Source organism: Streptomyces sp. SID12488, from assembly GCF_010548275.1.
Taxonomy (GTDB): Bacteria; Actinomycetota; Actinomycetes; order Streptomycetales; family Streptomycetaceae; genus Streptomyces.
Genome location: NZ_JAAGLT010000033.1, coordinates 1 through 105,318 on the forward strand (window position 1 = coordinate 1; position 105,318 = coordinate 105,318).

The window sequence follows — 105,318 nt, forward strand, 5'->3', positions numbered from 1 at the left end:
CTCTTCCGATCTCAGCCGCCGGACCCCGCCTGGCCGTCCGCCGCGGTGTCGCCGGACGGCGCCCCGGCGCTGTGGCTGGAGCGGACGGGGGCACCCAGCGTCGTCGACGCGGTGATCCTGGAGCGCGCGGCGGCTGCCATCCGGGGCGTCCTCGACCGCACCCGTGGTCGTGCACCGACGGCCCCCGCCGACGACCCGGCACTCGTCGAGACCCTTCTCGACGCCACCGCACCGGAGCAGGTACGGCTGCACGCGGCCCGGCGGCTGGGCCTGGACCCGGCCGCCCCGGCCCACGCGGTCGCCCCGTTCGACGGCCCGCCCCGTGTCCTGGCCGCCTCCGCCCTGCGCGGGCCGACCCCCGCCGGAGGCAGACCGCCGGCCCCGGAAAACCCGGCCCGCGCCAGGCCGGCCGACACCGACACCGGATCCGCCGGCCTCACCCTCCCGTCCGGCCGGGTCGGTGTCGGCCCCGCCGTGCCCGTGCTCGAACTGCCGGGCTCCTGGGCAGCGGCCCGCACCGCGCTCCGCTTCACCGCCGACGGCACCCCGCACGCCCCGGGACCACTCGTCGTGTACGCCGACGAACTCGGCGGTATCGGACTGCTCGCCGAGCTCGTCGTGCCGGGAGCGGATCCGCCACCCGACGTACAGGCGCTGGAGGCCGCGGTCGCGGACGCGCCCTGGATGCTGACGACGCTGCATGCCGTCGCCTCGACGGCGAGCCTGCGGGGCGCCGCCGTCGAGGTCAACGTCCACCACTCCACGCTCCAGGACCGGTTGGGCCACGCCGAGGCGCTCCTCGGCTGGCCCGTCCGTACTCCGCAGGGTCGGCTCAGGCTCCAACTGGCCCTGACCATGCGGCACTTGGGGCGTCAGTAATTGCGATGGCGGCAGGCCGTGGCTTACGCCCAGGCCGTCACCGGGACGAAGGAGCTGTCCTGGCGGAAGGTGTCCGTGCCGTCTGTCACGTCCACGCGCAGCTGGTAGTTGTAGTGGCGCAGGAAGTAGCCCGGGTAGTTGTACGACTCGAAGCGCACCGACCCCGACGCCGTGCCCGTCCGGGCGATGAACGTGGCGTCCCTCGCGAAGGTCGACGTACCGTCGTTGGCGTCGAAGCGGGCGCGGAAGTCCCAGTGGCGGAGGTAGTTGCCGGAGCTGTCGCGGAACGAGTAGCCGTTGCTGTCGGCCAGTCCCGCGACGACCGTGAAGGTGGACGCCTGCTTGAGCGCGGTGGTGCTGGAGCTGCTCACCACGGGGAGGTTGAGCAGGGAGGACTGCACCTGCCAGTAACGCGTCGAGTAGTTGACCGACTGGAAGGAGCGCGTGACGCCCTTCGACAGGGTCGGGCCGCCGCTGACCGTCTCCTTGACCACCGTGAAGTGACGGGCCGTTCCGGAGATGGAGGGCAGTGCCTTCGCGGCGCTCCAGGTGGCGAACGTGTCGTAGCTGTCGCTGTAGTAGTACTTCCCGTCGCCGTAGCCGTCGAAGAAGATCCGCCAGCCGCCGTTGTCCAGCTGGATCACGGACGGGCCTTCGCGGTAGCTGCCCCAGCCGGCCCAGTCGCCGGTCTTCTTGATGGTGTAGGGACCGGCGAGGCTGGTGGCGGTGGCGTACTCGATGTACTTCGTCGTCTCGTTCTTCGGGAAGGCGTGGTAGGTCGAGCCGATCTTCACGATGCAGGTGTCGATGTGGTTCGATCCGATGCCCGACAGCGCCACCGGTGAACTCCACGCCGTGAGCGCGGAATTGGTCGCCTTCAGCAGATACGGCGTGAAGATCCACTCGTCGCTGGTGACCGAGCAGGACACGATGATGTTCACGCTGCCGTCGCTGTCGACGAACCACTCGGGTGCCCATGCGCGGGACAGGTTGGCGATCGGGACCGTGTAGTCATACAGGAAGGTCCAGTTGACGCGGTCCGAACTGCGGGCGAAGCCGATGGTGGTGCTGGTGTCCTGCCAGGTGTGCGTGGTGTAGGTGACGTAGTAGTAGCCGTTGGTGTGCTTGAGGACGCTCGCGTCGCGGATGCGGTTGCTCGGCGGGGTGTAGGCCGAGGACTGCACCAGCCGGAAGTCGGTGGCGTCGTCGGACTGGTAGACGTTCACCGTGCCGTCGTTGCTGTTGAGGAACGGCACGATGGTGTAGCGCGTGGCGGAGCCGCTGGGCGGGGCCGCCGCGGCGGCGGTGCCGAGCAGTCCGGGCAGTTCGCCCAGGACGAGCGCCGAGGCGGGCAGGACGGCCAGCGCGCGCAGCAGACTGCGACGGGAGGGAGTGGGGCGGGAACTGGTCACGTGCGGCTCCTTGGTGATCCAACCGACGGCTCTCTACGTTCGACATTGCGAACGCAGTTCGGTAAATCGGTCAGACCGTAAATCCGAGTCGTGCGCACGTCAATACTTCGGACACGCTCCGGACCTGTGAACTTCCGCCCTGACGCACCACATTCGACATCCCGCACCGCACCACCCCCTCAGCGGTTACCCCGCGGTAGTGAAGCTGTGCAATCACTATGGGGAACACACCGGCGCGGCGCGACAGAGGTGTCTGGCCGCGCAGTTGGAGGCCGACCTGCGCCGGCACCAGCGGTGGCCGCCGTTCGAAGCCGTCGCCGACTCGACGGCGGCATAAGGGGGCTTGGACCCGTACGCTGTGACCATGGACGACGCGGCGATGGTCGGCTTGATGGGGCGGGTGACAGGCACGATCGGGCCGGGGCTGGTCGGCGAGGTGATCGTCCGGGTGCGCGGCGGCGCCGAGCACTTCCTGGCGTACGCCTCCGCGGCCCAGGATCGTATCGAGCGGGGGACGGTGGTCATGGTCGTCGAGTACCTGCCGCCACGCACCGTGTACGTCACCTCCGCGTACGACGGCTGAGCCCGGCGGACGCGCGGTCGTGGGGTCCGTACGTCTGCGGATGATCACGTGTGCGTCAAGCTTGCAACAAGGATTCCTCAGCGGCTGTACCCAGGCCTCGCACAGGAGCACCCTTGCGTCGTTCGGTGCCGAAAGGGCACCAGGCAAAGGGGGCGTATGCCGATGTTCGTCGGCGTCGTTGCGGGGGTCGCGGTAGTAGCCGTCCTCGCACTAATCGGTATTTTCAAGATGATGTGGCGGGTCGCTGAACCCAACGAGGCACTCATCATCTCCGGTTCCAAGCACAGGACCGAAGGCCTTGAGGCAGGCATGGGGTTCCGTATCGTCACCGGGCGGGGCACCCTCGTACTGCCCGGGGTCCAGGCGGTGCGCAAGATCTCGCTCGACCTGAACGAGACCGAACTGCATGTGGACTGTGTGACCACCCAGGGGATTCCGCTCAAGGTGCGGGGCGTGGTCATCTTCAAGGTGGGCGACGACTTCGTGTCGATCGCCAACGCGGGCCGCCGTTTCCTCGACCAGCAGAAGATGATGGCCGAGCGCGTGCACAACGTGTTCGCCGGTCATCTGCGGTCCATCGTCGGCGGGTTGACCGTCGAGGAGATGATCCGCGACCGCGAGAAGCTCACCGGGCAGACCCGGGCCGCGTGCGGCACGGAGATGGAGAAGCTCGGCCTGATCGTCGACTCCCTCCAGATCCACGAGATCGAGGACCCGACCGGGTACATCAAGAACCTCGCCATGCCGCACGCCGCCGCCGTCCAGCGGGACGCGCGCATCGCGCAGGCCGAGGCGAACCGGCTCGCCACCGAGGCCGAGCAGAAGGCCGCGGCGCGGATGTCGGAGGCCACCCGGGACAGCGAGATCCTCCAGGCCGGCTACCAGGCCGAGCGCGACAAGGCGGGCGCGAAGGCCCGGCAGGCCGGACCGCTCGCCGACGCCGCCGCCCGGCAGGACGTCGTCATCCAGGAGACGCGCATCGCCGAACTCGACGCCCTGCGCCGGGAACAGCAGCTCCAGGCGGACGTCCGCAAGCCGGCCGACGCGCAGGCCTACGAGACGCGGGCGCGGGCCGAGGCCGAGCGTGACGCGCGTATCTCGGCGGCGCAGGCCAAGGCCAAGGAGACCGAACTCGCGGCCCTGGCCGAGGCGAACCGGGTCAAGACGGCCGCGAACGCCGAGGCCGAGGCGACCAAGGCACGGGGTACGGCCGTCGCCATGGCGACCAGGGCCACCGGTGAGGCCGAGGCCGCCGCGTCCCAGGCCAAGGGCCTCGCCGCCGCCGAGGCGACGCGGGCGAAGGGGCTCGCGGAGGCGGAGACCATCAAGGCGCGGGCCGCCGCGCTCGCCGAGAACCAGGAGGCGGTGGTCGCCCAGCAACTCGCCGAGAACTGGCCGGAGATCGTGAAGGCCGGTGCGTCCGCGTTCGGCAGCGTGGACAACATGGTGGTGCTCAACGGCGCGGACGGCATGGCGGAGATGCTCGCCAAGGCACTCACCATGGGCGGTACGGGGCTGGGGCTGGCGCGGCAACTGCTCACGTCCATGAACCAGAACGGGCAGACACCGAACGGGACTTCGGCGCTGAACGGACTGGCGGCGCCGACAGTCCAGAAGGTGCCGGTGGAGAAGGACGAGGGGTGATGCGGTGAGTCACGGGGCTCAGGCTCTAACGTGAGCCCCGTGACTGCCTTCACCGATGCCGATGTTCCGGGGCGTTATGGCCCCTCCGCCACCACCGAGGCCGATCCTCGCGACGTCGGGCGGGTGCGTACGGAGTACTCGCCCGCCCACGACGGCGATCCCGATCCGGGCGAGATCGTGTGGACCTGGGTGCCGTTCGAGGAGAACGACGGGCGGGGCAAGGACCGGCCCGTACTTGTTGTCGCCCGCGAGGCCGCCGGGACGTTTCTCGCCGTGCAGTTGTCCAGCAAGCGGCACGACGGGGACCGGGAGTGGGTTCCGATCGGGAGCGGGCCGTGGGATCGCACCGGGCGGGACTCCTGGGTGGATGTGGACCGGGTGCTGCGGTTGTTCGAGGGCGGGATGCGGCGGGAGGCGTGTGCGTTGGACCGGATGCGGTTCAACTCCGTTGTGCGGCGGTTGCAAGAGCTGTACGGGTGGCGCTGAGGCTGTTTTCGCGGTTCGGGTGCGTGGGGGCTTGTCTCGCCCACGCGGCGGAGCCGCAAATGTCACAGCCCCGCGCCCCTACAGAGTGAACGTTCGCTCGAAAGCTGACCGTGTTGCCGCGTTCCTGGTGCGGTCCAGGATCGCGAACACGACCTTCTCGAATGTGCCCTCGAAACGGCCGGTCACCAGTAGGTCTCTGAACGTGGTCGCCACCGTCGCCGGGTCGTTCTGGAAGACTCCGCAGCCCCAGGCTCCCAGGACCAGGCGGCGGTAGCCCTCTGCCGCCGCCGTTTCGAGGACCCGCTCCGCGCGCGATGCCAGGGCCTGGGGGATGTCCGCCGCCCGCTCGGGGGCCGTTCGTCGTACGACGCCCGCGTTCGGGGCCGCCGAGGTGAGGAAGCCCGCCGTGTACGGATCGTCCAGCAGGCGGCCCCGGTCGTCGCGGAAGACCGGCACCCCGGGTGAGTGGATGACGCGGTCCGTGTAGAACGGGTCGCGGTGGGTGCGGTGGTGGTCGTAGAACTCGCGCACCTCTGTCAGGCAGGCGTAGAGCGCGGAGGCCCGGCACAGGGCTTCTTCCTGGGCCTGGGCGCCGTTCAGGTAGCCGCCGCCCGGGTTGCGGGCCGAGGAGAAGTTCAGGACCGCGACGGGGCCGGGGAGGCGACGGGCGGCCTCCAGGCTGCTCTCGCCGGTGACCTCGAAGGCGGTGTCCAGCGGTGAGGCCGCCTGAGGTACCTCCACCGGGCCAGGTCCGTACATGCGTGTGCCTGCCCGGGCGGCCTTGATCGCCGCGGCGAGTCGCACCGCGCGTCCGTCGGACGCGCGGTAGGAACCGGCCGCGACGATCTCCTCCGTCCCACGTGCGAGGTCGCGCAGGCGGGCGCTCATGGCGCCACCCCCGTGTGCTCCATGACCGTGCCTGGTACTCGCTCCCCCGCCGTGCTCATACAGGCATCGTGGGTGATGCTGGACACGCGGTGCAACAGAGTTTCCCGGGTATACGAACGGCTCACAAACGCCATGGAAACGGAGATCCATCGTCCTGAAAGTGCCCATGTGCACCCTTGTGCGATTCGGCGCGAGGGGTTTGGGTGGGACGAGCGTTGCCTGTCCGGCCCACCCGAAGCCGGGCCGGCGGCATGGTGGAATCTCAGGAGGATCCCGACATGTCCGATTCGGTAAGCGGCTGTACAAAGCGCCGCACCGCCCTCTCCGAGGCCGAGGTCGAAGCCCTGGTCCGGGGGATCTGCTTCAAGACCGGACCACCCCGCACCCTCGGTGTCGAGGTGGAATGGATCGTCCACGAGCTGCGGCAACCACAGCTCCCCGTGACACCCGAACGGCTCGAGGCGGCCTACGCCGCTCTGCGGACCCTGCCTCTCAGGTCGGCGCTCACCGTCGAACCGGGCGGTCAGCTGGAGCTCAGCTCCGCTCCCGCCGACTCCCTGATGGAGTGCGTCGGGTCCGTCTCCGCCGACCTGGACGCCGTACGCGCGGAACTGCGTGAGCACGGTCTCGGTATCGTCGGAATCGGCCAGGATCCCTGGCACCCGCCCCGTCGTTTCCTGCACGAGCCGCGCTACGACGCCCTGGAGCGGTCCCTCGACCTCACGGGCCCGGCCGGCCGCGCCATGATGTGCACCTCGGCCTCCGTGCAGGTGTGCCTCGACGCCGGTCACGAGGAGCCGGGCCCTCTCGGGCACGGACGGCGCTGGTGGCTCGCGCACCAGCTCGGCGCGGTCCTGGTGGCCGCCTTCGCCAACTCCCCGCTCGCCGTGGGCAGCCCCACCGGCTGGCGTTCCACCCGGCAGGTGCTGTGGATGGAGATCGGCGCCGGGAGGGCGGGGGCCCAGCCGCTGGACGCCGAGCCGCGGCAGGCCTGGGCCCGGCATGTGCTCGACGCCCCGGTGATGTGCGTACGGCGGGACAGCGGACCGTGGGACGTGCCGGAGGACGGGCTGACGTTCCGGGAGTGGATCCGGTCCGGGGCGCCCCGGCCGCCGACCCGGGAGGATCTCGACTACCACCTGACGACCCTGTTTCCGCCGGTCCGGCCGCGCGGGCATCTCGAACTGCGCATGATCGACGCCCAGCCCGGCGAGGACGGCTGGATCGTCCCGCTCGCCGTCACGGCCGCGCTCTTCGACGACCCCGAGGCCGCCGAGGTGGCCTACCGGGCGGTGAAACCGCTCGCCGAGCGCACCGGGTCAGTGCCCGCCCCGCACAATCCGCTGTGGTCCGACGCGGCCCGTTACGGCCTGGCCGACCCCGAGCTGCACGAGGTCGCCCTCGTCTGCTTCACGGCCGCCCTGGACGCCCTGCCCCGGCTCGGTGCGAGCCAGGAGGTCGTCGACGCCGTCGCCGCGTACCTCGACCGCTATGTCGTTCCGGGCCGTTGCCCCGCCGACGACCTGCTCGACAGCCTGCGCGACACGGATCCGCGTGCGCACGGGACTTCGTACGGAAGGAATTCGCGCACATGACCGACCCCGCCCTGGACCCGGAGACGCTCCGGGAGCGGGCCCTTGCCGCGCTCACCACCGCGCGGGAGCGGACCACGCTCCTCACCTCCGTGGCCGATCCCGAACTCACCGCCCAGCACTCGCCGTTGATGTCCCCGCTGGTGTGGGACCTCGCGCACATCGGCAACCAGGAGGAGATGTGGCTGCTGCGCGCGGTCGCCGGGCGGGAGGCGATGCGGCCCGAGATCGACGGTCTGTACGACGCCTTCGAGCACTCCCGCGCCGAGCGGCCCTCGCTGCCACTGCTGCCGCCCGCCGAGGCCCGTAAGTACGCGGCGGAGGTACGCGGCAGGGCCCTGGACGTGCTGGAGAGCGCCGCGTTCGAGGGTACGGGCGCTCGGCTGACGGAGGCCGGGTTCGCCTTCGGGATGATCGCCCAGCACGAACAGCAGCACGACGAGACGATGCTGATCACCCATCAGCTGCGGAAGGGGCCTGCGGCTCTCCATGCTCCCGACCCCGCGCCCGCTCCCCCGTTCACCGGTCCGGCCGAAGTCCTGGTCCCCGGTGGCCCGTTCACGATGGGCACCTCGACCGAGCCGTGGTCCCTGGACAACGAACGGCCCGCGCACCGGCGCGAGGTGGCACCCTTCCTCATCGACACGACCCCGGTGACGAACGCCGCCTACCAGGCGTTCATCTCGGACGGCGGCTACGACGATCCGCGCTGGTGGACGCCGGACGGCTGGGCGCATGTGCGGCAGAACTCCCTGTACGCACCGCTGTTCTGGTTCCGGGAGGACGGGCAGTGGCTGCGGCGGCGGTTCGGGGTCACCGAGGTGGTGCCGCCCGAGGAGCCCGTCGTGCACGTCTGCTGGTACGAGGCGGACGCGTACGCCCGCTGGGCCGGGCGCCGGCTGCCCACCGAGGCGGAGTGGGAGAAGGCCGCCCGGCACGACCCGGTGAACGACCGCTCGACACGCTACCCGTGGGGCGACGCCGACCCCACGCCCGAGCACGCCAACCTCGGCCAGCGGCATCTGCGTCCGGCGCCCGCCGGAAGCTATCCGGCCGGTGAATCGCCGCTCGGGGTACGGCAGTTGATCGGTGACGTGTGGGAGTGGACGGCGAGCGATCTGCTGCCGTACCCGGGGTTCAGCATGTTCCCGTACAAGGAGTACTCGGAGGTGTTCTTCGGCCCCGAGTACAAGGTGCTGCGCGGCGGTTCGTTCGCCGTGGACGCGGTGGCCTGCCGGGGGACGTTCCGCAACTGGGACTATCCGATCCGGCGGCAGATCTTCTCCGGGTTCCGCACCGCCCGTACCCCGGAGGCTGTCTGATGTGCCGTCAACTGGCCTTCCTGGGGCCCCCGGAGGCGATCGGCAGCGTAGTGACGGAGCCGCCGCACGGGCTGTACCGGCAGTCGTGGGCGCCCCGGCACCAGCGGCACGGTACCGTCAACGCCGATGGTTTCGGCGTCGGTTGGTACGCGGAGGGCGATCCGGTGCCGGCCCGCTACCGGCGCGCCGGGCCCGTCTGGGGGGACGCGTCGTTCGCCGACCTCGCCCGGGTCGTACGGACCACCGCGCTGCTCGCCGCCGTACGGGACGCGACGCTGGCCGGCGCCGACGGAGAGGCCGCCGCGGCGCCCTTCGCCGCCGGTGCCTGGCTGTTCGGGCACAACGGGGCGGTCAGAGGCTGGCCGGGGTCCCTCGCGCCTCTCGTACAGGCCCTGCCCGGCGAGGAGTTGCTGTCGATGGAGGCGCGCTCCGACTCGGCGTTCCTGTGGGCGCTGGTGCTGCACCGGCTGCACGCCGGTGACGACGTCGGCCGGGCGTTGGCCCGCACCGTCCTGGAGGTCGACGCGGCGGCCCCCGGTTCCCGGCTCAACCTGCTGCTCACCGACGGCACGACGATCGCCGCGACCACCTGGGGCGACACCCTGTTCCACCTGACCGGGCCCGGCCCCCGCACGGTGGTGGCGTCCGAGCCGTACGACGACGATCCCCGCTGGCAGGAGGTACCCGACCGCACCCTCGTCATCGCGAGCCGCACCGAGGTCCGGCTCACCCCGCTCCGGGACATGAGCGACGACCTGGCATCCGTACCACCCGAGGAGCTTCGTACGTGAGTCCGTTCCTGGTCACCCGCACCCTGCCCGAGGACGCCACGGAGGCCGCCCTGCGTGCCGACGTACTCCACGGGCTCACCCGCACGCCCAAGACCCTCCCGCCGAAGTGGTTCTACGACGCCCACGGCAGTGAACTCTTCGACGAGATAACCGAGTTGCCCGAGTACTACCCGACCCGGGCCGAGCGCGAGATCCTGCTCGCCCGGGCCGGGGAGATCGCCGCCGCGACCGGTGCGCGCACGCTGGTCGAGCTGGGCTCCGGCTCGTCGGAGAAGACACGGCACCTGCTGGACGCGCTGCCGGACCTGGAGACGTATGTCCCGGTCGACGTCAGTGAGAGCGCGCTGCGGCAGGCGGGCGAGGCATTGATCGCCGAGCGGCCCGGGCTCGGCGTGCACGCGCTGATCGCCGACTTCACCGGCGGTCTGGCGCTGCCGGGCACTCCCGGGCCCCGGCTGCTGGCGTTCCTCGGCGGCACGATCGGCAATCTGCTGCCCACCGAGCGGGCCGCGTTCCTGTCCTCGGTCCGATCCCTGCTGTCGCCCGGCGACGCGCTGCTGCTCGGCACGGACCTGGTCAAGGACGAGTCGGTGCTGGTCCCGGCGTACGACGACGCGGCGGGCGTGACGGCTGCCTTCAACAAGAACGTGCTGACCGTCGTCAACCGCGAACTGGGCGCCGACTTCGACCCGGACGCGTTCGATCATGTGGCTTTGTGGGACTCGGACAACGAGTGGATCGAGATGCGGCTGCGCTCGCTCGCCGAGCAGACCGTGAAGATCCCCGTACTCGATCTCGCCGTCGACTTCGCGGTGGGCGAGGAGTTGCGCACGGAGGTGTCGGCGAAGTTCCGGAAGGAGGGTGTGGGCGCCGAACTGGCCGCCGCCGGGCTGGAGCCGACCCGCTGGTGGACGGACGAGCGGGGCTTTTTCGCCCTGTCGCTGAGCGTCGCCCGTTAGCGACACCTCGCGAACCACCGCCACATGGGGCACGGTGGAACGTGGAACGCCGCCAGGAAGATCCATCGCACCCAGTATCTCCAGTACCGCGAACCAGTACATCCAGTACCGCGAAGAGGAGCACCCGCATGTCGAACCACACCTATCGGGTCACCGAGATCGTCGGCACCTCGCACGAGGGCGTCGACCAGGCCGTCCGCAACGGCATCAGCCGGGCCTCGCAGACCCTGCGCAACCTGGACTGGTTCGAGATCACGCAGGTCAGGGGCCAGATCGTGGACGGGCAGGTCGAGCACTACCAGGTCGGCCTGAAGGTCGGCTTCCGGCTGGACGACGGCGAGTGACAGCCGCAGGCCACCTGCTCAGGTCCGTCCCTCGTCCTCCTGCGCCTCCTTCAGCGCGGCCGACTCGGCCGTCCAGCGGGCCCGTACGACCCTGAATCCCGCGCGTTCCGCGTCCTGGCAGACGAGTTCGTCGTCGTCCACCAGGACGCGGATCTCGCGGTCGCGGGCCAGCCGGCGCAGGATCTCCAGTTTGGTGCTGCGGGCGGGCCGGCGGTCGTCGTTGCGCCGCATCCAGACACGGCCCTCGGGCAGTCCGTGCGCGGCCAGCCAGGCGAGCGTGTCCCGGCGGCAGCGCTCGGGCCGTCCGGTGAGGTAGACGACCTCGCACTCCCGCGCGCTCTCCAGGGCCAGCGCGACGCCCTCGGTCAGGGGCGGGTCGTGCGGCGCGGCGGCGAAGAAGGCCGCCCAGTCACGCGGCTTGCGTTCCAGGAACCGCTGCCGGTGCGCGGTGTCGGCGAGCGTGTTGTCGAGGTCGAACACGGCGAGCGGTCTGCTGCCGCTCGGGTTGCTGTTCTGCGTCACGATCCCTGACCCTAGTCAGCCGGACCCGGCAACCTCCACGGCGTCGGCGCCCACTCCTTGGCGACACAGCCGAGGCAGAGGCGGGAGCCGTACATGCGCAACGCAGCGATCCGGACGGGAACGGCGGTCCTGGGCACCGCGTTAATGACAGCGGGGATGCTCGTGGGCGTTGCCGAGGGGGCGAGTGCCGCGACGACGCTCGTCGTGGCGACGGGCGGCGACGACTCGGCGCCGGGCACCCTCGCACGCCCTCTGAAGACCATCCAGAAGGCCGTCGACCTGGCGAAACCGGGCGACACGATCACCGTGCGCGGGGGCACCTACGTCCTCACCGACAACATCACCATCGCCACCTCCGGCACCGCGTCCCAGCCCATCACCCTGGGCACCTACGCGGGCGAGCGGGTCGTCGTCGACGGTGAGCGCCTCCCTGCCAGTCACACACCGGTCGGCGGCAGCATCCCGCGCGCCGAGCGCGGCGCCGTCCACCAGGAGGCGTCGTACTGGCGGATCTCGGGCCTTGAGATCGTGAACGGGCCGTACGGCGTGTACTGCGACGGCTGCAACAACAACGTCTTCGCCCGCCTGATCACACACGACAACTACGAGTCCGGTTTCCAGCTCCAGGGTTCCTCCAGCAACAACCAGATCCTGGACCTGGACAGTTACGGCAACCGCGATCCGCGCAAGAACGGCGAGAGCGCGGACGGGCTGGCCGTCAAGGAGGGCAGCGGAACCGGCAACGTGGTGCGGGGCGCGCGGTTGTGGAACAACGTCGACGACGGCTTCGACGCCTGGAAGTTCACCTCGCCGGTCACGATCGAGAACACCGTCACGTACGGCAACGGCTACAACCGCTGGAACTTCCCCGACTTCGCGGGCGACGGCAACGGCTTCAAGCTCGGCGGGGGCACCCCGGCGCCCGCCGTGGCGCATGTCCTGCGCAACACGGCCTCGTTCAAGAACGCGGCGCACGGCTTCACGGACAACGGCAATCCGGGCGCCATCGGCGTCAACCGCTGTACCGCGTACGGAAATGCGGGCACCGGCTTCGACTTCGACGGCTCCGGGGGACGCGCCACCCTCACCGCCAACCTGTCGGTCGCCGACGGTCGTGCCGTCGCCGTCGGCTCCGCCACTGTCTCGACCGGCAACTCCTGGAATCTGGGCGGCACTTGGAACGCCACTTCGGTACTGAGCACCGACCCGGCGGCCATCACGGGCACGCGTCGCGCGGACGGTTCGCTGCCCGCCGCCCCCAACTTCCTTGTGCCGCGCGCCGGAACGAACATCGGAGCACGCTTCTAGGCGATCTCCGGAGGGTTGCCGAGGGGCGCATCCGGGGGCGTGAGCGATCAACCGGAATTCAATCTGTCGGAAACATTGACTCGCTCACGCCCCATACCTATCTTTCGGTCGAACCTCCGTACGTCGTTCCATATATCGAACAATGTCGGCCCGGGAACAGGCCGCTGAAGGAGACTCGCCGTGGACCGCCCCCGCAGCAGCTCGACCAGCCGACGCACGCTCCTCAAGGCCTGCACGGCGCTGGTCGTCGCCGTGACCGTGCCCGTCGTCGTCGGCACCCCGGCGTTCGCCGCCGTTCCGGCCTCCCCGGCCGTCACCTTCACCAACCCGGTCGCCGAGCAGCGCGCCGACCCGCACATCTACCGGCACACCGACGGCTACTACTACTTCACCGCCACGGTCCCCGCGTACGACCGGATCGTGCTACGCCGGGCCACCACGCTCCAGGGCCTGGCGACCGCCGCCGAGACGACCATCTGGACCAAGCACGCCACCGGTGACATGGGCGCCCACATCTGGGCTCCGGAGATCCACTTCATCGACGGCAAGTGGTACGTGTACTTCGCGGCCGGCGCCTCGAACGACATCTGGAAGATCCGCCCGTACGTCCTGGAGTCCTCGGCCGCCAATCCGATCACCGGAACCTGGACCGAGAAGGGCCGGATCGCGCTGCCGCTGGACACCTTCTCGCTCGACGCGACGACCTTCGTGGTGAACGGCACCCGCTATCTGAGCTGGGCGCAGAACGACCCGGCCGTCGGCGACGGCACCAACATCTACCTCGCGAAGATGTCCAACCCCTGGACCATCAGCGGCACTCCGGCGATGATCTCCCGGCCCACGCTGTCCTGGGAGATCATCGGGCACACGGTGAACGAGGGTCCGTCGGTCATCGAGCGCAACGGGAAGCTCTTCATGGCCTTCTCGGCGAGCGCCACCGACGCCAACTACTGCCTGGGTCTGCTGACCGCGTCCACCTCCGCCGACCTGCTCGACCCGGCCTCCTGGACGAAGAGTTCGCAGCCGGTGTTCACGAGCAACGCCTCGACCGGGCAGTACGGGCCGGGCCACAACACCTTCACGGTCTCCGAGGACGGCAAGTCCGACGTCCTCGTCTACCACGACCGCAACTACAAGGACATCAGCGGCGATCCGCTCAACGACCCCAACCGGCGCACCCGTTACCAGAAGCTGTACTGGAACGCCGACGGCACCCCGAACTTCGGCATCCCGGTCTCCGACGGGCTCACCCCGGTCCGCTTCTCGTCGTTCAACTACCCGGACCGGTACATCCGGCACTGGGAGTACCGGGCGAAGCTGGAGGCGAACGTCACCAACCTCGCCGACTCGCAGTTCCGGATCGTCACCGGACTGACCGGCTCCGGGACCGTCTCGCTGGAGTCGGCGAACTTCCCCGGCTACTACCTCCGGCACAAGAACTACGAGCTGTGGGTGGAGAAGAACAGCGGCACGGCCACCTTCCTGGCCGACGCGTCCTTCACCCGGCGGGCGGGCCTCGCCGACCCGGCCGGGGTGTCCTTCGAGTCGTACAACTTCCCGGGCCGTTACATCCGGCACTACAACGGCCTGATCCAGCTCCAGCCGCTGAGCACCTCCCTGGACCAGCAGGACGCGACCTACTACGCCGAGTAGACCGCCGGGCGAAAACCCGTACAGATCAAGGGACTTCAGAGCTCAACCACGTCAGTCACCTCAGAGACGAGGCACATGTGACACCCCACCTGTCGAGACGGTTTCTGCTCCAGAGCGCGATCCTCGCCGCCGCCGCGCCGACGTTCGCCTCCGCCGCCTCCGGCCGGGCCGCCGCCGCTGCCCTGCCCGCGCCGTCCGCCTGGACGCTCCGTCCGTTCGAGCTGAAGGACGTCTCGCTCGGCCAGGGCGTCTTCGCGAGCAAGCGCCAGCTGATGCTGGACCACGGGCGCGGTTACGACGTGAACCGGCTGCTCCAGGTGTTCCGCGCCAACGCCGGCCTGTCCACCGGCGGGGCGGTCGCCCCGGGCGGCTGGGAGGGCCTGGACGGCGAGGCCAACGGCAACCTGCGCGGCCACTACACCGGCCACTTCCTGAGCATGCTGTCGCAGGCGTACGCGAGCACCGGGGAGCAGGCCTACGCCGACAAGATCGGGACGATGGTCGGCGCGCTGACCGACGTGCGCGCGGCGCTGCGCACCGACCCGCGCATGCTCACCGTCACCGGGAAGTGGGGCGGCGCGCACGAGAACGTGCGGGGCTCCTACCAGTACGTGGACCTCCCGGCGGCCGTACTGGGCGGTGCCGCGGCGATCACCCTGTCGGTCTGGGTCAAGCCCACGCACGACGCCAACTGGCAGCGGGTCTTCGACTTCGGCAACGACACCACCCGGTACATGTACCTGGCCTCCCGCAACGGCAGCGGGGTCCCGCGGTTCGCCATCACCACCAACGGTGCCGGCGGCGAACAGGGCCTCAACGGCACCTCCGCACTGCCGCTGAACCAGTGGAGCCACCTCGCGGTGACCATCACCGGCACCACGGGCACCCTCTACGTCAACGGCACCGCCGTCGCCACGAACACCGCGATGACCGTCAACCCGTCCGCCCTGGGCACCCTCACGAACAACTGGCTCGGCCGCTCGAACTACTCAGGCGACCCCGTCTACTCGGGAGCCTTCGACGAGTTCAACGTCTACTCGCGCGCCCTGGCCGCCGCCGACATCACCTCACTGCAGAGCAACGAGGCCAAGAAGTCCACCGCGGGGCTCGGCAACCTCGCCTCGTACTACTTCTCCGCCACCTCCGGCGGCACGTTCGGCGATGCCTCCGGGCGCGGGCTGACCGCCACCCTGCGCCGCACCTGGGGCGGCCCGAGCCACGCCGGGTTCCTCGCCGCCTACCCGGAGACGCAGTTCATCGCACTGGAGTCGATGACGAGCGGCGACTACACGAAGGTGTGGGCGCCCTACTACACGGCGCACAAGATCCTCAAGGGTCTGCTGGACGCCTACCTCGCGACGGACGACACCCGGGCGCTGGACCTCGCGTCGGGCATGTGCGACTGGATGTACTCCCGGCTGTCCAAGCTGCCCGACGCCACCCTGCAGCGGATGTGGGGCATCTTCTCCAGCGGCGAGTTCGGCGGCATCGTCGAGACCATCGTCGACCTGTACACGATCACCGCCAAGGCCGATCACCTCGCCCTGGCCAAGCTGTTCGACCTCGACACGCTCATCGACGCGTGCGCGGCCAACACCGACACCCTGAACGGCCTGCACGCCAACCAGCACATCCCGATCTTCACCGGATACGTACGGCTGTACGACGCGACGGGTGAGACGCGCTATCTGACCGCCGCGAAGAACTTCTGGGGCATGGTCGTCCCGCAGCGCATGTACGGGATCGGCGGCACGAGCACGGGTGAGTTCTGGAAGGCGCGCGGGGTGATCGCGGGGACGGTCAGCGACACCAACGCGGAGACCTGCTGCGCGTACAACCTGCTCAAGCTGAGCCGGACGCTGTTCTTCCACGAACAGGATCCGAAGTACATGGACTACTACGAGCGGGCCCTCTACAACCAGGTGCTCGGCTCCAAGCAGGACAAGGCCGACGCCGAGAAGCCGCTCGTCACGTACTTCATCGGGCTCACGCCCGCGCATGTGCGCGACTACACGCCCAAGCAGGGCACCACCTGCTGCGAGGGCACGGGCATGGAGAGCGCCACGAAGTACCAGGACTCGGTGTACTTCAAGGCGGCCGACGGCGCCTCCCTGTACGTCAACCTGTACAGCCCCTCCACCCTGAACTGGGCCGAGAAGGGCGTCACGGTCACCCAGACCACCGAGTACCCGAAGGAGCAGGGCACCACGCTCACGATCGGGGGCGGCAGCGCGGCCTTCGCACTGCGGCTGCGGGTGCCGGTCTGGGCGACGGCCGGGTTCCAGGTGACCGTCAACGGGCAGGCGGTGAGCGGGACTCCGGTCGCCGGTAGTTACTTCGCGGTGTCGCGGACCTGGCAGAGCGGCGATGTCGTCCGGATCAGTGTGCCGTTCCGGCTGCGGGTCGAGAAGGCGCTCGACGACCCGTCGCTCCAGGCCCTGTTCTACGGGCCGGTGAACCTGGTCGCGCGGAGTTCGAGCACCAGCTATCTGTCCGTCGGGCTGTACCGCAACGCCGCGCTCTCGGGCGATCTGCTGCCCTCCCTGACCCCGGTGAGCGGCAAGCCGCTGCATTACACACTGAACGGCACCGAGTTCGCCCCCTTCTCCGAGGGGACCGAGGACCCGACGCACGCCTATGTCCGGCGCGCCGAACCCACGGTCGTGTTCGGGACCGTCTCCTCCGGGGTCGCCAACCCGGCGAAGACCGACGGCACCACACTGCTCGACGAGATCTGGGCGGGGGCGCCCTTCGCGAACAAGGCCGCGCTCGTAGCCCGGGTGCGGTCGACCACGGCGGCCTGGGTGACGGCGGGGCTGCTGACGCAGGCGGCGGCCGACACGGTGGTGAGCACGGCGCAGGCGGCCTCGTACGTGGCCTGACCGTCGTACGTCTGCTGATCATCGCTGGCGGTACCCCTGACCCGAGGGGTGCCGCCAGTCCTGCGTACGGACGACCGTCGAGGGCGCCTGTACTGCGTTCTCAGTAGTCGCGATTGTCGGCAGGCGCACGACGACGGGAGGGGGTCGGTCCCGGGAACCTTGTCGGGTACCCGAGATCCGATGATGTGGAGACCTCCCCCTCGTGGCCACCTTCCTGTACAAGCTGGGCCGACTGGCCTTCCGGCGGCGCTGGTACGTCGCCCTGATGTGGCTGGCGGTGCTCGCCGCCGTCGGTGCCGGTGCCGCGACCGCGCCCGCCGCTCCCGACGCGGACAACACGATGCCGGGAATCGAGTCCCAGAAGGCCTTCGACCTGATGGACCAGCGGTTCCCCGGCTCCAACGCGCACGGCGCGAACGCCCGGGTGGTGTTCGTGGCGCCGGGCGGCGAGAAGGTCACCGCCACCGAGAACAGGGCGGCGATCGAGAAGTTCGTGGGCGAGATGGCCGACGGTTCACAGGTCGCGTCCGCCACGGACCCCTTCCAGGCACAGGCGGTCAGCGAAAACGCCTCGACGGCGTACGCCACCGTCAGCTACAAGGCGAAGCCCGACGATCTCACCGACGCCACCAAGACCCGTCTCAAGGACGCCGTCAAGGAGGCACAGAGCTCGGGGCTGACCGTCGAGGTCGGCGGTACGGCGCTGGCGACGACGCCCTCGGCGGGCGGCGCCGCGGAGGCGATCGGTATCGCCATCGCGGCCCTCGTCCTGATCGTCACCTTCGGTTCACTGGCCGCCGCCGGGCTGCCGCTGCTGACCGCGGTCATCGGGGTGGGCGTCAGCATGGCGTCGATCCTGGCGCTGAGCAGCACGCTCGGTCTGTCCTCGACGACCGGGACGCTCGCCAGCATGCTGGGGCTGGCCTGCGGTATCGACTACGCCGTGTTCATCGTCTCCCGGTACCGGGAGGAGCGCGGCAAGGGGCACGGCCCGCAGGAAGCGGCGGCTCTGGCGACCGGTACCGCCGGTTCGGCGGTCGTCTTCGCCGGTCTCACCGTCGTCATCGCGCTGGCCGGGCTGATGGTGGTCGGCGTGCCGATGCTGACGAAGATGGGGCTCGCGGCAGCCGGCGCTGTCGGCGTGGGCGTGCTCATCGCGCTGACACTGGTGCCGGCCCTGGTCGGGTTCTGGCCGAATGCCCTGCTCTCGCGCTCCACCAGGAAGACCGGGCAGATCAAGGAGGCCGACGAGCACAACGGCGGCACCCGCTGGGCCCGGTTCGTGCTGCGCCGCCCGATCCCGGTACTGATCGCCTCGGTGGCCGGTCTCGGCGCCCTCGCGATACCCGTGATGGACCTCCAGCTGGGCACGTCCGGCGACGAGGCCAAGCCGACCTCCACCACCGAGCGCCGCGCCTACGACGACCTCGCGACGGCCTTCGGCCCCGGCTTCAACGGGCCCCTGACGATCGTCGTGGACGCCGAGGGGGCTGCCGACGCCAAGGGCGCGGTGGCGACGATCTCCGAGAAGATCGCCGCCACGAAGGGGGTCGTGTCCGTCTCGCCGGCCCGCTTCAATCCCGCCGGCGACACGGCGATCTTCTCCGCCGTCCCGGCCGACGCGCCGACCAGCACGAAGACCCAGGATCTCGTCAAAAGCATCCGGTCCGAGCGGGCGGCCACGGTGTCCGGCACGGACGCGGAGTTCAGCGTCACCGGCAGCACGGCGGCGAACATCGACGTCGCCCAGAAGATGCAGGACGCGCTGGTCCCGTATCTGATCGTGGTCGTGGGTCTGGCCATCGTGCTGCTCCTGCTGGTCTTCCGGTCGATCCTGGTCCCCGTCAAGGCGGCCCTCGGATTCCTCCTTTCGGTGCTGGCGGCGCTCGGCTCCGTCATCGCGGTGTTCCAGTGGGGCTGGGGCGCCTCGCTCCTGGGCGTCGAGACGACCGGTCCGATCATGAGCATGATGCCGATCTTCCTGGTGGGCATCGTCTTCGGCCTCGCGATGGACTACGAGGTGTTCCTGGTCGCCCGGATGCGGGAGGCGTACGTCCACGGTGACGGGCCCGCGCAGGCGGTCGTCACCGGGTTCCGGTACAGCGCGCGGGTCGTGGTCGCCGCCGCGCTGATCATGATGGCCGTCTTCTCCGGGTTCATCGGGGCCGGCGAGTCCATCATCAAGATGATCGGCTTCGGACTTGCCGTGGCCGTCCTGTTCGACGCCTTCGTGGTCCGGATGGCGTTCGTCCCCGCCGTACTGGCCCTGCTCGGCAAGGCCGCCTGGTGGATGCCGGGCTGGCTGGACAAGGTGCTGCCCAAGGTCGACGTGGAGGGCGAGGCACTCGCCCACCGGGCGGCCACACCCGAGAACGGGGCGGACGGAACGGCAGACCGGGAGGCGGTCCGGGTCTGACATTCGGCCGTACGCCCTGAGGGCCGCCCGTGCTGGACACACGGGCGGCCCTCGCCGGACGTCGTGACGCGCTGTCGTGGACCATGGGTCCACACCCTTCGACCGGAGAGAGCCGATGAGCATCGACATCGAGCGTCACATCGCGGACCATCCCCGTGTCGTCGACACGGTGACCGTCGTGACGCTGTTCGTCCTCTTCCTGGTCGGCGCCCGGATCAGCCTGCCCGGCGCCACCCAGCGCGAGGCCCTGTGGCCCGCCGTTGTCATCGCCGTCAACGCGTGCGCGGGCGTGCTGCTGCGCCGCAGCCATCCGCGTACGGCCGTCGTCGTGACCACGGTCTGTGCCATGACGGCGAGTGCGCTGGGCTATCTGCTCACCGTGCTGATGCTGGCCCCCGCCATGGTGGCGATCTACTGGCTGGCGGTCCTCACCGACCGGCGGACGACCCGCTACTACTGCGTCGGAGTGATCGTCATGCTGGTGGCCACGGCCACGATCCTCGACCCGGTCGACCACCCGCTCGTCCTCAAGACGGTCGCCCCCGTCGCCTATGTACTCCTCCCGGTCGCCACCGGCAGTGCGCGACGCATGCGCCGCGCCTATCTGGACGCCGTGCACGCCCGGGCCGAGCACGCCGAGCGGACCCGCGAGGAGGAGGCCCGCCACCGGGTGACCGAGGAGCGCATGCGCATCGCCCGGGAGCTGCACGACGTCGTCGCCCACCATCTGGCCCTGGCCAACGCCCAGGCGACCACCGCCGCGCATCTCGCGCGCAGCAACCCCGAGCAGACCCGCCGGATGCTCAACGACCTCACCGGCACCACCTCCTCGGCGCTGCGCGAGCTCAAGGCCACCGTCGGTCTGCTGCGCCACGCCGACGACGTCGACACCCCCCTGGAACCGGCCCCCGGGCTCTCCCGGCTCCCCGAGCTGATCGACACGGTCCAGTCCGCCGGGGTCGGTGTCACCCTCACCACGCAGGGCAAGGAGCGCCCGCTGTCCCCGGGGGTGGACCTGACGGCGTTCCGGATCGTGCAGGAAGCGCTCACCAACATCACCAAGCACGCCGTCGGAGCGACGGCATGCGTGCGGCTCGCGTACTCGGCGGACCGGCTGAGCATCACGGTCACCAACAACGCCATCGCCACCGCCACGGTCCTCGCCGGCCCCGCCGTAGCAGTGCCGGCGCGCGGTTTCGGTCTCATCGGGATGCGGGAGCGCGCCCAGTCCGTCGGCGGCGACCTGGAGGCAGGACACCGCCCGGAGGGCGGCTTCGAGGTCTCCACCGCGCTGCCCCTCTACCCCCAGCCCTCGGAAGAAGAAGAGCGCACCCCATGACCATTCGCGTCCTGCTCGCCGACGACCAGGCACTGCTCCGGGCGACGTTCCGGATCCTGATCGACTCCGAGGCCGACATGACGGTGATCGGTGAGGCCACCGACGGCCGGGAGGCGGTCGAGGCGACCCGCGCCCACCTCCCCGACGTGGTCCTCATGGACATCCGGATGCCCGGCACCGACGGGCTGGCCGCCACCGCCGCGATCTGCGCCGACCCGGAACTGTCCGCGACGCGTGTGCTGATCCTGACGACGTTCGAGACGGACGAGTACGTGGCCCAGGCGCTGCGGGCCGGCGCCAGCGGTTTCCTCGGCAAGGACGTCACCGCAGAGGCGCTGCTCGCCGGCATCCGCACGGTGGCCTCCGGTGAGTCCCTCCTCTCCCCCAACGCCACCCGCACCCTCATCACCCGCTTCCTCAACTCCCCTGCTCCGGGAATGCAGTTGGCGACCCCGGAGGCGCTCGCCGCGCTCACCACCCGGGAACGGGAGGTGATGTGCCTGGCGGCCGAGGGCGGGTCGAACGACGAGATCGCGGAGAAGCTGTACGTCAGCCCACTGACCGTCCGTACTCACGTACACCGCGCGATGACGAAGCTGGGCGCCCGCGACCGGGCCCAACTGGTCGTCATCGCCTACCAGTCGGGGCTGGTGCGGGCCCTGCCGCCGCAGGCGTCGTGAGACGCGGGACGACAGGGTCCCCGTTCCGGTTCGCTCCGCTGGGCCGCGGCGACGGAGTCCGCCGGTTGCCTCCCCCTGCCACGGCGGGCGGCGAACCGACCGGCCGTGGCCGTCCCCACGGCGCGGACGCCGATCACAACGAGGCTGCCGCCGGGCTGGGCGGCTTCGCCGGGATGCCCGTCAGTCGCCGACAGCCGTCGGCTGCACCGTCTCGTCCGTCGGTGCCGTGGCCGCCCCCACGGCGCGGACGCCGATCACAACGAGGCTGCCGCCGGGCTGGGCGGCTTCGCCGGGATGCCCGTCAGTCGCCGACAGCCGTCGGCTGCACCGTCTCGTCCGTCGGTGCCGTGGCCGCCGCCCCTGGGCGGGCGCGGCCGGCTCGCCACGCGCCGACCCTTGCGGCCAGCGGCTCGGTCCAGCGGGCGGTGAGCGGGCCGGCGACGACCAGGATCAGGACGTACGCCGTGGCCAGCGGGCCGAGGTCGGACTCGATGCCGGCGGTGACCGCGAGGCCCGCGATGACGATGGAGAACTCACCGCGGGCGACGAGCGCGCCGCCCGCCCGCCAGCGGCCCTTGACCGAGACTCCGGCGCGGCGGGCCGCCCAGTAACCGGTGGCGATCTTGGTGCCCGCCGTGACGACGGCCAGGGCGAGGGCAGGCAGCAGCACGGGCGGGATGCTGGCCGGGTCGGTGTGCAGCCCGAAGAAGACGAAGAAGATGGCCGCGAACAGGTCCCTGAGCGGACTGAGCAGGGTGTGCGCGCCCTCCGCGACCTCCCCCGACAGTGCGATCCCGACGAGGAACGCCCCGACGGCGGCGGACACCTGGAGCTCCTGGGCGATGCCCGCGACGAGGATGGTCAGGCCGAGGACGACCAGCAGCAGCTTCTCGGGGTCGTCGCTGGAGACGAAGCGGGAGATGACCCGGCCGAAGCGGACGGCCACGAACAGCACCAGTCCGGCGGCGCCCAGCGCGATCGCCAGCGTCACACTGCCCGCCGCGAGCGAGACACCGGCCACCAGCGCGGTGACGATCGGCAGGTAGACCGCCATCGCCAGGTCTTCCAGGACCAGGATGCTGAGGATCACCGGGGTCTCGCGGTTGCCGACGCGGCCCAGGTCGCCCAGCACCTTGGCGATGACACCGGAGGACGAGATCCAGGTGACCCCGGCGAGCACGACGGCGGCGACCGGGCCCCAGCCCAGCAGCAGTGCGGCGGCGGCACCCGGGAGCGCGTTCAGGGTGAAGTCCACCAGGCCGGACGGGTAGTGGGACTTGAGGTTGGAGACGAGGTCGCTGGCCGTGTACTCGAGGCCGAGCATCAGCAGCAGCAGGATGACGCCGATCTCGGCGCCGGTGGCGATGAACTCCTCGCTCGCGCCGAGCGGCAGCAGCCCGCCCTTGCCGAAGGCGAGACCGGCGAGCAGATAGAGGGGAATCGGGGAGAAGCTGAGCCGGGCGGCCATCCGGCCGAGCAGCCCGAGAGCGAGGATGACGGCGCCGAACTCGATCAGCAGGACCTGGGAGTGCATGGCGCTCTCACTCCCGTCCGAGTATCGCCGCGGCGGCGTCGACGCCCTCACGGGTGCCGATCACGATGATGACGTCCCCGCCGGCCAGCCGGAAGGCGGGCGTCGGGGAGGGGATCGCCTCGGCCCGCCGCAGCACGGCGACCACGGAAGCGCCGGTCTCCGTCCGCATTTTCGTCTCCCCGAGCACCCGTCCGTTCCAGCGCGAGCCGGCGGCCACCTCCACCCGCTCCGCCACCAGCCCCAGCGGCGTCGTGGACAGCAGACTGGAGCTGTGGTGCGAGGGACTCAGCGCGTCGATCAGCGAGGCGGCCTCGGGCGCGGTCAGCCGCAGCGACTGGGCGCACGAGTCCGGATCGTCGTCCCGGTACAGGCTCACGGTTCGGCCGCCGTCGCGGTGGGCCACCACCGACAGATGCCGTTGCTCACGCGTGACGAGGTCGTACTGAACTCCTATGCCCGGCAACGGAGTAGCCCGCAGGCGTGGCGCAGACACGTTGAATCCCCTTACTGGTCGGTTGACTCGAACCCTTGCGGGGCTCAGGCCCCGGTGGCCCCGTCGACGAGTTCGCGCAGGAGGTCGGCGTGGCCGTTGTGGCGGGCGTACTCCTCGATCATGTGCACCATGATCCAGCGCAGCGACAGCCCCTGGGTGCCCGCCAGGGCCGCCTCCGCCTCCGACAGGCGGCCGGCCTCGTCCAGTGAGGCAGCGGCGGCGACCAGCTCCCTGCTCCGCGCGACCTCGGCCCGCCAGACGGCCAGCGCCTCGTCGAGCCCGCGCCCGGGGACGAGGGTGAATCCGTCGCCCTTGCCCTCAGCGTGGACGAGGGGCATGTCGAGGCCCGCAAACACCCGCTGGAACCAGTTCCGTTCCACCTCGGCCAGGTGCTGGACGAGCCCGAGCAGCGTCATCTCCGAGGGAGCCGCCGAGGCGAGCCTGGCCTGCCGGTCGTCGAGGCCCTCGCACTTGAGGGCGAGGGTGGCGCGGTGGAAGTCGAGCCAGGCGCTCAGCATGGCTCGTTCGTCGGCGTTCGCGGGAGGTATGGGGCGGCCGTCCGGTGTAGTCGACATGTACTGCACCCTTCCACAGGTGCCCGGTGGGCCGCGAGGAATACCGGCGTCCGGGAGATCGCTGACAAGGTCACAGCCGAGGACGTCCGGAGCAGCCATGCCGAGCACAGCAGATCAACCGGAGCGATCACAGCGACCGGGGCCGGAGTCAGGATCAGGATCGGTGCTGTCCGCGACCCGGTTCTCCGTGCTCGACCGGTCCCGTACCCGGGAGGGCCGCCCGGACGCCGAGGCCCTGCGGGACACGGTCGTGCTGGCCCGGGAGGCGGAACGGCTCGGCTTCCACCGGTTCTGGGTCTCCGAGCACCACGGCGTGCCCGGGGTCGCCGGTTCCGCGCCCACCGTGCTGGCCGCTGCCGTGGCAGCCGCGACCAGCACAATCCGGGTCGGCACGGGTGGAGTGATGCTGCCCAATCACCAACCCCTGGTCGTGGCCGAGCAGTTCGGGGTGCTGGAGTCCCTGTTCCCGGGCCGGATCGACATGGGGCTCGGTCGTTCGGTCGGCTTCACCGACGGGGTACGCCGGGCGCTGGGCCGCGACAAGGACGTGGCCGACGACTTCTCGGCCCAGCTCGACGAACTGCTCGGCTGGTTCGGCGGCACCTCCCCGACGGGGGTGCGTGCCCGCCCCGCCGACGGCCTCGCCGTACCGCCCTTCGTGCTCGCCATGGGCGAGGGCGCCACGATCGCCGCCCGGGCGGGCCTGCCCATGGTGATCGGCGACCTGCGCTCCCGTGAGCGGATGCTGCGCGGCATCGACACCTACCGTGCCGGTTTCCGGCCCTCGGCCTGGGCGGTCGAACCGTACGTCGTCATCTCAGGGACGGTCGCGGTGGCCGCCACCCCGGAGGAGGCCCGACGGCTCCTCGTCCCCGAGGCCTGGTCGATGGCGTACTCCCGCACCCACGGCACCTTCCCGCCGCTGCCGCCCGCCGAACGGGTCGAGTCCCGCACGATGACCGCCAAGGAACGCGGCTTCTACGAGTCCGGGCTCGCGGGCCAGCTCGCCGGTACGGCGGACGAGGTGGCCCACGAACTGGAGACGGTGATCAAGGAGACGAGCGCGCAGGAGGTCCTGGTGACGACCAGCACGTACGACCGACCTGCCCTGCTGGACTCCTACCGCCGGCTGGCGAGGCTGCTGCGCCCCTGAGAAGAGGCGGCGCAGCCCGCCCTTCTCAGGGGCGCGGGGCTGTATCGATCTGCGGCTCCGCCGCGGGGCGCGACCAGCCACGACGGACCCGCAGCCGGAAACGCACCCCTAGTTGCAGGGCGCGACCGGCCGCCTCCGGCCCTCGGCCAGCGCCAGCTGGTGTGGGCCGAGGAGCGGCGGCTGGGCCGCCCGGGCCAGGGCACGCCGGTCCCGATGGCTCCCCGGCGCTATCGCATCCCGCACCTCCACCTCCGCCACCAACCCCCGCGCCGACACCACCCGCCACACCGACGTGAGCAACGAGTCCTCGCCGACGAAGGCGGGCGCCGTGCTGGCCGCTCCTCCGGCGAGCCGGTAGTGCAGGTGCACCGGCTGGACGGGCACGCCGGCGTCCAGCGCGGCCTGGAACACCGCCCGGCGGAAGTGGCCCTGTGCCTTGCCGCACCAGGTGCTGCCCTCCGGGAAGGCGACCACCGCCGTACCCTGCCGCAGGGCGTCGGCGATCTTCGCGACGGTCACCGGCAGCGCCCGCAGCCGGTCGCGCTCGATGAACAGTGCACCGCTGCTCGCGGTCAGCACACCAGCCACCGGCCACCGCCGGATCTCGGCCTTGGCGAGCATCCTCGCCGGTCGTACGGCGGCCAGCAGCGGGATGTCCAGCCACGAGATGTGGTTGGCGACCAGCAGTACGCCCCCGGTGGGCGCGGTGGGGCCGCTCACCCGGAGCCGGACTCCCGCGGCCCGCACGATCGTGCGGGCCCACCGCCGTACCCACCCGGCGGGGATCCGCCTGCCGAGGGGGCACAGCATGATGCCGGCGAGCAGGACGACCAGGACGGTCACCAGTCGCAGCACGGCCAGGGGTACGGCCGTCACGGATCCCGTCGTCTCCACGCACGCCCTGGGGGTGCAGGGCGCGCTGGGCAGCCAGACGCTCATCAGGCCGGGACGAGGGAGAGGAAGTGCCGCAGATAGCGCTGGTTGATCCGGCGCATCGACAGCAGCACGTACAGGTCGGCGACCCCGAAGTCCGGGTCGTGGGCGGGCTCCCCGCAGACCCAGGCGCCCAGGCGGACGTAGCCGCGCAGGAGCGGGGGCAGTTCGGTGCGGCCGGCGGGACGGGGCACGCCCTCGGCGGACCAGGGCAGCAGCGGGCGCACCCGGAACTCCTCCGGGGCCAGGTGCTTGGTCCGGACGCGGTCCCAGGTGCCGGCGGCGAGGGCGCCGCCGTCGGAGAGCGGGATGGAGCAGCAGCCGGCCAGCCATTCGTGGCCCCGGTCGACCATGTAGCGGGCGATACCGGCCCAGATGAGGCCGATGACCGCGCCGTCCCGGTGGTCGGGGTGGACGCAGGAACGGCCGACCTCGACGAGGCCGGGGCGGATCGCGTCGAGCGGGGAGATGTCGAACTCGCCCTCGGAGTACAGGCGTCCGGCGATCGCAGCCCGCTCCGGGGGCAGCAGCCGGTAGGTGCCGACGACCTGGCCGGTGAACGTGTCACGGACCAGCAGGTGGTCGCAGTACGCGTCGAAGGGGTCGATGTCGAGGCCGGGCTGCGGGGAGGACAGCAGGGCGCCGAGCTCACCGGCGAAGACGTCGTGGCGCAGCCGCTGCGCGGCTCGTACGTCGTCCTCGTCGCGGGCGAGGGTGACGGTGTAGCGGGTGGGTGTGGCGGGGAGCGGAGGACGTTCGATGGTGGAAACGCCGGTCATGGCTCTCTCCTGGTCACGGGCCGGGGACGGCGAGGACTGAACTGGCCGGTCCCGTTACGTCCGGCCGTATCAGTTCTTCCGACTGCGGCTGTCCGGCGCGTGACTCTCGAAGAGCGATCGGATGTGAGCTTGTTGAATGCCAGGGGTGCCTGGCGGGACCGGGGCAGAGCACCACTCCGGTCCCGCCCGTCCGCACCTCGCCGGCGAACGTCGTGGGGTCAGCGTCCGGACACTTTGCGCGTCGCTCGCAGCCACTCCTTGTTCATCCCGGTGATGGAGACGAGGGGGATGCCCTTCGGGCAGGCGGTGGCGCACTCCCCGGCGAGGGTGCAGCCGCCGAACCCCTCCTCGTCCATCTGCGCGACCATGTCGAGCACCCGGGTCTCCCGCTCGGGCGCCCCCTGCGGCAGCACGTTCAGGTGGTTGACCTTGGCGGAGGTGAAGAGCATCGCCGCCCCGTTCGGGCAGGCGGCCACGCACGCCCCGCAGCCGATGCACTCGGCGTGCTCGAAGGCGAAGTCGGCGTCCGGTTTCGGTACGGGGGTGGCGTGGGCCTCGGGGGCGGCTCCGGTGGGGGCGGTGACGTAGCCGCCGGCCTGGATGATCCGGTCGAAGGCCGAGCGGTCGACGACGAGATCCTTCACCACCGGGAAGGCTGCGGCGCGCCACGGTTCGACGTCGATGGTGTCGCCGTCGGCGAAGGACCGCATGTGGAGCTGGCAGGTGGTGGTGCGCTCGGGCCCGTGCGCGTCGCCGTTGATGACGAGCGAGCACGCGCCGCAGATGCCCTCGCGGCAGTCGTGGTCGAAGGCGACCGGGTCGTCGCCCTTGAGGATGAGCTCCTCGTTGAGGGTGTCGAGCATCTCCAGGAAGGACATGTCGGCCGAGATGCCGTCCACCTCGTACGTGGACATGGCGCCGTCGGCGTCGGCGGCGCGCTGCCGCCAGACGCGCAGGGTGAGCTTCATGCGTAGCTCCGCTGGGTGGGGTGGACGTACTCGAAGACGAGTTCTTCCTTGTGGAGGACGGGGGCCGAGCCCGTACTTGTGAACTCCCAGGCGGCGGCGTACGAGAACTCGTCGTCCCTGCGCTCCGCCTCGCCGTCCGGGGTCTGGGACTCGTCGCGGAAGTGGCCGCCGCAGGACTCCGCGCGGTGCAGCGCGTCGAGGCACATCAGCTCGGCGAGTTCGAGGTAGTCGACGACTCGGTTGGCCTTCTCCAGCGACTGGTTGAACTCCTCGCCAGTGCCCGGGACCTTGATCCGCCGCCAGAACTCCTCGCGGATCTGCGGGATGCGGCTCAGGGCCTTGCGCAGCCCGCTGTCGCTGCGGGCCATTCCGCAGAACTCCCACATCAGTTCGCCGAGTTCACGGTGGAAGGAGTCGGGGGTGCGGTCGCCGTCGACGGAGAGGAGGAGGTTCAGCCGGTCCTCGGTCTCCGCCAACACCTCCTGTACGACCGGATGTCGGTCGTCCACGGGATCGCGGCCGGGGTGGCGGGCCAGGTAGTCGTTGATGGTGGCCGGGAGGACGAAGTAGCCGTCGGCGAGGCCCTGCATCAGCGCGGAGGCGCCGAGCCGGTTCGCGCCGTGGTCGGAGAAGTTGGCCTCGCCGATCGCGAACAGGCCGGGGACGGTGGTCTGAAGGTCGTAGTCGACCCAGAGTCCGCCCATCGTGTAGTGCACGGCGGGATAGATCCGCATGGGGACCGTGTAGGGGTCTTCGGCGGTGATCCGCGCGTACATGTCGAAGAGGTTGCCGTACTTCTCCTCGACCGCTTTCCGCCCCATCCGCCGGACGGCGTCGGCGAAGTCGAGGTAGACGCCCTGGCCGCCGGGTCCGACGCCGCGCCCCTCGTCGCAGACGTTCTTGGCGGCGCGGGAGGCGATGTCGCGCGGGACCAGGTTGCCGAAGGAGGGGTAGATACGCTCCAAGTAGTAGTCGCGCTCGTCCTCGGGGATCTCGTTCGCGGACCGTGTGTCCCCCTTGGCCTTCGGCACCCAGATCCGGCCGTCGTTGCGCAGCGACTCGCTCATCAGGGTGAGCTTGGACTGGTGGTCGCCGGTGCGCGGGATGCAGGTCGGATGGATCTGCGTGAAGCAGGGGTTGGCGAAGTGGGCGCCGCGCCGGTGGGCCCGCCAGACAGCGGTGGCGTTGGAGTTCATGGCGTTCGTGGAGAGGTAGAAGACGTTGCCGTAGCCGCCGGTGGCGAGGACGACGGCGTCCGCGAAGTGGCTGGAGATCTCCCCGGTGATCAGGTCACGGGCGACGATCCCCCGGGCCCGCCCGTCGACGACGATCAGGTCGAGCATCTCGGTGCGCGCGTGCATCTCGATGTTCCCGGCGGCGATCTGCCGACTGAGGGCCTGGTAGGCGCCGAGCAGCAGTTGCTGTCCGGTCTGGCCGCGGGCGTAGAAGGTGCGCGAGACCTGGACGCCGCCGAAGGAGCGGGTGTCGAGCAGCCCGCCGTACTCGCGGGCGAAGGGAACGCCCTGGGCGACGCACTGGTCGATGATCTCGACGGAGATCTGTGCGAGCCGGTGCACGTTGGACTCGCGCGCCCTGAAGTCGCCGCCCTTGACGGTGTCGTAGAACAGCCGGTGGACGGAGTCGCCGTCATTGCGGTAGTTCTTCGCCGCGTTGATGCCGCCCTGGGCGGCGATCGAGTGGGCGCGACGCGGGGAGTCCTGGTAGCAGAACTGGACGACGTGGTAGCCCTGTTCGGCGAGCGTGGCGCCCGCGGCACCCCCTGCCAGCCCGGTGCCCACGACGATGACGGTGTGCCCCCGCCGGTTGGCGGGGTTGACCAGCTTGGCCTCGAAACGGCGCCTGTCCCAGCGTTCGTTGACCGGTCCGGCGGGCGCCCTGTGGTCGACGAGGGGCTCACCGGTCGTGAACTCGTTGTATTCAGCGTGTTCAGCGGTCATTTCAGCTCACCACTCCGGTCATGACGCCCACGGGGACGGCGAGGAAACCGGCCGTGAGCAGCAGCGCGAGGACGTTCGCGACGGTCTTTAGGGCGCGGTCGCGGGTGCGGCTGCCGACGCCGAGGGTCTGGGCCGCGCTCCAGAAGCCGTGCCGGATGTGCAGGCCGAGGGCGAGCATCGCGACGATGTAGATGACGTTGCCGTACCAGGTGGAGAAGGTGTCGACGACGTTCTGGTAGGGGTGGCCCGGCTGGAAGCCGCCCGAGTGGACGCTGCCGGTGGTCAGGTCGAGGACGTGCCAGACGATGAACAGGCCGAGGATGGTCCCGCCCCAGCGCATGGTGCGCGTCGCGTAGCTCGTCCGCGCTTTCCTGTGGATGTACTTGCTCGGCCGGGCCCGGATGTCCCGGCGGCTGAGCTGGTAGGCGGAGGTGGCGTGGGCGACGACGGCGGCCACGAGCACGACACGAATGAGCCAGAGCGTCCACTCGTAGTGCATGAAGGGCTCGCCGACTGTGCGCAGCCAGTGGGCGTAGTGGTTGAACTCGCCGGGCCCGAAGAAGATCTTCAGGTTGCCGATCATGTGGGCGACGAGATACAGCAGCATGATCAGACCGCTCACGGCCATCACGGTCTTCTTGCCGACGGAGCTGTCCCACACCGTGCGTGCCATGGACGACCGTCGGTCCGTCCGCGTTGCCAGAGCCATGGATCTGACGCTAGGCGGCGGGACCACGATCGGTCCAAGACATGGTCCGGCTTGTTTCCATAGTCAGAGCCTATGAACCCCTTACCCTGGACGCATGCAGTTCCAGCAGCTCCAGTACTTCGTGGCGGTCGCCGAGACCCGGCACTTCACCCGCGCCGCCGATCTCGTCCATGTGGCGCAGCCGTCGCTCTCCCAGCAGATCAAGTCGCTGGAACGGGAGTTGGGGGCCGAACTGTTCCTGCGAGCGCGCGGCAACATCACCCTCACGGACGCCGGCGAGGCGCTCCTGCCACTGGCCCGGCGCATCCTGGCCGACGCGGACACGGCCCGGCACGAGGTGCAGGAGCTGGTCCAGCTCCGGTCCGGGCGGATCCGGCTGGGCGCGACGCCGAGCCTGTGCACCGGTCTGCTGCCGGACGTGCTGCGCGCCTTCCACGACCGTTATCCCGGCATCCGGCTGCTGATCGAGGAGGGCGGCTCGCACGACCTCGTACGGGAGCTGGCGCGGGGCGCCCTGGATCTGGCCCTGGTCGTCCTGCCGCTGCCGACCCCGTCCCCGGCGCTGACCACGGTGGAGATCCTGCGCGAGGATCTGGTGGTTGTGTCGTCGCCGGACGCGCCCGCGCCCGGCCGGGGCCGGCGGACCGTCCGCGTCGCCGACCTGGAGGGTGAGCGTCTGGTGATGTTCCGGCACGGCTACGACCTGCGTGAACTGACCGTGGCCGCATGCCGCTCCGCCGGGTTCGAGCCGGACTTCGCGGTGGAGGGCGGGGAGATGGACGCGGTGTTGGGGTTCGTGCGGGCGGGGCTGGGCGTGGCCGTCGTACCCCGCATGGTGGCAAGCCGGTCGGGACACGGGCTACGGGTGACGCCCCTGGCCCGGCCGGGGCTGTTCCGGGCGATCGCCCTGGCTCATCGCAGCGATGTGGCTCCGCCTCGGGCCGCTCGGGAGTTGCAGCGGATGCTGTTGGAGCGCTGACCGACGGCGTCAGCCGGTCAGCCCCCGGACCGGCACGTGACCCCAGGCCCGGTGGGCGCGTCGCGATACCGGAGGACGTGGGCCTTCTGGGCATCGACGCGGCCAGCCGCAGGGGTTGCAACTGCTCGCCAAGGAGTGCACACGAGGTCGAATTAGCTCGATCGTGTGATGGTCGGCTCCTTGGCTTGCGACGCTCTGGGCCGTTCGGGTTAGCGTGATCATGCGACCTGGGACACCGGGTACGGCGTCAGCGCGCGGGGCCCCTGCTCCACCAGAGGATGGTTCAGGGCCTCCCCGTCGCCTCTGGCCGTACCCACTCGGCCAGGTCGTGAGGGAACTGGCCTCCCGGGCCCGGACCACGCACAGGATGCGTGTCGCCACCCGGGGTCGAGTACGCCGGGGACCAGTACGCCCAAGACCGTTCGGGGCGCGCGACTGAACGGACTCACCCCCGCTAAGTCCACAGGAACGGTACGACCCTCAGCCAACGGCGGAAGACGGTCTGCGGAAATCGGTGCACCCGCCACATCCACGGAGTGGCGGGCCCGTACCAGATGTCTGGCGCGGGCGGCACCGGCCGCGAAGGCACCGTCAGCCCGTCGCGTCCACCAGCGCCAGGTCGTACAGGCGGTCCGGAGGGCCGGGGCGGGCGTAGTACCAGCCCTGGGCCGTGTCGCAGCCCAGTATGCGGAGTTGCTCTGCCTGGGCGCCCGTTTCCACGCCCTCGACCGTGACCGTGAGGTTCAGGCTGTGGGCGAGGGAGACGATTCCCTCGACGATCTTGAGGTCGACGCGGTCCGCCGGGAACTGCTGCATCCCCTGGGTGAAGGAGCGGTCGAGCTTGAGGATGCTCACCGGGAGGCGGCGCAGGTTGGCGAGATTCGAATAGCCGGTGCCGAAGTCGTCCAGGGCGATGTCGACGCCCATCTCGGCGAGGCGGCGCAGCGGTTTGAGGAGGTCGTCGTCGGCGCCGATCAACGCCGACTCCGTCACCTCCAGGCACAGGGCCTCGGGTTCGAGTCCCGCGCGTTCCAGGATGTCGACGGTGTCCTGCACCAGGCCGGGATGGGTGAGCTGGCACGGGGACAGGTTGACGTTGATGCGCAGCGGGCCCCCGGCCGGATGTCCCCCGTACTGTTCCTGCCAGGCGCGGGCCTGGCGCACCGACTCTTCCAGGACCCAGCGGCCGAGCGGGACGATCAGGCCGGTGTGTTCGGCGAGCGGGATGAAGCGGTCGGGGCCGAGGACGCCGTGCTGCGGATGCAGCCAGCGCACCAGGGCCTCGGCGCCGCGGACGCTGCCGTCACCGAGGTTCACCAGCGGCTGGTACTCGATGAAGAACTCTTTCCGGTCCAGGGCGGCCGGCAGTGCCGTGGTCAGCCCGTGGCGGGTGATCGCCCTCAAGTCGGCCTCGGGGTCGGCCAGTTCGAAGCGGTTGCCGCCCGCCGACTTCGCCCGGTACATGGTGATGTCGGCGCTGCGCAGCACTTCCGCCGGGCCGCGCTCCCCCGCCGGGCCCTCGACGATGCCGATGCTGCCGCGCACGGTCAGTTCACGGCCGTCGACGCTGACCGGCGCGATCATCGCGTTCATGATGCGGGCGGCGAGTTCGTCGACCTCGCGTTCGGTGTCGGGGCCGGTGGTCAGCGCCACGAACTCGTCGCCGCCCAGCCGGGCCACCATCTCCCCCGGCGCGGTGGCGCAGGACTGCAGCCGGTCGGCGACCTCGACGAGCAGCCGGTCGCCGGCCGCGTGGCCGAGGCTGTCGTTGATGGTCTTGAAGCCGTCGAGGTCGAGGTAGCACAGGCCGAAGCGCTGGCCCTCGCCCGCCGACAGCGCCTTCTCCAGTCGTTCGAAGAACAGTGTGCGGTTGGGCAGCCCGGTGAGCGCGTCGTGCGTGGCCTCGTACCGCAGCCGGAGGTTGAGGAGCCGGCGCTCGGTGGTGTCCTCCATCAGGGCCAGCTGGTACTGCGGCCGGCCGTCGGCGTCGCGCAGCAGGGAGACCGTGAGGTTGGTCCACAGGACCGTGCCGTCGGGGCGGTAGAACGCCTTCTCGACGTGGTAGTGCTCACGATCGCCGCGGACGAGTTCCTCGTACAGCCGCCAGACCTGTGGGGCGTCGTCCGGGTGGGTCCAGTCCGTGACCCTGCGGCCTCGTACGGTCTGCTCCGAGCCGCCGAACATGCGTTGCAGTGCGCCGTTGATCTGGAGGATGTTCCCGTCGAGGTCGGCGATGCCGATCCCTATGGCCGCGCCCTCGAAGACCGCCCGGAAGCGGGCCTCGCTGTCGTGCAGCGCCTCGGCGACCGCGCTGCGCGCGCTCTGCGCGGCCCATGCGATCGCCTCCTGCTCGGCCAGTGTCCGGTCGCGCAGCGCGCCTGCGTATCCGGCGGCCATGGCGTGCTGGAGCCTCGCCGAACGGGCGCGCAGGTCCTCCTGCGGGCCGTCCCCGCCGCAGTACAGCACCAGATAGGCGTCCACGCAGTCGAGCGAGCGGCTGAGCGCCTCGGGGTCGGTGCAGTGTGCGGAGACCAGCGCGGCGCCGACCGCCCGGCCCTCCTCGGCGTCGAATGTCCTCGCCAGCAGGGCCTCGCTCAACCGTCCTGCGAGCGGCAGGAGTTGCTCCTCGAACTCCACCCGGGTGAGTGACGTGGAGGTCACCTGGTAGACCGCTCGGCTCCAGATGGTCGCGAACCTGCGGAGTCTGTCCTGAGGGCCGTCCGGCTCGGCGGTCACGCCTTGCGCCCCACGCCGGCGAATCCGGAGAAGGAGTACGCGTCCTCGTCCTCCGGTGCCGTCTCCGGCCGCCACCGCGGCATGGGCACCAGTCCCGGTTCCACCATGTCGTACCCCTCGAAGAACCGCGCGACCGCTTCGCGCGAGCGCATGACCAGTGGGTTGCGAATGCCCTTGTACACGTCGACCGTGCCGTCGGCCCGCTCCGGCGACAGCGGGATTCCCTCGTACGAGGCATGCGTCAGGACGAGCAGGCTGCCGGGCGCGAGCGCGTCGCGTAGTTCGGCGACCGCCGCGTACGGGTCGTCCATGTCTTCCACGAAATGCAGTATGGCAACGAGAAGCAGGGCCACTGGCCGGTTCTGATCGATCAGGGCCCGCACCTGGGGGCTGTCCAGGATCTCCCGGGGCTTGCGCAGATCGGCGGCGAGGACGTCCGCGTGCTCGTCGCCGGCCAGCACCGCCTGACTGTGTGCGACGGCAACCGGGTCGTGGTCGACGTACATCACCCGCGCCTCGGGGCTGACCGCCCGGGCCACTTCGTGGACGCTGCCGAAGGTGGGAATGCCGGAGCCGATGTCCAGGAACTGGGTGATGCCCTCGGCGGCGGCGTAGCTGACGGCCCGGCGCATGAACGCGCGGTTCGCCTGCATGATCTTCGGAAGACCCGGCATGAACTCCATGGCCCTGCGGGCCGCTTCCCGGTCGACCTCGAAGTTGTGCGAACCGCCCAGGTAGAAGTCGTAGATCCGGGAAACGCTCGGCACCGAGATGTCGATGCCCCGGGGGGCCCAGGCAGGACGCTCCATCTATCTCTCTCCCAGGAGTTGGCAGGCGTGGCGCTCGAGTGTTCGAGCTGAGGTTACTGATCGCCTGCCAAAGGGGCGAGCCTAAACGGAAATTGACCATCCGTTCCCGGTCACTGCCTGCGGCACGTGCTGAATTGACGTATCGCGAGCTTCCTCCGAAAAGTATCCGGAGCATTCCAAAGAGTTCTCAAGGGTTACGAAGTGTCGCCACCCGACTCCTGGTGGGAATACGGCGAGTCGGGGACGATTCACCGGCAAATCGCCCTGTCCACCGATGAGTTCCGGACATGCCGAAGCGGCCTGCTCCCTCCGCCCCGCACGGACTGTGCGAGGCGGAGGGAGCAGGCCCGGGGAAGTCGGTCTCCCCTGTCGCCTGTTCGGCTGTTACTGGTTCGGCGCGCCGACCAGCTTGCCGTCGGGGGCCACGGCGTACCAGGTGCCGCCGACGCCCTGGCCGTTGGTGTCGCCGGGCTTCTTGTCGTTGATGAAGGTGTAGATGGGCGAGCAGTTGAGCGTCTGCTGCTTGGCACCGTCGGGCCGGGTGAAGTTCATGTAGCCCTTCTCCTTGATGCCCTTGGTGTCGTTGAAGGCGACCGGCTCGACGACCGGCCACTTGTCGAGGCAGGCGCCGACACAGGCGGAGACCGGCTTCGGCCAGGCCTCGTCCTTCAGGAAGCGGTAGACCGTCATGCCCTTCTTGTCGACGACGATCGTCCCGAGCTTGGGGTCGTTGCGGGTGGACAGGCCGGGCAGCGCGGCCAGCGTGGCCTTCTTGCCGTCGGGGGCGAGGCCGTACCACTTGCCGCCCACACCCTGGCCCTTGATGTCACCGGCCGCGGTGTCCTTGGCGTAGTAGTAGGCCGCCCAGCCACCGACAGTGAGCTGCTTGGTGCCGTCGGAACGGGTCACCTCGCCGAGCAGCGCCGCATCGACACCGACACCGGCCGTGACATCGTCGGCCGGAACCGGCGGCCAGGTGGTGGCGCAGTCGCCGTCACAGTTGGACTTCGGCGGTTCGGCCGTGTCCTGGTCGAACCGGTAGAGCGTACGGCCACTGTTGCTGGCCAGCACCTTGCCGACCTCCGCGCTGGTGACCACGTTCAACTGGCCCGCAGTGGCCGAGTTACCGGCGGCGGCCTGCTCTCCGTTGGCCTCCGTACCTGTGTCGGTACCGGTGTCGGTACCCGTACCGGTGCCCGCCGTGCTCGTGCCGGCCGCGGACCCGTATCCACCGGCGGCCGGAGCCGCCGCGCCGACGTTCTGGCTGCTTGTGTCGGTGGCCTTGTCCTGACCGCACGCCGTCGTCAGCGCCAGGACGGCCGCAGCTGACGCTACGAGTGAGGCGCTCCGCCAGGAGGTCTTCATTACGTACTCCCCGTAATCATTAGGGTGTTGCGACGACCTGCTGGCCCGCCGCACGGTCCTAGGTACGGGCGGGGACGGTCACTGTGTTCAACCACCGCACAAAATTCTTTCCGAACCCTGTGTCCACACCCGTCCCACCCGCCACATCTCGCACATGAGGACGACCACCGGCCGCGCCTGGAACGCGTGATCCAAACCGCCGCACCACATGCGTCACTCGTTCGGGGCAATCTCCTCGCGCTCCCGCGCGCGCGGGAGCGTCCAGCACACATGATCTTCGTCGTGTATGGACCCACACGGAACCGATTCGCCCTCGCCATACGGGTATTGGCGCTGCTGGCTCTGACCTGGCTGCTCGTCGGCGTGCCGGTCGGCACAGCCGACGCGACGACCTGCGTCTCCGTCGCCACCGGCTCGGGCAGCGGCACCTCGGTGACGGTCACCGGGCACGGCGCCACGGTCACGGTCGGCACCGGTGTGCCGGTCGCCACCGGAGACGGCTGGTCGGTCAGCACGGGCAACGGTGGAACGGCCGTCACCGGAAACGGTACGGCGGTCGTCGTCGGAACCGGCTCCTGGTGCCCGAGCCCGACACCCACGCCCCCCTGCCCCACACCAACGCCCACCCCGACACCCACGCCCACTCCCCCACCGACGCCCACACCCACGCCGGAACCGCCACCACCACCGAAACCGAGGCCCACCCCCACACCCACTCCGACCCCGACGCCCACTCCCCCGCGCAAACCGACGCCGGCACCGAAGCCACCGCCGGCCCCGGCCCCGCGGCCGACCCCGAGTCCGCCGCCGCCTCCCGCTCCCGCTCCCCTGCACACACCGACGCGCACCCCGAAGCCGAGCCCGAGCCCGACCGCGTCACCAATTCCGGCTCCGGTCAGTTATCCGCCGTACCACGTGTCCGCCCGCAAACGGGCCGTCCGCAGCGGCCCGTCGCTGGTCTCGTTCACCCTGCTCATCACGGTGCCCGCCGTGATCGCCGTCGCCGCACTGCGTCCGCGCTGACCCCTTGGAGGCATCCCCTTGTCGGAATGGCTTGTTCTCGCCGTCGCGATCGCGGCCGCGTGCGCGGTCGTCATCCTCATCACCTTCGTACGGGACCGCAGGGCCCCGGAGGACGAGGATCCGTCCGACACCCCGGACGTGATCGAGTACATGACGATGTGGATCGGCGTGGTGTACGCCATCGTGCTGGGTCTGGCCATCGCGGGCGTCTGGGAGGCGCGCGGCGTCGCCCAGGACCACGTCGGGACCGAGGCCCACGCGCTGCACGAGATCTCGGAGCGGGTCCGGGTCTATCCGCCGGACGTCCGTGACCGTATTCGGGACGACGTCAACGCCTATGTCGGACACGTCGTCAAAACCGAGTGGCAGGAGATGGCCGACAACGGCCGGGTCACCAAGCGCGGCGACCAGTTGCTGCAGCGCGTCCGCGTCGACGTCACCGACTACGAGCCGAAGACGGACTTCGAGGCACAGGCCTACCAGCCGCTCCTCGACCAGGTGACCACGGCGGACCAGGCACGCACGGCCCGAGCCGACTCGACCGGGCCGACCATGCCCGGGGTCGTCTGGTTCGGTCTGATCGCGGGGGCCACGATCACGATCGGCATGATCTTCGCCCTCCAGATCCGCCGCACACCCCGTGAACTGATCCTCGCCGGGCTCTTCTCGACCCTGATCGCCTTCCTGCTCTTCCTGATCTGGGACTTCGACGCGCCCTACAGCCGTGGCATCACGGCCACGGCCGATCCGTTCCTGATGCTCTTTCCGGGCTCGGGCCGCTGACCGACCGCCGTCCGGTGGGAACCGGCTGACGGTTCCTCACCGGACGCGTCCACGGGGGACACCCGCCACGCGCGCGTGTCCCCCGGCTTGCTCAACAAGATCCCCTGAGCGGCCCACACCTGTGCCCCATTCGCACGACACCGATCGCGCGTACGCACGTGTGTTCCTAGCGTTTCGGTCATCGAGGTGCATTTCTGGCGCGACCGGTACGGCGCGAGCGGAAAAGGTCCGCAGTTGCTCCTCGGGGAACCCGGAGGACTCACTATGCGCGCGATACGCGTCGCCTCGGCCGCACTGCTGGGCGTCACCGCCCTCGTCTGCACCGCGCCCGCCGCTCAGGCGGCCGTCACGAACAACAGCGTCACGTCGTTCGGCTTCGGTGTCGCGCCCTCGACCGTCGCGGCGGGCGGCCAGGTCACCCTGCGCGTGGACAGCTGCAACGACGACACCCGGGTGTCCTCCGGTGTCTTCGATCCGGTCACCATCCCCAAGGGGCACTCGTCGGCGACGGCGAAGGTCGACTGGGACGCCAAGCCTGGGGCCGCGTACCGGGTGACGTTCACCTGCGGCGGCGAGAGCGGCCACACCGACCTCACCATCGCCATCGGGCACCCCAGCGACCCGACGCACTACCCCCTGCCTGTCCAGCGGGGCGTGCACGCGGGCGAGGGCGGCAGCGTCGCCGGCTTCGACCTCAGGGAGATCGGCCTCGGAGCCGCGCTCATCACGGGGTCACTGGCGGTGGCGTACCACTTCTCGCGCCGCCGCCCGAGCGACGACAGCGCCTGACCCGGCAGCACCCGCACAGCCCTTCGCCCCGGACCCTGACGGGTTCCGGGGCGAAGGGCTGTTGACGTGCGGTCCGCGCTCAGAAGGGGATGAGCGTCAGATCCGGCTCTCGGACCGGCGGCGCATCCAGAACACACCACCACCGACGAGCGCGGCGGCCACCAGCCCGCCCCCGATCGCCATGTCGGTCGGGGTGGCCCCGGTGGTGCTGCTACCACCGAGACCGCCTTGGACACCGCCGATGACCGTGAACACGCTGGTGAAGGTCTTGCGCTGGTTTTCACAGGTGGTGGTGACGCTGTACGAACCACCAGTGGCGTTCGAGTTGACGGTCACCGTCGCCGTCGCCGTCGCCGGGTTGCCGCCCATGGACCTGAACCTGGCCGTCGGGAAGGCGTTGGAGCTGATGGTGCTGTCTTTCATGGCGCAGGCGGAGCCGTTGGCCGTAAGAACCAGCTGCCCTCCCGGGGCGATGACGCTCGGTGCGGCCGTGACGCTGGACGGCTGGTCCCAGGCCGAGGCCGCCGGGGCGGCGAGCCCCACCGCGGCAGCCGTGGCAGCAGACACCACCAGGGCACGAGTTGTACGCATGTGAACCTCCGCGGAAGGCGCCCCGGGACCCGTCCCCGGTCGATCGGCGAGAAAACGCCTCCCAGACGAACCCTCAGATGCCTTGCGCGCAGCCGCATTTCGGGAATGGTCCGTCCTGGTGAGAGGACACGCCGACGGAAGACCGCACAATCAGATATTGCCGCAGGTCACGGACCGTCAGAAAAATACTTTCGGCGCCGACTCGGATGGCTCACCAACAACACGTCCACCACCCGTTCGCCGCTGCCCCGTCGCCGGTTTCCCGCCGGGCACTTAGCGTTCTCGTATGCGCGATTGACACGGCGACGGCCGGGTCGAGAGGGGATGGCGAATGTCTGCGTCCGAGCTGGCGGAAGAAGAGGAGCGGCGGAAGAAGCGCGCTCCGTGGGGCGTGATAGCGCTTGTTCTGCTGACCGGCCTCGCTCTCATTCGGAACGGTTCCGGAGAGTTCGACATGGGTCCGCCACAGCCCGCGTCGGCGGCGGCAGCGGACAGCCGCCTCCCCGGCGGCACCTTCTCGAGCGTCCCGGCCGCACTGCCGTACTCCGTGGTCGACCGGGTGCGGATCCCGGCAATCTCGGTCGACGCGCCGGTGCTGCCGGTGGGTCTGGACGCGGCCGGATGGGTGGACGCCCCGCCGCCGGAGGACCCGAACCTGGCCGGCTGGTTCACCGGCGGCGTGTCGCCCGGCGAGAAGGGCACCGCGGTTGTCGTCGGCCATGTCGACAACAAACAGGGCCCCGCCGTGTTCTACGGACTCGGGGCCCTCAAGAAGGGGCATCGAGTCGAGGTGCAGCGCCAGGACGGAAAGGTCGCCGTTTTCGAGATCTACGGCATCGAGGTCTTCGAGAAGGACAACTTTCCCGGCGATCGCGTCTACGGCAGCAGGAACACCCCCGAATTGCGGGTCATCACCTGCGGGGGCGGTTTCTCCAAGCAGAACGGCTACAACGGGAACGTGGTGGTGTTCGCCCGCCTGGTCGAGGTTCGCTGAGCGTTCCCCGACCGGGCGGGCGAAAGCCCGTTGTCGGCGATTCGGTTATGTGTAATGCCGGGTCGGTACGGTGATGTGGTATCCGGAATCCAGCAGTTCCGGCAGATAGTCGCGCAGCGCCCGGACACTCTGCGAACGGTCGCCGCCCGCATCGTGGGAGAGCACCACGACACCCGGGGCGGCGCCGCGCTCGACCCGGTCGGCGATGGTGCGGACGCCGGGGGTCATCCAGTCGAGGGTGTCGACGGTCCAGGCGAGCGGCTCCATGCCGAGTTCGGCGCCGAGTTGGAAGGCGGTCCGGTTCCAGGCGCCGTAAGGGGCGCGGAACCAGACGGGCGGCTCACCGCAGGCGTCCTCGACGACGTCGCTGGTGCGCTCCATCTGGGAGCGGATCTCGGAGCGCGTGAGGCGGGTGAGCAGCGGGTGGGACCAGGTGTGGTTGCCGACGACGTGCCCGTCGTCGGTCATCTCGGCGAGCAGGTCCTTGTTGTCGACCGCCATCTCCCCGCACACGAAGAACATCGCGCGGACGTCGTGCTCGCGCAGGGTCCGCAGGATGTCCGGGGTGTAGCGGGGGTCCGGGCCGTCGTCGAAGGTCAGCACCATGGTGCGGCCCCGTCCGGACACGCGCAGCAGCGGCTCGTGGCGGACCAGGGTGCGCCCGTGGGCGGCGGCGCGCGGTGGACCGTATCCGGTGAGGGGTTCGAGGCGGTACGCGGAGGGCTTGAGCGCGCGGTGCGCCGGGGGGCCCGCGGCGGGGGCGGCGGGCCGGGCGGCCGGGGTCGTGTCCTGGCCGGCGGTGAGCAGCGCGGCCGTACCGGCCGCTCCCACGGCGGCGGCTCCGCCGATCATCAACGCCCGGCGCCGTGTGAGCAACTGATCCTTCGTCATGACTCATCAGTCGCCCGGTCCGGTCCTGACGCCCCGCATCGGCACCGGTGCGGCGGCAGGAAAGCACCCGCCTGGACCAGTACGCGGGTTTGATCACGGCCGCCCCGCGTGCCCTGTGGACCCCCTGCTCCCGATAGCCTCGCAGCGTGACGGAACACCTGCACTCATCCCGGGGCGGCCATCAGTTCGAGCGGGGCACGGACGGTCCGAAGGTCATCGTGGTCGGCGTCGACGGCTCCGACTCCTCGCTCCGTGCCGCCGCCTACGCCGCGGGGCTGGCCCGGCGCCAGCACGCGCTGCTCGCCCTGGTGTACGTGCAGCCGGTGATGACGGCGGGCGCCGCGTTCGGGGCGCCCGTGGCGGAGGCGACGGACGGTATCGCGGAGGATCTCATCGCGCAGATCCGGGAGTCGACCGAGCAGGTCAGGGGGATCTTCGATGTCCGTTGGGAGTTCCACACCCTCCGCGGGGACCCGTACACGGGCCTGGTGAAGGCCGCCGACGACCTCAAGGCGGACGCGGTGGTCGTCGGCACGTCCGAGCAGGCGGGCCACCGGATCATCGGCTCGGTCGCCGTCCGGCTGGTGAAGGCGGGGCGCTGGCCGGTCACCGTCGTGCCGTAGCGGGAGCGGGCAACCGTTGGTGTCAGAGGTGCGGGCGGGGTGGGCGGCCCGGGCGCCGCCCGCGCGCAGCGGCGTGACCGCACCCGCCTCGCCCGCCGTGCGCGCCGATCCCGCGAGCCGTCCGGCCGGTGAGGAACGCGCCGTTCCGACCGTTCGTCGCACCGTTCGTCGACGGGTCCGACCGTCCGCCGCACACTCCGGTCCACGCTCTGTCCCGAATCGGGACGCTGCGATGCCATACGGCCATGACGGCCGGAACCACCATCACCCACGGGACGACGACCGCCGAGCACGAGCTGGCCGCGCTGCAGCGCGAGCACGGCCGACCGCTCTTCGCCCTGCTGCTGCGCCTGTGCGACGGCGACCGGCAGCGCGCCGAGGACCTGGTGCAGGAGACCCTCGTACGCGCCTGGCAGCACCCCGAGGCGTTGCGCGCCGACGACTTCACCTCCGTACGGCCGTGGCTGCTGACCGTCGGGCGGCGGCTCGCCATCGACGCGCGGCGGGCCCGGCAGGCGCGGCCCGCCGAGGTCGGGGACGCGATCCTGGAGAACGCTCGGGTGTGTGCCGATCACGCGGAACGGTCCGCGGCGACGCTCGATGTGCGCGAGGCTGTGAAGACACTCACTCCGGAGCACCGTGAAGTCCTGGTGCTGGTGTATTTCCACGGGGCGAGTGTTGCGGAGGCCGCCTCGGCGCTCGGAATCCCGCCCGGTACGGTGAAGTCGCGCGCTTATTACGCGCTGCGCGCCCTGCGCCGAGTCCTTCCGGGTTATGCGGCCGACCTGCGGTGAAACCAATGGTCAGGTCAAACCTCGGTAAAGTGCCTTGCTGAGGACCATGGTTGAGCAATCAGCTGTCTTCTATCCGTGTGCGGACCGGGCGAGTCCCGGAGGCCCGGGGTCGGGCGACGCGCACGCACCGGAGGAAGGCAGGAAGGAATGCTGCACAGAGGTCAAGAGAGCACCGACGGCACCGGCGGGGGCGAACTCAGCGTTCCCATGGCCTGGTTGTACGCCGAGTACATCGCCGACGAACTGTTGCGGACGGGCGACCTGATGCCGTCCACGTCCTTCGAGTTCCGCGCGGGGCGGGACGCGCTGGCACTCACCATCTTCCTGTCCGACACCAGCGGTGAACTCTCGGGCATCCGGGTCATCACTCAACTGGAGAAGTGGCTTTCGCTGACGGCGTACGACCAGCCCTGGCAGGACTGGGTTCGGACACGTATTTCAAGGTTGGCGGCCGACGCACTCGAATCGAGGGCGCCGGCACCGGACTTGGACATGGCCGCTGCCGCTTGGCGCTGGCTGGAGGAGACCGAGCTGCTCGCCCCGGACCTGGACGCCGTGCCGGGAGGCGGGCCCGTGCTCGGTGAGGACGACGGACCGAAGGTGTGGACCCCGGCCTGGCGGCTGGGACTGCCTCTCGGGCATCTGGCGATCCATCTTTTTTAGAATCCGACCAATCCGCGCTCTCCTCCGCTCCGAACATCTTTGGTCTCGATTCGGTATGGGGCTTGAGTGATTCCGTAGTCCGGTGCGTACCGGTGGTAGCAACAACACCCCACCCGTACCATCGGCACAAGGATTCGTCATGAGGTCCCTGGAACGGCATCGCGACGTCGGCGCATACGCGCTCGGCGTGCTCGACGAGGCGGACGCGTTCCGCTTCGAGGACCACCTCATGGAGTGCCCTGAGTGCGCGGCCCATGTGACCGAATTCGGTCCCGCCACACGGCAGTTGCTGCTGTACCGGCGAGCCACGCCGCGCTCCGTGCACCCCATGGCCCAACCCGGTCCCAGGCTTCTGGACCGGCTGCTCGGCGAAGTCGCGACCCGTCAGCGGGCCGGCCGTCGGCGCTGGCTGTACGCCGTGGCCGCCTCGGTGGTCTTCGCCGTGGCCGGGCCCGGTATCGCCATCATGGCGAGCGGCAACGCGGACCCGACGCAGCAGGTCACCGCGACCGACGAGCGGTCCGGCGTCTGGGCGCAGGTCACCAGTGAGAACACGGTCTGGGGCAGCCAGATCGAACTGAAGGTCAAGGACGGCGCCGGCCCCCGTGCCTGCCATCTCGTCGCCATCGCGGACGACGGCACGGAAGAGACGCTGACCAACTGGAACGTGCCCGAGCACGACGCCCGTGAGAGCACGATGATGGGCGCCTCGACCCTCCACCCGGACCAGATCGACAAGTACGAGCTGCGCACCACCGACGGCCTGCACCTGGTCACGCTGGATGCCCCCTGAGTAAGCGCCATGTGCTGTCGGTCGACTGCGGCGCCGTCGTGGCTGGTCGCGCCCACGCGCGGAGCCGCATATCGATACGGCCCCACGCCCCTTCAGAGCGCTACTTCAGCAGGCGTGACATACGGCGGTCCGCGAGTGGTCTGCCGCCCGTCTGGCAGGTGGGGCAGTACTGGAGCGAGGAGTCGCTGAAGGAGACCTCGCGGACGGTGTCCCCGCAAACCGGGCAGGGTTCGCCGGTCCGGCCGTGCACCCTCAGGCCGCTCTTCTTCTCCGCCTTCAGTCGTCCGGCCGCGAGGCCCCGGGAGCGCTCGACCGCCTCGGTGAGCGTCGTGCGCAGTGCCTCGTACAGCCGCCGGTTCTCCTCCGGTGCGAGTGAGGCGGCGAGCTTGAACGGGGACATCCGCGCGGCGTGCAGGATCTCGTCGCTGTAGGCGTTGCCCACCCCCGCGATCAGGCTCTGGTCGCGCAGCGCGCCCTTGAGTTGTCGCCGCTCCCCCGCCAGCAGACCGGCGAGGCGCGCCTCGTCGAAGTCGTCGGCGAGTGGGTCGGGACCGAGGCGGGCCACGCCGGGCACCTCCTGCGGATCGTGTACGACGTACACCGCGAGGCGCTTTTGGGTACCGGCCTCGGTGAGGTCGAAGCCCTCGCCCGTCTCCAGGGCGACACGCAGCGCGAGCGGGCCCTTTCCGGGCTTCGGCGGGCCGTCGGGGAGACGGTCGCGCCAGTGCAGCCAGCCCGCGCGGGCCAGGTGGGTCACGAAGTGCAGGCCGCCGTCCGTCGTCAGGTCGAGGAACTTGCCGTGCCGGTGCACGGCGGTGACCTCGCGGCCCTCCAGAGCGGTGAGCGGTGGGTCGTACGTCTTCAGGACGCTGATCGCGACGGGCAGCACGCGGACCATCTCATGGCCCACGAGCCGGTCGGTCAGGAAGTCCCTGAGCGCTTCGACCTCGGGAAGTTCCGGCATACGTCCAGAGTGCCACCGCGCGCCCCGGCGCTCAGCTCCTGGGCGGCACCACGAACTCGCACCACACGACCTTGCCGCCGCCCCTCGCCTCGACGCCCCAGTCGTCCGTGAGGAGATCGACCAGCAGCAGACCGCGCCCGGAGACCCCGGACTCCCCCGCGTCGCGTCGGCGCGGCAACGCGCTGGAGGAGTCCTCGACCTCGACGCGCAGCCGGCGTTCGGCGCCGTTGAGCACGCGCAGGGTGACGACCGCCGCTCCCTCGGTGTGCATCAGGGCATTGGTGATCAGTTCGTCGGCCACCAGTTCGACCTCGTCGGCACGCTCGCGGGCGCCCCAGGCCCGGACCGCCGCGCCGATCATGTGCCGGGCCTCCCTCAGCGCGTCGGGGTCGGCGGGCCCGACGTGCTGCTGGAGCCGGCCGCCGGACTGTACGGCGGTCAGACCCCGGCGGCGCAGGAGCAGCAGGGCCACGTCGTCGTCCCCGCTTCGTTCGTCGGCCACCTCGATGAGGCAGTCGGCGAGTTCCCAGACGCTCTCCGGGCCCGCTGCGATGAGCGCCCGGAGGGTCCGCAGCCCGTCGTCGAGGTCGGCGCCGGGCTGCTCGATGAGCCCGTCCGTGCACAGCACCAGGGTCTCGCCGGGGTCCAGTTCGAGGGTGGTCACCGGGTAGGTGAGGCGCCCGAACTCGGCGGAGAGGCCGAGCGGCAGCCCGCCGTCGACCGGGACGCGGCGGCAGCTGCCGTCGGCGCGCCGCACCAGCGGGTCGAGGTGGCCGGCGCGGACCGCCTGGACCACCCCGGTGGACAGGTCGGCCTCCGCGTACAGACAGGTCGCGAAGCGGTCGGTGTCGAGTTCGTGCAGGAAGACGGAGGCGCGGGCCATCACCGTGGCGGGCGGGTGCCCCTCGGCCGCGTAGGCCTTCAGGACGATCCGCAGCTGGCCCATGACGGCCGCCGCGTGCGTGTCGTGGCCCTGTACGTCCCCGATGACCGCGCCGACCCGGCCGCCCGGCAGCGGGATCACGTCGTACCAGTCGCCGCCGATGTCCCGGCCGAGCTGACCGCCGGAGGAGGCGGCGCGGTAGCGGACGGCGATGTCGGCGCCCGGCACATTCGGGATGCTGCGCGGCAGCATGGCCTGCTGGAGGCCCTGGGCGAGGTCCTTTTCCTGCTCGAACAGCATGGCCCGCTGGAGGCTCTGCGCGATGCTGGTGCCGAGCGCGACGAGTACGGCCCGGTCCTCCGCCGAGAAGCCGTACCGGTCGTTGTAGAGCAGGCCCATCGCGCCGATCGGCCGGGCCTGCGCGATGAGCGGCAGATAGGCGGCCGAGGTGATCTTCAGGTCGGTGAGGTGCGGCCACAGGATCGGGTACCCGTCCGCGAACTCCTCCGGCGACTCGATGAAACGCGGGCTGAGGGTCCGTACGACGTCGCCCATCGGGTAGGGCTCGTCGATACGGGTGATGCGGGTGCCGGGCACGGAGGCGCCCGCCGGGCCCTCGGCGACCAGCCGGATGCGGCCGGCCTCCACCAGACCCATGACCAGGCTTGCCGCCCCGAGGTGGGGCACGTCGTGGGAGTCGGTGAGGACGTCGATGACGTCCTCCACGGTGCGGGCGTGCGCGAGGGCCGCCGTGATGACCTGTACGACGTTGGTCTGGCGGCGCCGGACCTCGTCCTGTGCGGCCTGTTCGGTACGGGCCTGGCTGTCCCGCAGCTCCTGCGTGGCGTCGCGGACGAGGCCGATGATCCGGCGCGGGCGGCCTGTCTCGTCGCGGCGGATGTAGCCCTGGGTGTGGGTCCACTGCAGGACGCCGTCGCGGCGGCGGAGACGGAAGTAGGCACCGTAGTTCTCGCTGCCGTCCTTCATCGCCTCGGCGACGACGGAATCGAGCCGCAGGCCCTCCATCCGGGGCACCCGCACGCCCAGGCTCTCCGGGTGGCCGTCGTATTCGTCGGGGCTCAGATCGAAGATCTCGTGCGCCAGGGCGTCCATGTGGAACAGGCCTGCGTCCAGGTCCCAGTCGAACGTCCCCATGCGGTTGAGCGCCAGAACCGGGTCCGGGTGGGCGGGCCATTCGTCCGGGAGTGACGGGGCGCTCGCTCCCCGATCAGCCATGGGCCCACCCTGTCAGCATTTGGCTGATTATTCGACTTGTCCGACGTCTTTTGCGGGGCGTTTCTCACTCCCCCAAGCCCTCGCAGGGGTCGTACGGGACATAGGAGCCGTAGGCGGTGGTGGTCTCGTCGGGAATCAGGCCACCGCCGTCAGGGAGGTCGGGGATCTCCGGGACCCTGTCGGGGCCGATGTCGCCGCAGGTGCCCTGGGCGGTGCCGATTCCGACGTCGTCCGGGGACACGACCTCCTCGCCCGGCGGGTCGCCGTCCCAGCCGCCGACGAGCAGAGTCGCGGAGAGTGCGCAGGCCGTGACAAGGGTTCGGTGCATCTCTCATTGTCTGCGTCACCCGCTCGGCGAACGCAAGCCGAGAACGGTCACCCACGGTCACGGCGGAGGGAAAACCCAGAGGGAGGGCGGGTCAGAGTCCGTAGACGCGGGCCGCGGTGCCCGTGAAGACCTGCTCGCGTTCGTCCGCGCCGAGGGAGGCGGTCAACTCCTCGGCCAGGGAGATCACTTGGCCGTACGACGCGGCGAGCGTGCACACCGGCCAGTCCGAGCCGAACATCAGCCGGCCGGGACCGAAGGTGTCCAGGGCCGTGTCCGCGTACGGGCGCAGGCCGTCGGGCGTCCAGGAGGCGTGGTCCGCCTCGGTGACCAGGCCGGAGAGCTTACCCACCACGTTGGGCAGGGCGGCCAGGAAGCGCAGGTCCGAGGCCCAGGGTTCCATCGCGCCGGAGGCGACCGGCGGCTTGCCCAGGTGGTCCAGGACGAAGGTGAGTTGCGGCAGCGACTCGGCCGCCCTGACGCACGCGGGCAGCTGGTGCGGAAGGACGACCAGGTCGTACACCAGGCCCGCTTCGGCGACGGCGGCAAGGCCGCGGCGTACGTCCGGGCGCAACAGCCACTCCGGATCCGGCTCGCCCTGGACCTGGTGGCGGATGCCCTTCAGGTACTCGCCGCCGGGGAGTTCACGCAGCCTGGCGAGCTCGTCGGCGATATCGGAACGGGTCAGGTCCCTCCAGCCGACGACGCCCGCGATCAGTTCGTGCTCCGCCGCGAGCGCCAGGAACTCCGGGGTCTCCTCGGGCACGGTGATCGTCTGGACGAGGATCGTGCGGTCGACGCCGGCCGCGCGTGCCTCAGGCCGGAGATCCTCCACCGTGAAGTCCCGGCGCAGTGGACTGTCCTCGGCGATCCAGTCCTGGTCCCGGACCGACAGGTCCCACATGTGGTGGTGCGCGTCGACGACCGTCACGGCAGCTCCCAGACCACCGGCAGGCCCGACTCCGTGCCCTCGGCGGAATAGTCGTGCACCACGTCGAGGAGTTCGGCCATCCGGGCCTGCCAGGCCACGTTGACCGGCAGTTTCTCCAACTCGGCGAGGAGCAGGGCGTAGTCGGCGCACTCCAGGACGTGGAAGAGGTCGGTGCCACTGCGCCAGATCGTCCAGGAGGTGGCACCGGCGGCACGGATGGCGTCGGTCAGCTCGACGGGGACCTCGCGGTGGGCGGCGTCGTACTCGGCGACGCGGTCGGCGCGGACCTTGGTGTGCAGGGCCACTCTCATGACGGTTCCTCCGACGGCTCTTCGGTGGACAGCAGGCCGGTGTCCCTGAGTTCCTGCCAGAAGGCCTCGGGCACGGGGGTGGCGAACTGCTGGGCGCAGTCCCGGACTTCGGCCGCCGAACGGGTGCCGACGAGGACTCCGGCGACGGCCGGGTGGGCCGCGCAGAAGGCGAGCGCGGCGGCCCGCAGGGTGATGCCGTGCCGGTCGGCGGCAGCCTTCATGCGCAGGGCGCGGTCCAGCAACTCACCCGGCGCCGTCGCGTAGTTGTACGTCGCTCCGGGCCTCGGGTCGGCCAGCAGACCGGAGTTGAAGGCGCCGCCGATCACCACGGAGGTACCGCGCGCCACGGCGGCGGGCAGCAGTTCGGTGAGCGCGCTCTGGTCGAGGAGCGTGTAGCGGCCGGCGCACAGGACCACGTCGACGTCCGTGTCCCGGACGAAGCGGGTGAGCATCTCCGCCTGGTTCATACCCGCGCCGATCGCCCGCACGACGCGTTCCGAGCGGAGCTTCTCCAGCGCCGGGTAGGCCTCGCGGAAGGCCTCCTCGGCGTGGTCGTCGGGGTCGTGGAGGTAGACGACGTCGACATGGTCGACGCCGAGCCGCTCCAGGCTCGCCTCCAGGGTTCGGCGTACGCCGTCGGCGCTGAAGTCCCAGACCCGGTGGTGGGTGGCGGGGACCGCGAAGCCGTCGGCGAGGTCGTCGCCGACCGGGGACTCGGTGGGTTCGAGGCGGCGGCCGACCTTCGTGGAGATCGTGTACGCCGACCGCGGGTGCTCGCGCAGGGCCGCGCCGAGGCGGCGTTCGGAGAGGCCGATGCCGTAGTGCGGCGCGGTGTCGAAGTAGCGGATGCCCGCGCCCCAGGCGGCGGACACGGCGTCGTGCGCCTGCTCGTCGGTGACCTCGGTGAAGAGGTTGCCGATGGCGGCGGCGCCGAAGCCCAGGCCGGTGACCTCGACGCCACTGCGGCCGAGCGCGTGCACCGGCATGGGCACCGGTACAGACACCGGGAAACCCGCAGGGGTGTTGTCCGGGGTGTTCACCGGGCCGCCGGACGCAGTCGCAGGCCCTGCATACCGCCGTCGACGGCGAGCGAGGTGCCGGTGGTCGCGCCGGACAACGGACTCGCCAAGTAGGCGACGGCGCCCGCGACTTCGGCGGCCGAGACCAGACGGCCGGAGGGCTGGCGAGCCTCCAGGGCGGCACGTTCGGCGGCGGGGTCGGAGGCCGAGTCGAGGAGGCGGCCGACCCACGGGGTGTCGGCGGTGCCCGGGTTGACGCAGTTCACGCGGACGCCCTCGCGGACATGGTCGGCGGCCATCGCCAGGGTCAGCGAGTACACGGCACCCTTGGTGGCGCTGTACAGGGCGCGCTGCGGCAGGCCGGCCGTGGCCGCGATCGAGCAGGTGTTCACGATGGCGGCGTGCGCCGAGTTCCGCAGGTGCGGCAGCGCGGCGCGGGCGACACGGACCATACCGAGCACGTTGACGTCGAAGACGCGGTGCCACTGCTCGTCGTCGTTGTCCTCGACGGTGCCCTGGGCGCCGATCCCGGCGTTGTTGACGACGATGTCGAGTCCGCCGAGGTCGGCTACGACGGCGGCCACCGCCTCCCGTACGGACGCGTCGTCGGTGACGTCGGCCCGGTAGCCGAGCAGGGGTTTCTCGACCGACGACGGGTCCAGGTCGAGGACGGCGACCTGTGCGCCGCGCGCCGCCAGCAGTTCCGCGGTGGCCCGGCCGATGCCGGACGCGCCGCCCGTGACCAGCGCCTTGAGACCCTCGAAGTCGGTCATGCGGCCTGCCCCTTCTCCTTAGCCAGGTCGGCGGCCCAGAAGCCGCCGCCGGGGAACGTGAACTCCGCGATGGACTCCGGCCGCATGGTCGCGGAGAAGCCCGGCGCGGTCGGTGCCAGGTAATGACCTTGCCTGATCACCACGGGGTCGAGGAAGTGGCCGTGCAGATGATCGACGTACTCGATGACCCGGTTCTCGGTCGTGCCGGCCAGGGCGACATAGTCGAACATCGACAGGTGCTGGACGAGTTCGCACAGGCCGACGCCGCCCGCGTGCGGGCAGACGGGAACGCCGAACTTGGTCGCGAGCAGCAGGATGGCGAGGTTCTCGTTGACGCCTCCGACTCGGGCCGCGTCGATCTGCACGATGTCCAGGGCGTCTGCCTGCAGGAGCTGCTTGAAGACGACACGGTTCTGGACGTGCTCGCCGGTGGCGACCTTGACGGGGGCCACCGCCCGGCGGATCGCCGCGTGGCCGAGGATGTCGTCGGGGCTGGTGGGCTCCTCGATCCAGTAGGGGTCGAACTCGGCGAGGGCCTTGGTCCAGCGGATCGCCTCGTCGACGTCCCAGCGCTGGTTGGCGTCGATGGCCATACGGATGTCGGGCCCGACGACGCTGCGGGCGACCCGACAGCGGCGGATGTCGTCCTCGAGGTCCGCTCCGACCTTGAGCTTGATCTGCTTGAAGCCGTCGGCGACGGCCTCGGCGGCGAGCCGGGTGAGCTTCTCGTCGTCGTAGCCGAGCCAGCCGGCGGAGGTGGTGTAGGCGGGGAAGCCCTTCGCCAGCAGTTCGGCGGTGCGTTCGGCGGCGCCCTCCCGGCCCCGGCGCAGCAGGTCGAGGGCCTCCTCGGGGGTGAGCGCGTCGGTGAGGTAGCGGAAGTCGATCTGCTGGACGAGCCACTCGGGTTCAGCCTCGGCGAGCAGCTGCCACAAGGGCTGGCCCGCACGCTTGGCGGCGAGATCCCATACGGCGTTGACGACCGCGCCGATCGCCATGTGCATCACGCCCTTCTCGGGTCCGAGCCAGCGCAGTTGGCTGTCGCCGATCAGGTCGCCGTTCAGGGTGCCCGGGTTCGCGCACAACTCGTTGACGGACCGGCCGACCACATGACCGCGCAGCGCGTCGATCGCGGCGACCTGGACCTCGTTGCCCCGCCCGATGGTGAAGGTGAATCCATGCCCCTCGTGCCCGTCGGCCGCGTCGGTACGCAGCACGACGTAGGCCGCCGAGTAGTCGGGGTCGGGGTTCATCGCGTCGGAGCCGTCGAGCTCACGCGAGGTGGGGAACCGGATGTCGTAGGTGTCGACCGCGATGATGCGGGCGGAGGTCGGTGACACGGAGTGCCTTTCGGTCAGGGGCAGAGGTACAGATGGCTTTCGGGACGGCTCAATGCCGGGTGCGGTGTCGCGCTCCTAAGTGGCGCGGGGCTGTATCGATCAGCGGCTCCGCCGCGGGGCGCGACCAGCCCCCCACCGCCCGCAGGCGACAAACCACATATCCAGCCGAGCTCTTGGTCATTAGTCCTGAGCACGCCCCGTCGTCACACGCGCGATCATCAGCGCCACGAGGATGATTCCGCCGTAGATCGCCTGGATCCAGAACGACGGCACCTGGGCCAGGGTCAGCAGGTTCTGGACGACGCCCAGCAGGAGTACGCCGGTGAGGGCGCCGAACATGGTGCCCTTGCCGCCGTCGAGGCTGATGCCGCCGATGACGGCCGCCGCGAACACGGTGAAGATCATGTTGTTGCCCTGGTTGGCGCTGATCGCGCCGACGTACCCGGTCTGCATGACCCCGCCGACGGCCGCGAGGACACCGGCGACGACGAACACGCCGAGCATCACCCGTTCGACCCGGATACCGGCGGCCCGGGCCGCGTCCGCGTTGCCGCCGATCGCGTACAGGGCACGGCCGACGCGGTGGTACTTGAGGACGAGCCCGGCGACGGCGAAGCAGGCCCCGGCCACCCACACGGACATGGGCACGTTCAGGAAGGTGGTGGTGGCGAGGGAGTAGAAGGAGTCGGGCATGCCGAACAGGGTCTTGCCCTTGGTCGAGCCGACCAGCAGTCCACGCAGCACGATCAGCATCGCGAGCGTCACGATGAACGCGTTGAGCTTGAGCTTGACGACCAGGAGTCCGTTGAACGCGCCGACCAGGCCGCCGACGACGAGGATCGCCAACAGGGCGAGTACGGCGGGGAATTCGGTTCCCCACCCGGACTGCGCCACCGGCAGCACCAGCAGCGCGCCGATGGCCGGGGCGATACCGACGACCGATTCCAGGGAGAGGTCGAACTTGCCGGTGATGAGGACGAGTGACTCGGCCAGCACGACCATCGCGAGTGCGGCGGAAGCACCGAGGATCGAGATCAGGTTGCGCTCGGTGAGGAACGAGTCGTTGACCACCGTACCGAGCACCATGAGCAGCAACAGGGCTGGTACTAGGGCGAGTTCGCGGGCGCGGCGGAGCAGTACGGTCTTGGCCGAACGCGGGTCCGGGGCCCGCAGGGAGGCGAGCGGCGACGCCTGTGTCTCAGTCACCCTGGGCCCGCTCTCCTCGGCCGGGGGTCCGGGGGTCGTCCCCCGGGGAGACGCAGTAGCCATGGTCCACTCCTTCGATGGAGGCGATCAGCTCGTGGTCGCGCCAGCCCGCCGGATGCTCGGCGACGACGCGGCCGTGGAAGAGGACGAGGACTCGGTCGCAGCGGCGCAGGTCGTCGAGTTCGTCGGAGACGACCAGCACGGCGGTGCCGTCCTCGCGGGCGCTGTCCATGCGCGCGAGGAGGGACTCCTTGGACTTCACGTCGACGCCCGCGGTGGGGTTGATGAGGACGAGCAGTTTGGGGTCGGAGGCGAGGGCGCGGGCCATGACGACCTTCTGCGCGTTGCCGCCGGACAGGTCCGAGACGGGCTGGTCGGGGCCCTCGGTGTGGATGTCGAGGCGTTCGATGAGCGCGGTGGCGAAGTCCTGTTTGCGGCTCCCGGAGACGAATCCGTACCGTCCGAGCCTGCGCAGGACGCTCATGGTGGCGTTGTCGCCGACGGTCATGCCGGACACCAGCCCCTGTTCGTGCCGGTCGCGCGGCACACAGGCGACGCCCGCCGTCAGCGCCGCCTGCACGTCCCCGAACGGCAGCCGCTTGTCGTCGAGTCGGGCCGATCCACCGGTCGGGGTGTGCAGCCCGGCGAAGGACTCGGCCAGCTCGATCTTGCCGCTGCCGCTGGACCCGGCGAGTCCGACGACCTCACCGCGGCGAACGGTCAGGTCGATGTTCTCGTACGCCGGTGAGGTGAGCCCCTCGGCGGCCAGCAGCACCGGCTGCCCCGGGTCGACTCCCTTGAGGGTGACGGCCTGTTCGGCGATCGACTCCCCGGCCATGGCCTCGATCAGGGCCTGGCGCGGGAGGTCTGCGACGGGGGCTGTGGTGATCCAGCGGGCGTCGCGCAGGACGGTCACCGTCTGGCACACCTCGTACACCTCCTGGAGGTGGTGCGAGATGAACAGGAAGGTGACGCCGGAGTCCTGGAGTGCGCGCATCCGGGTGAAGAGCCGCTCGATCTCCCGGCTGTCGAGCTGGGCGGTCGGTTCGTCGAGAACGATGAACCGGGCGCCGAAGCTCAACGCCCGTGCGATCTCCACCATTTGGCGGTCCTCGACCTTGAGGTCGGCGGTGCGGGCCTCCGGGTCGACGTGTACGTCCCAGGTCCCGAGGAGTTCGGCGGCCTCGGTACGCAGCCGGCGCCAGCTGATGACTCCGCCACGGCCGGTCGGCTGCCGGTTGATGAAGAGGTTCTCGGCGACCGTCAACTCGGGGACGACCGTGGGCTTCTGGTAGACGCAGGCCACCTTGGAGCGCCAGGCGTCGCGGTCGGTGAGCGGGGGTGCGGGCCGGCCGTCGAAGCGGACCGTGCCCTCGTCAGGCGCCTGGAGACCGGTCAGGATGGTGACCAGGGTGGACTTTCCGGCGCCGTTGCGGCCCACGAGCGCGTGCGACTCACCGGCCAGGACGGTGAGTTGGCCGTCCTGGAGCGCGGTGGTCGGACCGTACCGCTTGGCGATGCCGTGTGCCTCGACAAGCGGTACGAGAGAGGTGTCCGGGTTTTCCCGTTGCTGGCTGCTCATCCGACCGAGTTGCCCCAGAGGTTGGGGTCGTCGACGTTCTCCTTGGTGACCAGGGGCGCGGGCAGCTGGTCCTCCAGGATGCCGCTGGGCAGCTTGACGATCTCGGAGTCGTGGTCGGTGGGACCCGGCTTGAACGTCTTCCCGGCCATCGCCGCCTTGATGTAGTACATGCCGTACTTGGCGTAGAGGTCGGCGGGCTGCGAGACGGTCGCGTCGATCTCGCCCTTGCGGATGGCGTCGAACTCCTGCGGGATGCCGTCGTTCGAGACGATCGCGATATGACCGGCCTCGCCCGTCTTCTTCAGCATCCCCTTGGACTTCAGGGTCTGCAGCGTGGGCGCGAGGTAGACGCCACCGGCCTGCATGTAGATGCCCTTGATGTCCGGGTTGGCGTTGAGGAGCGTGTCGAGCTTGGAGGCCGCGGCGTCCGACTCCCACTTGGCCGGGATCTCCAGCACCTTGAGCTTCGGGAACTTCTCCTTCACACAGGCCCGGAACGCCTCCGACCGGTCCCGGCCGTTCACCGACGCGAGATCGCCCATGATCTGGACCACCTTGCCCGAGGTGATGTGCTTGCCGAGGTAGTCGCAGGCCTGCTCGCCGTACGCGACGTTGTTGGCGCGTACGACCATGGCGACCTTGCCCTTCTCGGGCGCCACGTCGACGGCCACCACGGGCACGCCCTTGCGCTCGGCCTGGTCGAGGCCGGCCTCGATGGCGGCGCTGTCCAGCGGCGCGACCACCAGGCCCTTCACGCCCTGGTTGAGCTGGTTGTTGATGTCGGTGATCTGCTGCGAGGGGTCGCTGTTGGAGTTGACGGTCTTCAGCGCGTCGACGCCCTCGGACTTCGCCATCTTCGGCACGTAGTCGTTGTACGACTGCCAGAACGGCGAGGTCAGCAGCGGCAGGATCACTCCGACCTTGCCCGTACCGTCGCCGCCACCGTCCGAGGAGACGGTGTCCTTGGTGCTGCCGCAGGCGCTGAGCACCAGGCCGGTACAGGCGGCCAGCGCCACCACACCGAGGCTCCGCGCTCTGCCGCGCTTCTTCGGTGTCCCCATTGTTCGGTCGAACATCTGGTAGCTCCTCGTTGAGCGTGATCGAGCGGATGCCGCATATTTATCAGACCACTTCCGGGTTGGAACACCCCACAGAGCCAAATTTTCCTAGATTCGGGCCGTAGTGGTCCGACCAACCCTCTGGTTAGACTGCGGCGGACCCGGCGACAGGAGGACACGGCGTGGACGAGATCCCGGCCAGGAACAGCGAGGCCGCCCCGCAGAAGGGCACCGTGACGCAGCGCGCCATCGACCAGATCAAGGCACTGATCGGCGAGGGCCGGCTGGAACCGGGTGAGCGGCTGCCCACCGAGCGCGATCTCGCCGCGCGGCTGGGTATCTCGCGCAGCTCGATGCGGGAGGCGATCCGGGCGCTCACCGTGATGGGCGTACTGGAGGCCCGGCACGGCTCGGGCATCTACGTGACCCAGCTGGAGGCCGGCGATCTGCTGGAGACCTTCGGTGTGGTCGCGGACCTGTCGCGCGGCCCTCAGCTGGCCGAGCTGCTCGAGGTCCGGCGCATCCTGGAGTCGACGGCGGCCGCGCTGGCCGCCGCCCGGATCACCCCGGACCAGCTCGCGGAGGTGGAGAAACACCTCACGGCGATGAACGCCACCGACGATCCCGAGGAGATCCTCGCCCACGACCTGGCCTTCCATCGCGAGATCACCGCCGCGGCCGGCAATGACAGCATGGCGGCGATTTTGGAGGGGCTCTCCTCACGTACGTTCCGCGCCCGCGTCTGGCGCGCCTACCAGGAGGAAGGCGCCTTCGCCCGCACCCGCCGTGAGCACGCGGCGATCCACCGCGCGCTCGTCGCCCACGACCCGGAGGCGGCCCGGGCGGCAGCCGCGGCCCACGTCGGCGAGGTGGAACAGTGGCTGCGGGGCCAGCCTGACGTTCCGCGGTAGGGCCGTGATGTGGCTGCGGGCCGGTGGGGGCTGATCGCGCCCGCCCGGTGGAGCCGCGTCACAGCCCCGCGCGTCCCGCGCGTCCTGAGGGTCCCGCCCTCGGACGTCAGCCCGCCGCCGACCGGTACAGCCCGAACTCCGCGATCGGCACCTCCGCGCGGGCCCGTGTCACCCGCACCCGCCACCGCCGGGCCCGGACAGGAGCCGCCAGCAGCAGGATCCGGCTCGCGCCGACCGTGCCCGCCCCCGCCACCCGGGTCCAGCGGCCCCCGGCGAACGCCTCGACGACGAAGGCCTCGACCTGCTGCCCGTGCCGGATGTCCTCCGCCAGCCGGACCCGGTCCACCTCGCGCTCCCTGCCGAGGTCGACGGTGACGACACCCGGACTCCGGGTGACCATGGCCCCGACGGTCAGGTCGGCCGGCAGTTCCCGGTCGACGCGCTCCCGGAACTCCCGCAGCCTGGTCACGTCGGAAGCGGCGAGCAGGCCGTCCGTGTCCGGCGGGACATTGAGCAGGAGGACGGCGTTGCGGCCGACCGAGCCGAAGTAGATCTCGGTCAACTGGTCGACGGTCTTGGGCTGTTGGTCCGCGTGGTAGAACCAGCCGTCCCGGATCGACACATCGCACTCGGCCGGCCACCACTGCACGTAGTCGGCGATGTCACGAGCCGCGACGAGCGCGTCCCGGCCGCCCATGTCCGCGGCGTCGTACGAGAGCGCGAAGTCGGTCTTCCCGTAGTCCTTCTCGGTGACCGGTACGACGCTCCACTCGTTCTCGCGCGCCAGCCCGCCCTCGTTGCCGACCCAGCGGACATCGGGGCCGGAGACGGCGACAGCGGCGTCCGGGGCGAGGGTGCGAACAAGGGTGTACCAGCTGTCCCAGTCGTACTTCTCGACCTTGTCCGGCGGGATGCGCCCCTGGGCGCCGTCGAACCAGACCTCGTCGACGGGTCCGTACTCGGTGAGGACCTCGTAGAGCTGGTCGAGCATATGGGCGCCGTAGTCGGTGGCGGGGAACGTGAACGTCGGGCCGTCCGGACGGTCGTCGTCAGCGACCGGGGTCGGGATGGTGTGCTCGGTGCGCGGGCTGCCGTTGGCGTACACGCCGTGGAGGTACTGGTTCTCGTCGGCCGGCGAGATGTACACGCCGACCTTCAGCCCGTACCGCCGCATGGAGTCGGCGAAGGAACGCAGTACGTCGCCCTGCCCGCCGCGCCAACTGCTCGATGCCACCGAGTGGTCGGTGTAGCGGGAGGGGTAGAGGACAAAGCCGTCGTGATGCTTGACGGTGAGGATGGCGAGCCTGAAGCCGCCGTCGCGCAGGGCCCGCGCCCACTGGTCGGTGTCGAGGCCGGCCGGCTGGAAGACCTCCGGGTCCTCGTCGCCGGTGCCCCATTCCAGGCCGGTGAAGGTGTTGACGCCGAAGTGCAGGAACGCGGTCCTCTCCAGCCGCTGCCAGGCGATCTGCCGTGCGGTGGGCCGGACTTGGGAGGCCTTGCGGACGAGGACCTCGGCGGAGTCGCTGGAGCTGACGGGGATACGCCAGTTCGGCTCCTCCGCGATCGAAGGCGCGGCCCGACCTGGGGCGGCCAGGGCGGCTGAGGTGCCCCTGGAGGCGACGATCGCGGCGGCTGCCGTGACGAAGAGACGTCTGGAGACTGTCATGGGGAACGGGCTCCTCGGATCGGTCGGTTCGGTTCGGTTCGGTCCGGTCCGGATCAGTGGAAGCTGGTCAAGTGCCAGTCAGCGGGCGGGCGTTGGTCCGGCGGGTACTGCCCGAGACGGCCGTCGTCGGTCACGACCACGGCCATCCGCGTGATCGCGCTGACGAGTCTGAAGCCGCCCGCTGACTGCTCCAACTCCCAGCGCTGCAAGGTGTTTCCGGCATCGCAGGTCTGCGCGGTGATCTCGACGCCGGGCTGGAGGGGGGTGTTGAGCGTGAGCTTTCCGCCGCGCACCTCCAGACAGCCGTCCGCGGTCCGCAGGGTGACGTATCCGTCGGGTGTGCGCCGCACGTCGGCGGTGAGGGAGGCGGCGTCCGCCCGCAAGGTGTACGTCCCGTCCGTGACCGGTATCCGGGTAAGGTCCCGTCGGCCGGGCGCGTGCCCGACGGCGGTCGCCCTCGCGGTGAACCGGGAGTAGGTGGCGTCGGGATGCGGATCGCCCCAGGTGGCCTGCGCGAGCTGCCGCAGCGCGGGGTCGGTGTCGACAGCGACCTCGTTCTCGGTCTCGCCGCGCCCGTTGTCCGGCCAGAGGCTGATCTTCGCACCGGTGATGCCCTCGCTGGAGACGAGCTTCTCGCCCTCGAAGCTGCGCGGGTCCCAACTCTGGTCGTACAGACCCTTGGTGTCGCTGCGGAAGCCGCCCCGGACGAGGTAGAGCGCATAGGCCGCGTTCATCAACGAGTACCCCTGGGCACGGAGTTGGCTCGGCTTCACGGCCACGTTCAGCCAGTGCTCGACCGTCGTGCCCGCCGTCACAGGCACGGTGTTGGCGCCGGTGAGCCCGTCGTTCCAGATGCGCACCTTCTTGCCCTTGGCGGCCAGGTAGGCCTGGATTCGGTTGACGAAGTCGATGAAGGCGTCCTGCGGTGTGGCGTTCGCCCCGTACTTCTCCCGGGCGTACCGGAGCATCTGCGGGTACTTGGCGAAGTCGGAGCCGAGCATGTACTCGTCGGCGCCCATGTGCCAGGAGCCACCGGTGAACACCTGCGCGTACTCGTCGATCAGGCTCGTGTAGTAGTCGAAGGCGGCAGGCTGGGTGATGTCGAGCCTGCTGGGCTGCTTGTTGCCGTCGGAGTCGGTGAGCTGCAGACCGGGGCGGTTCTCGATCCAGGGGTCCATGTGGCCCGGGGAGTTGATCTCCGGAACGATCTCGACGTGGTACTTGTCGCCGAGGGCCACGAGCCGCCGTATCTCGTCCTTGGTGTAGTAGCCCCAGGTGTTGGCCTCGGGGTGGGCGTCGCTCTTCACCTTGAGTTCCAGGAGCAGCTGGTTGAGCTTGTGGTACGCCATGTCGCGTACGAGGTTCTCCAGCCACGGCGTCGAGATGTGGATGTAGCAGGCGCACACGCCGACGCCCCGTTCCGCGTACCGGGGTACGTCGACCGTGCGTCCGGCGGGGATCCGGTCGCCCTGGGCGAGGAGCTGGAGGACGGTTCGGGTGCCGTAGAACGCGCCTGTCTCGGTCGCGCCGGTCACCGACAGCCTTGCGCCCGACCGGAGTTCGTACCCCTCGGCGCCGAGTGCGGCCCGCCCCGGGGACACGTCGATAACGATGTCACCGGTCCGCGCGCCGCCGCTCACCACGGGGACGATGCCGTGGCCCGCGTCGCGCAGATCGTCGGCGAGAGTGTCCGCGACCCTGCGCTCGGGCGTGGAGTCGGCGACCAGTCGGGCAGAGCCGGTGAACTGGTACCTCCCTTGCTCCGCAGTCCAGTTGGCGAGTGCTGGCACGGTGACCGGGGTACTCGCCGCCGCTGTGCGCGCGACGGCCGGGACCGGGGCGGCCAGCAGCAGGAGGGTCACCAGCGCACCCAGAAGCCGACGTCTTGGATACCTGCTCATCTGGAAGCTCCCATTCATCGGAGGTGTGATGATTGAGCGCGCCCTGGACACTGTCAATGGGCTCTGGGGTCAGACGAGTTCGGCCAGTGATCGGATGACCAGCGAGTCTACGACGGGAGCCGGATGCCCCGGCGCCAGAAAAGTCCAAGAGACACGGGCCGAATGTCCAAGCTCGACGACACCGGACGACACTCGACGCTTCTCCGTACTCGCGAGTAGCCTCATCGCCTCACGCGTTGCACGATGTGTCGCATCCACCCCGAGGAGCCCCCGTGACCAGCTGGGTCGGCCGAACCGCTGCCGAGATCGCCGCCGCCGTACGCGAGAAGCGCGTCACCCCGCGTGAAGTCGTGGCCGAGCATCTCGCGCACATCGAACTGCTGGACGCCCGGGTCGGCGCGTTCCGCCGGGTGCGGGCCCAGGAGGCGCTGGCCGAGGCGGACGAGGTGGCCGGCCGCGCAGACCTGGCGGACCTTCCGCTCGCGGGCGTACCCATCGCGGTGAAGGACAACCTGGGCGTGCGCGGCGAGTCGACCCGGCACGGTTCCCCCGCGACGCCGGACACCCCCGCCGACCAAGACCACGTCACCGTGGCCCGGCTCCGTGCGGCGGGCGCGATCGTCGTCGGGGTCACCAATGTGCCCGAGCTGTGCATCTGGGGCACCACGGAGGGTCCTCTCGGCACGGCCCGCAACCCGTGGGACACCACCCGCACGGCGGGCGGTTCCTCGGGCGGCAGCGCGGCGGCCGTCGGCGCCGGGATGGTGCCTGTCGCGCTGGGCAACGACGGCATGGGTTCACTGCGCATCCCCGCCGCCAACTGCGGTGTCGTCACCATCAAGCCGGGCCTCGGGGTCGTCCCGGCGGGCATCGGCAACGGCGACTGGTTCGGCATGTCGGAGAACGGCCCGCTGGCGACGACGGTCGAGGACGCCCGCCTACTGCTGTCGGTCCTCGCGGACACCCCGTTCGTACGGTCCGATGCGCACGCCGGCCGCAAGATCGCCCTCTCCGTCCGCAGCCCCATCACCGGCGTCACCATCGGCAGGCCGTACGCGTCCGCCGCCCGCGAGGCCGCAGCACTGCTGGACGGTGCCGGTCACGAGGTGCGGCCCGCCGATCCGCCGTACCCGCTGTCGATCGGCGTGACCTCGTTCACCCACTGGACGGCGGGCACGGCACGGGACGCGGAGGGCATCGACCGGAGCGGGCTGAGCCGGCGCACCCGGGTCCACGCGGCCGTCGGGCGCCGGTTCGTCGGCTATGTCGAGCGGGGGCAGCACAAGGAACAGCTGCGCCGGCGCCTCGAACCGTTCTTCGCCGACCACGACGTGCTGCTCACCCCGGCACTCGCCCGGCGCTCACCCGCCGCCGCGGCCTGGCACGAGCGGGGCTGGCTGCGCAACGTCCTCGCCAACACGAACTACTCGCCGATGACGCCCCCGTGGAACCTGACGGGCTGGCCGGCGATGGCGGTGCCGTTCGGCACCCTGCCCTCGGGCGCGCCCTGCGCCGTACAACTGGTGGGCCGCCCGGGCTCGGAGTCCGTGCTCCTCGACGTGGCCCAGCAGCTGGAGGAGTTGCACCCCTGGCAGCGGACGGCTCCGCTCGTCTGACCACGGCTTGCCGGGTCTCTTCGGCCGAGATCGCCGTCGGCATGGGCGTGAGTCCGGCGCGCCCATGCCGACGGCGATCTCGGCAGGTCCTGTCGGGGCGTCAGTCGACGCTGGGCAGGATGTGGGGCTCGGCGAGGTCGTCCTCGTAGCCCGCCAGGCGGATCGGGGCCGACCTGGCCCACACGTCGAGGCTGCCGAGCCGGTCGCTCCGGTCGACCAGGGCCGCCGTGCGTTCTTCAGGGCCTTGTTCGAGATTCGTCTTCTCCGGTGTCACCGCGCACTCCTTATGTGTCGGGTCACCCTCAGGACATTCGGGACCAGTCCGACGCCGGTCGCTCCACGTCCACTCGGGTCTGGGTCAAGAGCAGTAAGGACGCGGTGGCGCCGGTAACGGACCGTGGGTGTGGGTGGAACCCAGTCGTGCTGCCCGTCCGCTCCAGTATTAACCAAATGAGCGGGCGCCCGCTCGATGGGGTGAAAACAAGGAGTAAAGAACTCGAGTCGCCCAGTGTTCATTCAGCCCTAATCTGCGGTTGTTTGTCACGTTGGGAGCGGTTTGCGCATCACCCGTACGGCCCAATCGACGCACCCGCGTACGCCATTGCCGGAACACGTCCGGCAGTTCAGCTCCCGTTGGTCCGCGCGCAAGTCGGCCATGGTGTCCTGACCGACGGCAACGGCTGGTCCCGCGGTAGGACTCGGGAGGACTGACGTATGGAGCTGCGCGGTGTCGAGGAGCTGATGGATCTGCTGCACGCCTGCCGGGGCACCCCCGGGCACGGCGGCGGCCCGGTCGGTCCGGTCGGTCCGGTCGATCTGCACCAGCACGCCCTCCAGACGGCCGCCCTGCTCCGCCGAAGTCGCCCCGCCGACAAGGAACTACAGGTGGCAGGCCTGGTCCACGTCATCGGCAGGCTCCTCGTGCCCGGCACCCCCACCCGGCACGCCCGGGTCGCGGCGGACGCCGTCCGGCACCTGCTCGGCGAACGGGTCGCCCGCCTCGTGCACGACAGCCCGTACGCCACGGACCTGGACCCGCGCGTCGTGGACGCCGACGCGCTTGCCCTGCGTCAGGCGGACGAGGCCGGCCGGGCCCCGGGGTTCGACGCGGGCGTCCTGGAGGACTGGCGCACTCTGCTGGAACTGGTCGCGCAGCAGCACTCCAGGCTGGGCGCCGTCGACTGAACCCCCTTACCCCCCAGGGGCTGTTGGCTGACGGTTCGTCATGAGACGGTACGCGGATGACGTCGCCGTACGGACTGGACGGGCGGGTCGCCCTGGTCACCGGGGGCACGCGCGGGATCGGGCTGGCCGTCGCCGGGGCGCTCGTGCGGGCGGGGGCGAGGGTGTGTGTGACGGCCCGTGACCCGGAGGGCGTGCGGCGAGCCGCCGAGACGCTCGGCGGGGTCGGGCTGGCGGGCAGTGTCGCTGATCCGGCACATCTCTCGGCGTTGACCGAGTTCACACTCGACACGTTCGGACGGCTCGACATCGTGGTGAACAACGCGGCCACCAACCAACCCTACGGTCCGCTCATGGACGCCGACCCGGACGCGTGGCGCGAGGCGTTCACCATGAACGTCGAGGCTCCGCTGCGGCTGACGCAGTGCGCGTGGCGGGCGTGGATGCGCGACCACGGGGGCACCGTGGTCAACATCTGCACGGAGGGCGCCACGCACGTCGGCCCCAACATCGGCGCGTACGGCACCAGCAAGGCCGCACTGCTCCACCTGACACAACAGCTCGCGGGCGAACTGGCCCCAAAAGTAAGGGTCAACTCGGTCTCCCCCGGCCTTGTACGGACGGAGATGGCCCGCTTCGTCTGGGAGCACGGCGAGGACGCCGTCGCCGCCGGTCTCCCTCTCGGCAGGATCGGCGAACCCGAGGACATCGCCCGCGCGGTGCTCTGGCTGGCGTCGGACGCGGCGGAGTGGGTAACGGGGACAGACCTGCTGGTGGACGGCGGAACCCGAGTACGCCCAGCGCAAACGGAGACGGCATACGCGGTTCATGAACACTTGCGGCTGCACGAACCCGCTCAGGGGCGCGGGGAACTGCGCGCCCAGCCCCCCACAACCCGCAGACAACCACCGGCATGACGTCACCTCATGCCCGGCGCACAGCCGCTACCACTTACCGGGCGCGTAATCCTTCATGAAGACCCCGTACAGATCCTCCCCCGCCTCACCCCGCACGATCGGGTCGTATACCCGAGCCGCACCGTCCACGAGGTCGAGCGGCGCATGGAACCCCTCATCGGCCAGCCGCAGCTTGTCGTAGTGCGGGCGCTCGTCCGTGATCCACCCGGTGTCGACCGAGGTCATCAGAATCCCGTCGGACTGGAACATCTCCTGCGCACTGGTCCGCGTCACCATGTTCATCGCGGCCTTCGCGGCGTTCGTGTTCGGATGCCCCGCACCCTTGTATCCGCGCCCGAACACCCCCTCCATCGCCGAGACGTTGACGACATACGCGCGCTTGCTCACCGCGTCGCGCGCCGCCCCGGCCATGGCAGGCCTCAGCTTGCTGATCAGGATGAACGGCGCCGTGTAGTTGCACAGCTGGGTCTCGAGAAGCTCCACCGGGGAGATCTGCTCGATGGTCTGCACCCACGTGTTGGTGTCGACGACGTCGGGGACCAGGCCGCCCGCGTCGATGGCGGTGCCGTCGAGGTGCCGGGCGATGCTGGCGTTGCCCGCGACCAGAGCGAGATCGGCGACCTTCTGGGCGTCGAGGCCGCTGATGCCGACGGGCAGCGCGGCCAGTCCGTCGACCGCGCCGGAGTTGAAGGCGCCGATGACGTGGTGGGCGGGCAGCTCACCGGCCGGCAGCGGAGCGCTCTCCGCCTCGACGAGCGCGGCGTACGCGGAGGGCAGCCGGCGTACCGTCTGCGTCGCGTTGTTGATCAGGATGTCGAGCGGACCCTGCTCGGCGACCCGGTCGGCCAGGGCCACGACCTGCGCGGGGTCGCGCAGGTCGGTGCCGACGACCTCCAGGCGGTGGAGCCAGTCCGCGGAGTCGTCCATGGCCTTGAAGCGGCGGATGGCGTCCTTCGGGAAGCGCGTGGTGATCGTGGTGTGCGCGCCGTCGCGCAGCAGCCGCAGCGCGATGTACATGCCGATCTTGGCCCGGCCGCCCGTGAGGAGCGCGCGCTTGCCGGTGAGGTCGGTGCGGGCGTCGCGGCGGGATCGGTTCTCGGCGGCGCAGTTCGGGCAGAGCTGGTGGTAGAAGTAGTCGACCTCGACGTAGCGGGCCTTGCAGGTGTAGCAGGAGCGCGGGCGCTGGAGTATCCCCGCGATCTTGCCCTCCTCGGTCACCGACGACGGCAGGATGCCCTCGGTCTCGTCGTCGATGCGCTGGGCGGAGCCGGTCGCCGTGGACTCGGTGACCGCCTTGTCGTGGGCGGTCTTGGAGGCCCGGCGTTCCTGCCGGCGGCGCTGCTTGACCGTGCGGTAGACGCCGGCGGTGGCACGGCGCACGGCGATGGCGTCGGGGTGGTCGACGTCGATCTTGTCGAGTTCTTCGAGCACGGCGAGGCAGACGGCCATGCGCTCGGGGTCGATGCCGGGACCGTGGGAGACGTCTGCCACGTCGTCCAGGCCGTCCACGGCCATTGGGCCGTCCTCTGTCACCGTCATCGCGCTGCCGTTCCCTGGGTCGCCTTCGCGGCGCTCAGACCGCGCCCGCTCTCGAACAGGCGATTTTACGGAAGCCCGGGCCAAGTCACCAAACCCGCGACGATCATGACGCGGGTCACAGGGCGCAGGCGGCGACCAGCGTCTCCACCTCCGCGGTCAGCGCGGCGGCGAACCGGTCGAGGTCCGGGACGGCTTCCGCGTCGGCGACGAGCCCGAAGTGGACCTGCCCCCGGTAGGTCGAGATGGCGACCGCCAGCGACTGGCCCTGGGCGAGCGGGGCGAAGGGGTAGACCTCGGTGAGCGGGTTCCCGCCGAGCCTCAGGCCGAGGCTGGGCAGCGGCACGCTGGTGACGAGGATGTCGAACCAGAGCCGGGCGGCCTGCTTGACCAGCGGTCCGCCGAACCGGTGCCCGAGCGGCGGCACATGGTCGGCGAGCAGCGCCACCGCGCCGGCGCCCCGCCCGGGACCCGCGTCCTTGTTGCGGTCCATGGCCGTCCGTACGCGGGCCAGACGCCGGAGCGGGTCCGGGTCGTCGACGGGCAGCCGCATCAGATACCCGGAGAGCCGGTTGCCCTGCGGATGAGCGGTGCGCGGTCGCCGTTTGGAGACGGGGATCAGCGCGCGCGGAGCGACTCCCTCGGTCCCGTCGCCCCGCTCGTCGAGCCAGCGGCGCAGGGCTCCGGCGACGACGGCGATGAGTACGTCGTTCACGGTGCCGCCGACGGTCTTGCGCACACGGTGGACGTCGTCGAGGTCGACGGCGACTCCGGCCGTACGGCGGGTTCCGGTCGGTTCGGCGACGAGCGCGGCCGACGAGCGGTTGCTGAGGTTGTCCAGACCGGAGCGGGCGACCGAGGCGCCGATATCCAGGGCGCGGCCCACGTCGGAGAGGGCGCCGCGCACCAGCCCAGGCAGTTTGCGCACGTCCGGGAAGAGGCCGGCGGTGGGCTGTTCGGGGCGCGGGCGCGGCTTGGGCAGGTCGAGGGGGTCCATGACGCCGGCGGCGAGGGTCAGTGCGCGCAGCCCGTCGGCCAGGGCGTGGTGGAACTTGAAGAGCACGGCGAAGGAGGTGCCGTCCTCGCCGGGCAGCACATGGGCCTCCCACGGCGGCCGGCCGCGTTCGAGCGAGCGTTCCATGAGCCGTCCGGCCTCGGCGTGGAAGTCCGAGGTCGGGGCGTGCAGCCGGACGTGGTCGAGCGGGTCGAAGTCCGGTGCTGTCTCGCGGGTGGCGCCCCCGAAGGCCAGCGGGAGCAGGGGCTGCCAGACGTCCCGGATACGCATGCGCAGTCCGGGTACGCCGGCGGCGCGGGCGGCGAGCAGGTCGGCCGCGTGGGCTCCGGCGGTGGGCGAGTGGGCCGAGAAGACACCGAGGGCGCCCAAGTGCATGGGGTGCAGATCGGAGTCGATGTGCCAGAACGCCAGGTCGAGGGGGGCGAGCAGGTCCGAGGTCTCAGAGGTCAAGGGATCGCTCTCGCGTCGACGACGGGTGAACCAGCAGTCAATCGCCTACGAGCGATTACGGTCAAGCACGATCAAGCTACGCTCAGTTAACAACGGATTAAGTCCCACCGCTTCGGGAGCGGTGGGACTTAAGTGATTTATGAGCCTACGTCAGGGTGAGAGGGGGCTATTTCAGAGCGAGCGGCGCCGCATCCGCACCGGTTCCCCACCCGGACGGCTCCGGGCCGACCGTGAAGTCGAGCGAGCGGGCACCCCGCAACGTCCCGCTCGTCACGTACGTACGGCTGTACGACGCCCCGTCGACGGCCACGGACTGGACGTACCGTCGGCTGTCCGACGTACCCGGTGCCGTGACCGTGAGGGCGCCGAGCGGGTAGTAGCGGGGGTCGAGGGTGAGGTCGACCCGGTCGAAGACCGGGGTGGAGAGGCCCCAGGTGTCGTAGCCGGGCTGCACCGGGAAGATCCCGATCGCGGACAGGACGTGCCAGGCGGACATGGTGCCCATGTCGTCGTTGCCGGTCATCCCGGTCGGGCCGTCCGTGTAGAGGGTCAGCGCGGCGTGCACGACCTCGGTCGTCTTCCAGGGCTGCCCGGTGGAGAGGTAGGTGTACGGGGCGGTGAGGTCGACTTCGTTCTGCGGGTTGTACTTGTCCGCGTTGTAGTAGGCGTACGGGCCGTTCACCCACACCTCGCGGGCTGTCCCGGCCGGGTCCGCCTTCATCCGGTCGTAGGCGAAGAAGGCGTCGAGCCGCTCGTTGGCCGCCTGCCTGCCGCCGAGCAGGTCCACCAGGCCCGGCAGGTCCTGCGGGACCAGCCACTGGTACTGCCAGGCCGTGCCCTCGTGGAACCCCTCGCCCTTGGCCGGATCGGGGTCACCAGCGAAGGCACCCGAGCCGTCCCGGGGCCGGAAGAAGCCGGTCGAGGGGTCGTACACCTCGCGGTAGCTCTGCGACCTGGCCGCGTAGCGGTCGGCGTCGGCCTCGTGGCCCAGCTCGCGTGCCATCTGCGCCAGCATCGCGTCGGACAGGGCGTACTCGAGAGTGACGGACGCGCCCCAGTGGTAGTCCGAATCGCCCAGCTTGGTGCGCGGGCGGCCCTTGAGATAGGGCGCGAAGCCGTTCTCGATGTACTCCCGGTTCGCCTCACGCCCCAGCATGGGCAGCGCCGCGGGCGGCACACCGTCGGCGTTCTTCTTCAGGGCACGGTAGGCCCGCTCCTCGTGGCCGTGCAGCAGCCCCTGCTGGTAGGCGTGGGTGAGGAACGGGGTGACCGGGTCGCCGGTCATGATGTTGGTCTCGACCGTGCCGTACCCCCATCTGGGCAGCCAGCCGCCCTCCTCGTCGATCTTCAGCACCGACAGCGCCATGTCCCGGGCCTCACGGGGCGCGAGCAGCGACAGGAGCTGCGCCTGGGTGCGGTAGGTGTCCCACAGGGACCAGTTCTGGTAGTACGTGAAGTCCCGCGCGCGGTGGATCTTCAGGTCCCAGCCGGTGTAGCGGCCGTCGGCGTCACTGCCGATGTTCGGCGCGAGGAAGCTGCGGTAGAGGGACGAGTAGAAGGTCCGGCGCAGCGTGTCCGAGCCGCCGGTCACACCGACGTCGTCGAGGCGCGCCTCCCAGGCTTCCCCGGCCTCCTCCCGCACTTCGTCGAACATCCGTCCGCCCTCGGCGCGCAGGTTGCCGGCCGCACCGTCCGCGTCGACATACGACAGGGCGGTGGTCGCCTCGACGGTGCGGTCCCCGTCCGTCGTGTCGAAGCGGACGTAGGCGCCGTCGCCCCCGGTCCGGGAGCCGCCGGTGACCGTGGCGCCGTCCCAGGTGCCGTACGCGGTGAAGGGCCGGTCGAAGCGGGTGACCGTGTGGACGGTGTACGGCTTGGTCCCCCGGCAGAAGCCGGAGCCGGTGATCGTCGTGCGCACGGTCCGGTCGTCGAGGATCTCGACCCGGTTCGCCACCTTCGTGTGCAGCGACTGGCCCGCGTTGAGCAGCACGTTGGCCTTCGTGGTCGCCGGGAAGGTGTAGCGCTGGACGCCGGTGCGGGCGGTCGCCGTCAGCTCGGCGTCGATGCCCGACTTCAGGCCCACCTTGTAGTAGCCGGGGTTCGCGCTCTCGGTGTCGTGGCTGAACTCGGCGGCGTAGGACGCGTAGTCGGTGCTCGTGATGTCGCCGGTCGTGGGCAGGACCGGGAGGTCGCCGCCAATGCGGCAGCCGACGCCGGAGAGGTGGACGAGGGAGAAGCCCCGGATGCGGGTCTGGGAGTAGCGGTAGCCGGTCTTGTGCCCGGTGTCGGGCGAGAGCTGCACCATGCCGAAGGGCACGGTCGCGCCGGGGAAGGTGTTGCCCTCGTTCTCCGTGCCGATGAACGGGTTGACGAGGCCGGTGAGCCGCTCTACACGTGCATGGGCGGCCGGTGCGGCGAGCCCGCCGGTGAACAGGGCGGCGGCCGTCACCGCTCCCGCGGTGCGCAGCGTCCATCTCACAGGGAAGACCTCCGTCGGCTCGGGCAGATGTCGGGGCGGCCCCCGGGAGGCGCCCGGGTCCGTGTCCCGGATCCGTTCCTCGCCGGGCGTCCCGATCCGCGCCGCGCCCGGCACGATCACCTCGCGGCCGTACGGCAACAGCCCGTTCGGCTCACACATCGGGCCCTGGACACGCCGACGGCCCCGGTGAGCACGGGCTCACCGGGGCCGTCAGTGTGGGTGTACCTGCCTACGACACGCGCTGGCCCTTCCCGAGGCCGATCACGCCCCCCTTGGAAACGGTGTACAGGTCGGCGTCCCGCTCCGGGTTGACGCCGATGGTCGCGCCCGGCGGGACCTCGACGTTCTTGTCCAGGACGGCCCCGCGCACGATCGCGCCCCGGCCGATGCGCACGTTGTCGTGCAGGATCGACCCCTGCACGACGGCACCGGGATCGACCCGGACGCCGGGCGAGAGCACCGAGCGCGTCACCTGGCCCCGGATCAGGCACCCGGCGCTGATGATCGACTCGCTGGCGATGCCGCCGGCGTTGAAGCGGGCTGGCGACAACTGTCCGGAGTGGGTGTAGACGGGCCAGTTGCGGTTGTAGAGGTTGAAGGCGGGCCGCTCGGCGATCAGGTCCATATGAGCGTCGTAGTACGCGTCGAGCGTCCCGACGTCCCGCCAGTAACCCTGGTCGCGGGTTGTCTCGCCGGGCACGTGGTTCTGGCTGAAGTCGTACACCTGGGCCTCGCCCCGGTCAGTGAGCGCCGGCAGGATCGAGCCGCCCATGTCGTGCACGGAGTCGCCGTCCTCGGCGTCCCGCTGAAGAGCCTCGATGAGGGCCTTGGTGGTGAAGATGTAGTTGCCCATCGAGGCGAAGACGCACCCGGGGTCGCCGGGCAGGCCGGGCGGGTCGGCGGGCTTCTCCAGGAAGCCCTGCACGGTCTGGCCGTCCGAGCCGGGACTGATCACCCCGAATGACGACGACTCGGCGCGCGGCACCTTGATGCCCGCGACCGTGACCCCGGCACCGCTCTCGATGTGCTGGTTGAGCATCTGGCGCGGATCCATGCGGTAGACGTGGTCGGCACCGAACACCGCGACGTAGTCGGGCTGCTCGTCGTGCACGAGGTTGAGCGACTGGAGGATGGCGTCGGCACTGCCCAGATACCAGCGCGGACCGAGGCGCTGCTGGGCGGGGACCGGAGTGACGTAGTTGCCGAGCAGGCTGGACATCCGCCAGGTGGTCGTGATGTGCCGGTCCAGCGAATGCGACTTGTACTGCGTGAGCACGCAGATGCGCATGATGTCGGCGTTGACGAGGTTGGACAGGACGAAGTCGACCAGGCGATACGTTCCGCCGAAGGTCACCGCTGGTTTCGCGCGGTCCGCGGTCAAGGGCATCAGGCGTTTGCCCTCTCCGCCCGCCAGCACGATCCCGAGCACAGAAGGCCCACCACGACGCATCGCCGCTCCCCTCACCGTGGTTGTGCACGTTGCTTTCCCGTACGCCGGTCGGGCTAAGCCTGTTGACCTTGTTTGAGGGTCTCCTCATAAAGCCTCACCGTCCGTCTGGCCACGGCGTCCCAGCCGAACTCCTCCACCGCACGCTCCCGTCCGGCGTCTCCCATGCGGCGCGCGGCCTCCGGATCACCGATGACGGAGTCCAGGGCCCGCGCGAGGTCCGCCTCGAAGACACCCGGGTCCTCGTCCAGGGACACCAATACCCCGGTTCTCCCGTCATCCACCACCTCGGGAATGCCTCCGACCCGAGAGGCCACGACGGGAGTTCCGCAGGCCATGGCCTCCAGGTTGACGATACCCAAGGGTTCGTACACCGAAGGACAGACGAACACGGCGGCGTGTGTGAGGAGCTGGATGACGTCCGGGCGCGGCAGCATCTGCGGGATCCAGAAGACGCCCTCGCGTACGGCGCTCAGCTCCTGGAAGAGTTCGCGGAACTCCCGGTCGATCTCCGGAGTGTCCGGGGCGCCCGCGCACAGCACCACCTGGGCCGCCGGGTCGATGTCCCGTACCGCGCGCAACAGGTGGGGCACACCCTTCTGGCGGGTGATCCGGCCGACGAACAGGACGTACGGACGGTTCGGGTCGACACCGATCCGGGTGAGGGCGTCCGTGCCGTGGTCGGGGCGGTAGAGGCTGGTGTCGATGCCGTTGTGGACGACATGGACGGTGGCCGGGTCGAGGGCCGGGTAGCAGGCGAGGATGTCCTCGCGCATGGCCCCGGACACGGCGATCACGGCGTCGGCGGCCTCGACGGCGGTGCGCTCGGCCCAGCTCGACAGGGCGTATCCGCCGCCGAGCTGCTCGGCCTTCCAGGGGCGCAGGGGCTCGAGGGAGTGCGCGGTCATCACGTGCGGGATGCCGTACAGCAGCTTGGCGAAGTGGCCGGCGAGGTTGGCGTACCAGGTGTGGGAGTGGACGAGTTCGCGGCCTTCGAGGGCGGCGGCGATGGAGAGGTCTGTGGAGAAGGTGCGCAGCGCGTCGTTGCTCCCGTCCAGCGCCGGCCAGGACCGGTGCCGGACGACGCCGACTCCGCGGCCCTCGCCCCAGCAATGCACCTCCAGGTCGGTGAGGGCGCCCAGCTCCCGGGCGAGGAACTCGACATGGACACCCGCGCCGCCGTACACATCCGGCGGATACTCCCGGGTCAGCAGGCCCACACGCACCCAAAACTCCCTGTCTCGGCGATTGGTTCCCACATGGTCACCCAGATGCGGCGTTCGGGGAAGACCATGGAGCCCTGGTGAAGCAACAGTCGCCGCAGATCCCGCCGCCGGGCACCCGGTAGTACAGGCAGCAGCTGCGCCGCCGGAAGGCGCTGCCGGTGAGGGTGCCGGTCGGGGCCAGGCTGGGGTGGGTGAACAGTTCGGCGGCGAGGACGTGGGCACGCACACCTGCGTCCGTGCCCGCCCCGCCTGCTCCGCGCGCCCAGCGGTCGAGCTCGCGGGCCGCGCCGGCCAGCGCCGAGCCCGCGTTGCCCCACAGCAGGCCCTCGGCGACGCCGTAGCGGGCGTGCAGGGCGGCCGTGAGGGGCTCCAGATGCCCTCGTACGACGAGGTCCGCGATCGTCGCCGGGTCGGCCGGCCGGGGACGCACCTCGGCCAGCGAGAGGTCGTCCGGGGCGCTCTCGGCGGGGTCCCAGTGGAGCAGGCGGGGATCGAGGTCGGGGACGCCGCCGTACAGGACGGCGCAGCCGAGGGCGATGGACCACAGGCGGGCCGCGAGGGCCTGCTGGGCGATCGACGCGGAAACCCGCAGCTCAGAGGTATAGATACGGTCCGCCACCGTTTGGACACGAAAAGTTATGGAATCCACGTAAACCTCCTCGCCGCGATGGGCGTACGCCTGCGCGAGTGTCGGCGGTGGATCGGCGGGGGCTCCGGCCGTGCGTAGTACGAAGAAGCCGCCGAGCGGTCGAAGCGCCGCGAGATCGGGGTCGAGGTCCACGAGAGGCAGTAGTACCACTTCGGGCAGTGACCCGAGAGCAGCAGCTCCGTCCCCGCGTCACCCACCCTGGGGAGGACGTCGGGCCCGGCGTACTCCATCGGCAGTAGGACCCAATGGATGCTCTGGTACGACGCGGCGGCGCCCGCGAGGGGGGATCGTAGTCACCATGGAAGCCGATCGTTCGCCGCGCCGGGCCCCGCGCCCACGCTGCACGCAGAGGAGTTGCTCATGAGCGCCCTCGCGTTGTCCATCCTGCTGTCGCTCGTCTCCGCTGTCGCCTACGCGGGCGGGGCGATCGTGCAGGAGCGGGTCGCGGACTCCGGACACGGCCCGTCCTACGCGCCGATGCGCAGGCCGGTCTGGTGGGCCGCCGTGGCACTGAACGGCTTCGGCGGAGTGCTCCACGTGGTGGCGCTGGCGTTCGGGCCGCTGAGCGTCGTCCAGCCGATGGGCGCCCTGACCATCGTGTTCGCGCTGCCGATGGCGGCCCTGTTCGTGCGCCGCAAGGCCGGGGCGGCGGCCTGGCGGGGCGCGATCATGGCGACGCTCGGACTCGCGGGTCTGCTGTCCCTGGTCGGCACGTCCGAGGCTCAGTCCCTGGGTACCACCGAGCGGGTACTGCTGGCCGTGGTCACCGGCTCCGCGGTGGTGGCGCTGATGGTGGCGGGGCGCGCGGCGCACCGGCACCCGGCGGTGCGCAGCACCCTGCTCGCGATCGCGTCCGGTATCGCCTTCGGGATGTCGTCGGTGTTCACGAAGGTGGTCGCCGTGGACTGGTCCGGCGGCCTCACTGCCGCGGATGTGCCCTCACTGGCGTTGATCGCGATCCTCGGTGTCTCCGGTCTGCTGCTCTCGCAGGCGGCCTACCGGGGCGGCGGCCTCACGGCGCCGCTCGCGACGCTGACGGTCGTGAACCCGGTGGTGGCGGCGGCGGTCGGCATCACGATGTTCGGCGAGACGTTCCGGTACGGCACCACGGGCACCATCCTCGCGCTGAGCTGCGGCGTGGTCGCGGCGGGCGGCCTGATCCTCCTCACCACGGAGCGGCTGCAGCACGCCACACACACCGAAGCGTCACCCTCCGCCTTTCCTTCCCCTGCTTCATCTGCTTCACCTGTTCCCGTCGCTGCGACAATCTCGGTACCGGAACAGGCCGGATCCGGGAACGAGGAGCACGAGGAGACGCCGCCGGTGAGCGAGAAGCCCGTCGCCCAGCCGACGCCGGTCACCGCGGCGGCACCCGCACCGGTGACCGCGCGGGACCTGCTGGACGACGTGCTCAATGACGCGCTCGACGAGGAGCCCATTCCCTACGCGGCCTTCTACGGCATCCCCTACGTGGCGATCCCGATCCCGATGTCCGCCCGCGACCGGCACCGTATGCGGGTCAAATCCTGACGCCGCCGGCCCTGAGATAGGCCAGCGGGTCGATGTCGCTGCCGAAGCCGGGTCCCGTCCGCACCTCGAAGTGCAGATGCGGGCCCGTGCTGTTGCCCGTGGAGCCCGAGCGCCCGATGCGCTGCCCGACGGACACAGACTGCCCCGCCCGCACGGAGATCGCGGACAGATGGGCGTACTGCGAGTAGCGCCCGTCGGCGTGCCGGATCACCACCTGGTAACCGAAGGAGCCGCCCCAGCCCGCGTCGACGACCTCGCCCACGCCGATCGCCTTCACGGAGGTACCGGTGGGCACCGGGAAGTCGACGCCCGTGTGGTAGCCCTTCGACCAGGAGGAACCCGCCTTGTGGTAGGGCGTCCCGGTCGTGGCGCTCACAGGCGCGGTGCGCGTGGTCGTCGTGGTCCGGGGGGCCTTGGTGGCCGCCTTCTCGGGCGCGCGCGAGGGGGCTTTCTCCGTCCGGGACTTGCGGGCGGGTTCGGCGGTGGCGGGGGCGTGCGGTGCGGCCTTCGTACGGAGGTTCAGCCGCTGGCCGGGGACGATCAGGTCCGGATCCGTGCCGATCGTCGTGCGGTTGCCCGCGTAGAGGCGCTGCCAGCCGCCCCGGACGTCACGGTCGTCGGCGATGCCTGAAAGGGTGTCGCCGTGCACGACGGTGTACATCTGGGCGGTACCCGCCTGGGACTGGGGCGTGGTCTGCGGCTTCACGTCACGGACGGTCCGCTGGGACTTCCGTTCCGGGTTGCTCGCCTTGCCCGAGTTGCCGGAGGGATTGATGTCGGGGGTGTCGCCACCCCGGGTGAGGCCGGCGCGGACCGAGCAGGTGGGCCAGGCGCCGGGGCCCTGTGCCTTGAGCACCTTCTCGGCCACGGCTATCTGCTGGTCCTTGGTGGCCAGATCCGCACGCCCCGCGTAGACGGTGCCGCCGTACGCCTCCCAGGTGGACTGGCTGAACTGGAGCCCGCCGTAGTACCCGTTGCCGGTGTTGATGTTCCAGTCGTTCGTGGACTCGCAGGCGGCGACCTTGTTCCAGGTCGCCATGTCCGCCGCGTCCGCCACTCCGGCGCCGACCAGCGGGAGCGCGATACCGGCGCTGCCCGCGGTGACGGTGAGAGAGGCCCGGTTGATCCGGTTCGGCTGGTACCGGCGATGCTTGCCGCGTACGGCCATGGCAGAGCCCCCTCATCCGTTGCCAGGAACCGCAAAAGTAAACGCTGCGAACTGGCCACGACAAGACCACAAACCAGCCTCTGTGCGGCCGAAGTTCGCCTGGGGCGAAACCGGGGGGAGACCGAAGTGGCCAGGAATACAGGTCGATTGCGTTAATGCTGAGGCAGGTGGGGGTCCTGGTCCGTATCTGCGTACGCAGGAACGGCAGCCCGGATGTGCGGTCGGCGTACCGGCACGTCAGGATGGCCCGAAAGGCAATACTGGCGAGCAGGAACAGCACCACCGATTCCAGGACCTACCGGCACCACCGTTTTCCAGGACCCACTAGGAGCCATCCGCATGAGCAACTCAGCCCAGATCGGCGTCACGGGACTCGCGGTGATGGGCCGCAACCTCGCCCGCAACTTCGCGCGCAACGGCTACACGGTCGCGCTGCACAACCGGACGGCGGCGCGCACGCATGCTCTGGTCGAGGAGTTCGGTACCGAGGGCGACTTCGTCGCGGCCGACACCGCCAAGGAGTTCGTGGCCGCGCTGGAACGGCCGCGCCGCCTGGTCGTCATGGTGAAGGCCGGTGAGCCGACCGACGCGGTGATCCAGGAGTTCGCCCCGCTCCTGGAGCCCGGCGACATGATCATCGACGGCGGCAACGCGCACTTCGCGGACACCCGGCGCCGGGAGCGCGACCTCCGCGCGCAGGGCATCCACTTCGTCGGCATGGGCGTCTCGGGCGGCGAGGAGGGCGCGCTGCTCGGCCCGAGCATCATGCCCGGCGGCCCGGCCGAGTCGTACGACTCGCTCGGTCCGATGCTGGAGAAGATCTCCGCGAAGGCCGAGGACGGCACCCCCTGTGTGTCGCATGTGGGGCCGGACGGCGCCGGGCACTTCGTGAAGATGGTCCACAACGGCATCGAGTACGCCGACATGCAGCTGATCGGTGAGGCGTACCAGCTGCTGCGCGATGTCGCCGGGTACTCCCCCGCGCAGATCGCCGACATCTTCCGCACCTGGAACACGGGCCGTCTCGACTCCTACCTGATCGAGATCACCGCCGAGGTGCTGTCGCACGTGGACGCGGCGACGGGCAAGCCGTTCGTGGACGTGGTGGTGGACCAGGCCGAGCAGAAGGGCACCGGCCGCTGGACCGTGCAGATCGCCCTGGACCTGGGCGTTCCGGTGTCGGGCATCGCCGAGGCCGTCTTCGCCCGCTCTCTCTCCGGCCACGCGGCGCTGCGTGAGGCGTCGCGCGGGCTGGCCGGCCCGAAGGCGACCCCGCTGAGCGAGTCGGATGCGGCGGCCTTCGCCGACCGCGTCGAGCAGGCGCTGTACGCGTCGAAGATCGTGTCGTACACGCAGGGCTTCCACGAGATCGCGGCGGGCGGCGCGGAGTACGGCTGGGACATCGACCTCGGTGCCGTATCCGCCCTCTGGCGCGGCGGCTGCATCATCCGGGCGGCCTTCCTGGACCGTATCCGCGCCGCTTACGACGCGCGGGCGGACCTGCCCAGCCTGCTGTCCGACGACACGTTCGCGCAGGAGATCGCTGCGGCGCAGGACGACTGGCGCGAGGTGCTGGTCGCCGCGACCCGCCAGGGTGTCCCGACGCCGGGCTTCGGCGCGGCCCTCGCGTACTACGACGCGCTGCGCGCGGAGCGGCTGCCTGCGGCGCTCACCCAGGGGCAGCGGGACTTCTTCGGTGCGCACACCTACCGGCGCACGGACCGTGAGGGCTCGTTCCACACCCTGTGGGGCGGCGACCGGTCCGAGATCGCCGGCTGAGGGTCGCTCCGCGGGATCGGCGGTTCTTTGGATCGGCGGTTCTTTGGCCGCGGGGGCGTGGGGGCTGGTCGCGCCCACGCGGCGGAGCCGCATATTGACACAGCCCCGCGCTCCTCAGGGCGCGGTTCCGCACCCGGTGTGACGGTGGGCGGTCGGGGTTTTCCGACCGCCCACCTGGTTTTTTCCGGTCTGTCTCGGTTCAGTACAGCGGTGGGCCCGGTTCGGGGCTGGGCACCGGCTCGGGGCCCGGGGGCTGTGGGATGGGCGACGGGTCCGGGCCCGGTGGTGTCGGAGTCGGCCCGGGGACGGGCGGTTCCGGGTCGGGGCCCGGCGGGGGACCCGGAGTCGGGTCCGGGAAGGGGCCGGGGGTGGGGGTGGGGCCCGGCGGTACTGGGTAGGGATGCGGATCCGGTTGCGTCACTGTGCCCTCCAGCCTGTGGGTTCGTCGGCTCTGGACTTCTCCCCCGCGTACCCGGCACACGCGCCCCCACTCACTCCGATCACTCAGACGCGCTACGCCGGCGGGACCACTCCCGTGCCGCCGCCGCACCCGCCGCCAGTCCCGGCCGGGGGCTGGACAGCACCGGCACCGTGGTCGTCGTCAGCACCTGCGCCGGGGTCATGGAGGCCTGGGCGAGGATGATCGCGTCGGCGCTGTCACCGGGGACCGAGTCCACCGCGTCGGCCACCGAACGGACGTAGCCCTCCGTGTCGCCCGCCTGGAAGAGGGCCCAGGCGCCGTCCACGAACAGCTTCCGCACGTCGGCGGGGAGGCCGGCGCGGCGCGCCTCCTCCTCGACGAGGGCCACCGTGGGCCCGAACGTGCTCTCCGAGGTCGCGACGACGACCACCCTCGGGCCGATGGCCACCGCCGCGGCGGCCATCGGCCGGTCGACCCGCAGCACGGGCACCCCGACCTCCCCGGCGGCAGCCTCCGCGACACCTCCGATGGATGAGCAGGTGCAGAGCACGGCGACAGCGCCGCCGGCGACTGCCCGCTCCAGGGCGGCCCGGACGTCACCGGCCACGGCGTCGGACCCCTCCGCCCGGGCCCTGGCCAGCAGGTCCTCGTTGACGACGTGGGCGAGTTCCAGGCCCTGGTGGTCCTCGTCGCGCAGGGCGTCGAACACCGGGACATGCAGGGGCGAGGTGTGCAGAAGGGCGAGCACGGTGCGCGGAGTCCCCTTGTCGTTCCCGTTCTCGTTCTCGGACGTCAGAAGCGGTCAGGGTTCGCTACGAGCCACTCCTTGGCCTCGCGGAGAAGTTCGGGGTCCGCCGCCGGGGCCTCGGCGGGGTGACGCTCGGCCCACTTCACGACGTACGGGCACAGCGGGGCCACGACGATGCCCTCACGGGCCGCCATGAGGTAGAGCTCGCGGGCCAGTGAGCCCGCGATGCCCTTTCCCTCATGCTCCGGCTCGACGATCGTGTGGACCGGGACCAGGGCGCGTCCCCGTGCGGCCAGCACGAAGTACTGGATGTGGCCGACGACCTCCCCCGCCAGTACCGCCTCCAGACGGCCTGCCGTCCGGTCGTCGCGGATCTCGATGTCGCTCATGGACACACTCCTCATCGGGTCCTCGGGTCACCGGCCGGGTGGGTCGGCTCGCCGGAGGGTCAGACCGTGACCGCCTGCGGGCTGCGCTCCTGGTCCGACCCCGGCACCGGCTCGGCCGGGTCTGCGCCCAGCGCCACGACGCGGTTGCCTTGGTCCACATGAACCACCTTCGGCCGCAACGCCCGCGCCTCGGCGTCGGTCACCTGAGCGTAACTGATGATGATCACCAGATCTCCGGGATGGACGAGGTGGGCCGCCGCCCCGTTGATCCCGACGACACCGGACCCGCGCTCGCCCTCGATGACGTACGTCTCCAGCCGTGCGCCGTTGGTGATGTCGACGATGTGCACGAGCTCGCCGGGCAGCAGGTCGGCGGCGTCGAGGAGGTCGGCGTCGATGGTCACGGAGCCGACGTAGTGCAGGTCGGCCTGGGTGACGGTGGCACGGTGGATCTTGGACTTGAACATGGTGCGCAGCATTTTGGACTCCTGGAAGTCGGCTCCCTGCCTGCTTTCTGCAGGTCAAGGGCGGCGCTCACGGTACACCGGCACGCGCCGGACTCGAAGACCTGAGGAATATCGGTTCGCTCCGAGGAGACGCCGTGCCACCGACTTGCCGGCCACTGCGGGGCTCTGCGACAAGAGGGAACAGCACCTGCACGCTTCTCAGGCCGGGATCGCCGGCAGTCAGATCGTCCCGTGGGGCCGTCACCCCTCCCTTCACCTCCTTCCGGACGGACCGGAGCGAATTTATTCGCGTGCGCCCGCTCGCCTCACCGACTAGCGTGCCTGTTCGACGCCTTCCGATGCGCTGTGCCCCGGTTACTTCCTGACGAGACGCAACACCACCCCGGTGCCACTACTGATCTCGGAAGGCGTCCCTCTTTCTTTCTTCAAGGACGTCTCCCAAGGGACCTTCTGCATGCCCAATTTCAACCGTCAGCGGGCCAAGTCCGAAGCCAGGAACGAGATCCAGGCGGAAATACCGGGCCTGACCGCAGGCGGAGCGACGTCGTCGCTCTCCACCCACGGCCGGTGGCCGCTCCCGCCGGCCACCACCACACGACCCCTGCGGCACCCCGGCGCCCTCCGGCTCCACAGCCGCACCCACCAGGGCGGCGCCGGCTACGCCCGCACCCCGAAGGCGGAGCTCTTCCTGCTGGCCATGGCCAACATGGTTGGCCACCACAGCTTCTACGAGGACGCCACCGCCCGCGACGCGCGCTACGAGCAACTGGTGCGCACGCTCGCCGTCAGCGACCCCGAGTGGACCCTCGGGCTGCTGCGCTGGCTGCGCACCGAGGCCCACATGCGCACCGCCTCCCTGGTGGGCGCGGCCGAGTTCGTGCGGGCCAGGCTGGACGCCGAGGCCGTCGGCTTCTCCCGGCAGGCCGTGTCCACCGTGCTCCAACGGGCCGATGAACCCGGCGAGTTGATCGCCTACTGGACCGCCAGATACGGGCGCAGGCTCCCGCAGCCGCTCAAGCGCGGGATCGCCGACGCCGTACGACGCCTCTACACCGGGCGCGCTCTCCTCAAGTACGACACCGCCTCGCGCGCCTACCGCTTCGGCGACGTCATCGAACTCACCCACCCCGCACCCGACCCCCAACGACCTTGGCAGGGCGGCCTGTTCAGGTACGCGATCGACCGCCGCCACCGCCCCGGCCGTGCCCTGCCTCCCCCCGGCGAGACCCTGCTCGCCGCACACCGGGAGTTGCTGGCCGTACCGGTGGAGCGGCGGCACGCCCTGGTCACCGCACGCGGCGGCGCCGAGCGGCTGAACTCGGCCGGAATGACCTGGGAGTCGGTGGCAGGCTGGCTGCAGGGACCGCTCGACGCGGCGGTGTGGGAGGCCCTGGTCCCCTCGATGGGCGCGATGGCCCTCGTACGCAACCTGCGCAACCTCGACCTGGCCGGCGTGAGCGACCGGGTTGCCGCCGAGGTGGCCGCACGGATCTCCGATCCGGACGAGGTGCGCCGCTCCCGCCAGTTCCCCTTCCGCTATCTCGCCGCACACCGCAACGCGCCCTCACGCCGCTGGGAGGAAGCCCTGGAGACGGCCCTCGGGCACTCCCTCACCAACGTCCCCGAACTGCCCGGGCGCACGCTGGTCCTGGTGGACCGGTCGGGTTCGATGTTCGACCGGCCCAGCGAGCACACCCAGCTCAACCGGGCGGATTCCGCGGCCATTTTCGGTACGGCACTGGCACTGCGGGCCGAGCGGGCCGACCTGGTCGAGTTCGGGACCGACAGCCGTCACGTCGAACTCGCCCCGGGCGAGCCCGTACTGCGCGTCCTGGACCGCTTCCACGACCTCGGCGGCACCAACACGGCCGCGGCGCTCAGGCGGCACTACGACCGGCACGACCGAGTGGTCGTGGTGACCGACGAACAGACCGGGCCGACCGGGTGGTCCAACCCGCTCCAGACGGTCCCCGTTCGTATCCCCTTCTACACCTGGAACCTGGCCGGCTACTCCCCGGCCCACGCCCCGTCCGGCCCGCACCGCCACACCTTCGGCGGCCTGAGCGACGCCGCGTTCCGGCTGATCCCGCTCATAGAGGCCGGCCGGGACGCCAACTGGCCGTGGGAGACGGGCACGTAGGCACAGTCGGCCGTGGCGTGCGCCGCAGGTCGGATCGGTTGTCCTGCGCCACGGCTGCGTACATGTCGACCTCGCCACGTACGAGGGCGCGTCCTCCGCCGACCTGTGGAGTACGCGCCCGTGGCGGCCGAGCCGGCGGGGGCACGCGATGGCGGCGGCTGCCGGGCCTCTTCCTCACTTCCTCACTGTTCCAGCGACGCCTTCAACCGCCCCAGGGTCGCCCGCATCCCCGCGGTGTTCGCCTTGTGCCGTACCGCCGGCTTGGTGCCCGTGAAGAATCCGAGCAGTTCGGCCGGCCGGCCCTTGCGTCCCCTGCGCAGGTCCTCCCAGTACTCGGTGACCCGGGTGCCGTCCTCCTCGGCCGCGAAGCGGTAGCCCCAGAGCGCGATCGGCAGGCCGAAGCTGGTGACGCGGAAGGCGAAGTCGCGGCCCTCCTCGGCGCGGACGACACGGCAGTCGGTGAACCAGAGCCAGAGGCCCTTGCGGTTGAAGCCGGTGAACCTGGTGCCCTGCGTGACCGGACCACGGGAGTGCACCCAGACCCCGATGCACTCCGGGGAGAACGTGCCCATCTTCCGTACATCGCTGATCGTGCGGTAGGTCCGCTCGGGAGTGGCGTGCACCAGCACGCTCTCCTCGACCTGCCATCTGCGTTCCTCGGACACGTCCCACGACTCCCGTTCGCTCGCTGTCAGGCCTTGTTGAAGACGAGTACGGCGTTCTGGCCGCCGAACCCTCAGGAGTTGCTCACCGTGACCTCGACCGGCAGCTGTGTGACCGACCACCCCCTTGATGGATGTTACCGCCGGGTGTTGTCCGACGACCCTGCGGATCACGCGTGCCTCGGCCCCGTCGTTGAGCGGCGTGGAGGTGCCGTGCGCCTTGACGTGAGTGACGTCCGCGCCGGTGACTCCGGCGTCCGACAGGGCGCTGCGGACGGCGAGTTCGGCACCGGCGCCCTGTGGGTCGGGTGCCGTGGCGTGGTGGGCGTCGGACGAGGCTCCGTATCCGCTGACCATGGTCCCTGTCCGGGCGCCGGAGGGGATCACGAAGAGGGCCGGTTCAGGGTTCGACCGTCGGAGCGGTGGCACGGGAGGGCGACCACTGGCGCCGCACCTCCCAGCCGCCACCTTTTGAAGCCAGGCTCCCCGCCCGCGTCGATGCGGTTCAAGGGCTGTTTCTTCACGCGCGCCGGGTGGCGTGTACGCCGGACCGCGAGGGATGCAGGGCGTGTACGCCACGGCTCCGACCCCGTGCTGCACGGTGCGGAGGCGGTCGGCACCGGCGGCCGTACGGTGATCAACAGCACCGCTGCGGCCGGCGCGATGCCGATGATCTCGGCCACGCCACTGGGCCCGCCTCCGCTGTCCGTCGCGTCGCCGCCGGCCTCGACGGTCAGGCCCGCGTCCCGCGCCCGGTCTGCGGCCTTCTCCAGGGCCGTGCGGCTGGCGTCGGTGACATCGGCGGCCTTCACCTTGTAGGTGACGGTGGCGTACGCCATCGACGCGTTCTCGCTGACCGCACCCAGGCCCACGCAGACCGGCACGCCCACCCACAGGAGGACGACGTACCAGCGCCGCCGGAAGGACAGACGGCCCAGTCGATACAGGAAAGCAGCCACGGCAGGGAACCTCACCTCGGGTCGGACGTACCTGCCAAGGCTGTCCCGGAGAGGGCCTTCCGGTCGTCGTCCCGCTGGTGTCGACCCGCCCTACCGGAACGGGAGGAGCATTGACAGGAACCGCAGTATGTCCGTGCCGTCTTCGAGGGCCGTTCCCCCGCGCCTACACGGCCTCCGTCACCTCTGTCCGCTCGCCGGGCCGCTGCGCGAACTGCGTCCGGTACAGCTCCGCGTACCGCCCGTCCAGGGCCAGCAGTTCGTCGTGCGTGCCGCGTTCCTGGATCTGTCCGGCCTCGATCACGAGGATCAGGTCGGCCGCCCGGATCGTGGACAGGCGGTGGGCGATCACCACTGCCGTGCGGTCGGACAGGGCCTCCGCCAGGGCCTCCTGGACCGCCGCCTCCGAGGTGTTGTCCAGGTGGGCCGTCGCCTCGTCGAGGATGACGACGCGCTGGCGGGCCAGCAGCAGCCGGGCGATGGTCATGCGCTGACGTTCCCCGCCGGAGAGACGGTAGCCGCGCTCACCGACCACCGTGTCGAGACCGTCGGGCAGCTCGCGGACCAGGTCGTCGAGGCGGGCCCGGCTCAGCGCTGCCCACAGCTCGTCGTCCGTCGCCGTGGGGCGGGCCAGCACCAGGTTGGCGCGAACGGAGTCGTGGAAGAGGTGGCCGTCCTGGGTGACCATGCCGAGGGTCGCTCGCAGGGAGGCGGCGCTCAGGTCGCGGACGTCGACACCGCCGATGCGTACTGCGCCCTCGTCGGTGTCGTACAGGCGAGGCAGGAGTTGTCCGATGGTCGACTTTCCGGCGCCGGAGGTGCCCACGAGGGCGATCGTCTGGCCGGGTTCGGCGCGGAAACTGACTCCGTGGAGGACCTCCGTGCCGCCCCTGGTGTCAAGTGCGGCCACCTCCTCCAGGGAGGCGAGGGAGACGCGGTCGGCGGCGGGGTAAGCGAAGCGGACGTTGTCGAACTCCACCGCGACCGGACCCTCGGGAACCTCGCGGGCATCCGGTTTCTCCTCGATGAGGGGCTTCAGGTCGAGCACCTCGAAGACGCGCTCGAAGCTCACCAGGGCGCTCATCACCTCGACGCGCGCCCCTGCGAGCGACGTGAGCGGCGCGTACATCCGGGTCAGGAGCAGGGCGAGTGAGACGACCGCGCCCGGTTCCAGGCTGCCGCGCAGCGCGAACCAGCCGCCGAGCCCGTACACCAGGGCCAGCGCCAGAGCCGACACCAGAGTGAGGGCGGTGATGAAGACCGACTGCGCGAGGGCCGTCCGTACGCCGATGTCGCGTACCCGGCGGGCGCGGGCCGCGAACTGGGCGGACTCCTCGTCGGGCCGTCCGAAGAGCTTGACGAGGGTGGCGCCGGGGGCCGAGAAACGCTCGGTCATCCGGGTGCCCATCGACGCGTTGAGGTCGGCGGCCTCGCGCTGGAGTCTGGCCATCCGGCTGCCCATCCGCCGGGCGGGGATCACGAACACCGGCAGCAGCACCAGGGCGAGCAGGGTGATCTGCCAGGACAGGGTGAGCATCACGGCGAGCGTGAGCACCAGGGTGACCAGATTGCTCACCACACCGGACAGGGTGTTGCTGAACGCGCGCTGCGCGCCGATGACGTCGTTGTTGAGCCGGGACACCAGCGCTCCCGTACGGGTGCGGGTGAAGAACGCGACCGGCATGCGCTGCACATGATCGAACACAGCCGTCCGCAGATCGAGGATCAGCCCCTCCCCGAGCGTCGACGAGAGCCAGCGGCCGAGGATCCCGAGGACCGCCTCGGCCACCGCGATGACCGCGATGAGCAGCGCGAACCGAATGACAGTGCTCTCGTCGCCCCCCGACACGATCGTGTCGACGACGCGGCCCGCGAGGACGGGGGTCGCAACGGCGAGCAGCGCGGTGAGCACGCTCAGGACGACGAAGCGGATGATGCGGCGGCGGTGCGGGCGTGCGAACTCCGCGATGCGGCGCAACGTGGCGCGGGCGAAGGGGCGCCGGTCCTGCTGGGAATTCATGACGCTGTGCAACTGCATCCAGGCCGTGGTCTCCATACTCATGCTGTGACCGTACGACCTCAAGCGACCTTGAGGTCAAGGACGGCAAAAGGCGTGCGCACCATGCTCCCTCGTGCCGTTGCCCGACGCGTCGACCGGTGGCCGTGCGCCCGCAACCCGGTGTTGGTGCGGTACGGAGAACCTCTCCGGTTGTGACAGCGGTTCTCCCTCCCCCGGTCCGGCACCGGCGCATACCGGTGCGGCAGGTCCTGTGCCTGCTCCCGCTCCTTCTGGTCGCCGTGGTCGCGGTGCGCCACCGGCAGGTGCTTGCCGACGGCTTCGGCCAGCTGGCGACGGCCAAGTGGCCCTGGCTGCTGGCCGCGGCCGGGGCGACCTGCCTGACCTGGGTGGCCGCCGCCGTCAGCCGGCAGGGAGCCGTCGTCGAGCGGCTGCCCAGGCTGCGGCTGCTCGCCACGCAGTTCGCGGCCGGTTCGGCCAACCACCTGCTGCCGACGGGGCTCGGCGCGGGCGCGGTCAATCTGCGCTTCATGACGGTGTGCGGTCTGCCGCTGGCTCGTTCCTCGGCGGCGCTCGCCCTGTATCTGCTCGCGGAGGTCGTCGGCCGGCTGGGCCTACTGGCCGCCCTGCTGATCGCGTTTCCGCATGCCCTGCGGCTCGGCAGTCTCGTTCCCGGCACAGCGCTCGGCCCGCTGCTCGTCGGCATCTGTGTGGTGCTGCCGGCGGCGGTCGGCGCGCTGGTGTGCGTACGGCGGCTGCGCACGACCGCCGTCTCCTTCCTTCGCACGGCGCTCGGCGAGGCCCGTTCCGTGCACATGCGGCCGTCCCGGGCGCTGGCGCTGTGGGGCGGTTCGCTGGCGTTCCCGGCGTTGCAGGCAGCCGGACTGGCCGCGGTGGGGACGGCGTTGCGGCTGCCGGTGCCGGCCTGGCACGTGGCACTCGCGTACCTCGCCGCGACGGTCGCCGTCGCGCTGATCCCCACGCCCGGCGGCATCGGCTCCGTCGAGGCGGCGCTGATCGTGGCCCTCGTCGCGGTGGGCGGGCCGGTGGCCGTCGCGACGGCGGTGGTGCTCGCGTTCCGGATCATCACCGTCTGGGTGCCGCTGCTGCCGGGGGCGTTGACGCTGGGTGCGCTGGTGCGGCTGAAGGTGATCTGAAGCCGTCCCGACAGTCGCTTGTGAAAATGGTTTCCAATAAGCTAGCGTCCGGAGGCATGCCCACCACTTCCACCGACCCCCGCCTGCCCGTGACCGTGCTCTCCGGCTTCCTCGGCGCCGGAAAGACGACGCTGCTCAACCACGTTCTCGGCAACCGTCAGGGCCTGCGGGTCGCGGTCATCGTGAACGACATGAGTGAGATCAACATCGACGCATCCCTCGTCCGGGACGGTGGCACCCTCTCCCGCACGGAGGAGCGGCTGGTCGAGATGACCAACGGCTGCATCTGCTGCACCCTCCGCGATGACCTCCTGGAGGAGGTCGACAAGCTGGCCCGCGCGGGCCGCTTCGACTACCTGCTCATCGAATCGTCCGGAATCTCCGAGCCCATGCCCGTCGCCGCGACCTTCGCCTTCGCCCGTGACGACGGCGCGAGCCTGCTGGACGTCTCGCGTCTGGACACCATGGTCACGGTCGTGGACGCGGTGAACTTCCTCCCGGAACTGGACCGCGGCGACGACCTGCTGGAACGCGGGATCACCCCGGTCGAGGGCGACGAACGCACGGTGAGCGATCTCCTCATCGACCAGATCGAGTTCGCCGACGTCATCCTCCTCAACAAGACGGACCTGGTCCCCGAGGAGACGGCCGACCGGCTGGAGGCGACCCTGCGACGCCTCAACCCGGCCGCCCGCATCCACCGCACCGTCCGCGGCACGATCGACCCGGCCGAACTCCTCGGCACGGGCCTGTTCGACTTGGAGAAGGCCGAACAGGCGCCGGGCTGGGTGGCCGAGTTGAACGGGGACCACGTACCGGAGACCGAGGAGTACGGCATCTCCTCGCTCGTGCTGCGCGACCCGCGCCCCTTCCATCCGGGCCGTCTCTGGGACCTGCTCACCGGTCCGCTCGACGCGGGCCACTTCGGCCAAGTCCTGCGTTCCAAGGGGTTCTTCACCCTCGCCTCCCGCCCCGGCACCACGGGCCTGTGGTCGCAGGCGGGCTCGGTGGCCCGCTTCGAGCCGATCGCCTCAGGTGGGGCCATGGATGCCGAATCCCCCGTACAGGGGCAGGAGTTGGTGTTCATCGGCACCGATCTGCGCCGTCAGTCGCTGCGACTGGCGCTGTCGTGCTGCCTGTTGACGGAGGAGGAACTGGCCACGTACGCAGCGGACTTCGTGCACACGGCGTACGAGGACCCCTTCCCCGCGTGGGAGGTGCACCCGGCGGACGTCTGCGACGCGCTCCCCGTCTGAGCTGCTCAATGGCGGGTTTGCCACTGCTCGGTGACGATCGGTCGGCCGGATGCGGCAGGATGAGCGGTCGCCGGATGTCGTACAGACGTCCGGTCATTGATCGCGTATCCAGGACTTTTCGCACACTCGAACAGGTGGCAAGTGACGAGACTTCACATCCGGCCGTCGGTGGCGCGGGGCGCCGCGGAACCACTCCTCGGAGGTGAGCGGTGAAGCGAGACCTCACCGTGGACGATCTGGTCGTCGCGGGCATCGCCCTCGCCGTGGGCCTGCTGGCGGCCTTCCTGCTGCGCATGCTGCTGCGCTGGCTGGGCCGGCATGCGGACCGCACCCGCTGGAGCGGGGACGACGTCATCGTGGACGCGGTACGTACGGTGGTGCCGTGGTCGGCGTTCACCGGGGGCGTGGCGGTCGCCGCCGCGGCGCTGCCGTTGACGAGAACCGTCGGGCACAACGTCAACCAGACACTGACCGTGCTTTTGATCGGCGTCACGACGCTCACGGTGGCCAGAGTGGTCGCCCGTCTGATGAGTGCCGTCACCCAGTCCCGGTCGGCGGTCGCCGGCTCGGCGACGATCTTTGTCAACATCATCCGGGCCGTCATCCTGGCCCTGGGTTTCCTGGTCGTGCTCCAGACGCTGGGCGTCTCCATAGCGCCGATGCTCACCGCCCTGGGAGTCGGCGGTCTGGCCGTCGCTCTCGCCCTCCAGGACACTCTCGCCAACCTCTTCGCGGGTATCCACATCCTCGCCTCGAAGACCGTCCAGCCCGGTGACTACATCAAGCTGAGCAGCGGCGAGGAGGGCTACGTCGTCGACATCAACTGGCGTCAGACGACAATCCGCCAGCTCTCCAACAACCTGGTCATCATCCCGAACGGGCAGCTCGCCGGGACGAACATGACCAACTTCAACCGCCCGGAGCAGATGCTGACGATCCTGGTCCAGGTCGGCGTCGCCTACGACAGCGACCTGGAGCAGGTCGAGCGGGTCACCTGCGAGGTCGTCGCCGAGGTGATGACGGAGATCACCGGCGCCGTCCCGGAGCACGAGCCGCTGGTGCGCTTCCACACCTTCGGCGACTCACGGATCGGCTTCACGGTGATCCTGGGGGTCGGCGAGTTCAGCGACCAGTTCCGGATCAAGCACGAGTTCATCAAGCGCCTGCACAAGCGCTACCGGTCGGAGGGCATCAGCATCCCTGCGCCCGCGCGGACGGTGGCCCTGCAGCAGGGCGCGGTGGTCATTCCGCAGCAGCGGGGCGGCCGTACGGAACCCGACCTGGGGCTCGGCGTCGAGCAGGGCGGACCGGCGTCCACCCTGCTCGACAGACTTGACCAACTCAACAAACTCGACAGATGAGACCCAGGTCCCAGCCGGCGGACTCGGCTCAGAGGGTCGCCGAGTTGTCGTGATGGCCGGCCGTGCGGTTCTGCGGCGCGACCAGTGACGTGGTCACCGGGGTGACCGTCCAGTCCGGGTGATTGGGCATCCGCGGTGTCGTCGTGCCGTACAGCCAGTCCCGCAGGAAGCCGGAGAGATCCTGGCCGGCGATCTCGGAGGCGACCGAGATGTAGTTCTCGGTCGTCGCCGAGGCGTTGCGGTAGCGGTCGAGGAAGGTGCGCTCGATCGCGCCGAAAGTGGCCTCGCCGACGAACTCGCGCAGCGCGTAGAGGACGAGGACGCCGCCCAGATAGCGCTGGCTGTCGAACAGGTTGGCCTCGTTGGGGGCCGCGACCGGTCCGGAGGTGCGGCGCCACTGGTCGCCGCGCGCGTACGTGTTCTTCATACGCGCTTCCATGGTGGTCAGGCCGAGGGAGTCGGTCCAGCCGCGCTCGTAGCGGTAGAGCAGTCCGTAGAAGTCGGCATGGCCCTCGTTGAGCCACAGGTCGGCCCAGGTGCCGGGGCTGACGCTGTTGCCGAAGTAGGAGTGGACCAGCTCGTGCATCATGTGCGAGCCGATGAACCTCTCCGCCTGGAGCAGGTAGTTCGGCTTGTAGAGCGTGAGGGTCTGCGTCTCCAGGCCCGTGAAGTCGAAGGCGGCCGGGTCGTCGGAGTTGCACGGCAGCAGACCGTACGTCTCGAACGGGTAGGCCCCGAGCCGCTGTTCGAGCCACGTCACCAGGCCCGGGGTGAGCGCCAGCGCCGGTTCGAGGGCCTCGGCGCGCGCGACCGGGACGACGTCCCGCAGCGGCAGCCCGTTCGGGCCCTGCCGGTCCTTCACCACGTAGTCGCCGACGGTTATCTGGACGAGCTCGGTGGCGATCGGCGAGCGCGAGCGGTAGGAGTACGCGGTCCGGTCACCGTCCAGGGTCTCCGTGCGCACGAGGGTGCCGCTCGCGACTCCGCGCAGGGTGCTCGGCACGGTGATCCGGAACGTGAAGTCGGCCTTGTCGACCGGGTGGTCGTTGCACGGGAAGACGGTGTGCGCGGAGTTGGGCTGCGGGCACACCGCGAAGCCGTCGGTGGTGGGGACCCAGGCGGTGTGGGTCAGGGCGCGGCGCGGGTCGGCGCCGTACTCGACGCAGATGGTCGTCCGGGTCTGTGCCGGCAGCGTCCGGGAGGGCGTGATCCGCAGTTTCTCGTCGACCAGCTCGTACGTGGCCGCACGGCCGCCGACGCGGACGGAGCGGATGTCCAGGCCGAGGGCGTCGAGGGAGAGGCGGCTCAGGTCCTGGGTGGTGCGGATGCGCAGCGTCGCCGTGCCGTCGACCAGCTTGGTCGTGGCGTCGTACGCGAGGTCGAGGTGGTAGGCGTCGACGCGGTAGCCGTCGTTGCCGAGACTCGGGTAGACGGGGTCACCGAGGGTCTCGGGGCCCGGGGCTGCGGCGTCTTTCACGGAAGCCGTTCCGGACGTCCCCCCGGACGCCGCGTGGGCGGCGGGGGCCAGGGTGGTGGCCGCCGCCGTACCGAGCAGGGCTGCCGCAGGGGCCGTCAGTCTGGTGCGATATCTCATGGGTCGCTTTCACTCGGGCGCCCGGGTGGTCAGGTCCGGCCGTCGATCAGGTGCGGGGTCTACCCCCTAGACCACAAGATCGGCCGAGTCGGTTGCCTGAATCCGTACGGAATTTCGACCGGGTTCCGTACCGGATCCGATCGGTTTCCGTACCGGCCCGTGTCGAGTTCCGTACCGGTCCGTGTCGAGTTCCGTGCGGACCCCTGTCGAGTGAGAGCCGAGCAGGAGATATCTTGATGTCGAGCAATGTTGCAGACGTGGAGCGGAGCACCCGGTGACTGACTCGACCATCATCTACACGCACACTGACGAGGCGCCCGCACTGGCGACCCACTCGTTCCTGCCCGTGATCCAGGCGTACGCCTCGCAGGCCGGGGTGAACGTCGAGACCCGGGACATCTCGCTGGCCGGCCGCATCATCGCCGTCTTCCCCGAGTTCCTGGAGGAGGGCCAGCGCATCGCGGACGCCCTCGCCGAGCTCGGTGAGCTGGCGAAGACGCCCGAGGCGAACATCATCAAGCTGCCGAACGTGTCGGCCTCGATCCCGCAGCTCAAGGTGGCGGTCGCCGAGCTGCAGAGCCAGGGCTACGCACTGCCGGACTACCCGGACGACCCGAAGTCGGACGCGGAGCGCGACATCCGCGCCCGCTACGACAAGATCAAGGGTTCCGCCGTGAACCCGGTGCTGCGCGAGGGCAACTCCGACCGTCGCGCCCCCGCCTCAGTCAAGAACTACGCCAAGAACCACCCGCACCGCATGGGCGCCTGGACCTCGGAGTCCAAGACGAACGTGGCGACCATGGGCGCGGACGACTTCCGCTCCACCGAGAAGTCCGCGGTGATCTCCGAGGCCGGCTCGCTGCGCATCGAGCTGCTGGGCGAGGACGGCTCGACCAGCGTCCTGCGCGAGTCCGTACCCGTCCTCGCGGACGAGGTCGTCGACGCCTCCGTCCTGCACGTCGCCGCGCTGCGCGAGTTCCTCACCGCGCAGATCGCCCGCGCCAAGGCCGAGGGTGTGCTGTTCTCCGTGCACCTCAAGGCCACGATGATGAAGGTCTCGGACCCGATCGTCTTCGGCCACGTCGTGCGGGCGTTCTTCCCGAAGACGTTCGCGCAGTACGGCGAGACGCTCGCGGCGGCCGGTCTGTCCCCGAACGACGGCCTCGGCGGCATCTACAAGGGCCTGGAGGCGCTGCCCGAGGGCGCCGCGATCAAAGCGTCCTTCGACGCCGAGCTGGCCGAGGGCCCGGCGCTGGCCATGGTCGACTCCGACAAGGGCATCACCAACCTGCACGTCCCGTCCGACGTCATCGTCGACGCCTCGATGCCGGCCATGATCCGCAGCTCCGGCCACATGTGGGGCCCGGACGGCCAGGAGGCCGACACCCTCGCGGTCCTCCCGGACTCCTCGTACGCCGGTGTCTACCAGGTCGCGATCGACGACTGCCGTGCCAACGGCGCCTACGACCCGTCGACCATGGGCTCGGTCCCGAACGTCGGTCTGATGGCGCAGAAGGCCGAGGAGTACGGCAGCCACGACAAGACCTTCGAGATCCCGGCCGCCGGTACGGTCCGTCTCGTCGACCAGGCCGGCAACGTGGTGATCGAGCAGCCGGTCGCCGCCGGTGACATCTTCCGCGCCTGCCAGACCAAGGACGCCCCGATCAGGGACTGGGTGAAGCTGGCCGTCACCCGAGCCCGCGCGACCGGCTCACCGGCCGTGTTCTGGCTGGACGAGACCCGCGCGCACGACGCCAACCTGATCGCCAAGGTCAACGCGTACCTGCCGGAGCACGACACCGAGGGCCTGGACATCCGGATCCTGAACCCGGTCGAGGCGACCAAGCTGTCGGTGGAGCGCATCCGGCGCGGCGAGGACACCATCTCCGTCACCGGCAACGTGCTGCGCGACTACCTGACCGACCTGTTCCCGATCCTGGAGCTGGGCACCAGCGCCAAGATGCTGTCGGTCGTCCCGCTGATGGCGGGCGGCGGCCTGTTCGAGACGGGCGCCGGCGGCTCCGCCCCGAAGCACGTCCAGCAGCTCGTCAAGGAGAACTACCTGCGCTGGGACAGCCTGGGCGAGTTCTTCGCGCTGGCGGCCAGCTTCGAACACCTCGCCACGACCACGGGCAACGCGCGTGCGCAGGTCCTCGCGGACACGCTCGACCGGGCGACGGCGACCTTCCTCAACGAGGACAAGTCGCCGACCCGCCGCGTCGGCGGCATCGACAACCGGGGCAGCCACTTCTTCCTGTCCCTGTACTGGGCGCAGGAGCTGGCGGCGCAGAGCGAGGACGCGGACCTGGCGAAGTCGTTCGCTTCGTTCGCCGAGGCGCTCACCGCCAACGCCGACGCGATTGTCGGAGAGCTGATCGCGGTTCAGGGCAAGCCGGTTGACATCGGCGGGTACTACCAGCCGGACGTCGAGAAGGCGAAGACGGTCATGCGTCCGTCGGCCACGTGGAACTCGACGTTGGCGACTCTCGTATAAGGCGGGTTGTCGGCTGCCGGCCGGTGGGGGCTGGTCGCGCCCCGCGGCGGAGCCGCTGATCGATACAGCCCCGCGCCCCTTGAGGGGCGCGGTTCCGCACCGGAGTTCAAGAGCGCACCGATCGGCCCCCGGGACCCTGCGTCCCGGGGGCCGATTGTCATGAAGGGCCGGCGTTTCTGACTCTCGCCAGTACGTCGCGGATCATGTCCGCGCTGATGGTGAAGTGGTCCCGGGCGATCTTCTCCGCCCGCTCCGGCTCGCCGGCCGCTACCGCCTCGTAGAGGGCCTTGTGGTCCTCGCCGCCGCGGTGGAAGTGGGTGCGTTCACCCCTGCCCCAGGGTTCGACCGGGAAGCCGAGGCTGGCGCGGGCCAGCAGGTCGCGGCTGAGCATGGCGATCTGGGGGTTGTGCGTGGCGTCGCAGATCGCGCGGTGGAAGGCGCTGTCGGCGGCGTGTTCCTCGCGCGGGTCGCGCGCGGACAGGTAGGCGGTCAGGGCGTCGCGCATGGGTACGAGGTCCTCGGGGCGTCGGCGTCGGGCCGCCGTCGCCGCCACCATCCCCTCCACCAGCCCACGCAGGTCGAAGAGCTGCTCGAACTCCGCCCAGCGCGGCACCAGGGTGCGTCGGACGGCCGCGCCGGAGGACTCGGTCCAGCTGTCGCGGACGTAGGCACCGCCGTTGCGGCCCCGGCGGATCTCGATGACACCCACCGCCTGGAGCCGGCCGACCGCCTCACGCACCGTGGGACGGCTCACCCCCAGCAGCGTGATCAGCTCGCGCTCGACCGGCAGCCGCTCGCCCGGCAGGAAGTCGCCCACGGCGATCGCGGTGAGCAGCCGGTCGGAGACCTCGTCGACCGCCGAGGCCACGCGCACCGGGCGCAGTTCGGGCGAGGGGGCACCGCCGCCGGACAGCGCACGGTCGAGCACCCGCGAGAACTCGTCCCCGGCACCTGACCGTTCCGGCCGTTCAGGCAGTTGTGGTGACTCCGATACGGCGGTCAGCGGTCCTCCCCGGTCGGTCGCGGGTTCCGGGCGCGTAAACGCGCAGTTACTTCTGCCGGGCCCCCGCTAAAAGGTCTTAAAAGGTCTTGTGGACTGAGCATTTACCCAAACAGTATGTCAGCCATCCCCGGACACCAATCTTTTTCAGACGCCGACTGGCTTGATTCTGCCCGTCCACGGAGGCTCCTCAGTGGCGATTCCCGAACCGAACCACACCGGGACCATCGACTTCAACGGCTGGTCCACCTGGTACCGCATCACCGGCGAACCCGGCAGGACACCGCTGGTGGTCCTGCACGGCGGCCCCGGCGCCGGTCACGACTACACGCTGCGCATCGCCGGCATCGCCCAGCAGGGCCGCCCGGTGGTGCACTACGACCAGCTCGGTATCGGACGGTCCACCCATCTGCCCGACGAGGGCGCCGACTTCTGGACCGTCCAGCTCTTTCTCGACGAACTCGACAACCTGCTGGGGAAGTTGGGTATCGCAGACGCCTACCACCTGCTCGGCCAGTCGTGGGGCGGCATGCTCGCGGCCGAGCACGCCGTGCGCCGTCCGGCCGGGCTGCGCGGTCTGGTCATCGCCAACTCCCCCGCCTCCATGGAGCTCTGGCTGGCGGGCGCCGCCGAACTCCGCTCCGCGCTCCCGCCCGAGGTCCAGGAGACCCTGCTCGCCCACGAGGCGGCCGGGACCACCGACCACCCCGACTACCACGCCGCCGAGCAGGTCTTCTACGAGCGCCATGTGTGCCGTACGGTCCCTGCACCCGCCGAGGTCCAGGCGACCTGGGACAACATCGCGGCCGACCCGACCGTCTACCACACGATGAACGGGCCGAACGAGTTCCATGTCATCGGGACCATGAAGGACTGGTCGGTCGTCGACCGGCTGCACCTGATCGACGTGCCGACCCTGCTGGTGTCCGGCCGCTACGACGAGGCCACGCCCGACACGCTCCGGCCCTTCGCCGACCTCATCCCCGATGTGCGCTGGCACATGTTCGAGCACTCCAGCCATATGCCGCACGTCGAGGAGGAGGAGCTCTACCTCCGGATCGTCGGCGACTTCCTCGACTCCACCGACTGAGTTCCCGACCCGGTCCCCTCAGCCCTCGCCTCTCTTCACGTTCAACACCCGCTCCATCGACGGGAGTTCCCGATGACCCGGATCACCAGACGTACCGCCCTCGCCGCCGTGACCGCCGCGCTCGCCCTCACCGCGACCGCCTGTTCGTCCTCCGACGACGGCGGCGACGGCACGTCGAACCCGACCTCCACCGCCAACGGCGGCACCGAGTCGGCCGCGTTCCAGCCCGCGCACAAGGGCGGCACGCTGAAGCTGGTCGCCCACGCAGCCGCCGGAACCTTCGATCCGCAGGTCAACTACACGCTCCAGTACTGGCAGTTGTACCAGTCGATGTACGACGGTCTGCTGGCGTTCAAGAAGACCGGCGGGCAGCAGTCGTTCACCGTCGTACCGGATCTGGCGGCGGCCATGCCGGTGGTCAGCAACGGCGGGAAGACGTACACCTTCACACTCCGCAAGGGGATCAAGTTCTCCACCGGGAAGGCGGTGACCACAGACGACGTGGTGGCGTCCTTCCAGCGCATCTTCAAGGTGTCCAGCCCGACCGCGGGCACCTTCTACAACGGGATCGTCGGCGCGGACGCCTGTCTCAAGACCCCGGCGTCCTGCACCCTCGCCAAGGGCGTCGTCGGTGACGCGGCGGCCGGCACGGTCACCGTCAACCTGACGGCGCCGGACCCGGAGTTCCCGTACAAGCTGGCCGTTCCGCACGCGAGCATCGTGCCGAAGGACTCGCCGACGAAGGACGCGGGCACCGAGCCGCTCCCGACGACCGGCCCGTACATGGCGGCCTCGTACGACCCGAACCGGGCGCTCAAGCTGGTCCGCAACCCGTACTTCAAGGAGTGGTCGAGTCAGGCGCAGCCCCAGGCCTACGCCGACAACGTCGACTACACCTTCGGGCAGACCGTCGAGTCCGAGGTGACCGCCGTCCAGAACGGCTCTGCGGACTGGATGTTCGACCCGCCGCCCGCCGACCGGCTGAACGAGATCGGCACACAGTACGCCTCCCAGGCGCACGTCAATCCGCTGACCGCTTTCTGGTACGTCACGCTGAACGTCAACTCGGCCCCGTTCAACAACAAGTTGGCGCGCCAGGCCATCAACTGGGCGGTCGACCGGGACGCGGTGGTCGGGCTGTACGGCGGCAAGAACCTGGCCTCGCCCGCGTGCACGATCCTGCCGCCGGGCTTCCCGGGGCACGTCGACAATTGCCAGTACACCAAGGGCGGCGGGAAGACCTGGTCGGCGCCCGACTTCGCCAAGGCAAAGGCGCTGGTCAAGCAGTCGGGGACGGCCGGGCAGGAGGTCGGCATCGTTGTCAGCGACGACGAGGTCAACAAGTCGATCGGGCAGTACCTGCAGAGCCTGCTGACCCAGCTCGGCTACAAGGCGACCCTCAAGCCGCTGTCCGCGAACATCCAGTTCACGTACATCCAGAACACCAAGAACAAGGTGCAGTTGGCGCTGACGTCCTGGTACCAGGACTATCCGGCCGCCTCCGACTTCCTCAACGTGCTGCTGTCCTGCGCGTCGTTCCACCCGGGCAGCGACTCCAGCATCAACATCGCCGGGTTCTGCGACAAGGGGATCGACGCCCGGATGCAGACCGCGCTGAAGACCGGGCAGACCGACCAGAAGGCCGCCGACCAGCAGTGGGGCACGATCGACCAGGACATCATGGCCCAGTCCCCGGTGGTCCCGGTGATCAACCCGAAGATCATCGACTTCACGTCGAAGCGGGTCGGCAACTACCGGTTCAGCAAGCAGTTCTACATGCTCGTCGGGCAGCTGTGGGTCAAGTGAGCGGCGCAGAAACCCAGTTGGCCTCCCCAACGGCCCGGCGACGCTCGCCGGGCCCCTGGCGGACCGCCGCCGCCGACCTGTTGCGCAACAGGTCGGCGGTGGCCGCGGCCCTCGTGCTGCTCGCCGTCGTCACGGTGACCCTGTTGGCCCCGCTGTACGCCGACCACATCGCGCACAGCGACCCGTTCCAGTCCCATGTCTCCGGGACGACCGTCGTGGGCGGGAAGACCGTGCCGGTGCTCACCCCGAGCAGTACCGGGCTCGGTCTCGGCGTCACGCCCATCGGCCCCACCTGGGACTTCGGCCACTACTTCCTCGGCGCCGACAACCAGGGCCGGGACGTCATGGCCCGACTCCTGTACGGCGGCCGTACCAGTCTGTTCATCGGGGTCACGGCGGCACTGCTGTGCTGTGTCCTCGGTACGGCCGTCGGGGTCCTCGCCGGGTACGCGGGCGGCGTCGTCGACGCGGTCATCTCCCGCGTACTGGACGTCATTTGGGCCTTTCCCGTGTATCTGCTGGCCATCTGTCTGTCCGTCGTCCTGCTCACCGACGGGCTCAGCCTCGGGCCGGTCACCGTGGAAGCCGGGAGCCTGTGGCTGCCGGTCGTGATCATCGCGGCGATCTACGTCCCGTACGTGGCCCGGCCGATGCGCGGGCAGGTGCTGGTGCTGCGGAACAAGGAGTTCATCCAGGCGTCCATCGGGTCGGGCGCGCCCGCGCTGAGGGTGATGCGCCGGGAGGTGCTGCCGAACGTGCTGCCCACCGCGATCGTGTTCCTGCCGCTGATGACCGCGCTGGCGATGCTCACGGAGTCGGCGCTGTCCTTCCTGTCGGTCGGGGTCCAGCCGCCCGACGCCAGTTGGGGCACGATCATCGAGGACGGCCTCGGACTGCTGTACACCCGCCCGACCGTGACCATCGCCCCCGGCCTGCTCATCGCGCTGACGACAGCCGCCCTCAACGTCCTCGGCGACGGGGTGCGCGACGCCCTCGACCCGAACGCCCGACTGCGCGGAGGGATGTGATCCGATGCTGTACTTCGCGCTCCGGCGCTTCCTCTCCGCGCTGCTGGTGATGTTCGCGATCAGTGTGCTGGTGTTCCTGATCTTCTTCGCCACCCCGGGAGTCGACCCCGCCGCCCGGATCGCGGGCCGCAACGCCGACCCGGCCACCCTCGCCCAGGTACGGCACTCCTTCGGCCTCGACCGGCCGCTGCCCGTCCGCTATCTGCTGATGATGCGGCACCTGTTGATCGACCGGGACCTGGAGTCGTTCGTCAACCGCGGCTCGAAGGTCATCCCGCAGATCGTGCAGGCCATGCCGGTGACGCTGTCGCTGGTGATCGGGGCGGCGGTCATCTGGATGACGGTCGGCATCCTCATGGGCACGGTGGCCGCCGCACTGCGCGGCACCGCCGCCGACCCGCTGATCATGCTGGTCGGGGTGGTCGGCGTCTCACTGCCCGCCTACTGGCTCGGCGAGGTCGTCAACCTCCTCACCCAGAAGCGTCTGCACGACTCGGTGTTCTCCTGGGTGCCGCCGCCTGGCTACGTCGAGCTGGGCAAGGATCCCGGTCAGTGGGCGCTGCACCTGCTCTTCCCGTGGCTGACGCTGGCACTGCTGTACGCCGGTATCTACGCCCGGCTGCTGCGCGGCGAGGTCGTCAGCGCGCTCGGCGAGGACTACGTACGCACCGCTCGGGCCAAGGGGCTGTCCGAGCGTCGGATCCTCGTCCGGCACGCGCTGCGCTGCTCGCTCATCCCGATCGTGTCGCTGTTCGGCCTGGACTTCGGCGCGCTGGTGGGCGGCGCGGCCCTGCTCACCGAGGTCGTCTTCGGCCTGCCCGGCGTCGGCAAGCTCACCTTCGACGCGCTGCAGAACCTGGACCTGCCCGTGATCATGGGGACGGTCATGTACGCGGCGTTCTTCGTGGTCCTCGCCAACGCCCTGGTCGACATCCTGTACGCGCGACTCGATCCGAGGGCCCGCCATGCCTGAGCCCATTCTCCCTGAACCTCTTCTCGATGTACGGGATCTACGGATCGCCTTCCGTACCCGCACCGGCACGGTCACGGCCGTCGACGGGCTCTCCTTCTCGGTCGCCCCCGGCGAGATCCTGGGCGTGGTCGGCGAGTCGGGCTCCGGCAAGAGCGTCTCGATGCTGGCCGTGCTGCGGCTGCTGACCAGCCCGAACGTCACCGTGACAGGCAAAGTCCTCTTCCGCGGGCGGGACTTGCTGACTCTCCCCGACAAGGAGATGCGGTCGGTGCGCGGCCGGGAGATCTCGATGGTCTTCCAGGACCCGATGACCGCGCTGACGCCGGTCTACACGGTCGGCTGGCAGATCGCCGAGCAGATCCGGGCTCACGAGAAGGTGTCCAGGAAGGAAGCGCTCGCGCGGGCCGTCGGGCTGCTGTCGGACGTGGGCATCCCGGACGCCGGTTCGCGCGTCCACGCCTACCCGCACGAGTTCTCGGGCGGTATGCGGCAGCGGGCGGTCATCGCGATGGCCCTCGCCTGTGGTCCGGCGCTGCTGATCGCCGACGAGCCGACCACCGCGCTCGATGTGACGATCCAGGCCCAGATCCTCGACCTGATGCGGGAGTTGAACGCGCGTGGTTCGGCGGTCGTGCTCATCACGCACGACATGGGTGTGGTGTCCGAGATCGCCGACCGGGTGCTCGTCATGTACGGCGGGCGGGCGGCCGAGGAGGGCCCGCGCCAGGCCGTGTTCCACGGCCCCCGGCATCCGTACACCTGGGGGCTGCTCGACTCGGTGCCCCGGGTCGGCGGGCCGCGGCTGCGCCGGCTGCCCACCATCGCGGGCCTGCCCGTGTCGCCGGACAGTCTGCCGGAGGGGTGCGCGTTCGCGCCGCGCTGCCCGGCGCGGCACGACCTGTGCGACGAACTCCCGGAACTGAGCGGCGAGTCGGGACACCTCGACGCCTGCTGGCTGCCGGGCGAGGGGCGCGCATCCGCCCGTACGGCGCACTCGACACCGGACGACAGAAAGGCGGCGCCGTGACCACGGACCCGCAGACCGGAACCGGTGACGCCGACGTGCTGTTGCGCGCCACCGACGTCACCAAGCACTACCCCCTGCGCGGCGACTCCCTCACCCGGCGCCGCAAGGTGCTGCGGGCCGTGGACGGGGTCTCGCTGGAGGTGCGCGGGGGTGAGACCCTCGGCATCGTCGGCGAGTCCGGCTGCGGCAAGTCGACGCTCGGCCGCTGTCTGGTTCGGCTCACCGACATCACGGGCGGGCGGGTCGAGTTCGACGGGCAGGACATCACCACGCTGTCCGCGCGCCGGCTGCGTCCCGTACGACCGGGGATGCAGCTCGTCTTCCAGGATCCGCAGGCCTCCCTGAACCCGCGCCGCCGCGCCGGGGACATCGTCGCCGAGCCACTGCTCATCCACCGGTACGGGGATGCCGCCGCCGTCCGGCGCCGGGTGGCCGAACTGTTCGACGTGGTGGGGCTGGCGGCGGCCCATCTGGACCGGTACCCGCACGAGTTCTCCGGCGGCCAGCGTCAACGCATCGGTATCGCCCGGGCGTTGGCGACCTCCCCGAAGCTGATCGTGGCCGACGAACCGGTGTCCGCGCTCGATGTGTCGATCCAGGCGCAGGTGCTGAACCTGTTCGCCGATCTCCAGGACGAGTTCGGGCTGACGTACGTCTTCATCGCGCACGACCTCGGCGTGGTCCGTCATGTCTCGGACCGGATCGCGGTCATGTATCTCGGTGAGATCGTCGAACTCGCCGACACGGAGACGCTGTACGGGGCTCCCGCGCACCCCTACACCGAGGCGCTGATGTCAGCGGTCCCGGAGATCGACGACGGGACCGGCGCCCCGGACGCGCCGCGCCGGGAGCGGATCGTGCTCACCGGGGACGTGCCCAACCCGGTGGCCAAACCGGCCGGTTGCACCTTCCACACGCGGTGTCCGTACGCGCGGGAGGTGTGCGCGGTGGAGCGGCCCCGGCTGGTCAGGGCGGCGGCGGGGAGTGCGGTCGCCTGCCACTACCCGCTGGTGGCGGTGAGTTGACGGCGGCGTTCGGGGGCGGGTCCGCAGCGGATCCGCCCCCGGCAGCCGTGCGTCGCGTCAGACGCGGAGCCACTCCGTCATGACGACCTCCGCGTCCGTCCGCAGCCGGAGCGCGAACGGGCCGCTGACGTGCAGGTCACCGGCGAAGCGGCCCATGTCGTCGGCGGAGAGGGTGGGCGGCGAGGCGAGCTGCGGACCGCTCAGCACCTCGATCCTGGCCTCCTGCGGCGGCAGCACCTGCCCCATCAGACCCTGCGGTGTCACCTCGATGTCGACCGTCAGTTCATCCGTGTGGAAGGTCAGCATGCGGGGTGGGTCCTCAGCGCCTCTGACGGGGATGCCGTGGACGAGCGAGTCGAAGGTCAGCTCGGCCAGTCGGGTGTCGAGCGAGTACAGGGCGTAGGCCTCCACGGCGGTCTGCTGAAGCTGCGCCGGAACCGGATCCATGATCGCGGCGGCCTGGCGAAGCGTCTCTTCCAGGAGGTCGTTGTCCAGCGAGTCGTCGCCCTCTGACTCCGCCAAGTCAGTTGGTTCGGCGTCCAGTTCGTCGTCGAAGCCGTCCGTGCCGTCAGTACCCTCGGTGCCGTTCATCTCGGACGTGTCGTCCCTGTCGTCGGAGTCGTGGGGAACTCGGGGATCGCGGGGTGAACCGTCGTTGTCGTGCGCGTTGTTCACAGCACCCCCCGGGCGGCGAGCCGTACCCGCAGCCGGCGCAGGCAGCGCTGGCGCAGGGGGCCGATGCTGCCGACCGCGATGCCGAGGCCGGCGGAGATCTCCTGGTAGCTCGGTGGCGGCGTGGCCATCAGGATGCGCAGCAACTGCCTGCAGCGGGCGCCGAGTTCCTCGAACTCCTGCCATAACTGCCGGATGCGCTCCGCCTCGGCGGATGCCTCCTCGGACTCGATCACCCGCTGCTCGGGCGTACGGTCGTCGCTGATCCGGTCGAGCAGCTGGGCGTCGTCCGTCGGTGTCATCCGGTGGCTGCTCTTGATGACCTTGAGGCACTCGTGCCGTGCGGTGCTCGCGAGCCACGAACCGGCCTTCTCCGGTTCACGGATACGGCCCAGGTGCTGGGCGAAGCGGAACCAGACGGTCGAGTACACCTCGTGCGCGTCCGCGTCGGACAGCCGGTGGGCGCGCGCCACCGACCACACCAGTGGGCTCAGCCCCTCCACCAGCGCTTTCCAGCCCGCCGCGTCGCCGTCGACGGCGGACTGGACCAACGCGCCGACCGCAGCTCGGTCCACGTCCCCACCCCTCGTGTACGGCCAGTCATCGTACGCCGTGGAAGGGGGTGCTCCACTCGTCCTGCGCATGGTCCTCACTCGATTTGTCCTTGTGCGGAGGCCTGTTGACCTCATATGGCGGGCGGGATGTTCACGACCGGCACCGGGCTCCAGGTGGGCGGGATCAGCGCGGGTACGACCGCGCCCCGGACCTCCGCGAACTCGGTGTTCGCCGCGAGGAGTTGTTGCCGGGCGACACGCGGGTCGGCCTCCTTGTGGGCGGTCATGTGGGCGGCGATCATCGCGGCGACCACCGGGGTGGCGAACGAGGTGCCGCTCCACTGCGCGAACCCCTCGAACACCACCTGGTCCGGGGTGCCCGAGGTCGTCTCGTGGTCCCCCGAGAGCACCCCGAGGTGCTGGGGGTCCTGGCAGGTGCAGGCGTAGGTGAAGTGGTGGCGGCAGGTGCCGTACGTGCTGTGCTGGTAGATGTACGGCACCGGGGCCTGGAATCCGGTGAGCGCGCCGGTGAGACGCTCGCCGGGGGCGTAGACCTTCACCCACGCGCCGTGGTTGGTGAAGCAGGCGCCGAACTCGCCGTCGCTGCGCAGGGCGCCGACGGAGATCACCGACTGGGCGTACTCGGGCTTGTCGGCGTAGGCGGCGGGCCAGAAGGGGGTGGCGCTGGCGTTGTTGCCCGCGGCGGCGACCAGCAGGGTGCGCGGCTGCTCGCGCAAGGCCTCCATGAACGCGGCGAGGCCGAGCAGGCCTTCCGTGCTGCCGTTCGACGTGCCCGCGGACAGGCTGATGATGGCCGGCCAGCCGTCACGCTCGACGGCTTCGAAGAGCTTGTCGCCGAACTCGGACTCCAGGATCGCGCCGGCGTCGTTGAGGGTGTTGCGGGAGACGATGTCCGTGTTGGGGGCGACGGCCGCGACGAGCCCCGAGATGAACGTGCCGTGCCCCGCGTACTGCTGGAGCACTCCGTTCGCGTCGCACTCGTCGATCTGGGGGTCGCCCTGGACGTGGGCCATCGCCGGGTAGGACGCGTAGTCGTTCATGAGGCCGGTGTCGATGACCAGGACGCCGACGGCGCTGTCCGCGTCGTAACCGCTCTCCGCCACCGCCGGGTTGGGTCCCGCGGTGTACGGGACGGGCACGGGCTCGTCGCCGGGGCAGGCGTTGACGGGGGCGATGTGCACCACGTGGTTGCGGCTGACCAGACGGCGCCCCGCGTTGCCCTCCGTCTGCCTGAGCGCGCGCAGCGCGCCCGCCACCGCGCGGTCGCCACGCCGGTCGCCCTCGGCCGGGTCGCCGACCCGGATCCGGGTGATGCCCGACCGGTTGGTCTCCGGGCTCGCCCGGCGCACGTCGTCGGCGATCAGGCCGGCGGACGCGGTGAAGTGCGCGCGCACGGCGTCCTCGACGATCCGCGCCTCCTCGCCGTCGCGGGCGAGGACGACGCCCTTCTCGTAGATGAACTCGGCGGCGTCGTCCGGCCCCATCGCCAGTTCGACGCCGGGCATGGAGCGCTGGATCTGGTCGAACTGCTCCTGGAAACGCTGAGGTGCCATGGAATGTCCCCCCTTGAACCGATCCCCTGTTGCCTCTATTGAGAGCCACCGCACGGCCGCGTGATACAGGGGCCGCAACACGTTCGTTGATACAGGGATCGATCAGGGATGGACAGCGAGTTATCCATGGCCAAACCTGTGTGACACGGGGCGCGGAGCACTACCATCCGTTGGGTGACAGCGGGAAGCGACACGGTTCTCGAACTACTGCCGATGGTGTTCGCCCGCCCGAAGGACGCCCTCGCGCGCGCGGAGAACGTTCTCGGCAGCGATCCGACACCGTTGCACGCCTCGGTCGCCCACCAGGTGATCGGTCTGTGGCAGCGGGACTTCGGCGACATGCGTGTCGCCCTGCGTCACCTGCGGCGCGCCCGCGATCTCGCGGCGGACGCCGGGTCGGCGGAGCGCGAGGCGGACGTCCTCGGCACACTCGGCGTGGCACTGGTCCACGCGGGCCGTACCCGGCAGGGCCTGGAGGCGTTCGAGCAGGGCGTCGACCGGGGTACGGGGCATACCCGCGCGCGCGTGCTGTACCGGCGGGCGTACGCGTGGTGGGTGCTGGGGCATCATCGCGAGGCGCTGGAGGACGTACGGCGGGCCATTCCCGTGCTGCGGCAGGCGGACGACACCATCTGGACGGCGCGGGCGCTGACCCTGCGGGCCACCGTGCATCTGGCGCTCGGCCGGCCCGAGCGGGCCGACGCCGACTTCACCGCCGCCGAAGAACTGTGGGACACCACCGGCCAGGAACACGACAAAGCCGACGTCGTGGAGAGCCGGGCGCTGGCCGCGTACCGGGCGGGTGACATCCCGGCGGCGCTGCGCCTGTTCGACGAGGCGGCCGAGCGGTACGACCGGCTGGGCACGCCGATCTTCATGTTCTACATCCGCCGCTGCGAAGTGCTGATGGCCGCCGGGCTGGCCCGCGAGGCGGTCGCGGAGGCCGACGCGGCGCTCGGTGTGCTCGACGGCATCGGCGGGCAGAGCACCCGCAAGGCGGAGCTGCTGCTGACGGCCGCGAAGGCCGCCCGGCTCGCGGACGATCCGCACACCGCGATCGCCCGCGCGGCCGTGGCCGTACGCCTGTTCGCCGGGCAGCGGCGCAGCTGGTGGGAGGTGCACGCCCGGCTGGTGCTGCTGGAGGCGCGGGTCGCGACCGGGCGGACCTCGGGCCG

At 70.4% G+C, this 105,318-nt stretch carries 90 protein-coding genes and 3 pseudogenes; 43 read left to right on the forward strand and 50 right to left on the reverse strand.

Going from position 1 to position 105,318, the window contains the following annotated elements:
• Window positions 1-879, forward strand: an 879-nt coding sequence (locus G3I56_RS35190) for a helix-turn-helix domain-containing protein (RefSeq protein WP_164416265.1), incomplete at its 5' end; no start/stop codon positions are given.
• Window positions 880-902: 23 nt separating this feature from the next.
• On the opposite strand, the gene G3I56_RS35195 is transcribed toward G3I56_RS35190, so the two are convergent.
• The gene (locus G3I56_RS35195; RefSeq protein ID WP_164416267.1) at window positions 903-2,291 is read right to left on the reverse strand and encodes a glycoside hydrolase family 43 protein; all 1,389 of its coding nucleotides are present in this window, start codon (window positions 2,289-2,291) and stop codon (window positions 903-905) included.
• Window positions 2,292-2,655: 364 nt separating this feature from the next.
• On the opposite strand from G3I56_RS35195, the gene G3I56_RS35200 reads away from it, so the two are divergent.
• The 3 genes from G3I56_RS35200 (at window position 2,656) to G3I56_RS35210 (ending at window position 5,004) form a co-directional block, all read left to right on the forward strand.
• Window positions 2,656-2,874, forward strand: a complete 219-nt coding sequence (locus G3I56_RS35200; RefSeq protein WP_239135298.1) for a hypothetical protein — start codon at window positions 2,656-2,658, stop codon at window positions 2,872-2,874.
• Window positions 2,875-3,030: 156 nt separating this feature from the next.
• Window positions 3,031-4,518, forward strand: a complete 1,488-nt coding sequence (locus tag G3I56_RS35205; RefSeq protein ID WP_164416269.1) for a flotillin family protein — start codon at window positions 3,031-3,033, stop codon at window positions 4,516-4,518.
• A gap of 39 nt (window positions 4,519-4,557) precedes the next feature.
• Window positions 4,558-5,004 (forward strand): type II toxin-antitoxin system PemK/MazF family toxin, encoded by a 447-nt coding sequence (locus tag G3I56_RS35210; RefSeq protein WP_164416271.1) that lies wholly within the window; start codon window positions 4,558-4,560, stop codon window positions 5,002-5,004.
• Between the two features lie 78 nt (window positions 5,005-5,082).
• On the opposite strand, the gene G3I56_RS35215 is transcribed toward G3I56_RS35210, so the two are convergent.
• A complete protein-coding gene (locus G3I56_RS35215; RefSeq protein WP_164416273.1) occupies window positions 5,083-5,892 on the reverse strand; it encodes a TIGR02452 family protein in 810 nt (269 codons plus the stop codon).
• A 278-nt stretch (window positions 5,893-6,170) separates the two neighbouring features.
• On the opposite strand from G3I56_RS35215, the gene egtA reads away from it, so the two are divergent.
• From egtA to G3I56_RS35240, 5 genes are all read left to right on the forward strand, one after another.
• Window positions 6,171-7,487 (forward strand): ergothioneine biosynthesis glutamate--cysteine ligase EgtA, encoded by a 1,317-nt coding sequence (egtA, locus tag G3I56_RS35220; RefSeq protein ID WP_164416275.1) that lies wholly within the window; start codon window positions 6,171-6,173, stop codon window positions 7,485-7,487.
• Window positions 7,484-8,806, forward strand: coding sequence for an ergothioneine biosynthesis protein EgtB (gene egtB / locus G3I56_RS35225; protein ID WP_164416277.1), 1,323 nt, complete (start codon window positions 7,484-7,486; stop codon window positions 8,804-8,806). Before egtA ends, egtB begins: the two co-directional genes overlap by 4 nt.
• On the forward strand, window positions 8,806-9,597 hold the full coding sequence (egtC, locus tag G3I56_RS35230) for an ergothioneine biosynthesis protein EgtC (protein WP_164416279.1): 792 nt from the start codon (window positions 8,806-8,808) through the stop codon (window positions 9,595-9,597). Before egtB ends, egtC begins: the two co-directional genes overlap by 1 nt.
• Window positions 9,594-10,556, forward strand: coding sequence for an L-histidine N(alpha)-methyltransferase (gene egtD, locus G3I56_RS35235; protein ID WP_164416281.1), 963 nt, complete (start codon window positions 9,594-9,596; stop codon window positions 10,554-10,556). The genes egtC and egtD overlap by 4 nt, the downstream gene beginning before the upstream one ends.
• A 128-nt stretch (window positions 10,557-10,684) precedes the next feature.
• Entirely contained in the window at window positions 10,685-10,900 is a 216-nt protein-coding gene (locus G3I56_RS35240; RefSeq protein ID WP_164416283.1) for a dodecin, read from the forward strand.
• Between the two features lie 18 nt (window positions 10,901-10,918).
• On the opposite strand, the gene G3I56_RS35245 is transcribed toward G3I56_RS35240, so the two are convergent.
• Complete coding sequence (locus tag G3I56_RS35245; RefSeq protein WP_164416285.1) at window positions 10,919-11,422, reverse strand: hypothetical protein; 504 nt, start codon at window positions 11,420-11,422, stop codon at window positions 10,919-10,921.
• Window positions 11,423-11,515: 93 nt separating this feature from the next.
• Between G3I56_RS35245 and G3I56_RS35250 the strand changes: the two genes are divergently transcribed.
• The 6 genes from G3I56_RS35250 (at window position 11,516) to G3I56_RS35275 (ending at window position 21,700) form a co-directional block, all read left to right on the forward strand.
• Window positions 11,516-12,730, forward strand: a complete 1,215-nt coding sequence (locus tag G3I56_RS35250) for a right-handed parallel beta-helix repeat-containing protein (protein WP_164416287.1) — start codon at window positions 11,516-11,518, stop codon at window positions 12,728-12,730.
• Window positions 12,731-12,970: 240 nt separating this feature from the next.
• Window positions 12,971-14,383, forward strand: coding sequence for a family 43 glycosylhydrolase (locus tag G3I56_RS35255; protein WP_164416418.1), 1,413 nt, complete (start codon window positions 12,971-12,973; stop codon window positions 14,381-14,383).
• A 77-nt stretch (window positions 14,384-14,460) separates the two neighbouring features.
• The gene (locus tag G3I56_RS35260) at window positions 14,461-17,265 is read left to right on the forward strand and encodes a beta-L-arabinofuranosidase domain-containing protein (protein ID WP_164416289.1); all 2,805 of its coding nucleotides are present in this window, start codon (window positions 14,461-14,463) and stop codon (window positions 17,263-17,265) included.
• Between the two features lie 202 nt (window positions 17,266-17,467).
• Entirely contained in the window at window positions 17,468-19,681 is a 2,214-nt protein-coding gene (locus tag G3I56_RS35265; RefSeq protein WP_164416291.1) for an MMPL family transporter, read from the forward strand.
• A 115-nt stretch (window positions 19,682-19,796) separates the two neighbouring features.
• A complete protein-coding gene (locus G3I56_RS35270) occupies window positions 19,797-21,020 on the forward strand; it encodes a sensor histidine kinase (RefSeq protein ID WP_164416294.1) in 1,224 nt (407 codons plus the stop codon).
• Window positions 21,017-21,700 (forward strand): response regulator transcription factor, encoded by a 684-nt coding sequence (locus tag G3I56_RS35275; protein WP_164416296.1) that lies wholly within the window; start codon window positions 21,017-21,019, stop codon window positions 21,698-21,700. Before G3I56_RS35270 ends, G3I56_RS35275 begins: the two co-directional genes overlap by 4 nt.
• 301 nt (window positions 21,701-22,001) lie before the next feature.
• On the opposite strand, the gene G3I56_RS35280 is transcribed toward G3I56_RS35275, so the two are convergent.
• From G3I56_RS35280 to G3I56_RS35290, 3 genes are read right to left on the reverse strand one after another with little or no spacing between them, the layout of a single operon-like run.
• Entirely contained in the window at window positions 22,002-23,234 is a 1,233-nt protein-coding gene (locus G3I56_RS35280) for a cation:proton antiporter (RefSeq protein ID WP_164416298.1), read from the reverse strand.
• Window positions 23,235-23,241: 7 nt separating this feature from the next.
• Window positions 23,242-23,727, reverse strand: a complete 486-nt coding sequence (locus G3I56_RS35285; RefSeq protein ID WP_164416300.1) for a TrkA C-terminal domain-containing protein — start codon at window positions 23,725-23,727, stop codon at window positions 23,242-23,244.
• 44 nt (window positions 23,728-23,771) lie between these two features.
• Entirely contained in the window at window positions 23,772-24,302 is a 531-nt protein-coding gene (locus G3I56_RS35290; protein ID WP_203691421.1) for a DinB family protein, read from the reverse strand.
• Between the two features lie 163 nt (window positions 24,303-24,465).
• Between G3I56_RS35290 and G3I56_RS35295 the strand changes: the two genes are divergently transcribed.
• Entirely contained in the window at window positions 24,466-25,455 is a 990-nt protein-coding gene (locus G3I56_RS35295) for an LLM class flavin-dependent oxidoreductase (protein WP_343240145.1), read from the forward strand.
• A 108-nt stretch (window positions 25,456-25,563) separates the two neighbouring features.
• On the opposite strand, the gene G3I56_RS35300 is transcribed toward G3I56_RS35295, so the two are convergent.
• The 5 genes from G3I56_RS35300 to G3I56_RS35320 all read right to left on the reverse strand — a co-directional run bounded on the left by G3I56_RS35300 (window position 25,564) and on the right by G3I56_RS35320 (window position 30,766).
• A complete protein-coding gene (locus G3I56_RS35300; RefSeq protein WP_164416304.1) occupies window positions 25,564-26,394 on the reverse strand; it encodes a lysophospholipid acyltransferase family protein in 831 nt (276 codons plus the stop codon).
• Complete coding sequence (locus G3I56_RS35305) at window positions 26,394-27,167, reverse strand: GNAT family N-acyltransferase (protein WP_164416306.1); 774 nt, start codon at window positions 27,165-27,167, stop codon at window positions 26,394-26,396. The genes G3I56_RS35300 and G3I56_RS35305 overlap by 1 nt, the downstream gene beginning before the upstream one ends.
• Window positions 27,168-27,385: 218 nt before the next feature.
• The gene (locus G3I56_RS35310) at window positions 27,386-28,135 is read right to left on the reverse strand and encodes a succinate dehydrogenase/fumarate reductase iron-sulfur subunit (RefSeq protein ID WP_164416308.1); all 750 of its coding nucleotides are present in this window, start codon (window positions 28,133-28,135) and stop codon (window positions 27,386-27,388) included.
• Complete coding sequence (locus G3I56_RS35315; protein ID WP_164416310.1) at window positions 28,132-30,093, reverse strand: fumarate reductase/succinate dehydrogenase flavoprotein subunit; 1,962 nt, start codon at window positions 30,091-30,093, stop codon at window positions 28,132-28,134. The genes G3I56_RS35310 and G3I56_RS35315 overlap by 4 nt, the downstream gene beginning before the upstream one ends.
• Before the next feature lies 1 nt (window position 30,094).
• Window positions 30,095-30,766: a succinate dehydrogenase gene (locus tag G3I56_RS35320; RefSeq protein WP_164416422.1), complete on the reverse strand. Its 672-nt coding sequence runs from the start codon at window positions 30,764-30,766 to the stop codon at window positions 30,095-30,097.
• Window positions 30,767-30,896: 130 nt separating this feature from the next.
• Between G3I56_RS35320 and G3I56_RS35325 the strand changes: the two genes are divergently transcribed.
• Window positions 30,897-31,781 carry a LysR substrate-binding domain-containing protein gene (locus G3I56_RS35325; protein WP_164416312.1) on the forward strand — a complete coding sequence of 295 codons (885 nt, stop codon included), beginning with the start codon at window positions 30,897-30,899 and terminating at the stop codon, window positions 31,779-31,781.
• Between the two features lie 591 nt (window positions 31,782-32,372).
• Here the strand turns inward: G3I56_RS35325 and G3I56_RS35330 are convergent.
• From G3I56_RS35330 to G3I56_RS35340, 3 genes are all read right to left on the reverse strand, one after another.
• Window positions 32,373-34,517 (reverse strand): EAL domain-containing protein, encoded by a 2,145-nt coding sequence (locus G3I56_RS35330; protein WP_164416314.1) that lies wholly within the window; start codon window positions 34,515-34,517, stop codon window positions 32,373-32,375.
• Window positions 34,514-35,326, reverse strand: coding sequence for an SAM-dependent methyltransferase (locus tag G3I56_RS35335; RefSeq protein ID WP_164416316.1), 813 nt, complete (start codon window positions 35,324-35,326; stop codon window positions 34,514-34,516). The genes G3I56_RS35330 and G3I56_RS35335 overlap by 4 nt, the downstream gene beginning before the upstream one ends.
• A 384-nt stretch (window positions 35,327-35,710) precedes the next feature.
• On the reverse strand, window positions 35,711-36,691 hold the full coding sequence (locus G3I56_RS35340; RefSeq protein ID WP_164416318.1) for an SCO0930 family lipoprotein: 981 nt from the start codon (window positions 36,689-36,691) through the stop codon (window positions 35,711-35,713).
• A gap of 282 nt (window positions 36,692-36,973) precedes the next feature.
• Between G3I56_RS35340 and G3I56_RS35345 the strand changes: the two genes are divergently transcribed.
• The 3 genes from G3I56_RS35345 (at window position 36,974) to G3I56_RS35355 (ending at window position 39,286) form a co-directional block, all read left to right on the forward strand.
• The gene (locus tag G3I56_RS35345; RefSeq protein ID WP_343240146.1) at window positions 36,974-37,714 is read left to right on the forward strand and encodes a hypothetical protein; all 741 of its coding nucleotides are present in this window, start codon (window positions 36,974-36,976) and stop codon (window positions 37,712-37,714) included.
• An 18-nt stretch (window positions 37,715-37,732) separates the two neighbouring features.
• Window positions 37,733-38,497, forward strand: coding sequence for a DUF4239 domain-containing protein (locus G3I56_RS35350; protein ID WP_164416322.1), 765 nt, complete (start codon window positions 37,733-37,735; stop codon window positions 38,495-38,497).
• A 264-nt stretch (window positions 38,498-38,761) separates the two neighbouring features.
• Entirely contained in the window at window positions 38,762-39,286 is a 525-nt protein-coding gene (locus G3I56_RS35355; protein WP_164416324.1) for a hypothetical protein, read from the forward strand.
• A 96-nt stretch (window positions 39,287-39,382) separates the two neighbouring features.
• On the opposite strand, the gene G3I56_RS35360 is transcribed toward G3I56_RS35355, so the two are convergent.
• Window positions 39,383-39,877, reverse strand: coding sequence for a hypothetical protein (locus G3I56_RS35360; RefSeq protein ID WP_164416326.1), 495 nt, complete (start codon window positions 39,875-39,877; stop codon window positions 39,383-39,385).
• A 331-nt stretch (window positions 39,878-40,208) separates the two neighbouring features.
• Here G3I56_RS35360 and G3I56_RS35365 point away from each other — a divergent pair, with 331 nt between their 5' ends.
• Window positions 40,209-40,871, forward strand: coding sequence for a class F sortase (locus G3I56_RS35365; protein ID WP_164416328.1), 663 nt, complete (start codon window positions 40,209-40,211; stop codon window positions 40,869-40,871).
• A 45-nt stretch (window positions 40,872-40,916) separates the two neighbouring features.
• Here G3I56_RS35365 and G3I56_RS35370 read toward each other — a convergent pair whose 3' ends face one another.
• Entirely contained in the window at window positions 40,917-41,762 is an 846-nt protein-coding gene (locus G3I56_RS35370; RefSeq protein WP_164416330.1) for a polysaccharide deacetylase family protein, read from the reverse strand.
• A 146-nt stretch (window positions 41,763-41,908) separates the two neighbouring features.
• Here G3I56_RS35370 and G3I56_RS35375 point away from each other — a divergent pair, with 146 nt between their 5' ends.
• Complete coding sequence (locus tag G3I56_RS35375; RefSeq protein WP_164416332.1) at window positions 41,909-42,385, forward strand: universal stress protein; 477 nt, start codon at window positions 41,909-41,911, stop codon at window positions 42,383-42,385.
• On the opposite strand, the pseudogene G3I56_RS44320 reads toward G3I56_RS35375, so the two are convergent.
• Window positions 42,386-42,505 (reverse strand): annotated as a pseudogene (locus G3I56_RS44320) (CapA family protein); the annotation flags it as partial. It abuts the gene before it with no gap.
• Window positions 42,506-42,630: 125 nt separating this feature from the next.
• On the opposite strand from G3I56_RS44320, the gene G3I56_RS35380 reads away from it, so the two are divergent.
• The 3 genes from G3I56_RS35380 to G3I56_RS35390 all read left to right on the forward strand — a co-directional run bounded on the left by G3I56_RS35380 (window position 42,631) and on the right by G3I56_RS35390 (window position 44,635).
• Complete coding sequence (locus tag G3I56_RS35380; protein ID WP_164416334.1) at window positions 42,631-43,179, forward strand: sigma-70 family RNA polymerase sigma factor; 549 nt, start codon at window positions 42,631-42,633, stop codon at window positions 43,177-43,179.
• 147 nt (window positions 43,180-43,326) lie between these two features.
• Window positions 43,327-43,842: a hypothetical protein gene (locus tag G3I56_RS35385; protein WP_164416336.1), complete on the forward strand. Its 516-nt coding sequence runs from the start codon at window positions 43,327-43,329 to the stop codon at window positions 43,840-43,842.
• A 139-nt stretch (window positions 43,843-43,981) separates the two neighbouring features.
• Window positions 43,982-44,635, forward strand: coding sequence for a zf-HC2 domain-containing protein (locus G3I56_RS35390; protein ID WP_164416338.1), 654 nt, complete (start codon window positions 43,982-43,984; stop codon window positions 44,633-44,635).
• 100 nt (window positions 44,636-44,735) lie between these two features.
• Here G3I56_RS35390 and G3I56_RS35395 read toward each other — a convergent pair whose 3' ends face one another.
• The 11 genes from G3I56_RS35395 to G3I56_RS35445 form a co-directional block, all read right to left on the reverse strand.
• Window positions 44,736-45,599, reverse strand: a complete 864-nt coding sequence (locus G3I56_RS35395) for an Fpg/Nei family DNA glycosylase (RefSeq protein WP_164416340.1) — start codon at window positions 45,597-45,599, stop codon at window positions 44,736-44,738.
• A 31-nt stretch (window positions 45,600-45,630) separates the two neighbouring features.
• Window positions 45,631-47,718, reverse strand: coding sequence for a SpoIIE family protein phosphatase (locus G3I56_RS35400; protein ID WP_164416342.1), 2,088 nt, complete (start codon window positions 47,716-47,718; stop codon window positions 45,631-45,633).
• Between the two features lie 64 nt (window positions 47,719-47,782).
• Window positions 47,783-48,046 (reverse strand): hypothetical protein, encoded by a 264-nt coding sequence (locus tag G3I56_RS35405; protein ID WP_164416263.1) that lies wholly within the window; start codon window positions 48,044-48,046, stop codon window positions 47,783-47,785.
• A gap of 91 nt (window positions 48,047-48,137) precedes the next feature.
• The gene (locus G3I56_RS35410) at window positions 48,138-48,974 is read right to left on the reverse strand and encodes an amidohydrolase family protein (protein WP_164416344.1); all 837 of its coding nucleotides are present in this window, start codon (window positions 48,972-48,974) and stop codon (window positions 48,138-48,140) included.
• On the reverse strand, window positions 48,971-49,285 hold the full coding sequence (locus G3I56_RS35415; protein WP_164316911.1) for an L-rhamnose mutarotase: 315 nt from the start codon (window positions 49,283-49,285) through the stop codon (window positions 48,971-48,973). Before G3I56_RS35415 ends, G3I56_RS35410 begins: the two co-directional genes overlap by 4 nt.
• On the reverse strand, window positions 49,282-50,265 hold the full coding sequence (locus tag G3I56_RS35420; RefSeq protein ID WP_164416424.1) for an aldo/keto reductase: 984 nt from the start codon (window positions 50,263-50,265) through the stop codon (window positions 49,282-49,284). The genes G3I56_RS35415 and G3I56_RS35420 overlap by 4 nt, the downstream gene beginning before the upstream one ends.
• 56 nt (window positions 50,266-50,321) lie before the next feature.
• Window positions 50,322-51,077, reverse strand: a complete 756-nt coding sequence (locus G3I56_RS35425) for an SDR family oxidoreductase (protein ID WP_164416346.1) — start codon at window positions 51,075-51,077, stop codon at window positions 50,322-50,324.
• Window positions 51,074-52,414 (reverse strand): L-fuconate dehydratase, encoded by a 1,341-nt coding sequence (locus tag G3I56_RS35430; RefSeq protein WP_164416348.1) that lies wholly within the window; start codon window positions 52,412-52,414, stop codon window positions 51,074-51,076. The genes G3I56_RS35425 and G3I56_RS35430 overlap by 4 nt, the downstream gene beginning before the upstream one ends.
• Window positions 52,415-52,594: 180 nt before the next feature.
• Entirely contained in the window at window positions 52,595-53,620 is a 1,026-nt protein-coding gene (locus G3I56_RS35435) for an ABC transporter permease (protein ID WP_164416350.1), read from the reverse strand.
• On the reverse strand, window positions 53,613-55,202 hold the full coding sequence (locus tag G3I56_RS35440) for a sugar ABC transporter ATP-binding protein (RefSeq protein ID WP_164416352.1): 1,590 nt from the start codon (window positions 55,200-55,202) through the stop codon (window positions 53,613-53,615). The genes G3I56_RS35435 and G3I56_RS35440 overlap by 8 nt, the downstream gene beginning before the upstream one ends.
• Complete coding sequence (locus tag G3I56_RS35445) at window positions 55,199-56,278, reverse strand: sugar ABC transporter substrate-binding protein (protein WP_164416354.1); 1,080 nt, start codon at window positions 56,276-56,278, stop codon at window positions 55,199-55,201. Before G3I56_RS35445 ends, G3I56_RS35440 begins: the two co-directional genes overlap by 4 nt.
• 164 nt (window positions 56,279-56,442) lie before the next feature.
• Between G3I56_RS35445 and G3I56_RS35450 the strand changes: the two genes are divergently transcribed.
• Window positions 56,443-57,171 (forward strand): FadR/GntR family transcriptional regulator, encoded by a 729-nt coding sequence (locus G3I56_RS35450; RefSeq protein ID WP_343240147.1) that lies wholly within the window; start codon window positions 56,443-56,445, stop codon window positions 57,169-57,171.
• Window positions 57,172-57,277: 106 nt separating this feature from the next.
• Here G3I56_RS35450 and G3I56_RS35455 read toward each other — a convergent pair whose 3' ends face one another.
• Both G3I56_RS35455 and G3I56_RS35460 read right to left on the reverse strand, forming a co-directional pair.
• Window positions 57,278-58,837 carry an alpha-L-fucosidase gene (locus G3I56_RS35455; protein ID WP_164416356.1) on the reverse strand — a complete coding sequence of 520 codons (1,560 nt, stop codon included), beginning with the start codon at window positions 58,835-58,837 and terminating at the stop codon, window positions 57,278-57,280.
• Window positions 58,838-58,890: 53 nt separating this feature from the next.
• Window positions 58,891-60,738 (reverse strand): family 20 glycosylhydrolase, encoded by a 1,848-nt coding sequence (locus tag G3I56_RS35460; protein ID WP_164416358.1) that lies wholly within the window; start codon window positions 60,736-60,738, stop codon window positions 58,891-58,893.
• 272 nt (window positions 60,739-61,010) lie between these two features.
• Between G3I56_RS35460 and G3I56_RS35465 the strand changes: the two genes are divergently transcribed.
• Window positions 61,011-62,354 carry an amidase family protein gene (locus G3I56_RS35465; protein ID WP_164416360.1) on the forward strand — a complete coding sequence of 448 codons (1,344 nt, stop codon included), beginning with the start codon at window positions 61,011-61,013 and terminating at the stop codon, window positions 62,352-62,354.
• A 100-nt stretch (window positions 62,355-62,454) separates the two neighbouring features.
• Here the strand turns inward: G3I56_RS35465 and G3I56_RS43410 are convergent, their stop codons facing one another.
• Entirely contained in the window at window positions 62,455-62,628 is a 174-nt protein-coding gene (locus G3I56_RS43410) for a hypothetical protein (RefSeq protein ID WP_203691471.1), read from the reverse strand.
• A gap of 440 nt (window positions 62,629-63,068) precedes the next feature.
• On the opposite strand from G3I56_RS43410, the gene G3I56_RS35470 reads away from it, so the two are divergent.
• The gene (locus G3I56_RS35470) at window positions 63,069-63,539 is read left to right on the forward strand and encodes a hypothetical protein (RefSeq protein ID WP_164416362.1); all 471 of its coding nucleotides are present in this window, start codon (window positions 63,069-63,071) and stop codon (window positions 63,537-63,539) included.
• Between the two features lie 56 nt (window positions 63,540-63,595).
• A complete protein-coding gene (locus tag G3I56_RS35475; RefSeq protein WP_164416364.1) occupies window positions 63,596-64,453 on the forward strand; it encodes an SDR family oxidoreductase in 858 nt (285 codons plus the stop codon).
• A gap of 27 nt (window positions 64,454-64,480) precedes the next feature.
• Here the strand turns inward: G3I56_RS35475 and G3I56_RS35480 are convergent, their stop codons facing one another.
• From G3I56_RS35480 to G3I56_RS35505, 6 genes are all read right to left on the reverse strand, one after another.
• Window positions 64,481-65,992, reverse strand: a complete 1,512-nt coding sequence (locus tag G3I56_RS35480; RefSeq protein WP_164416366.1) for an SDR family NAD(P)-dependent oxidoreductase — start codon at window positions 65,990-65,992, stop codon at window positions 64,481-64,483.
• Window positions 65,993-66,107: 115 nt separating this feature from the next.
• A complete protein-coding gene (locus G3I56_RS35485) occupies window positions 66,108-67,454 on the reverse strand; it encodes a wax ester/triacylglycerol synthase family O-acyltransferase (protein ID WP_164416368.1) in 1,347 nt (448 codons plus the stop codon).
• Window positions 67,455-67,620: 166 nt separating this feature from the next.
• On the reverse strand, window positions 67,621-70,092 hold the full coding sequence (locus tag G3I56_RS35490) for a GH92 family glycosyl hydrolase (RefSeq protein ID WP_239135299.1): 2,472 nt from the start codon (window positions 70,090-70,092) through the stop codon (window positions 67,621-67,623).
• 70 nt (window positions 70,093-70,162) lie between these two features.
• A complete protein-coding gene (gene glgC, locus G3I56_RS35495) occupies window positions 70,163-71,383 on the reverse strand; it encodes a glucose-1-phosphate adenylyltransferase (protein ID WP_164416370.1) in 1,221 nt (406 codons plus the stop codon).
• Window positions 71,384-71,436: 53 nt separating this feature from the next.
• Window positions 71,437-72,606 (reverse strand): glycogen synthase, encoded by a 1,170-nt coding sequence (glgA, locus tag G3I56_RS35500; RefSeq protein WP_164416372.1) that lies wholly within the window; start codon window positions 72,604-72,606, stop codon window positions 71,437-71,439.
• Between the two features lie 37 nt (window positions 72,607-72,643).
• A complete protein-coding gene (locus G3I56_RS35505; RefSeq protein WP_164416430.1) occupies window positions 72,644-73,387 on the reverse strand; it encodes an IucA/IucC family C-terminal-domain containing protein in 744 nt (247 codons plus the stop codon).
• Between the two features lie 228 nt (window positions 73,388-73,615).
• On the opposite strand from G3I56_RS35505, the gene G3I56_RS35510 reads away from it, so the two are divergent.
• Window positions 73,616-74,785, forward strand: a complete 1,170-nt coding sequence (locus G3I56_RS35510; protein WP_203691424.1) for a DMT family transporter — start codon at window positions 73,616-73,618, stop codon at window positions 74,783-74,785.
• Here G3I56_RS35510 and G3I56_RS35515 read toward each other — a convergent pair.
• The gene (locus tag G3I56_RS35515; protein WP_164416376.1) at window positions 74,775-75,953 is read right to left on the reverse strand and encodes a transglycosylase family protein; all 1,179 of its coding nucleotides are present in this window, start codon (window positions 75,951-75,953) and stop codon (window positions 74,775-74,777) included. The two genes, G3I56_RS35510 and G3I56_RS35515, sit on opposite strands and share 11 nt — an antisense overlap.
• Before the next feature lie 339 nt (window positions 75,954-76,292).
• Here G3I56_RS35515 and gndA point away from each other — a divergent pair, with 339 nt between their 5' ends.
• Window positions 76,293-77,732, forward strand: a complete 1,440-nt coding sequence (gene gndA, locus G3I56_RS35520; protein WP_164416378.1) for an NADP-dependent phosphogluconate dehydrogenase — start codon at window positions 76,293-76,295, stop codon at window positions 77,730-77,732.
• 500 nt (window positions 77,733-78,232) lie between these two features.
• Here gndA and G3I56_RS35525 read toward each other — a convergent pair whose 3' ends face one another.
• The 3 genes from G3I56_RS35525 to panD are packed head-to-tail and all read right to left on the reverse strand — an operon-like array spanning window position 78,233 to window position 79,769.
• Window positions 78,233-78,901: an aspartate/glutamate racemase family protein gene (locus G3I56_RS35525; protein ID WP_164416380.1), complete on the reverse strand. Its 669-nt coding sequence runs from the start codon at window positions 78,899-78,901 to the stop codon at window positions 78,233-78,235.
• 44 nt (window positions 78,902-78,945) lie between these two features.
• Window positions 78,946-79,290: a GNAT family N-acetyltransferase gene (locus tag G3I56_RS35530; RefSeq protein ID WP_164416382.1), complete on the reverse strand. Its 345-nt coding sequence runs from the start codon at window positions 79,288-79,290 to the stop codon at window positions 78,946-78,948.
• 59 nt (window positions 79,291-79,349) lie between these two features.
• Window positions 79,350-79,769 carry an aspartate 1-decarboxylase gene (gene panD / locus G3I56_RS35535; protein WP_006381152.1) on the reverse strand — a complete coding sequence of 140 codons (420 nt, stop codon included), beginning with the start codon at window positions 79,767-79,769 and terminating at the stop codon, window positions 79,350-79,352.
• Window positions 79,770-80,211: 442 nt separating this feature from the next.
• On the opposite strand from panD, the gene G3I56_RS35540 reads away from it, so the two are divergent.
• On the forward strand, window positions 80,212-81,897 hold the full coding sequence (locus G3I56_RS35540) for a TROVE domain-containing protein (protein WP_164416384.1): 1,686 nt from the start codon (window positions 80,212-80,214) through the stop codon (window positions 81,895-81,897).
• A gap of 182 nt (window positions 81,898-82,079) precedes the next feature.
• Here the strand turns inward: G3I56_RS35540 and G3I56_RS35545 are convergent, their stop codons facing one another.
• From G3I56_RS35545 to G3I56_RS35560, 4 genes and pseudogenes are all read right to left on the reverse strand, one after another.
• Window positions 82,080-82,562, reverse strand: a complete 483-nt coding sequence (locus G3I56_RS35545) for an SRPBCC family protein (RefSeq protein ID WP_164416432.1) — start codon at window positions 82,560-82,562, stop codon at window positions 82,080-82,082.
• Between the two features lie 71 nt (window positions 82,563-82,633).
• Window positions 82,634-82,913: pseudogene (locus G3I56_RS35550) on the reverse strand (3-oxoacyl-ACP synthase); the annotation flags it as partial.
• Between the two features lie 29 nt (window positions 82,914-82,942).
• A complete protein-coding gene (locus tag G3I56_RS44885; protein WP_164416386.1) occupies window positions 82,943-83,518 on the reverse strand; it encodes an MMPL family transporter in 576 nt (191 codons plus the stop codon).
• Between the two features lie 163 nt (window positions 83,519-83,681).
• Window positions 83,682-85,571, reverse strand: a complete 1,890-nt coding sequence (locus G3I56_RS35560; RefSeq protein ID WP_203691457.1) for an ABC transporter ATP-binding protein — start codon at window positions 85,569-85,571, stop codon at window positions 83,682-83,684.
• 155 nt (window positions 85,572-85,726) lie between these two features.
• Between G3I56_RS35560 and G3I56_RS35565 the strand changes: the two genes are divergently transcribed.
• From G3I56_RS35565 to G3I56_RS35575, 3 genes are all read left to right on the forward strand, one after another.
• Window positions 85,727-86,689, forward strand: coding sequence for a lysylphosphatidylglycerol synthase transmembrane domain-containing protein (locus tag G3I56_RS35565; RefSeq protein ID WP_164416390.1), 963 nt, complete (start codon window positions 85,727-85,729; stop codon window positions 86,687-86,689).
• Between the two features lie 56 nt (window positions 86,690-86,745).
• Window positions 86,746-87,945 (forward strand): GTP-binding protein, encoded by a 1,200-nt coding sequence (locus G3I56_RS35570; protein ID WP_164416392.1) that lies wholly within the window; start codon window positions 86,746-86,748, stop codon window positions 87,943-87,945.
• A 209-nt stretch (window positions 87,946-88,154) separates the two neighbouring features.
• Window positions 88,155-89,306, forward strand: coding sequence for a mechanosensitive ion channel family protein (locus G3I56_RS35575; RefSeq protein ID WP_164416394.1), 1,152 nt, complete (start codon window positions 88,155-88,157; stop codon window positions 89,304-89,306).
• Between the two features lie 28 nt (window positions 89,307-89,334).
• Here the strand turns inward: G3I56_RS35575 and G3I56_RS35580 are convergent, their stop codons facing one another.
• Window positions 89,335-90,900 carry a M1 family metallopeptidase gene (locus tag G3I56_RS35580; protein WP_164416396.1) on the reverse strand — a complete coding sequence of 522 codons (1,566 nt, stop codon included), beginning with the start codon at window positions 90,898-90,900 and terminating at the stop codon, window positions 89,335-89,337.
• 274 nt (window positions 90,901-91,174) lie between these two features.
• Between G3I56_RS35580 and G3I56_RS35585 the strand changes: the two genes are divergently transcribed.
• Complete coding sequence (locus G3I56_RS35585) at window positions 91,175-93,394, forward strand: NADP-dependent isocitrate dehydrogenase (protein WP_164416398.1); 2,220 nt, start codon at window positions 91,175-91,177, stop codon at window positions 93,392-93,394.
• A 157-nt stretch (window positions 93,395-93,551) separates the two neighbouring features.
• Here the strand turns inward: G3I56_RS35585 and G3I56_RS35590 are convergent, their stop codons facing one another.
• Window positions 93,552-94,322 (reverse strand): FCD domain-containing protein, encoded by a 771-nt coding sequence (locus G3I56_RS35590; RefSeq protein WP_343240149.1) that lies wholly within the window; start codon window positions 94,320-94,322, stop codon window positions 93,552-93,554.
• 265 nt (window positions 94,323-94,587) lie between these two features.
• Here G3I56_RS35590 and G3I56_RS35595 point away from each other — a divergent pair, with 265 nt between their 5' ends.
• From G3I56_RS35595 to G3I56_RS35620, 6 genes are all read left to right on the forward strand, one after another.
• Window positions 94,588-95,484 (forward strand): proline iminopeptidase-family hydrolase, encoded by an 897-nt coding sequence (locus G3I56_RS35595; RefSeq protein ID WP_164416400.1) that lies wholly within the window; start codon window positions 94,588-94,590, stop codon window positions 95,482-95,484.
• Between the two features lie 72 nt (window positions 95,485-95,556).
• Complete coding sequence (locus G3I56_RS35600; protein WP_164416402.1) at window positions 95,557-97,290, forward strand: ABC transporter substrate-binding protein; 1,734 nt, start codon at window positions 95,557-95,559, stop codon at window positions 97,288-97,290.
• Window positions 97,287-98,318: an ABC transporter permease gene (locus G3I56_RS35605; RefSeq protein ID WP_164416404.1), complete on the forward strand. Its 1,032-nt coding sequence runs from the start codon at window positions 97,287-97,289 to the stop codon at window positions 98,316-98,318. Before G3I56_RS35600 ends, G3I56_RS35605 begins: the two co-directional genes overlap by 4 nt.
• A 4-nt stretch (window positions 98,319-98,322) precedes the next feature.
• Window positions 98,323-99,291: an ABC transporter permease gene (locus G3I56_RS35610; RefSeq protein WP_164416406.1), complete on the forward strand. Its 969-nt coding sequence runs from the start codon at window positions 98,323-98,325 to the stop codon at window positions 99,289-99,291.
• Window positions 99,284-100,318: an ABC transporter ATP-binding protein gene (locus tag G3I56_RS35615; RefSeq protein WP_164416408.1), complete on the forward strand. Its 1,035-nt coding sequence runs from the start codon at window positions 99,284-99,286 to the stop codon at window positions 100,316-100,318. The genes G3I56_RS35610 and G3I56_RS35615 overlap by 8 nt, the downstream gene beginning before the upstream one ends.
• A complete protein-coding gene (locus G3I56_RS35620) occupies window positions 100,315-101,343 on the forward strand; it encodes an oligopeptide/dipeptide ABC transporter ATP-binding protein (RefSeq protein WP_343240150.1) in 1,029 nt (342 codons plus the stop codon). Before G3I56_RS35615 ends, G3I56_RS35620 begins: the two co-directional genes overlap by 4 nt.
• 57 nt (window positions 101,344-101,400) lie before the next feature.
• Here the strand turns inward: G3I56_RS35620 and G3I56_RS35625 are convergent, their stop codons facing one another.
• The 3 genes from G3I56_RS35625 to G3I56_RS35635 are packed head-to-tail and all read right to left on the reverse strand — an operon-like array spanning window position 101,401 to window position 104,143.
• On the reverse strand, window positions 101,401-102,018 hold the full coding sequence (locus G3I56_RS35625) for a hypothetical protein (protein ID WP_164416410.1): 618 nt from the start codon (window positions 102,016-102,018) through the stop codon (window positions 101,401-101,403).
• Window positions 102,015-102,659, reverse strand: coding sequence for a sigma-70 family RNA polymerase sigma factor (locus tag G3I56_RS35630; RefSeq protein ID WP_164416412.1), 645 nt, complete (start codon window positions 102,657-102,659; stop codon window positions 102,015-102,017). Before G3I56_RS35630 ends, G3I56_RS35625 begins: the two co-directional genes overlap by 4 nt.
• Window positions 102,660-102,700: 41 nt before the next feature.
• Window positions 102,701-104,143 carry a S8/S53 family peptidase gene (locus G3I56_RS35635; RefSeq protein ID WP_164416414.1) on the reverse strand — a complete coding sequence of 481 codons (1,443 nt, stop codon included), beginning with the start codon at window positions 104,141-104,143 and terminating at the stop codon, window positions 102,701-102,703.
• 174 nt (window positions 104,144-104,317) lie between these two features.
• Between G3I56_RS35635 and G3I56_RS35640 the strand changes: the two are divergent.
• Window positions 104,318-105,318: pseudogene (locus G3I56_RS35640) on the forward strand (CHAT domain-containing protein); the annotation flags it as partial.

What these genes read in the sequence shown, in the direction of transcription:
- G3I56_RS35200 (WP_239135298.1), top strand. Translation starts at nt 2,656, where the DNA reads ATGGACGACGCGGCGATGGTCGGCTTGATGGGGCGGGTGACAGGCACG.
- G3I56_RS35205 (WP_164416269.1), top strand. Translation starts at nt 3,031, where the DNA reads ATGCCGATGTTCGTCGGCGTCGTTGCGGGGGTCGCGGTAGTAGCCGTC.
- G3I56_RS35215 (WP_164416273.1), bottom strand. Translation starts at nt 5,892, where the DNA reads ATGAGCGCCCGCCTGCGCGACCTCGCACGTGGGACGGAGGAGATCGTC.
- egtA (WP_164416275.1), top strand. Translation starts at nt 6,171, where the DNA reads ATGTCCGATTCGGTAAGCGGCTGTACAAAGCGCCGCACCGCCCTCTCC.
- egtB (WP_164416277.1), top strand. Translation starts at nt 7,484, where the DNA reads ATGACCGACCCCGCCCTGGACCCGGAGACGCTCCGGGAGCGGGCCCTT.
- egtC (WP_164416279.1), top strand. Translation starts at nt 8,806, where the DNA reads ATGTGCCGTCAACTGGCCTTCCTGGGGCCCCCGGAGGCGATCGGCAGC.
- G3I56_RS35240 (WP_164416283.1), top strand. Translation starts at nt 10,685, where the DNA reads ATGTCGAACCACACCTATCGGGTCACCGAGATCGTCGGCACCTCGCAC.
- G3I56_RS35250 (WP_164416287.1), top strand. Translation starts at nt 11,516, where the DNA reads ATGCGCAACGCAGCGATCCGGACGGGAACGGCGGTCCTGGGCACCGCG.
- G3I56_RS35270 (WP_164416294.1), top strand. Translation starts at nt 19,797, where the DNA reads ATGAGCATCGACATCGAGCGTCACATCGCGGACCATCCCCGTGTCGTC.
- G3I56_RS35275 (WP_164416296.1), top strand. Translation starts at nt 21,017, where the DNA reads ATGACCATTCGCGTCCTGCTCGCCGACGACCAGGCACTGCTCCGGGCG.
- G3I56_RS35280 (WP_164416298.1), bottom strand. Translation starts at nt 23,234, where the DNA reads ATGCACTCCCAGGTCCTGCTGATCGAGTTCGGCGCCGTCATCCTCGCT.
- G3I56_RS35290 (WP_203691421.1), bottom strand. Translation starts at nt 24,302, where the DNA reads ATGTCGACTACACCGGACGGCCGCCCCATACCTCCCGCGAACGCCGAC.
- G3I56_RS35300 (WP_164416304.1), bottom strand. Translation starts at nt 26,394, where the DNA reads ATGAGCGTCTGGCTGCCCAGCGCGCCCTGCACCCCCAGGGCGTGCGTG.
- G3I56_RS35305 (WP_164416306.1), bottom strand. Translation starts at nt 27,167, where the DNA reads ATGACCGGCGTTTCCACCATCGAACGTCCTCCGCTCCCCGCCACACCC.
- G3I56_RS35310 (WP_164416308.1), bottom strand. Translation starts at nt 28,135, where the DNA reads ATGAAGCTCACCCTGCGCGTCTGGCGGCAGCGCGCCGCCGACGCCGAC.
- G3I56_RS35315 (WP_164416310.1), bottom strand. Translation starts at nt 30,093, where the DNA reads ATGACCGCTGAACACGCTGAATACAACGAGTTCACGACCGGTGAGCCC.
- G3I56_RS35320 (WP_164416422.1), bottom strand. Translation starts at nt 30,766, where the DNA reads ATGGCACGCACGGTGTGGGACAGCTCCGTCGGCAAGAAGACCGTGATG.
- G3I56_RS35325 (WP_164416312.1), top strand. Translation starts at nt 30,897, where the DNA reads ATGCAGTTCCAGCAGCTCCAGTACTTCGTGGCGGTCGCCGAGACCCGG.
- G3I56_RS35335 (WP_164416316.1), bottom strand. Translation starts at nt 35,326, where the DNA reads ATGGAGCGTCCTGCCTGGGCCCCCCGGGGCATCGACATCTCGGTGCCG.
- G3I56_RS35340 (WP_164416318.1), bottom strand. Translation starts at nt 36,691, where the DNA reads ATGAAGACCTCCTGGCGGAGCGCCTCACTCGTAGCGTCAGCTGCGGCC.
- G3I56_RS35355 (WP_164416324.1), top strand. Translation starts at nt 38,762, where the DNA reads ATGCGCGCGATACGCGTCGCCTCGGCCGCACTGCTGGGCGTCACCGCC.
- G3I56_RS35360 (WP_164416326.1), bottom strand. Translation starts at nt 39,877, where the DNA reads ATGCGTACAACTCGTGCCCTGGTGGTGTCTGCTGCCACGGCTGCCGCG.
- G3I56_RS35365 (WP_164416328.1), top strand. Translation starts at nt 40,209, where the DNA reads ATGTCTGCGTCCGAGCTGGCGGAAGAAGAGGAGCGGCGGAAGAAGCGC.
- G3I56_RS35370 (WP_164416330.1), bottom strand. Translation starts at nt 41,762, where the DNA reads ATGACGAAGGATCAGTTGCTCACACGGCGCCGGGCGTTGATGATCGGC.
- G3I56_RS35380 (WP_164416334.1), top strand. Translation starts at nt 42,631, where the DNA reads ATGACGGCCGGAACCACCATCACCCACGGGACGACGACCGCCGAGCAC.
- G3I56_RS35385 (WP_164416336.1), top strand. Translation starts at nt 43,327, where the DNA reads ATGCTGCACAGAGGTCAAGAGAGCACCGACGGCACCGGCGGGGGCGAA.
- G3I56_RS35390 (WP_164416338.1), top strand. Translation starts at nt 43,982, where the DNA reads ATGAGGTCCCTGGAACGGCATCGCGACGTCGGCGCATACGCGCTCGGC.
- G3I56_RS35395 (WP_164416340.1), bottom strand. Translation starts at nt 45,599, where the DNA reads ATGCCGGAACTTCCCGAGGTCGAAGCGCTCAGGGACTTCCTGACCGAC.
- G3I56_RS35400 (WP_164416342.1), bottom strand. Translation starts at nt 47,718, where the DNA reads ATGGCTGATCGGGGAGCGAGCGCCCCGTCACTCCCGGACGAATGGCCC.
- G3I56_RS35405 (WP_164416263.1), bottom strand. Translation starts at nt 48,046, where the DNA reads ATGCACCGAACCCTTGTCACGGCCTGCGCACTCTCCGCGACTCTGCTC.
- G3I56_RS35415 (WP_164316911.1), bottom strand. Translation starts at nt 49,285, where the DNA reads ATGAGAGTGGCCCTGCACACCAAGGTCCGCGCCGACCGCGTCGCCGAG.
- G3I56_RS35425 (WP_164416346.1), bottom strand. Translation starts at nt 51,077, where the DNA reads ATGACCGACTTCGAGGGTCTCAAGGCGCTGGTCACGGGCGGCGCGTCC.
- G3I56_RS35440 (WP_164416352.1), bottom strand. Translation starts at nt 55,202, where the DNA reads ATGAGCAGCCAGCAACGGGAAAACCCGGACACCTCTCTCGTACCGCTT.
- G3I56_RS35445 (WP_164416354.1), bottom strand. Translation starts at nt 56,278, where the DNA reads ATGTTCGACCGAACAATGGGGACACCGAAGAAGCGCGGCAGAGCGCGG.
- G3I56_RS35455 (WP_164416356.1), bottom strand. Translation starts at nt 58,837, where the DNA reads ATGACAGTCTCCAGACGTCTCTTCGTCACGGCAGCCGCCGCGATCGTC.
- G3I56_RS35460 (WP_164416358.1), bottom strand. Translation starts at nt 60,738, where the DNA reads ATGAGCAGGTATCCAAGACGTCGGCTTCTGGGTGCGCTGGTGACCCTC.
- G3I56_RS35470 (WP_164416362.1), top strand. Translation starts at nt 63,069, where the DNA reads ATGGAGCTGCGCGGTGTCGAGGAGCTGATGGATCTGCTGCACGCCTGC.
- G3I56_RS35475 (WP_164416364.1), top strand. Translation starts at nt 63,596, where the DNA reads ATGACGTCGCCGTACGGACTGGACGGGCGGGTCGCCCTGGTCACCGGG.
- G3I56_RS35480 (WP_164416366.1), bottom strand. Translation starts at nt 65,992, where the DNA reads ATGACGGTGACAGAGGACGGCCCAATGGCCGTGGACGGCCTGGACGAC.
- G3I56_RS35490 (WP_239135299.1), bottom strand. Translation starts at nt 70,092, where the DNA reads ATGTGTGAGCCGAACGGGCTGTTGCCGTACGGCCGCGAGGTGATCGTG.
- glgC (WP_164416370.1), bottom strand. Translation starts at nt 71,383, where the DNA reads ATGCGTCGTGGTGGGCCTTCTGTGCTCGGGATCGTGCTGGCGGGCGGA.
- G3I56_RS35510 (WP_203691424.1), top strand. Translation starts at nt 73,616, where the DNA reads ATGAGCGCCCTCGCGTTGTCCATCCTGCTGTCGCTCGTCTCCGCTGTC.
- G3I56_RS35515 (WP_164416376.1), bottom strand. Translation starts at nt 75,953, where the DNA reads ATGGCCGTACGCGGCAAGCATCGCCGGTACCAGCCGAACCGGATCAAC.
- gndA (WP_164416378.1), top strand. Translation starts at nt 76,293, where the DNA reads ATGAGCAACTCAGCCCAGATCGGCGTCACGGGACTCGCGGTGATGGGC.
- G3I56_RS35530 (WP_164416382.1), bottom strand. Translation starts at nt 79,290, where the DNA reads ATGAGCGACATCGAGATCCGCGACGACCGGACGGCAGGCCGTCTGGAG.
- panD (WP_006381152.1), bottom strand. Translation starts at nt 79,769, where the DNA reads ATGCTGCGCACCATGTTCAAGTCCAAGATCCACCGTGCCACCGTCACC.
- G3I56_RS35540 (WP_164416384.1), top strand. Translation starts at nt 80,212, where the DNA reads ATGCCCAATTTCAACCGTCAGCGGGCCAAGTCCGAAGCCAGGAACGAG.
- G3I56_RS35560 (WP_203691457.1), bottom strand. Translation starts at nt 85,571, where the DNA reads ATGGAGACCACGGCCTGGATGCAGTTGCACAGCGTCATGAATTCCCAG.
- G3I56_RS35570 (WP_164416392.1), top strand. Translation starts at nt 86,746, where the DNA reads ATGCCCACCACTTCCACCGACCCCCGCCTGCCCGTGACCGTGCTCTCC.
- G3I56_RS35580 (WP_164416396.1), bottom strand. Translation starts at nt 90,900, where the DNA reads ATGAGATATCGCACCAGACTGACGGCCCCTGCGGCAGCCCTGCTCGGT.
- G3I56_RS35600 (WP_164416402.1), top strand. Translation starts at nt 95,557, where the DNA reads ATGACCCGGATCACCAGACGTACCGCCCTCGCCGCCGTGACCGCCGCG.
- G3I56_RS35610 (WP_164416406.1), top strand. Translation starts at nt 98,323, where the DNA reads ATGCTGTACTTCGCGCTCCGGCGCTTCCTCTCCGCGCTGCTGGTGATG.
- G3I56_RS35615 (WP_164416408.1), top strand. Translation starts at nt 99,284, where the DNA reads ATGCCTGAGCCCATTCTCCCTGAACCTCTTCTCGATGTACGGGATCTA.
- G3I56_RS35630 (WP_164416412.1), bottom strand. Translation starts at nt 102,659, where the DNA reads ATGCGCAGGACGAGTGGAGCACCCCCTTCCACGGCGTACGATGACTGG.
- G3I56_RS35635 (WP_164416414.1), bottom strand. Translation starts at nt 104,143, where the DNA reads ATGGCACCTCAGCGTTTCCAGGAGCAGTTCGACCAGATCCAGCGCTCC.